The 104,327-nt window shown below is 38.0% G+C and carries 86 protein-coding genes, 3 tRNA genes and 3 pseudogenes; 30 read left to right on the top strand and 62 right to left on the bottom strand.

The window, feature by feature from the left end:
• Positions 1-1,951: pseudogene (locus NPX98_RS06025) on the bottom strand (hypothetical protein); the annotation flags it as partial.
• Positions 1,952-2,603: 652 nt separating this feature from the next.
• Here NPX98_RS06025 and NPX98_RS06020 point away from each other — a divergent pair.
• Positions 2,604-3,276 (top strand): annotated as a pseudogene (locus NPX98_RS06020) (tyrosine-type recombinase/integrase); the annotation flags it as partial.
• Between the two features lie 135 nt (positions 3,277-3,411).
• On the opposite strand, the gene NPX98_RS06015 reads toward NPX98_RS06020, so the two are convergent.
• The 5 genes from NPX98_RS06015 to NPX98_RS05995 form a co-directional block, all read right to left on the bottom strand.
• Positions 3,412-3,488, bottom strand: a tRNA-Arg gene (locus NPX98_RS06015).
• Between the two features lie 35 nt (positions 3,489-3,523).
• Entirely contained in the window at positions 3,524-3,829 is a 306-nt protein-coding gene (locus tag NPX98_RS06010; protein WP_269023250.1) for an ETC complex I subunit, read from the bottom strand.
• A 79-nt stretch (positions 3,830-3,908) separates the two neighbouring features.
• A tRNA-Pro gene (locus tag NPX98_RS06005) sits at positions 3,909-3,985 on the bottom strand.
• 721 nt (positions 3,986-4,706) lie between these two features.
• Positions 4,707-5,396, bottom strand: a complete 690-nt coding sequence (gene hdaA / locus NPX98_RS06000; RefSeq protein WP_269023249.1) for a DnaA regulatory inactivator HdaA — start codon at positions 5,394-5,396, stop codon at positions 4,707-4,709.
• Complete coding sequence (locus NPX98_RS05995; RefSeq protein ID WP_269023248.1) at positions 5,393-6,604, bottom strand: AI-2E family transporter; 1,212 nt, start codon at positions 6,602-6,604, stop codon at positions 5,393-5,395. Before NPX98_RS05995 ends, hdaA begins: the two co-directional genes overlap by 4 nt.
• 174 nt (positions 6,605-6,778) lie before the next feature.
• Between NPX98_RS05995 and purM the strand changes: the two genes are divergently transcribed.
• Both purM and purN read left to right on the top strand, forming a co-directional pair.
• Positions 6,779-7,864: a phosphoribosylformylglycinamidine cyclo-ligase gene (gene purM, locus NPX98_RS05990; RefSeq protein WP_269023247.1), complete on the top strand. Its 1,086-nt coding sequence runs from the start codon at positions 6,779-6,781 to the stop codon at positions 7,862-7,864.
• Complete coding sequence (gene purN, locus NPX98_RS05985; RefSeq protein ID WP_269023246.1) at positions 7,861-8,472, top strand: phosphoribosylglycinamide formyltransferase; 612 nt, start codon at positions 7,861-7,863, stop codon at positions 8,470-8,472. The genes purM and purN overlap by 4 nt, the downstream gene beginning before the upstream one ends.
• A gap of 459 nt (positions 8,473-8,931) precedes the next feature.
• Here the strand turns inward: purN and NPX98_RS05980 are convergent, their stop codons facing one another.
• Positions 8,932-11,475, bottom strand: a complete 2,544-nt coding sequence (locus NPX98_RS05980; protein WP_269023245.1) for an ATP-binding protein — start codon at positions 11,473-11,475, stop codon at positions 8,932-8,934.
• A gap of 213 nt (positions 11,476-11,688) precedes the next feature.
• Between NPX98_RS05980 and NPX98_RS05975 the strand changes: the two genes are divergently transcribed.
• Complete coding sequence (locus tag NPX98_RS05975; protein WP_269023244.1) at positions 11,689-12,228, top strand: hypothetical protein; 540 nt, start codon at positions 11,689-11,691, stop codon at positions 12,226-12,228.
• Between the two features lie 33 nt (positions 12,229-12,261).
• Here the strand turns inward: NPX98_RS05975 and dksA are convergent, their stop codons facing one another.
• Both dksA and NPX98_RS05965 read right to left on the bottom strand, forming a co-directional pair.
• Positions 12,262-12,678: an RNA polymerase-binding protein DksA gene (gene dksA / locus NPX98_RS05970; protein WP_269023243.1), complete on the bottom strand. Its 417-nt coding sequence runs from the start codon at positions 12,676-12,678 to the stop codon at positions 12,262-12,264.
• Positions 12,679-13,594: 916 nt separating this feature from the next.
• The gene (locus tag NPX98_RS05965; protein ID WP_269023242.1) at positions 13,595-14,128 is read right to left on the bottom strand and encodes a flavin reductase; all 534 of its coding nucleotides are present in this window, start codon (positions 14,126-14,128) and stop codon (positions 13,595-13,597) included.
• A 159-nt stretch (positions 14,129-14,287) separates the two neighbouring features.
• Here NPX98_RS05965 and rpe point away from each other — a divergent pair, with 159 nt between their 5' ends.
• The 10 genes from rpe (at position 14,288) to NPX98_RS05915 (ending at position 23,321) form a co-directional block, all read left to right on the top strand.
• A complete protein-coding gene (gene rpe / locus NPX98_RS05960; RefSeq protein WP_269023241.1) occupies positions 14,288-14,959 on the top strand; it encodes a ribulose-phosphate 3-epimerase in 672 nt (223 codons plus the stop codon).
• A 13-nt stretch (positions 14,960-14,972) separates the two neighbouring features.
• Positions 14,973-16,274, top strand: a complete 1,302-nt coding sequence (gene purB, locus NPX98_RS05955) for an adenylosuccinate lyase (protein ID WP_269023240.1) — start codon at positions 14,973-14,975, stop codon at positions 16,272-16,274.
• An 83-nt stretch (positions 16,275-16,357) separates the two neighbouring features.
• On the top strand, positions 16,358-16,906 hold the full coding sequence (locus NPX98_RS05950; protein ID WP_269023239.1) for an RBBP9/YdeN family alpha/beta hydrolase: 549 nt from the start codon (positions 16,358-16,360) through the stop codon (positions 16,904-16,906).
• Positions 16,907-17,062: 156 nt separating this feature from the next.
• On the top strand, positions 17,063-17,827 hold the full coding sequence (purC, locus tag NPX98_RS05945; RefSeq protein ID WP_269023254.1) for a phosphoribosylaminoimidazolesuccinocarboxamide synthase: 765 nt from the start codon (positions 17,063-17,065) through the stop codon (positions 17,825-17,827).
• 79 nt (positions 17,828-17,906) lie between these two features.
• Complete coding sequence (purS, locus tag NPX98_RS05940; RefSeq protein ID WP_269023238.1) at positions 17,907-18,146, top strand: phosphoribosylformylglycinamidine synthase subunit PurS; 240 nt, start codon at positions 17,907-17,909, stop codon at positions 18,144-18,146.
• A 12-nt stretch (positions 18,147-18,158) separates the two neighbouring features.
• On the top strand, positions 18,159-18,830 hold the full coding sequence (gene purQ, locus NPX98_RS05935) for a phosphoribosylformylglycinamidine synthase subunit PurQ (RefSeq protein ID WP_269023237.1): 672 nt from the start codon (positions 18,159-18,161) through the stop codon (positions 18,828-18,830).
• 216 nt (positions 18,831-19,046) lie between these two features.
• On the top strand, positions 19,047-21,251 hold the full coding sequence (gene purL / locus NPX98_RS05930; RefSeq protein WP_269023236.1) for a phosphoribosylformylglycinamidine synthase subunit PurL: 2,205 nt from the start codon (positions 19,047-19,049) through the stop codon (positions 21,249-21,251).
• Between the two features lie 70 nt (positions 21,252-21,321).
• A complete protein-coding gene (locus NPX98_RS05925; protein WP_269023235.1) occupies positions 21,322-21,555 on the top strand; it encodes a BolA/IbaG family iron-sulfur metabolism protein in 234 nt (77 codons plus the stop codon).
• A gap of 99 nt (positions 21,556-21,654) precedes the next feature.
• Positions 21,655-21,987, top strand: a complete 333-nt coding sequence (gene grxD, locus NPX98_RS05920; protein ID WP_269023234.1) for a Grx4 family monothiol glutaredoxin — start codon at positions 21,655-21,657, stop codon at positions 21,985-21,987.
• Between the two features lie 83 nt (positions 21,988-22,070).
• On the top strand, positions 22,071-23,321 hold the full coding sequence (locus tag NPX98_RS05915) for a multidrug effflux MFS transporter (protein ID WP_269023233.1): 1,251 nt from the start codon (positions 22,071-22,073) through the stop codon (positions 23,319-23,321).
• A 112-nt stretch (positions 23,322-23,433) separates the two neighbouring features.
• Here NPX98_RS05915 and parC read toward each other — a convergent pair whose 3' ends face one another.
• Positions 23,434-25,683 carry a DNA topoisomerase IV subunit A gene (gene parC, locus NPX98_RS05910; RefSeq protein WP_269023232.1) on the bottom strand — a complete coding sequence of 750 codons (2,250 nt, stop codon included), beginning with the start codon at positions 25,681-25,683 and terminating at the stop codon, positions 23,434-23,436.
• Positions 25,684-26,071: 388 nt separating this feature from the next.
• The gene (gene aspS / locus NPX98_RS05905; RefSeq protein WP_269023231.1) at positions 26,072-27,862 is read right to left on the bottom strand and encodes an aspartate--tRNA ligase; all 1,791 of its coding nucleotides are present in this window, start codon (positions 27,860-27,862) and stop codon (positions 26,072-26,074) included.
• A 146-nt stretch (positions 27,863-28,008) separates the two neighbouring features.
• Here aspS and rnd point away from each other — a divergent pair, with 146 nt between their 5' ends.
• On the top strand, positions 28,009-29,160 hold the full coding sequence (gene rnd, locus NPX98_RS05900; RefSeq protein ID WP_269023230.1) for a ribonuclease D: 1,152 nt from the start codon (positions 28,009-28,011) through the stop codon (positions 29,158-29,160).
• A 358-nt stretch (positions 29,161-29,518) separates the two neighbouring features.
• On the opposite strand, the gene ppx is transcribed toward rnd, so the two are convergent.
• Together ppx and NPX98_RS05890 are read right to left on the bottom strand one after the other, a co-directional pair.
• Positions 29,519-31,030 carry an exopolyphosphatase gene (ppx, locus tag NPX98_RS05895; RefSeq protein ID WP_269023229.1) on the bottom strand — a complete coding sequence of 504 codons (1,512 nt, stop codon included), beginning with the start codon at positions 31,028-31,030 and terminating at the stop codon, positions 29,519-29,521.
• A 6-nt stretch (positions 31,031-31,036) separates the two neighbouring features.
• Entirely contained in the window at positions 31,037-33,205 is a 2,169-nt protein-coding gene (locus NPX98_RS05890; RefSeq protein ID WP_269023228.1) for an RNA degradosome polyphosphate kinase, read from the bottom strand.
• A 293-nt stretch (positions 33,206-33,498) separates the two neighbouring features.
• On the opposite strand from NPX98_RS05890, the gene NPX98_RS05885 reads away from it, so the two are divergent.
• Complete coding sequence (locus NPX98_RS05885) at positions 33,499-33,747, top strand: zinc-finger domain-containing protein (RefSeq protein ID WP_269023227.1); 249 nt, start codon at positions 33,499-33,501, stop codon at positions 33,745-33,747.
• A 20-nt stretch (positions 33,748-33,767) separates the two neighbouring features.
• A complete protein-coding gene (locus NPX98_RS05880) occupies positions 33,768-35,027 on the top strand; it encodes an FAD-binding protein (protein ID WP_269023226.1) in 1,260 nt (419 codons plus the stop codon).
• A gap of 133 nt (positions 35,028-35,160) precedes the next feature.
• Here NPX98_RS05880 and dnaE read toward each other — a convergent pair whose 3' ends face one another.
• Entirely contained in the window at positions 35,161-38,655 is a 3,495-nt protein-coding gene (gene dnaE, locus NPX98_RS05875) for a DNA polymerase III subunit alpha (protein ID WP_442864476.1), read from the bottom strand.
• Positions 38,656-39,074: 419 nt separating this feature from the next.
• Between dnaE and recG the strand changes: the two genes are divergently transcribed.
• Positions 39,075-41,183 (top strand): ATP-dependent DNA helicase RecG, encoded by a 2,109-nt coding sequence (gene recG / locus NPX98_RS05870; RefSeq protein WP_269023224.1) that lies wholly within the window; start codon positions 39,075-39,077, stop codon positions 41,181-41,183.
• Between the two features lie 128 nt (positions 41,184-41,311).
• Here recG and NPX98_RS05865 read toward each other — a convergent pair whose 3' ends face one another.
• The 6 genes from NPX98_RS05865 to NPX98_RS05840 all read right to left on the bottom strand — a co-directional run bounded on the left by NPX98_RS05865 (position 41,312) and on the right by NPX98_RS05840 (position 48,073).
• Positions 41,312-42,220: an abortive infection family protein gene (locus NPX98_RS05865; protein ID WP_269023223.1), complete on the bottom strand. Its 909-nt coding sequence runs from the start codon at positions 42,218-42,220 to the stop codon at positions 41,312-41,314.
• Positions 42,221-42,512: 292 nt separating this feature from the next.
• Positions 42,513-44,336 carry a glutamine--fructose-6-phosphate transaminase (isomerizing) gene (gene glmS, locus NPX98_RS05860; RefSeq protein WP_269023222.1) on the bottom strand — a complete coding sequence of 608 codons (1,824 nt, stop codon included), beginning with the start codon at positions 44,334-44,336 and terminating at the stop codon, positions 42,513-42,515.
• Between the two features lie 165 nt (positions 44,337-44,501).
• Complete coding sequence (glmU, locus tag NPX98_RS05855; RefSeq protein ID WP_269023221.1) at positions 44,502-45,851, bottom strand: bifunctional UDP-N-acetylglucosamine diphosphorylase/glucosamine-1-phosphate N-acetyltransferase GlmU; 1,350 nt, start codon at positions 45,849-45,851, stop codon at positions 44,502-44,504.
• A 14-nt stretch (positions 45,852-45,865) separates the two neighbouring features.
• A complete protein-coding gene (locus NPX98_RS05850) occupies positions 45,866-46,654 on the bottom strand; it encodes a cytochrome c biogenesis CcdA family protein (RefSeq protein ID WP_269023220.1) in 789 nt (262 codons plus the stop codon).
• A 56-nt stretch (positions 46,655-46,710) separates the two neighbouring features.
• Positions 46,711-47,730 (bottom strand): carboxypeptidase regulatory-like domain-containing protein, encoded by a 1,020-nt coding sequence (locus NPX98_RS05845; protein WP_442864475.1) that lies wholly within the window; start codon positions 47,728-47,730, stop codon positions 46,711-46,713.
• 19 nt (positions 47,731-47,749) lie between these two features.
• Positions 47,750-48,073 carry a HesB/IscA family protein gene (locus tag NPX98_RS05840; protein ID WP_269023218.1) on the bottom strand — a complete coding sequence of 108 codons (324 nt, stop codon included), beginning with the start codon at positions 48,071-48,073 and terminating at the stop codon, positions 47,750-47,752.
• 108 nt (positions 48,074-48,181) lie between these two features.
• Here NPX98_RS05840 and NPX98_RS05835 point away from each other — a divergent pair, with 108 nt between their 5' ends.
• The 4 genes from NPX98_RS05835 (at position 48,182) to NPX98_RS05820 (ending at position 55,558) form a co-directional block, all read left to right on the top strand.
• Positions 48,182-49,411, top strand: coding sequence for a deoxyguanosinetriphosphate triphosphohydrolase (locus tag NPX98_RS05835; RefSeq protein WP_269023217.1), 1,230 nt, complete (start codon positions 48,182-48,184; stop codon positions 49,409-49,411).
• A 2-nt stretch (positions 49,412-49,413) separates the two neighbouring features.
• Positions 49,414-51,171, top strand: coding sequence for an arginine--tRNA ligase (gene argS / locus NPX98_RS05830; RefSeq protein WP_269023216.1), 1,758 nt, complete (start codon positions 49,414-49,416; stop codon positions 51,169-51,171).
• 89 nt (positions 51,172-51,260) lie between these two features.
• The gene (locus NPX98_RS05825; protein ID WP_269023215.1) at positions 51,261-53,723 is read left to right on the top strand and encodes an SPOR domain-containing protein; all 2,463 of its coding nucleotides are present in this window, start codon (positions 51,261-51,263) and stop codon (positions 53,721-53,723) included.
• A gap of 728 nt (positions 53,724-54,451) precedes the next feature.
• Positions 54,452-55,558 carry a branched-chain amino acid aminotransferase gene (locus tag NPX98_RS05820; protein WP_269023214.1) on the top strand — a complete coding sequence of 369 codons (1,107 nt, stop codon included), beginning with the start codon at positions 54,452-54,454 and terminating at the stop codon, positions 55,556-55,558.
• Between the two features lie 487 nt (positions 55,559-56,045).
• On the opposite strand, the gene glpX is transcribed toward NPX98_RS05820, so the two are convergent.
• Positions 56,046-57,035, bottom strand: a complete 990-nt coding sequence (gene glpX, locus NPX98_RS05815; RefSeq protein WP_269023213.1) for a class II fructose-bisphosphatase — start codon at positions 57,033-57,035, stop codon at positions 56,046-56,048.
• 172 nt (positions 57,036-57,207) lie between these two features.
• A pseudogene (locus NPX98_RS05810) lies at positions 57,208-57,581 on the bottom strand (ACT domain-containing protein); the annotation flags it as partial.
• 816 nt (positions 57,582-58,397) lie between these two features.
• On the opposite strand from NPX98_RS05810, the gene NPX98_RS05805 reads away from it, so the two are divergent.
• From NPX98_RS05805 to NPX98_RS05795, 3 genes are all read left to right on the top strand, one after another.
• A tRNA-Glu gene (locus NPX98_RS05805) sits at positions 58,398-58,472 on the top strand.
• 920 nt (positions 58,473-59,392) lie between these two features.
• Positions 59,393-60,607, top strand: a complete 1,215-nt coding sequence (locus NPX98_RS05800; protein ID WP_269023212.1) for an NADP-dependent isocitrate dehydrogenase — start codon at positions 59,393-59,395, stop codon at positions 60,605-60,607.
• Between the two features lie 113 nt (positions 60,608-60,720).
• The gene (locus NPX98_RS05795; RefSeq protein WP_269023211.1) at positions 60,721-62,163 is read left to right on the top strand and encodes an MFS transporter; all 1,443 of its coding nucleotides are present in this window, start codon (positions 60,721-60,723) and stop codon (positions 62,161-62,163) included.
• Between the two features lie 404 nt (positions 62,164-62,567).
• On the opposite strand, the gene NPX98_RS05790 is transcribed toward NPX98_RS05795, so the two are convergent.
• From NPX98_RS05790 to ssb, 7 genes are all read right to left on the bottom strand, one after another.
• A complete protein-coding gene (locus NPX98_RS05790; protein ID WP_442864473.1) occupies positions 62,568-63,791 on the bottom strand; it encodes an MFS transporter in 1,224 nt (407 codons plus the stop codon).
• Positions 63,792-64,499: 708 nt separating this feature from the next.
• Positions 64,500-65,630: a tRNA guanosine(34) transglycosylase Tgt gene (gene tgt, locus NPX98_RS05785; protein ID WP_269023253.1), complete on the bottom strand. Its 1,131-nt coding sequence runs from the start codon at positions 65,628-65,630 to the stop codon at positions 64,500-64,502.
• A 930-nt stretch (positions 65,631-66,560) separates the two neighbouring features.
• Positions 66,561-67,073: a peptidylprolyl isomerase gene (locus NPX98_RS05780; protein ID WP_269023209.1), complete on the bottom strand. Its 513-nt coding sequence runs from the start codon at positions 67,071-67,073 to the stop codon at positions 66,561-66,563.
• A 17-nt stretch (positions 67,074-67,090) separates the two neighbouring features.
• Positions 67,091-67,666, bottom strand: coding sequence for a peptidylprolyl isomerase (locus tag NPX98_RS05775; RefSeq protein WP_269023208.1), 576 nt, complete (start codon positions 67,664-67,666; stop codon positions 67,091-67,093).
• A 1-nt stretch (position 67,667) separates the two neighbouring features.
• Positions 67,668-68,177, bottom strand: coding sequence for a pantetheine-phosphate adenylyltransferase (coaD, locus tag NPX98_RS05770; RefSeq protein ID WP_269023207.1), 510 nt, complete (start codon positions 68,175-68,177; stop codon positions 67,668-67,670).
• 21 nt (positions 68,178-68,198) lie between these two features.
• Positions 68,199-70,985: a DNA gyrase subunit A gene (gene gyrA, locus NPX98_RS05765; RefSeq protein ID WP_269023206.1), complete on the bottom strand. Its 2,787-nt coding sequence runs from the start codon at positions 70,983-70,985 to the stop codon at positions 68,199-68,201.
• Between the two features lie 500 nt (positions 70,986-71,485).
• On the bottom strand, positions 71,486-71,971 hold the full coding sequence (ssb, locus tag NPX98_RS05760) for a single-stranded DNA-binding protein (protein ID WP_269023205.1): 486 nt from the start codon (positions 71,969-71,971) through the stop codon (positions 71,486-71,488).
• Positions 71,972-72,186: 215 nt separating this feature from the next.
• Here ssb and uvrA point away from each other — a divergent pair, with 215 nt between their 5' ends.
• The 4 genes from uvrA to NPX98_RS05740 all read left to right on the top strand — a co-directional run bounded on the left by uvrA (position 72,187) and on the right by NPX98_RS05740 (position 77,878).
• Entirely contained in the window at positions 72,187-75,102 is a 2,916-nt protein-coding gene (gene uvrA, locus NPX98_RS05755) for an excinuclease ABC subunit UvrA (protein WP_269023204.1), read from the top strand.
• 247 nt (positions 75,103-75,349) lie between these two features.
• Positions 75,350-75,688: a P-II family nitrogen regulator gene (locus tag NPX98_RS05750; RefSeq protein ID WP_269023203.1), complete on the top strand. Its 339-nt coding sequence runs from the start codon at positions 75,350-75,352 to the stop codon at positions 75,686-75,688.
• A 57-nt stretch (positions 75,689-75,745) separates the two neighbouring features.
• On the top strand, positions 75,746-77,155 hold the full coding sequence (glnA, locus tag NPX98_RS05745) for a type I glutamate--ammonia ligase (RefSeq protein WP_269023202.1): 1,410 nt from the start codon (positions 75,746-75,748) through the stop codon (positions 77,153-77,155).
• Between the two features lie 174 nt (positions 77,156-77,329).
• Entirely contained in the window at positions 77,330-77,878 is a 549-nt protein-coding gene (locus tag NPX98_RS05740; RefSeq protein ID WP_269023201.1) for a hypothetical protein, read from the top strand.
• 34 nt (positions 77,879-77,912) lie between these two features.
• On the opposite strand, the gene NPX98_RS05735 is transcribed toward NPX98_RS05740, so the two are convergent.
• Both NPX98_RS05735 and NPX98_RS05730 read right to left on the bottom strand, forming a co-directional pair.
• Positions 77,913-78,695 carry an ATP12 family chaperone protein gene (locus NPX98_RS05735; RefSeq protein WP_269023200.1) on the bottom strand — a complete coding sequence of 261 codons (783 nt, stop codon included), beginning with the start codon at positions 78,693-78,695 and terminating at the stop codon, positions 77,913-77,915.
• A 678-nt stretch (positions 78,696-79,373) separates the two neighbouring features.
• On the bottom strand, positions 79,374-80,351 hold the full coding sequence (locus tag NPX98_RS05730) for an RluA family pseudouridine synthase (protein ID WP_269023199.1): 978 nt from the start codon (positions 80,349-80,351) through the stop codon (positions 79,374-79,376).
• Positions 80,352-80,584: 233 nt separating this feature from the next.
• On the opposite strand from NPX98_RS05730, the gene NPX98_RS05725 reads away from it, so the two are divergent.
• Positions 80,585-82,372 (top strand): glucan ABC transporter ATP-binding protein/ permease, encoded by a 1,788-nt coding sequence (locus tag NPX98_RS05725; RefSeq protein ID WP_269023198.1) that lies wholly within the window; start codon positions 80,585-80,587, stop codon positions 82,370-82,372.
• A 97-nt stretch (positions 82,373-82,469) separates the two neighbouring features.
• Here the strand turns inward: NPX98_RS05725 and alaS are convergent, their stop codons facing one another.
• From alaS to rpsJ, 31 genes are all read right to left on the bottom strand, one after another.
• The gene (alaS, locus tag NPX98_RS05720; RefSeq protein WP_269023197.1) at positions 82,470-85,136 is read right to left on the bottom strand and encodes an alanine--tRNA ligase; all 2,667 of its coding nucleotides are present in this window, start codon (positions 85,134-85,136) and stop codon (positions 82,470-82,472) included.
• Positions 85,137-85,338: 202 nt separating this feature from the next.
• Positions 85,339-86,382 (bottom strand): recombinase RecA, encoded by a 1,044-nt coding sequence (gene recA / locus NPX98_RS05715; RefSeq protein WP_269023252.1) that lies wholly within the window; start codon positions 86,380-86,382, stop codon positions 85,339-85,341.
• 573 nt (positions 86,383-86,955) lie between these two features.
• Positions 86,956-88,287, bottom strand: coding sequence for a replication-associated recombination protein A (locus NPX98_RS05710; protein ID WP_269023196.1), 1,332 nt, complete (start codon positions 88,285-88,287; stop codon positions 86,956-86,958).
• Between the two features lie 9 nt (positions 88,288-88,296).
• Positions 88,297-89,652 (bottom strand): DegQ family serine endoprotease, encoded by a 1,356-nt coding sequence (locus NPX98_RS05705; protein ID WP_329957910.1) that lies wholly within the window; start codon positions 89,650-89,652, stop codon positions 88,297-88,299.
• 264 nt (positions 89,653-89,916) lie between these two features.
• Complete coding sequence (gene rplQ, locus NPX98_RS05700; RefSeq protein ID WP_269023195.1) at positions 89,917-90,345, bottom strand: 50S ribosomal protein L17; 429 nt, start codon at positions 90,343-90,345, stop codon at positions 89,917-89,919.
• Positions 90,346-90,368: 23 nt separating this feature from the next.
• Complete coding sequence (locus tag NPX98_RS05695) at positions 90,369-91,382, bottom strand: DNA-directed RNA polymerase subunit alpha (protein WP_269023194.1); 1,014 nt, start codon at positions 91,380-91,382, stop codon at positions 90,369-90,371.
• 95 nt (positions 91,383-91,477) lie between these two features.
• Entirely contained in the window at positions 91,478-91,867 is a 390-nt protein-coding gene (gene rpsK / locus NPX98_RS05690; protein WP_269023193.1) for a 30S ribosomal protein S11, read from the bottom strand.
• 114 nt (positions 91,868-91,981) lie between these two features.
• Entirely contained in the window at positions 91,982-92,350 is a 369-nt protein-coding gene (rpsM, locus tag NPX98_RS05685) for a 30S ribosomal protein S13 (RefSeq protein ID WP_269023192.1), read from the bottom strand.
• 181 nt (positions 92,351-92,531) lie between these two features.
• Positions 92,532-93,110, bottom strand: a complete 579-nt coding sequence (locus NPX98_RS05680; RefSeq protein WP_269023191.1) for an adenylate kinase — start codon at positions 93,108-93,110, stop codon at positions 92,532-92,534.
• Positions 93,107-94,453: a preprotein translocase subunit SecY gene (secY, locus tag NPX98_RS05675; RefSeq protein WP_269023190.1), complete on the bottom strand. Its 1,347-nt coding sequence runs from the start codon at positions 94,451-94,453 to the stop codon at positions 93,107-93,109. The genes NPX98_RS05680 and secY overlap by 4 nt, the downstream gene beginning before the upstream one ends.
• A 164-nt stretch (positions 94,454-94,617) precedes the next feature.
• Entirely contained in the window at positions 94,618-95,085 is a 468-nt protein-coding gene (gene rplO, locus NPX98_RS05670) for a 50S ribosomal protein L15 (RefSeq protein WP_269023189.1), read from the bottom strand.
• 20 nt (positions 95,086-95,105) lie between these two features.
• Entirely contained in the window at positions 95,106-95,312 is a 207-nt protein-coding gene (gene rpmD / locus NPX98_RS05665; protein WP_269023188.1) for a 50S ribosomal protein L30, read from the bottom strand.
• A 32-nt stretch (positions 95,313-95,344) separates the two neighbouring features.
• Entirely contained in the window at positions 95,345-95,905 is a 561-nt protein-coding gene (gene rpsE / locus NPX98_RS05660) for a 30S ribosomal protein S5 (protein WP_269023187.1), read from the bottom strand.
• Between the two features lie 114 nt (positions 95,906-96,019).
• Entirely contained in the window at positions 96,020-96,382 is a 363-nt protein-coding gene (gene rplR, locus NPX98_RS05655) for a 50S ribosomal protein L18 (protein WP_269023186.1), read from the bottom strand.
• A 12-nt stretch (positions 96,383-96,394) separates the two neighbouring features.
• Entirely contained in the window at positions 96,395-96,928 is a 534-nt protein-coding gene (gene rplF / locus NPX98_RS05650) for a 50S ribosomal protein L6 (protein WP_269023185.1), read from the bottom strand.
• 52 nt (positions 96,929-96,980) lie between these two features.
• Positions 96,981-97,379: a 30S ribosomal protein S8 gene (gene rpsH, locus NPX98_RS05645; protein WP_269023184.1), complete on the bottom strand. Its 399-nt coding sequence runs from the start codon at positions 97,377-97,379 to the stop codon at positions 96,981-96,983.
• Positions 97,380-97,393: 14 nt separating this feature from the next.
• Positions 97,394-97,699, bottom strand: coding sequence for a 30S ribosomal protein S14 (gene rpsN, locus NPX98_RS05640; RefSeq protein ID WP_269023183.1), 306 nt, complete (start codon positions 97,697-97,699; stop codon positions 97,394-97,396).
• A gap of 24 nt (positions 97,700-97,723) precedes the next feature.
• Positions 97,724-98,281: a 50S ribosomal protein L5 gene (gene rplE / locus NPX98_RS05635; protein ID WP_269023182.1), complete on the bottom strand. Its 558-nt coding sequence runs from the start codon at positions 98,279-98,281 to the stop codon at positions 97,724-97,726.
• Positions 98,274-98,588: a 50S ribosomal protein L24 gene (gene rplX / locus NPX98_RS05630; protein ID WP_269023181.1), complete on the bottom strand. Its 315-nt coding sequence runs from the start codon at positions 98,586-98,588 to the stop codon at positions 98,274-98,276. Before rplX ends, rplE begins: the two co-directional genes overlap by 8 nt.
• Before the next feature lie 12 nt (positions 98,589-98,600).
• Entirely contained in the window at positions 98,601-98,969 is a 369-nt protein-coding gene (rplN, locus tag NPX98_RS05625; protein WP_269023180.1) for a 50S ribosomal protein L14, read from the bottom strand.
• A 146-nt stretch (positions 98,970-99,115) separates the two neighbouring features.
• Positions 99,116-99,355 (bottom strand): 30S ribosomal protein S17, encoded by a 240-nt coding sequence (rpsQ, locus tag NPX98_RS05620; RefSeq protein ID WP_269023179.1) that lies wholly within the window; start codon positions 99,353-99,355, stop codon positions 99,116-99,118.
• A 3-nt stretch (positions 99,356-99,358) separates the two neighbouring features.
• Positions 99,359-99,568 (bottom strand): 50S ribosomal protein L29, encoded by a 210-nt coding sequence (gene rpmC, locus NPX98_RS05615; protein WP_269023178.1) that lies wholly within the window; start codon positions 99,566-99,568, stop codon positions 99,359-99,361.
• A gap of 11 nt (positions 99,569-99,579) precedes the next feature.
• Positions 99,580-99,993 carry a 50S ribosomal protein L16 gene (rplP, locus tag NPX98_RS05610; protein ID WP_269023177.1) on the bottom strand — a complete coding sequence of 138 codons (414 nt, stop codon included), beginning with the start codon at positions 99,991-99,993 and terminating at the stop codon, positions 99,580-99,582.
• Between the two features lie 36 nt (positions 99,994-100,029).
• Entirely contained in the window at positions 100,030-100,740 is a 711-nt protein-coding gene (gene rpsC, locus NPX98_RS05605) for a 30S ribosomal protein S3 (protein WP_269023176.1), read from the bottom strand.
• An 11-nt stretch (positions 100,741-100,751) separates the two neighbouring features.
• Positions 100,752-101,129 (bottom strand): 50S ribosomal protein L22, encoded by a 378-nt coding sequence (gene rplV, locus NPX98_RS05600; protein WP_269023175.1) that lies wholly within the window; start codon positions 101,127-101,129, stop codon positions 100,752-100,754.
• A gap of 2 nt (positions 101,130-101,131) precedes the next feature.
• Positions 101,132-101,410 carry a 30S ribosomal protein S19 gene (gene rpsS, locus NPX98_RS05595; RefSeq protein WP_269023174.1) on the bottom strand — a complete coding sequence of 93 codons (279 nt, stop codon included), beginning with the start codon at positions 101,408-101,410 and terminating at the stop codon, positions 101,132-101,134.
• Between the two features lie 15 nt (positions 101,411-101,425).
• Complete coding sequence (rplB, locus tag NPX98_RS05590) at positions 101,426-102,259, bottom strand: 50S ribosomal protein L2 (RefSeq protein ID WP_269023173.1); 834 nt, start codon at positions 102,257-102,259, stop codon at positions 101,426-101,428.
• Positions 102,260-102,279: 20 nt separating this feature from the next.
• Positions 102,280-102,573, bottom strand: a complete 294-nt coding sequence (locus NPX98_RS05585) for a 50S ribosomal protein L23 (protein ID WP_269023172.1) — start codon at positions 102,571-102,573, stop codon at positions 102,280-102,282.
• On the bottom strand, positions 102,570-103,190 hold the full coding sequence (gene rplD / locus NPX98_RS05580; protein ID WP_269023171.1) for a 50S ribosomal protein L4: 621 nt from the start codon (positions 103,188-103,190) through the stop codon (positions 102,570-102,572). The genes NPX98_RS05585 and rplD overlap by 4 nt, the downstream gene beginning before the upstream one ends.
• Positions 103,190-103,930, bottom strand: coding sequence for a 50S ribosomal protein L3 (gene rplC, locus NPX98_RS05575; RefSeq protein WP_269023170.1), 741 nt, complete (start codon positions 103,928-103,930; stop codon positions 103,190-103,192). The genes rplD and rplC overlap by 1 nt, the downstream gene beginning before the upstream one ends.
• Positions 103,931-103,957: 27 nt before the next feature.
• Positions 103,958-104,266 carry a 30S ribosomal protein S10 gene (gene rpsJ, locus NPX98_RS05570; protein WP_007477064.1) on the bottom strand — a complete coding sequence of 103 codons (309 nt, stop codon included), beginning with the start codon at positions 104,264-104,266 and terminating at the stop codon, positions 103,958-103,960.
• Positions 104,267-104,327 lie beyond the last annotated feature (61 nt).

Genomic DNA, 104,327 nt, shown 5'->3' with positions numbered 1-104,327 from the left:
CAGAACTAAGATTAGAAGACGTGCCTGAAAGCCCCGTTACTAAAGCTGTAGGAACAGAATTAGGATGAGAAGATGAATCATAAACCATATGCTCTAAATTCGTCTCACCAGAGACAGAACTAAGATCGGCAACAGCAGAATGAGAAAAAATAGCAACTGATGTCTCAGGTTTTGCCATAGAAATAATGGAAAAAGAGTTCATATGAGGATTAGAACTAGAAATCTTAGCTTCTAGATCATGATTATCGGAAACGAGATTAGGTATAGAAGGAGACTGAATATATCTACTTTCGAGACGAAAATCCCAAAAATCTCCCGTGCCTTTCACCAATCTTTGAGCGGTATTTGCTTTCCCCCGTATAGAATCTGGACCATAGGCATAAAGCCGATATTGATAAGGTAAGTTGTCTAACGCAACATAACCACCATTTAATTTAAAAGAATCTTGCTTTGCATTTCCAGAAACCTGAACAATTGAAATACCTTGATCATTTCTGCCACTTCCCGTACTCCCCCCTGGGCTTCCTTTAACAGGCGATATATGAACTGTCGTGCTTCCAACAACATTCCCATGAATTAAAAGCCGATCAGTCACTTGATTTACAAGTGAACCACCATCATTCAGATATGTATTGAGATAAACCTGTGCTTTTCCCTCCGCGATGTAAGCATTGCTCGATCCTTTACTTCCAATGCTGAGTGTCTGATAACCGCCGCGTACTGGTTTATCAAAAACAATATCGCTATCGGAAAGACGCACAGATGAAATAAATGAATTATGTGAATCTATACCCCAGTCTGTATCCTGCAAATCTTTCTGTTTCTTTGTTGTTAAAGTCCATTTTGAGCCATTCATCAAAGAAAAATCGACAATTTCCTTATCATGAACACGAACTCCGCCTGTAAGTGAAGAACCTTCAGCGGTAACCTTTACAGTAGCGCCATTTTTAACCTGCAATAATAAATTACCGGAAATATTTGTGTCTGTTAAAAAGAAAAAAGCGGGATATCCTTTAGCATTTGTATAAATAGCCGTACTATCTGGAACATCTATTTTTGTCTTGCTAAACCTAAAATTTCCTTGTTTAAAAGGATTCTTTTTCTGTTCATTTGCAGCCTTCTCTTCAAAAAATATGCCATATGATTTGTTACCCCATATCGTGATAATTGAATCTTCAACATCAACTGTATTCAAATACAAATCATCCTTTGAGATGTAAACCGGCTGATTTTTGTCGGTAAAAGTATTTGATGAATTTCCACTCCTGAAGCCATGAGAATTAATAGACTTAACAACAACTTTATTTAAATCGAGAGTACTTCCCTGACTTATATTAAAAACTGAATCATTTACTCTATGCGTATTTTTTCCACTCACCGTATTTTTATGATTTGAGTTAATAGTAACATTATCTAAAGTGATATACGAAGTCTCTCCGATAGAAAGCACACCAGAATCTACCGCTGTAATCGATCCACCTATCATTGTAATTTTTGCACCAGAAGAACTAGAGAGAGCTACTCTTTCACCATCCGTATTAATTTTTGTATTATTTAAAAGAACAGACGCTCCACTTTCTGAAGAAATAGCTATCGGATTGGTATGAATGCTTGTACCCGTTGCCTGAACAACAGTATCCATTACATTAAAGATCGAGCCTGAATTTGCTACTATAGAAGGAAGAGACACTGAATCCTGAATATCCTCCACACGCACAGGGAGTTTATCTCTTGTATAAAAATTGTAGAAGTGCCCTTTAATTACGTGCGTTTCACCACCATATAGCCCTTTTTGATATAAACTTTCAGGCTCTTCACTTTCATCACAGACATCACACAAAGCCGGTGACCACGCATAACTTTTTATATTACTATATGCATTTTGTGAAAAATGAAAAATTGCTGTTGTAAGAACGCACAAACACACGTGACTTTTTAATATTCTGACCATAGTTCTGTCGCAAACCCTATTCCCCCTCACTGAAAACAATTACATTCGTTAAAAAACGAACACTCTAAAAACAGAAAACTAAAAGGGTAAACTTACTACTGACCAAATTATACTTACTGAACTTTACGCAGTTTATATAATCCATTATATATTTATAATATAATATGTTATGTATTTTATATAAAATATATATAATTCATTTTATATAAATTTAAATCTAAAATAAAAACATATTAAGACCATAATACACATAAAACCACAATATAGTTTTGTGGTTTTATAAGTAATTTATCCTTGAGAATCTGTATCAAAATATTTTAATCTGCATCAAAATATAATGAATAGCTAGAAAATGAGCTACAGGAAGGCTAATTAGTGCAGAGAATAACTAATGCAAGAGCAAAGACAGCATAAATTCATAAAAATTGTTCAAGTAGAAAAATATTATATCATTTTGTACTTAAATTACATTCTGTAAAATATAAAGTGATATATAATTATTTAAAAATAATGCATAATGCTTTTTGAAATTTATTTGTCGTGAAATACAGTGACTATCAAAGGTAGAGGGAAAAGCTTAGAGATTCATAAATAATTCACCCTGGAAAACAAATACACCCAGAAAAATAGCTTTTTCAACAAACTGTTCCCAAACAATATCTCTAAACATATTGGAGATCAGGCTTATAAAAGCATCGAAAAAAACATATCCTTGATGCGTTGGAAAGAAGACGTGAAACTCCCGCCGCGGCCAAACATTTTTTAACAACTTTAAATGGCCTCTTGAATTGAGTCCTTGAGAATGATCTTTTGAATAGAAATCCTGCTTTCAATATCAAACCACCAAAATCCTTGAATACAGAGGGTTTTGTGCCATGGCTCGAAGAAGACATCGAAAAATATTATCATCGTTGGCCACTTAGAACACATGAACGGGTCTGGATTGATGTTCTTCTTTATACCGGTTTACGGCAGGGTGACGCGGTACGCATTGGCTGGAAAGATGTCACAGACAATATCATTCATTGAAAGACGGAAAAGAGCCAATTTCAAACGGATGTTTTTCTGCCAATTTTGCCAGCATTAGCTGCAACGCTTAAAGCGGCTCCTATTGGTGATGAAACTTTCATTTGTGGTAAAGGCGGTAAAAAATCATCAAAGAAAGTTTTGGCAACCTGTTTCGTGAAGCTTGTAATGCAGCAGGAGTTCAAAAATCAGCGTATGGATTAAGAAAATTAGCAGCAACGAGAGCGGCAAATTCAGGGGCTACAGTTTCGCAGCTCAAAGCGATTTTTTGCTGAACTGAAGACAAAATGTCATCACTGTAATACCAGACAGCGGATAGAAAGCGGTTAGCAATAGAAGTGATAAAAACTACAAAAAGGTGCGAGATAACCTCTAAAAACAAATAGAATCAAAATAATAAAAAACCCATATAAATTATTGATTCTATTGATAATTGGCGATCCCGACAGGATTCGAACCTGTGACCCACGGCTTAGAAGGCCGTTGCTCTATCCATCTGAGCTACGGGACCAAGCGATAATTTCTTAATTTTAAACAGCTCCCTCTTCAATGTGTCCACGACAGCTGCCGATCACTACGAAAATTATCAGAATAAGAAATAGCACGCCGCAACGAACTATGTGGCCTTTCTACACGATAAGGAATAGAGTTTTTAATAGCAAAAGCGATTGCTTCTTCTTTCACCTCAAACCGAATCTTTACCTGACTCCCCATATCAGCTGTCGCTACATAGCCCATGAGTGGTTCAAGCATTTTAGCTTTCTCCGGTTCATACTGAAGGATCCAAAAACCAGTATTTGCTTTTCCTGACTGCATCGATGTTTTCGCCGGACTATAAATACGTGCAACCATGACTTTTTCCTTTAGATTATGAAACACTGGAACAGAAAATACTATACACAATGCCTCATTACCTTTTGCCAAGCAAACATGGTCGGAGCGATAGGATTCGAACCTACGACCCCCTGATCCCAAATCAGGTGCGCTACCAGACTGCGCTACGCTCCGCCATTTATCTTCGACGCATATTCCCTAAAATTTTCATGAAAAAAGTGCAAGAGAAAAACACATCTTTTTAAAAAATTTTGTTTTATTCCTTCTAAGGAATAACTTTTTTCAAATATTTTTCTACCCAATTATGTATTATTAACAAAAATAAGCAAAATGACACCCACAAAAGAAAAAACTTAAACTCCGCAATGGGAAAAATTCCTAATGTATAAAAACAATCATTTCTAAGATCTCTATCTCACCATATCCATATTCAAAAAAATCTATATATTTCCAAAACATCAATATGCAATCTGAAAAAAATGGCTTTAATATCTATAACTACTTACAACAAAAAAATAATTTCCTAATCTTTCTAAAGCTTATTTGAAGTAGAGAACAGCTATTTTATAGTATATAATGCTTTAAAGCTAACATTAACATCATCGAAAAATTTTTGAAATCTATAAGGGAAATAAGAAATACGATTATATCACGCAAATAGTAAGTGGCAGATGACTATAACACTCTTGTTTTATCTCTAAAACATGTGATGTAATCATTCGTTTCCGTCCTTATTTTGCATAAAAACATATGATACTATACTTTGTTTCTCATCAAAAAGCCATTATCAGAGATAATCAGAAAAACTAAATAATTACTTTTTCTCCGCATGCACAAACAATTAAGGGAGATAGTAACACATTTTCTTAAACCATGGGAACTACATAAATGCTATTTATTGAATTTGCATATTCAGAACTTCACCAACAACAGCGCGTGTTATCTTACTCTTTTTCTGTAATGACAACCGATCTATAGAATCAACAGCACACCTCAATGAAAACAAAGAACGCTCACAACGGCTCACAAGGTAATGAATAATATCCGACTGAACAACAATCTGCCGATCAGAAAAAAGTTTAAAAGCTATAGCAGTTAACAATGCATCATCAGGTTGTTCAATTGTAACTAACATAACTGAATTTAAACGACTTTTAAGGTCATTTAACTCTAAATTCCATGTAGATGGTAGTGTTCGTGCGGTTATCAATAAAGTAGCCTGGATCGCATCAAGATTTGCCTGCTTAATACTATTGATTAAGTGAAAAAGTCCTGTTTCACTAATTGTGCCTGCATCAATATCCTCAATTAAAAGTGATTTTCCTGAAGAAGCCACAGCGACAACTTGATCAATTTCATCACGATGAATACTTAAAGCATTTGCTTTTTGCGCCCATACACTAGAAAAATGCGTTTTTCCAGATCCCTCTTTTCCAACCAAAATAGCAATAGGAAAAATCCAATTTGGCCAGTGCTCAATCAGCTGAAAAGCCATACGATTGCTCTCTGTAATTACCAAATCATCAAATGAGAAAACCGATTTATAAGGAAGCTCTAAAGGCAATTGCGTTTCACGCTTATTCATTCTAGCGGCTCCGAACTCCTACTTCGTGAATACATCTGAGAATTAAGATAAGTCTGAAGAGCAAAACGAACCAAAACACCAACAGCTGCTGCTGCAGGAACAGCAAGGATCATACCAGTAAAACCAAATAATGAACCAAAAGCAAACAATGCAAATATTAACCATACCGGATGAAGTCCCACTGACGAACCTACAAGTTTTGGTTGCAAAATATAGCCCTCAATAAATTGACCAATGAAAAAAATAGTCATAACGATAATAATCGAACCCCAATCATTCGGATAAAACTGCACCCATGCGACACCAACAGATAATACAAAGCCAATCATGGTTCCGATATAAGGAATAAAGCTGATGAGACCAATAAATATACCAATTAAAAGACCAAAATTGAGCTCTGTAATAGTTAAACCAATGGCATAATATCCCCCCAGTATCAAACAAACTGTTCCTTGTCCACGAACAAAGCCGGCAATAGCTCTATCCATTTGATAAAAAATACTACGGACAGTTTCGAGATAATCTCGCGGTATCCATGAATCAACTGCTTTAACCATATGAGGCCAATCTAATAACATATAAAATGCCACCACAGGTGCCACTACAAATAGGCTAACAATATTAACAATAGATTTTCCTGATTTCAAAAGTGAATTTAAAAGAGATGTAATAAAATCAGAGCTTTGCCCTAAAAGAGCTTTAATATTGGTATGTAATTCGTTTGGATCACTACCGAAATAACGCCTTGCCCAATCAAAATCATGTTCAACAAGAAAAGTTTGAATGCGATTAACATAAATTGGCAAACCATTGGTCATGAACTGTTGTATTTGCCAACTGATAATAGGGATCAAAATTATTAGAGCAGCTACAAAAATAACAATAATAAACAAAGTAATCAAAATCGTACCCAAAACACGACGAATACCAATTTTTTCAAGTAGTTGAATAATCGGATTTAGAAAGTAAGCTAATACAATACCTGCTACAAAAGGGAGCAAAATCGATCCAAAAACAAACATAAAGGCAACAAAAAAAATCAAAGCCCCTATCCAGAAAAAGGCTTGCCTTTTTATACTACTTGGTAACGGTACTTGAGCATAAGATGGCGCATAAGCCATATAATGATTCCACAACTCCTTATCACTAATTTTCTTTTTCATTGACTGCAAGGTAGAGTGATCGTTATTATCTGATATCTTACTCATTAAATAGCTCAAAAAAATCTTAATACACCGTGGAATTATGTAACTTCTTCTACTCGAGTCAAGTAAACATTCACTTATTTCTTGGGTATTACATATCAATATCTCTTGCAGAGGTAACTCTATCATGGCATTGCGTAATCTCAAAATCTGATTTTTCCCATAAGGAAGGCTCCAATGAGTAATCAAAACTCTGTAGATAACGAACCTAATCGTAGTCTTACCTATGCAGAATCTGGTGTTGATATTGATATGGGCAATGTTATGGTAGAGAAAATTAAGCCCTATATACGCTCAACAAAACGAGTCGGTGCAGATACGGAAATAGGTGGTTTCGGCGGTCTATTTGATTTAAAAGCCACAGGATTTATAGATCCCATTCTTGTAGCAGCCAATGATGGCGTAGGTACAAAACTAAAAATTGCCATTGAAGTTGGTATTCATAACACTATTGGTATTGATCTCGTAGCCATGTGTGTCAATGATTTAATCGTACAAGGCGCTGAACCACTGTTTTTCTTAGATTACTTTGCAACTGGAAAGCTTGATGCTGAACAAGGCGCTACAATCGTTTCCGGTATTGCAACAGGGTGTCAGCAAGCAGGAGCAGCTCTTATCGGAGGAGAAACTGCAGAAATGCCTGGAATGTATGCAGAGGGAGATTATGACTTGGCAGGCTTTGCTGTAGGAGCAGCTGAGCGCAGTGCGTTGTTGCCTTCACGGGACATTATGGAAGGCGATATTATTTTGGGTCTTAGCTCATCTGGAGTTCATTCCAACGGTTTTTCCCTCATCAGGCAAATCGTTAAACAAAGCAAACTAAAATGGCATCATCCTGCTCCCTTTAATCCCCAAATAAGCCTTGGCGAAGCACTGCTTACACCAACCCGCATTTATGTCAAATCACTTCTGCCTATCATACGGAATTGCAAAGGAATCAAAGCTCTTGCTCATATTACAGGTGGTGGCTTTTCTGAAAATATTCCACGTGTGCTTCCATCCTCTCTTTGCGCTGAAATTAATCTTTCTGCCATTAATATTCCTTCCGTATTTTCATGGGCAGCTAAACAAGGTAGAATAGAAGAAACAGAAATGTTACGAACATTCAATTGTGGTATTGGTATGGTTATTATCGTAGCCAAAGACTCGGTTGAACCCATTACCCAAAGCCTTAAAGAGCAAGGAGAAACCATCACCCCTCTTGGCGTTTTAATAAAATGCCTAAAAAAAAGAGTGGTCTATAAAGGTGCACTGCATTTATGAAAAAAAAAGTAATTGTTTTTATTTCTGGGAATGGATCCAATATGGTTTCCCTCGCAGAAGCAAGCAAACAATCTGAGTATCCTGCTGAAATAATTGCGGTTATTTGTGATAACCCCCATGCTGCTGGTATCGAAAAAGCACGGAGCTATGGTTTACCCACTCATGTTGTGGATCGCAAAAATTATCCAACTAAAGAAGCGCATGAAGAGCCTATCCTTACTCTTTTGGCTGAATATCAGCCAGACTTTATCTGCTTTGCTGGGTATATGCGGCTTATTTCTGCGCATTTCATAAAACTCTATGAAGGAAAAATTCTCAATATTCACCCTTCTCTACTCCCTTTATTTAAGGGTTTAAACACTCACGAAAAAGCCTTGCAAGAAGGCGTAAAAATTGCCGGTTGCACTGTTCATCTTGTTGCAGAAGAAATAGATTCAGGAAAGATTCTTGCTCAAGCTGCTGTTCCAGTATGCCCTGATGATACTGTAGATAGTTTGGCACAAAGAGTTCTTAAAGCTGAACACAAACTTTATCCAGAAGCCTTAAAAGCATTTATAAACAAAAAAGATAAAGTAACCGATTCTCAACAACAGCTTTTTTCTTTCTAAGTCAGCAGTGTATATCAAACGTTTCGCTTGATTTTTTTTCGCTTTATTCCAAGAATCATCAAAAAAAATTTTGTTCGACGAAAAAATCTTTAAGAAGGCACGAATAGCATAGCTGAATAACAAAATATTATGCGTTATTAAGATAGAAATGAGATTTAATGTTTTAAATCTAGGCCTATTCTCTGAAAAATTTAAAACACACCATTCATCAATTGAAGAGAAGAAGATTTATAAAATTGCTTATCATGTAGAGAGCCAGAAAATAATTCTTTCAAATTTATGATTTTCTCGACATTCATGATCGAAGAATAGGTCAAAAAGAAAAAAGTATGTCACAAACTCAAATACATTTCTGTCTTAAGACACATCGCACTATTTATAAACATATCCAATTTACACACACATTCTTATGACTATCTCTCCACAACAATTGTGACTTTTTATCTAAAAAACTGATAATTATTGTTCCAGTGTCTCTTTAACTGCAACCGCTAATTGCTTAAGCGTGAATGGTTTAGATAAAAACCCGAACACCGCATCTTCTGGAAGATTTTTAGTAAAAGCATCTTTCGCATATCCAGAAACAAAAATAAACTTAATGCCAGGATAATATTTTCGCACTTCCCCAAGAAAAGTTGGTCCATCCATTTCTGGCATAACCACATCGGAAACAATAATATCAACAGCATCTTTATTTTCTTCAAGCACAGCAAGCGCTTCCACCCCACTCGCAGCCTCCAAAACAGTATATCCTCTCATTTGAAGCGCCCTTACCTCACTCATTCGGACAGCATCTTCATCTTCAACTAATAAAACAGTAGCGGAACCCGTTAAATCTGTATTTTTTTCCTGTTCTTTTACTTTTTCAATCTGTTGAGAAATCTCATCACTGGTATTAGGCATATAACGAGGCAGAAAAATACGAAATGTTGTTCCTTTTCCTTCTTGGCTATCACAGTAAATATAACCACCTGTTTGTTTTATGATACCATAGACCATTGATAAACCAAGTCCAGTTCCTTTTCCGACTTCTTTGGTTGTAAAAAATGGTTCAAACATTTTTTCTTGTACATCAGCCGATATACCTGTTCCTGTATCTGAAACGGTTAATTGCACATATTCACCAACGACAAAGCCAATATAGTTAAATTCAGCACTTTGCTGTTTTGTAATATTATTTGTTGCAATTGTTATCATACCTCCAGCAAACATAGCATCACGCGCATTGATGACCAAATTCACAATAACACGCTGGAAAGATGCTTGATCGACTTCAACACTCCACAAATCTCTTCCATGAATAATTTTTAACTGAATATTATTGCCCAAAAGAGGTAAAATAAGATTGCGAATATCTGATAACAGTTCCGTAAAATCAACTTTTTCAGGTCGAAGTGTTTGCTTTCTAGAAAATGCTAATAATTGCTGTACAAGCGCAGCAGCTCGATTGGCATTGTTTTTGATGTTGATAAGATCTGCATGTGCAGGATCAGAACTGCGGTGCGTATTTAAAAGAAGATCACATGACATCAAAATTGCTGTTAGAACATTATTAAAATCATGAGCAATACCACCAGCCAACTGCCCAATAGCCTGCATCTTTTGACTTTGTACAATTTTATCTTCAAGCGTTTTTTGTTCTGTTATTTCTATTGCAGATAGAATGACTAATTGTGATACACCATCACAGCACTGAGTCATGGGCATCGTATAAAGGCGCAAATGGCATTCCTTATTATTTTCTAATACTGTTTCTATTGGAATCGGATAAGTTTTATTGGTCGTAATCTGCTGGAATGCACGCTCTAATTGTGCACGGTCATGATGAGATATAAGGTCATAAATGCTAATAACTTTGCTGGGACATCTCATTAATAACAGAAAAGAACTGTTAACATGGACAAATTGTCCTTTCTGATCCACTACCGCTATCGCAAAAGGACTTGCATCAAAATATTCCAACAACGTACTTGGCAATCCTAATTGATAATTATTTTCACCCTTTTGTATCTCCTGCGGCATCAGAACAATACGATAGATGGTATTACCCTCTAAGAGAGAAGTAGCACTCATAAAACAATACAATATTTTTTTGCAGCCATTTTCTAACGTACAATGCAAAGAAAATGTATAGGGAATAGAATAGCCTGAATTTTGATGTTTGTTATATTGTGAACAAATATCATCCCACGTCTTATCATTTCCAGCATCATCAAATAGTTGGTCAAAACTATATTGGTCAATCGTGAAATTTGCCAAATTAATCGAGAACCATTCTGCAAAAACTGCATTCAAATAGACAAGCATTCCTTGTGCATTAACAGATAAAAATCCAACAGGAGCTTGATCTAAATGGCTAATGGCTTCTTGAAGATTCAGGAAAAAAGCTTCATTACATCTCTGCAAATACGACATATCAGAAACACGCCACAACAAGAGCTTTTTTTTCCGCCTTTCTATCGGCTGAATAGAAATATCATACCGAACAGCAGCTTTTTTCTGTGCAGAATGGATAAAAATTGGTCGATTTATTCTTAATTCTTCTCGGGCTGCACAATTACTCAATGCTGCAACTTTCAGACGATATACAAGTGCACCAGCACCCGGAAGATCAGCAATAACCGCATAACAAGAGGCTTCAGGTCTATAGGTAAAAATTTTTTGATAACTTTGATTAGAATAATAAACAAAACCGGACATGTCTGATAGCATAATTGCATCATCCACTCCATCAAAAAGGTTAAGATCTAAATTTCTATGCAATTGCATGGTATCATATCTTAAAATACCCATCCCCATTAAAAAAAGCGCAGCAACACCTATAACCGCTAAGACTAAAAAAGATACTAAAGCAGCTTGAGGGAAATAGCTATGCGGATGGAAAACACCTAAAAAGCCTATAATGCCTAAAAAAATTACTATAAAAATAATATTCAAAATCATAGCTTTCCAGTGTACAGAAGGAGTCAACGATCTTTTAATATCTTCAAAATTTTTATTCATTTTTCTAGCTGCCTCAATTATAGTTATTTCTCACACAATGGGCTATCTCCATAATCATTGTTATGAAGTGTAAATCATGCTATACTCACTTGATATCAATCACTCAATGTTAAAAAGGCTATGTTTTATATTTAATTGAGTCTTATAAGCTGTGCTTACGAATTTATATCAATAAAAAAGCAATCCTTCCATTATTTAAACAGGAGAAACGCTATGAATGTCTGGTTATCAAGCAAAATAGGAGCACCAGCAGCAAATATAATGACAAGCCTCATCTTTCTCACACTAATGATTGTGGCAATTGTTATAACCATTATGTTTTTACGCCATTTAAATAAAGGAAAACATAGCATCAACAGAAAAGAAGAGCCTGTGCGGTTAAGTGTACGCGATATAATCGCTATTGACCAAAAGCGCCACCTTATTCTGATACGTCGTGATAATATGGAGCATTTAATTCTCACAGGTGGTTCCACAGATATTGTTATAGAATCCAATAATATCTGTACACACACCACACAAAAAAGCGATCACGAACCACACAGAGATACACCAATAATGGCAGAGATGACAGAAACAAACGAAAATTCCGGATTTATAGAAAACACGCATTTTTCCAAAAATGACAAAGAACCTATAAGAAATGATCCTTTTTCTCCCTTTATGAAGCAAAATTCTAAGGTTTCAGAAATCACTGCTGAAATTGAAGAAAGACAAGAACCATCTTTATTTATTCCCCCTCTAAGAAAATAATATATTCAGCTCTCGTATTAAGTATGTATTTTGTTAATCATCACGATAGACTTTTTCGCGTCGTTCGTGGCGCTCTTGTGCTTCCAACGATAAAACTGCAATCGGTCGAGCTTCAAGGCGTTTTATGCTAATGGGCTCTCCAGTCTCTTCACAAAACCCATAAGTACCATTATCAATACGTTCCAGAGCAGCATCTATTTTTGAAATAAGTTTTCTCTGACGATCACGGGCACGTAATTCGATTGTGCGCTCAGTTTCGCAGGATGCCCGATCAGTAAAATCAGGTTGATTGGTATTCTCTTCCTGCAAACTTTCTAAAGTCTCGCGAGATTCTCTCAAGATATCGTTTTTCCAAGAAACTAATTTAGAACGAAAATATGCTTTTTGACGCTCGTTCATAAAAGGTTCATCTTCACTAGGATGATATTGACCATAAACCTCTTTATTCATGCCATAAAACCTCCATATATGGTATGTGCAGTCTATATATTGTTCATCCTCCCTCAAAACAAGCGTAAAATACATTATTTATGATAAACACGAGTATATTTAATATACCGCTCAAATCTTCAGCCCATTTTCTGCATAGGATCAAAGACATTTTTATCGTAGCTTTTGCATGTTTATCGTAGCTTTTGCATGGCCATCCAAATACAAAATTCAACTTGTTTTTAAAATATTTAAAAATTCAACACGGAAATGACATATCCTCTATTCTTACAATGAGATATAATGAACTTCTCAAATAAACAAAATAGTTGTCATCCTATTCGTAGCCGTATAAAAAGTGACTACGTAGATATGTTTGAAAATCATAATGATGAGCATTTATTGAATGAAAAGCCTCTAAAATTAACCCGATAACAAAGTAGTAAAATTTGAATATAAAAATATTGAAGTGTCCTCTTTGTTATAGAATTTATCCACAGCCCGCATGTATTTTTATAGTACTGCATACTTCCATATAGTTATTATTGATATTGATTATTCAAAACAAACGGTTTTTGATTTTTCTTGACTGACAAAGCTATCGAAAAATCTCAAAAAACACATTGAACATGTGTAAAAGAGTTATATCTGCCATCTAGCATATTGGCACACGCAAATCTGCAGTATTAATTTTGTATTCTTACGAATGGACTCTAAATTCAAAAAATTAGTTGAAATATTCAAAGCTTACTTTCATTCATTAAATTTTAACAAAAATACTCTTCCTGCGCAGATTAACAGAGAATTTGCATAAGAATTTGATAAATATCACTATTCTACTTACATTTATAAATAACTTTATTCCAATAATTGTGTTAAAACTCAAAGTACATTAGAGAAAATTACCCAAACTTACAGAAAAAATGAAAGTCCTAACTTACAAAGGCAAAACGTGATAGCAATGATTAAGATACATCAAAGCATCTTTTTTTTGATTGCGATTTATAGCAACAACTTGACCAATCAAAATATAATGGGTTGCATGTTCGTACCAACAAATCAAGCGACAATCAAGTGAAACTAAGGCATCTGATAAACTAGGAGCACCAGTCTGTAAAGTAACCCATTGAGCAGCATCAAAGCGTTCAGTTTGTGTGAAACCACCGCGTCCAGAGAAAATATTCGCTAATGAACTGTGTTTTCCAGCCAAACAATTGACACAAAAATTCTCATTTTCCATAAACAGTTTATTTTCAGGATTATGGCGCATTAAACAAACAAGAATTGTTGGAGGGTCATCGGATACAGAACAGCACGCAGAAATTGTTACCCCACGCTTTCCCTTAATACCATTTGTTGTCACAATATGTACAGCCCCTGCAAAATGACACATAGTATCCCGATATTCTTGCGGAGAAACAGTACCAACTTGTTGAAGTTTAGGCATTAAATGTATTGTATGATTCGACATATTCTTTACTTAACACAGCTTTTAAAATTTTAAGAGATATTTCAATCATTAACTTATCATACGTTCCTATTCTTTTACATCTTATCACCTATAAACAGTAAAAATGTATATTTTAACACACAAGATTACGTGCTAAAAAAAACCAACTAAGGAGATTTTATGCCTCGCCCCCATCTTATTTCACCTTCAATCTTGGCTTCTAATTTTTCCAAACTTGGTCAAGAAATATCGGATGTTGTCGATGCCGGTGCAGACTGGATCCATCTTGATATCATGGATGGTCACTTTGTTCCTAATATCACCTTTGGTCCTGATGTCGTCAAAGCACTACGACCGCTTACCAAAGCAGTTTTTGACGTGCACCTTATGATATCACCTGTAGATTCTTATCTTAAAGCATTCGCAGAAGCCGGCTCAGATATTATAACTATTCACGCAGAAGCAAGTCCTCATATCCATCGTTCACTGCAAACAATCAAAGCAATGGGAAAAAAAGCTGGAATCTCTATCAATCCGAGCACATCAGAACATGTATTGCATTATTTGCTTGATCAATTGGATCTTATTCTTATTATGACTGTTAATCCGGGTTTTGGAGGACAAAGTTTTATTCTAGAAATGAAAGATAAAATTGAACGCGTGAAAAACATGATTGCCAATCGGCCCATTGATCTGGAAGTAGATGGGGGTATCACTGTTGATACAATTGGGACAGCTGCACAAGCTGGCGCAAATGTATTTGTTGCAGGCTCTGCAATCTATAAAGATGGTAATAAAGACCTTTATAAAACACGTATTAACGCATTACGCCAAGCTGCAAAACTCACATAAATAAGGAAAAATCATGATCACGCGTTATTCCCGCCCTGAAATGGCAACAATCTGGTCGCCAGAAACTAAATATCGTATTTGGTTTGAAATTGAAGCGCATGCTTGTGATGCTCTAGCTCAGCTTGGTGTCATTCCGCGAGAAGCGGCTAAAATCATCTGGGAAAAAGGAACAGCTGCCGAATTTGATGTTGATCGTATTAATGAAATTGAAGCAATCACTAAGCATGATGTTATAGCATTTTTAACCCACCTAGCTGAATTTATTGGACCTGAAGCTCGTTTTATACATCAAGGCATGACATCATCAGATGTTTTAGATACAACATTCAATGTTCAATTGATGCGTGCCAGTGATATTCTGTTAAAAAACATAAATCAACTTCTTGAAGCATTGAAACAACGTGCCTTTGAACATAAAAAGACAATTACTATTGGGCGTAGTCACGGTATTCATGCTGAACCTATAACATTTGGAATTAAATTTGCTCTTGCATATGCTGAGTTTTCCCGTTGTCGTGAACGTTTGCTCGCAGCGCGCGAAGAAATTTCTACCTGCGCCATCTCGGGAGCCGTTGGTACTTTTGCGAATATTGATCCACGCGTTGAAAAACATGTAGCAAAGGCTTTGGGCATGCGCGCAGAACCTGTTTCCACTCAAGTTATACCACGTGATCGTCACGCTATGTTTTTTGCAACACTTGGTGTTATTGCCTCATCCGTTGAAAGACTAGCTATAGAAATACGTCACTTACAAAGAACAGAAGTTCTTGAAGCAGAAGAATATTTCTCCCCCGGACAAAAAGGCTCGTCCGCCATGCCACACAAACGCAATCCAGTTTTAACAGAAAATTTAACCGGTTTGGCGCGTATGGTACGTGCATTTGCAATGCCAGCCATGGAAAATGTTGCGCTTTGGCATGAACGCGATATTTCGCATTCATCTGTTGAACGCTATATTGGCCCTGATGCCACTATCACACTTGATTTTGCTCTTTCCCGGCTGACATCAGTAATTCAAAACTTAATCGTTTATCCAGAAAATATGCAAAAAAATCTCAACAAATTTCGTGGTCTTGTTCATTCACAACGCGTACTTTTAGCGCTTACTCAAGCCGGTATCAGCCGTGAAGATGCTTATCGGATTGTACAACGAAATGCGATGAAGGTTTGGGAACAAGGAAAAGATTTTTTAGAAGAATTACTGAATGATCAAGATGTTGCAAAAGCTTTAAGTGAAGCAGAACTCCGCGAAAAATTTGATCTTGCCTACCATACGAAACATATCGATACGATTTTTAAACGCGTTTTTGGCTAATCATAATAATTGCATGCAAAAATAAGAATATATTGCTTTTTTCGCCTCTAATCAAAAGCTCGTTTTTATGAAGGAAACAATTCATGAAAGCAAATCAACTCGATATTCTTATCATTCCTGGTTATAAAGGATCTGGTCCTGACCATTGGCAAACACGCTGGGAACAAAAATTGTCTACCGCATGCCGCGTTGAACAAGCTTGTTGGTCAAAACCTGTATGCAAAGAATGGGTTAACAAAGTTGAAACGGCCATCGCACAAGCACAAAAACCTGTTGCTCTTATTGCCCATTCATTAGGCGTTCCGACAGCTATTCTCGCAACTGCACAGAATGCAAAAAAAGTTCGTGGTGCTTTCCTTGTTGCTCCCCCAGATGTAGATAATGAAAAAATACACCCCAAACATTTAATGACATTTGGTCCATATCATCGTGAAAAACTCCCCTTCCCTTCAGTAGTCATAGCCAGCCATAATGATGAATTTTGTCAATTCTCAGTGGCAGAAAAACTTGCCAGTGATTGGGGCGCATTCTTTGTTGATGCTGGACAATCTGGACATATTAATGCAGAATCTGGACACGGACCTTGGCCTGAAGGGCTGATGGTTCTTTCTCATTTTCTCGCAAAACTTTAATACCCATATGGATAACCTCTTTTGGATTCACTTTCTTAGCCCATATGAAACAACAAAAATGATAATAAGTGTGTAGCAGTCATTGAGAATTTCTAGCAATTAGGATAGTATCACTTATCAATGTTATTAAGACCTTTCAACGAATAGAGAATTATGATGAACCGTCGCCACCGTATTTATGAAGGCAAGGCTAAAATTTTATATGAAGGTCCTGAACCAGGTACCTATATTCAATTTTTTAAAGATGATGCAACTGCGTTTAACGCAAAAAAACATGAAATTATTGATGGTAAAGGGGTCTTAAATAACCGGATCTCAGAACACATCTTTAGTCAGCTTAGCCGTTTAGGCATTCCAACGCATTTTATCAAACGTATAAACATGCGCGAACAGCTTATCAAAGCAGTTGATATTATTCCATTGGAAGTTGTTGTTCGGAACGTTGCCGCTGGCTCTCTTTCTAAACGTTTGGGATTGGAAGAAGGAACAGCTCTTTCGCAATCTATTATTGAATTTTATTATAAGAATGATTCCCTTGATGATCCAATGGTAACTGAAGAACATATCACTGCTTTTGGATGGGCTGTCCCGCAAGAAATAGAAGACATTATGCAACTCTCTGTTCGTATTAATGATTTTCTTTCTGGGCTTTTTGCTGGTATTGGTATTCAATTGATTGATTTTAAAATGGAATTTGGTCGACTGTGGGAAGGTGAAACAATGCGCATCGTTCTTGCTGATGAAATCTCACCTGATTCTGCTCGCTTATGGGATATGCAAACACAAAAGAAAATGGATAAAGATCGTTTTCGTCGTGATATGGGTGGGCTTATTGATGCCTATCAAGACGTTGCAAGACGCCTTGGCATCATGAATGAAAATGAACCACCGCGACCAAGCGGTCCAGTTTTAGTAAAATAAGAAACAAGGTGACACACTGCCATCTTCCTTTAATTATAGCTCTTCAAAGGGAAGTTGGTTTTAACGACAGGAAACAAAAATGAAAGCACGCGTTACAGTTATTTTAAAAAATAGTGTCCTTGATCCTCAAGGGCAAGCGATTGTAGGTGCTTTACGTAGCCTAGCCTTTGATGGAATTCAATCAATTCGTCAAGGAAAAGTCTTTGATATTGTTCTTGATGAAGAATCGGAAATAACGGCAAAGAAAAAGCTTCAACAAATGTGTGAACAATTGCTCGTAAATACTGTCATTGAAAACTATACTATAGAACTTCTTTAGTCGGATTCCTCTATGAAAACTGCTATCATTCAATTGCCTGGATTAAATCGCGATCGAGACATGATTGCAGCATTATACCATATAACGGGTGTTGAACCGTTAAAAATTTGGCAAACAGAAACAACGATCCCAGATGTGGATATGATTGTTATTCCCGGTGGTTTTTCCTATGGTGACTATTTAAGATGTGGTGCTATTGGTGCACGAATGCCAGTTTTACAAGCTGTTTGTGAAAAAGCAAAAAAAGGTGTCATGGTGCTGGGAGTGTGCAATGGATTTCAAATTCTACTAGAAGCAGGATTATTGCCAGGCGCTCTAATGCGAAATGCTTCGTTGAAATTTGTTTGTCGTGAAATAAAGCTTGAAGTCATCAACGCAAACACAAAATTTTCGCGCTGTTATTCTAAAGGACAGATCATTCGCTGCCCTGTTGCTCATCATGATGGCAATTACTTTGTCGATAGTGATACATTGAAACAAATGGAAGACAACGAACAAATTGTTTTCCGTTATGCCGAAGACACAAACCCTAACGGTTCAATTAATAATATTGCTGGTATTGTAAATAAAGCCGGAAATGTTCTTGGCATGATGCCTCACCCTGAAAATCTCATTGAAGCCGCACATGGCGGCATTGATGGTCGTTTACTTTTTCAAAGTGCTTTAGAATTGACAAATGAATGATCATAAGAAAAATATAGATTACTTAGATTTTTTGACATTAACTTCCTGTGCTAAATAGCAAAAGCGTATGACAGTAATCTTGCCAGTCAAAGTTTCAACTTATAATCTATTAAATGGATTCATCATCAGATAACAAAATCGCTATGACCCAAACCAGCTCAATTACAAGCAACAATAAACGCTCAATTTGGATTAATTTTACGGAATAACGCACCCATGAACCTTCGCAATGACGCTATCACACCGGAACTAATTGCACAGCACGGCCTAACATCTGATGAATATCAACGTATTTTAAATCTTATCGGTAGAGAACCAACATTTACCGAACTTGGAATTTTTTCCGCAATGTGGAATGAACATTGTTCCTATAAATCATCTAAAAAATGGCTTAAAACCTTACCAACACAAGGAAAATGCGTCATTCAAGGACCTGGTGAAAACGCTGGTATTGTTGACATTGGTAATAATCAATGTGTTGTCTTCAAAATGGAAAGCCATAATCATCCTTCTTATATTGAACCGTATCAAGGTGCAGCAACGGGTGTTGGAGGCATTCTCCGTGATGTTTTTACGATGGGTGCCCGCCCTGTTGTAACCATGAATGCATTACGATTTGGATCTCCTGATCATCCTCGAACACGCCATCTTGTTTCTGGTGTTGTCTCTGGGATCGGGGGCTATGGCAATGCTTTTGGTGTTCCAACTATTGGGGGAGAGGTCAATTTTGATAAACGTTATAATGGCAATATCCTTGTCAATGCTTTTGCAGCTGGTATTGCAAAAACGGATTCTATTTTTTACTCTAAAGCGCAAGGAGTGGGACTGCCTGTTGTTTATCTTGGAGCTAAAACAGGGCGTGATGGTGTCGGGGGAGCAACAATGGCTTCAGCCGAATTTGACGATACAGTCGATGAAAAACGTCCAACAGTTCAAGTGGGTGATCCTTTTACAGAAAAATGCCTTCTTGAAGCTTGTTTAGAATTGATGACATTAGGTGCTGTCATTGCAATTCAAGATATGGGAGCAGCAGGACTTACATCTTCTTCCGTTGAAATGGGCGCAAAAGGAGATCTGGGAATAGAGCTTGATCTTGATAAGGTACCTGTTCGTGAAGAAAACATGACAGCCTATGAAATGATGCTCTCTGAAAGCCAAGAACGTATGCTCATGGTGCTAAAACCAGAAATGGAAAAACAAGCAGCTGAAATTTTTGAAAAATGGGGCCTTCATTTCTCCATTATTGGAAAAACAACAAATGATTTACGTTTCCGGGTACTATATCAAGGAAAAGAAGTAGCTAACCTTCCGATCAAAAAACTCGGCGATGAAGCTCCTGTTTATGATCGTCCCTGGGTGGAACCTCCTAAACAAACTGTTCTTAAAGCAGAAGATGTCGAACAAGTGGATAATCTTGGTGATGCACTTCTTACATTACTTAACTCTGCCGATCAGAGTTCACGACGATGGGTTTATGAACAATATGATACACTTATCCAAGGAAATAGCCTTATTTGCCCAGGAGGTGATGCAGGTGTTATACGCGTAAACAATAATGATAAACGTGCCCTTGCTTTTTCTTCTGATGTAACGCCCCGCTATTGCGAAGCTGATCCTTATGAGGGTGGAAAACAAGCCGTCGCAGAATGCTGGCGTAACATTAGCACAACAGGCGCAACACCGTTAGCCGTCACAGACAATCTCAATTTTGGCAATCCTGAAAAACCTGAAATTATGGGACAGCTGGTTTTTGCCCTTAAAGGCATAGGTGAAGCCTGTAAACTACTCGATTTTCCAATTGTTTCAGGGAATGTTTCTCTTTATAATGAAACAAACGGAGAAGCAATTCCTCCCACACCCACAATAGCTGGTGTTGGCCTTCTTAATGATTGGACAAAAATGGCCACAATCAGTGGTATGCAATATGGTGATATTATTGTTTTGATTGGTTCTTGCGGCTCCCATTTAGGACAATCAATCTATGCACGAAATATTTTGAATATTGATGCAGGCGCACCACCACCTGTCGATTTACAACTTGAAAAAAAGCATGGTCAATTTGTTCGAGACGTTATTCATCACGGTTTTGTCCATGCTGCTCATGATATTTCCGACGGCGGATTAGCCATTGCTCTTGCAGAAATGGTTATTAAAGCAGAGAAAGGAATCAAAGCAGAGTTAAGTAATCAATCACCGTGCCATTCCGAGCTGTTTGGCGAAGATCAAGGACGTTATCTGTTGGCCGTCAAGCCTGATGCACTCAATAGCCTTAAAGAACGCGCACAAACAAATACTGTTCCCTTAATAGAGCTCGGTACAGTTGAAGGCGATACACTTGATATAAAAGGCATATTGACGCTTTCGGTATCCAAACTGACACATGCCTACGAAAGCTGGTTTCCGGAATTTATGGGTGAATAATGAACAATTATTCATTTCTATCGACTATATACTACTCTTATGAAAGCTCTATAACTAGAGGAAAATGACTATGGCGATGAGTGCTCATGCAATTGAAACCTTTATTCGTTCAGGAATCCCCGATGCAACAGTAATTATTCGCGATCTTGCTGGAGATGGTGAACATTACGCTGCAGAAGTTATTTCAGAAAGTTTTCGAGGCAAAACCCGTGTTCAGCAACACAAAATGGTCTATGATGCCCTTCAGGGTCATATGGGAAACATCCTTCACGCTCTTGCTCTTCAAACAAGTGTTCCTAAATAATCTAAAAATTTCTGCTTGCATTCAGTCTGTTAATACGATTTAAAATAATGTCTTTATGAATTATGTATTCCTAAAAGTCTGAAATATTGAGGAATAAAAATGACTACTACTCATGACTTTATTGATAATGAAATTAAAACAAATGATGTTGTTTTGTTCATGAAAGGAACGCCAAGCGCTCCACAATGTGGATTTTCTGGACAGGTTGTGCAGATCCTTGACTATTTAGGATTGAATTATAAAGGAATTGATATTTTAGTTTCTAATGAACTGCGTCAAGGAATAAAGGATTACTCAAATTGGCCAACAATTCCGCAGCTCTATATCAAAGGTGAATTCATTGGTGGTTGCGACATTATTAAGGAAATGTTTCAAAGCAACGAATTACAAGAATTGCTGAAAGAAAAAAATATCACCTTTAATATATCATAGATACCAATATGAATTATATTTGATCGTGTTCAACCTTTTGTAAAGTGTTGTGCGGGTAGGCTTTTATTTTAAGGATGCGTCATATGTCATATTCTTCAATCGACGAACAAAAACATATCAATGCGATCAAAGAAAAAATCGGGTATAAAGAATTTGTTATTATCATCGCAGCACTTATGGCAGTAAATTCTATAGCCATTGATATTATGCTGCCAGCCATACCCGATATTTTAAATGGCTTCCACATTGCTAATGAAAACGATCAGCATTATATCATTTCATTTTATCTTATCAGCTATGGTGTTTCACAAATATTCTTTGGCCCCATAAGCGATCGTTACGGGCGACGTAAGCTTGTTCTGATGGGTCTTGCTTGCTATTCATTTGCAGCAATCGGTTGTGCATTCGTATCAAATTTTTCTGTATTGCTTATTCTTCGTATTTTGCAAGGCATAGGGGGAGCAGTTATGCGTGTACTCACAGTTTCCATTGTACGCGATCTATACGGCGGTCGAAAAATGGCTGAAGTTATGTCCATAGTTATGATGGTTTTCCTCATTGCAGTAATGACTGGCCCAGCAATGGGACAGGTAATTCTGTTATCGGGGGACTGGCAATTTATTTTCATATTTATGGCACTTGTTGGTTTTGGATTGATGGCTTGGATTCAACTGCGATTACCTGAAACTCTTTATACACAACGTTCTCTTTCTTTTTCTTCTCTTAAAAACAGCTTTTGCCTCATTCTAACCAACCGTTCTATGCTTTGTTACACGCTTGCGACCTCCATTGTATTAGGCTGTATCTTTATTAGCATTAATACATCACAACAAATATTTGAAGGAATCTATAATTTAGGCATTTGGTTTCCCGTTGCGTTTGCAGTTGGCGCTGCATTTCAAGCCGTATCATCATTTTTCAATTCTCGAATTGTTGGACGCCTTGGGATGCGGCGTATTGCTCACAGTATGCTTCTGTTATTCAGTGGTACTTCATGCATATGGTTTATTGGTTCAATTTTAGCAGATGGTGCACTACCTTTTGCATTGTATATGTCATTACACTGTATATTGATGTTTACATGCGGCGGTATTATGGCCAATTTCAATACACTTGCTCTTGAAGATGCTGGAAGTTTTGCTGGGACAGCATCTTCTGTATCGGGCTTTCTTCAAACATCCATTGCAGCAGGCCTTAGTCTGTCTATCGCACAACAATTTAATGAAACAACCATCCCCAATTCAGCAGGATTTTTCTTTCTTAGCTTTATTGCTATACTGCTTATCTTATGGGCTGAGCGTGGGCAGTTTTTTATGCAACGTCACACTGAGTAAATATATTCAAAAGATAGGCTATAAATTCCTTTAATCATATCTAACAAAGCAAACTTAAAAGCATTCCTTTGTATATTTTTAATAAATAACGATCAGATATGTGTGGCACCAACTAATTGGTAAATTTTCCTGATTTTGGGAATCCTTTTGGAACAAACCGTCCTGCTCCAGCGCGCATTCCCATCCATTCAGTAAGCTCATCAGCTTGGCGATTAAAACTACGTTCAGCTGTATCCTGCCAACTTAAACCTTCCGATAAATTAAAGGTTTTGACATCAACAACACCACCATCTTTATAACGTTGCAGACGGACACCCTTACCACGACTCATCTCTGGTATTTGCTCAATAGCAAAAACAAGCATCTTTCGGTTTTCTCCAACCACTGCAACATGATCACCCTTTACTAGAACGCAAAGCTTTACCTTATCAGGAGACTTTACATTCATAATTTGCTTTCCCTTGCGGGTATTAGCAATCACTTCGATTTCAGGAATAATAAAACCATTTCCACAGGATGAAACTAAAAGCAATTTTTCCTGTGCATTATGCACGAAAGCTGTAAGAATATCGTGCTCATCATCCATATCGACTAAAATACGAATTGGTTCACCGTGCCCTCGCCCTCCAGGCAAAGTATTTGCGCTAATCGTAAAAAACTTTCCACCAGTACTCACCACTACAATTTTATCTGTTGTGAATGCTGGAAACGCCAACTTCAAACAATCACCTTCTTTGAAAGAAAGAATTTTGTAATCGCTCAAATGCCCTTTTAAAGCACGCATCCAACCTTTTTCAGAAATAACAATGGTCACCGGCTCTTTTTCAATCATCGCTTGGTGAAGTTCATCAATATCATGCCTTGGAGCATCTTCAAATGTCGTACGCCTTTTTCCTAAAAGAGTTTCGGGACCAAAAACTTTACGAACTTTTATTATTTCTTCCGAAATCATTTTCCATTGCTTTATATTGGAGGCTAAAAGATCTTGTAGTTTTTCTTTTTCAGTCTTTAAAGCATCGAACTCTTTACGAATTTCCAAATGCTCAAGCTTACGCAAAGAACGCAAGCGCATGTTAAGAATGGCTTCAGCTTGATTTTCTGTTAATTCAAAACGTACAATGAGTTCTTTTTTTGGTTCATCCTCTTCACGAATAATCTGGATTACCGTATCAAGATTTAAATATACGATAAGATATCCATGGAGAATTTCTAATCGGCTATCAATTTCATTAAGTCGATAACCAGAGCGGCGAATAAGCACTTCCTTACGATGCTCAAGCCATTGCTGCAAACTCTCACGCAAAGAAAGAACATTAGGAACTTTTCCTTCAGTCAAAACATTGAGATTAAGAGGGAATCTTACTTCAAAATCAGTTAATTTAAAGAGTGATTCCATCAAAAGTTCGGGATCAACTGTACGATTCTTAGGAACAAGAACAATGCGGATATCTTCTGCCGATTCATCATGAATGTCCTCAAGCATTGGTAACCGTCGTGTCAGCAATAATTCTGCTGTTTTTTCAATAAGGCGCGACTTTTGGACCTGATATGGAATTTCAGTCACAATAATGACATAAGAGCCACGGTTCCCCGACTCTTGATGCCAACGTGAACGCAATCGAAAGAACCCGCGCCCTGTGCGATAAGATTCCTCAATGCTTTTTTTAGGCTCAACCAAAATGCCACCTGTTGGAAAATCAGGCCCGAGCACAAATTGATTTAAGTTCTCATTATTTGCATCAGGATGAGAAATCAAATGCAGAGCTGCATCACATAATTCAGCAACATTGTGCGGCGGAATAGATGTTGCCATACCAACAGCAATACCCGATGAACCATTGGCTAAAAGATTAGGAAAAGCCCCCGGTAAAACAATAGGCTCTTCATCTTCTTCATTATAGGTTAAACGAAAATCAATAGCGTTTTCATTAATCCCCTCAAGCAGCAATGCTGCCACTTCAGTCATGCGCGCTTCCGTATAACGCATCGCAGCAGCATTATCACCGTCAATATTACCGAAGTTTCCTTGACCATCAACCAATGGATAACGAACAGAGAAACTTTGAGCTAAGCGCACCAGCGCATCATAAATAGACGCATCACCGTGCGGATGGAACTTTCCCATTACATCACCCACAATCCGCGCGCACTTAGCGTAGGGATGTCCGGGATTAAGCTTCAATAAGCGCATAGCATGAACAATACGCCTATGCACCGGCTTCAATCCATCACGGACATCAGGTAATGCACGCTGAGTAATAGTAGAAAGCGCATAAGCCAAATAGCGTTCCTGTAAAGCAGAACGTAACTCTATTGGCTCAATATGTTCCTTATCACAAGGTAAATTTACTTTATCAGACATAATATTAGGATAACAATTCCTAAAACAACAAACAACTATTCTATACTTTGATGTAAGCTTTGATTAATCAACCATTTTTGTTAAAATTAAATTACATAAAATAAATATTACAACTCAATCATGAGTCAAAAGCAGTATCAATTTTTAAAAATTATGCAAATATTTTTAGCATATTTAAAAATCCTCTCCTCCACTCTAAAAATTCAGTTAGAAAAATTTTGGTTCATCCTTCTTTTGTTGAAGATATGAAAATCTCAAAAGCCAATGAATCCTTTAAATCCAGTTTTAAAACTATCAATAAAAGCTTGAGATTATTAAATTTTATGACAATAAAAACAAGCAGTCTCTATTCGGCTTTCATGCATATCAACAACACAACAAACTTTTATCAATTATTCTTAGCAATAGGAGTAATTCGAATTCCTAAATCATGTAACTGCGTAGCAGAAACGCTAGATGGAGAACTCATTAAGAGATCAAGCGCTTGTTGGTTCATAGGGAATAACGAAACTTCACGCAAATTTTTTACGCCTTGTAAAAGCATAATGATGCGATCAATACCAGCTGCTATGCCACCATGTGGTGGAGCACCATAATGAAATGCACGGTAAAGACCGCCAAAACGCTCTTCCACCACATCTTTAGAAAGACCGACAAGATCAAAAACCTTAAGCATCATTTCCGGCGAATGATTACGAATTCCACCTGATGCAATTTCATAACCATTACAAACAAGATCATATTGAAAAGCCTTAAGGGTAAGAGGATCTTGAGTATCAACAGCACTTTCTCCTCCCTGCGGCATTGAAAAAGGATTATGCGCAAAATCGAGTCTTTTTTCATCTTCATTCCACTCAAAAAATGGAAAATCAATAATCCACGCCAAAGAAAAACAGTTGCGATCAATAAGGCCTAATTCCTCTCCTGCTCGTGTCCGAGCAGAACCCGCAAAAGATGCAAACTTCTTGGGATCCCCTGCTACAAAAAAACAAGCATCACCATCTTCAAGCCCCAGTTGCATACGGATGGCCTCTGTCTTCTGCTCACCAATGTTTTTAGCAATAGGGCCAGCTCCTTCAAAGTTTTCACCTTCTTTACGCCAGAAAATATAACCGAGACCCGGCTGACCCTCACCCTGTGCCCATCCATTCATACGATCACAGAAAGCACGGCTTCCACCTGTTTTTGCAGGAATAGCCCACACCTGTGCCTTTTCATCATTTGCTAAAATCTGAGCAAAAACCTTAAAACCAGAATCACGGAAATGTTGAGAAACATCTTCCATAATAATTGGATTACGCAAATCAGGCTTATCTGAACCATATTTTTGCATAGCCTCATCATATGAAATACGAGGGAAGCTCTCTGTTACAAACTTTCCATCAGCAAATTCCTCAAAAACAGAACGCATAATAGGCTCCATTGTCGAAAGAATATCTTCCTGCTCAACAAAACTCATTTCAACATCCAACTGATAAAATTCTCCTGGCAAACGATCTGCCCGTGGATCTTCATCCCTAAAACATGGAGCTATTTGAAAATAACGATCAAAACCGGACATCATCAACAATTGTTTATATTGCTGAGGGGCTTGAGGGAGTGCATAAAACTTTCCTTGGTGAATTCGGCTTGGAATCAAAAAATCACGTGCTCCTTCCGGTGATGATGCTGTCAAAATTGGCGTAGAAAATTCTGTAAAGTCACTATCATGCATATGCCGTCTCATAGATGCAATAATTTCAGTACGACGCATTATATTTTTGTGCATAGTTTCCCGACGTAAATCAAGGAAACGATACTTCAATCGGATATCTTCTGGATAATCAGGTTCTCCAAAAACTGGTAAAGGAAGTTCTTCAGATTTTGAAAGAACTTCAACCTCTTTGGCAAAAATTTCAATTTCACCCGTTGGAAGAGCTGTATTAATGACTTCATCAGCACGCGCACGCACTTCTCCATCAACACGAATGACCCATTCAGAACGTACTTTTTCAATCAATTTAAAAGCAGGAGAAGCAGGATCTACAACAATTTGTGTAATTCCAAAATGATCACGTAAATCAACAAAAAGAATCCCACCATGATCGCGAACGCGATGAACCCATCCCGAAAGACGAACTTGAGTTCCTACATCACATTTACGAAGAACAGTGCAATTATGGCTGCGATAACGGTGCATAGTTTTTGCCCTTGATTATAATTATTGTTTCGTACATGTTACAAACGCTTTTTGATGGTCATTTGTCAAGATATGACCCCAAAGACTAGAAGAAAATACAATGAAAAAAGACAATAAACGACAAATCTAACCTATTTCATTATAATATGGAACTTATTACGCAGACAAAAAATCTTGAAATCGCTATTGCCAACTTACGCAATTCTGATTTTATAACAGTAGATACTGAATTTATCCGTGAGACAACTTTTTGGCCTCAGCTATGCTTGATCCAGCTTGCAGCACCAAATATCGCAATGCTTATTGACCCTATGGAACCAGGCATTAACTTACAGCCATTTTTTGATCTGATGGTCGATAAAAAAATTGTTAAAGTTTTTCACGCTGCACGCCAAGACATCGAGATTATTTATCATCTTGGGGGGATCATTCCCTATCCCCTATTTGATACACAAGTAGCAGGATCAATCTGTGGATTTGGCGATTCCATTTCCTATGATCAAATTGTACAACGCTGCACTGGACACAATCTTGATAAATCATCTCGTTTTACAGACTGGAGCTGTCGCCCTCTTTCTGAAAAACAACTTCTTTACGCACTCGCTGATGTTACCTATCTAAGAGACGTTTATCTCTCATTAAGAAAGAAACTAAAGAAAAATAAACGTCTCCATTGGATGGATGACGAAATAGCGTTTCTTTTAGCACCAGAGACTTATGATATACCAGAAGAGGAGGCATGGAAAAAAGTAAAAGGCAAAATAAAAAAACCTCGTGAGCTTGCCATATTACAAAAAATAGCAGCTTGGCGTGAACGTGAAGCAAGAAAGCGTAATCTTCCGCGTCGCCATATCATGAAAGATGAATGCCTTATTGAAATTGCAACTCAACAACCCAGAGATGAATCTACTCTGAAACGTTTGCGTAGCCTTAATAAAAGCTGGAATCATCCATCAATTATGCATACGTTAATCAAAGCTATCCATGAAGGTTTACAAGTCGACACTGCTACTTTACCTTCCCTTCCTAAACATGAGCTTATTAATGATAAAACAGCTGCTGCAACTGATCTTCTCAAAGTATTATTAAAACTTGTGGCAAATGAAAATGACATTGCACCTAAAATTATTGCAACATCCAATGATTTGGAAAAAATTGCTAGTGGAACTATAACGCAAAATATTCCCGCTATGAATGGTTGGCGTTATGAAATATTTGGTCAAAAGGCTGAACAAATGCTCAAAGGTCAGATAGGATTTTATTTTAACAACGGAAAAATAACAACTAAGCGACTGTAAACTACAAAAGAGATGGTAGCTGTTGATTCTCTAAAATTTTAAGTTAATGAAAACATTAAAAAAAGCAGAATTGAATATGCCCCATACATTCTTGCATTCTTGAAATCCTTTAAAAACACTAAACTTGATTTAAAATTTCCCAATAATTCTAAAAATCCGATCAATATTTTCTTGAAAACAGTAGCTAATTAACACAATTTAATTGGCCATTCGCTTAACATGTCTGAAAAGCTTAGATACAATAAAAAAATCCAACTTTATAATGCATACAGTCAAAATTTTACATAGCAATATATCCCTATAGCGACATAAACATACGCCTATGCTCTGTAGACTTTTATAATACATCGAGAAAAAATCAGGAAATTTCAAAAGCCAAAGGTAATTTTATGACCTTTGATAACTGCTTCAACCGCCCAAGAGGTCGTTCACCTACCAAATCAGCATAACGCAGTGGAATGTGCAATATAATGTCATTTTGCTTTCTCTGCCACGATAAATTAGGCAAAATCCCTGCTATAGAAGTGCTAAAAAGATTAGCAACGCGCATAATCCCACCAAGAATTCGCGCTTTTTCAACTATATCATCGCTTGCTAATTTAAAAATTACTGGAGCCTCTTTATCAGCAGACAGCCCCATATTACGAAAAAAAACAGCCAATGCAGCATAAATACGTCCCTCATGAGAAATGCCTGGATAAGATCCTAACGCTATCTGACTTGCTGCCTCATTACCCCGATAATCAGGATGTATACGCCAGCCAATATCGGCAAGAAGACAGGCAGCCTTACGATAACGACACTCATTTTCAATTTCTAAAATCCTAAAAACTTCAAACGCATTCGTAGTAAAGTCAATGAGCTCTTCTGCCTGCTTTGGTGAACGTGCCCGTAGAATAGCCATCTCCGTGCATGCTGCAATTAAAGGATCTGAAATACGAACTGCTTGCGACAATTGTGAATAAAGAAAACCCTCACGAACCCCAGCTCCAGAAAAAATTATTTTTTCAAACCCCATATACTGGATAAGTTCAATAAGAACAATCGCCCCATAAGCTAAAAGCTGACGACGATTTTTTGAAATCGCTGAAATTCCTTCTACATTATCAATGCTATCACTCACAACAAAATGTAGAAAATCCTTCATCTCAAGTGCATCAACTTCATAGCCATGAACAACAGGGAGCTGATAGTGTTTGGTGGCCATATGGAGTTTTGCCAGATTGCGCCAAGTCCCTCCCACGGCATAAAAGGAACGTACCATTCCTTTGGGTACAATAGCAGATTTAGAAAGCTGCTCATGTACAATCTTTGCTGCCATATCAATATTATTATTTGACATATACTGCAGGCGCAAACCACCTAATGGCAGTGTTATCCCTTCATCCACATCAGAACCACAAATACCTATAAGCTCAAGACTTCCACCACCAAGATCACCCGTAATACCATTTGGTTGATAAAAGGTAGAAATAACCCCATAAGCTGAATAAGCTGCTTCTTCACTTCCAGACAGAACATATATTTTTTTTTGCAAAATATGTTCAGCGTTTTGAATAAAAACCAACCCGTTTTTAGCTTCTCGCGCTGCAGCTGTCGCTAAAGTGTAAACCTCATCTGCGCCAATCTGTTGACAAAGCGCACGAAACCGCTTCAGCGTACGCAGCGTCATCTCCATCGATTTTTCTTCTAAGAATCCCGTTTTTGCAACACCTTGACCAAGACCACAAAGAACTTTTTCATTAAATAAAACGGTCGGTGACCGCACAAGACCTTCATAAACAACAAGCCGAACAGAATTCGAACCAATATCGATAACAGCAACGGGTTTACACCCTTTTAGCCGACCCTGAGCATTTATATATGTCATTAATATTCAGTCTTTATGTATTTTTGTTTTCTGCTGAAGCAATGTAGCAGAAGACCGAAAAGACTTTTTCCACTCAGAAAGACCTACATTGGTCATGAAACACTCCTGTGCATTAAATGGCTTTTCATCTCTTTGCGGTATTATACGCTCTGATGTTCCATCACTCAATATATTAAAGCTTTGTTGATTATCAATAATATTAGCCAACATAATTTGCGAAAGAATTTTCTGACGAACCATTTTATCACGAACTGGAACCAATACTTCAATACGATGATCAAGATTACGAGGCATCATATCGGCTGAACCAAAATAAACAAGAGCATTTTCACTCGGCAACTCCTCACCATTACTAAAACAGAAAATGCGGCTATGTTCAAGAAAACGCCCTACTATTGATTTTGCACGAATATTATCTGAAAGACCTGGAATACCGGGGCGCAAACAACATATACCACGCACAATCAAATCGATCTGCACACCAGATTGATTCGCACGGTATAAAGCATCAATAATTTCAGGATCAACCAATGAATTTATTTTCATCCAAATAGCAGCAGGCAGCCCTTGCTGTACATTGATAATCTCCCTCTCTATATGTTCAAGAATTCGACTGCGCAATGTTAATGGTGAAAAAGCAATCTTCATGGGTTCATTCGGCTGTATGCATTTGGTAATATAATTAAACAACAATGCCACATCATGACCAATGTCATCATCCGTTGTAAAAAAGGAAAGATCCGTATAACTTTTAGCCGTAATTGGGTGATAATTTCCGGTGCCAAGATGCACATAAAAGCGAAGACGACTTTCTTCGCGTCTCATCACTAATGACATCTTTGCATGTGTTTTTAGTTCAATAAAACCAAAAACAACTTGAACGCCTGCACGCTCAAGATCGCGCGCCCAACGAATATTGGCCTCTTCATCAAAACGTGCTTTAAGCTCTACCAAAGCAACCACCGACTTGCCACGCTCAGCAGCATCAATCAAAGCACTAACAATTGGACTGTCATTCGACGTACGATAAAGGGTTTGTTTGATTTCAACAATATCAGGATCACGCGCAGCCTGACGTAAAAATTGCACAACAACATCAAATGATTCATAAGGGTGATGAACAATGATATCCTGTTTGCGCATAGCTGCAAAACAATCACCACCATACTTACGAATACATTCAGGAAAACGAGGATTATAAGGAATAAATTTCAAATCATCGCGTGGAATAGAAGCAATTTCTGATATCATATTCAATGCCAACAATCCATTTAGAACACTGATACAATTATCAGAGACCGCAAGCCCGCTCGTTATAAATTTACGTAGATTTTCAGGCATTTTTACGTCAAATTCAATTCGAATAACTTGTCCACGACGACGCTTTTTCAGTGCAGTTTCAAAAAAGCGAACAAGATCTTCAGCTTCTTCTTCCAATTCAATATCGCTATCACGGATAACTCTAAATGTACCAACAGCATTGGATTCATAACCAGGAAACAAATGGCTAATAAAAAGGCTAACGATATCTTCAAACGCAATAAAACGAAAACTATTGCCCTCTTGAGGAAGTAGAATAAAACGTTTCAAAGAAGTCGGTACACGTAATAGTACAATTACAGGGGGTTGTTCAATATTCTGAAATACCTGAAATACAATAAAAAGACCTAAATTAGGGATAAAAGGAAAAGGCGTATCAGGATCAATAGGTAAAGGCGTTAAAACAGGAAAAATTGTCTCAAGAAAATATCTTTTGAGCCATAAATTTTCATTCTCAGAAAGCCTATCAGAGCAAATAATTTCAATATTACATTGTTTTAATTCATGACGCAAAATACACAATGATTGCTGTTGATTGGCCTGAAGATGCGAAATGTCAGCTAACACAAAATCAAGTTGCTCCTGAGGAGTACGTCCATCTGCACTACGCTCTGTAATCCCAGCACGAATTTGAGCAGCAAGACCAGCCACACGAACCATACAAAATTCATCAAGATTGGTTGCTGAAATTGAAAGAAAACGCACGCGCTCTAATAAAGGATGCTTCGAGTTATTAGCTTCCGTTAACACACGATTATTAAATTCTAGCCATGAGAACTCTCGATTCACAAATCGTTCCGGGTTTTGCATTGTTATATCCCGTACAGAAATTTGATCTGTCACTGCCTGTTTCATATATCCCAGCTAATTTGCTTTTTACATCTTATAAAAACCTTTACAAATATATACCTCCAATATACAACCTCCAAGCATGATCGCGGTATTTTTATTGTAACCGCCATATATCAATGGTCAGTTTTCTTTATATGACTTATATTGATATTTAAAAATAATTGGAGCCATTTTTAATTTGCAAATTGTCTTAAAAATTATCCTACATTATAATAAATTGCATTACAAACCAATAAATATAAAATAGGCGGTCAAAATCATACCTTCTCAAAAAATTTATCCGGAGTTCACACACCATGGCTGATCACCACATTCCTCATTTTCAAAATGACCACGGATACAAAACTATCGAGATTGGTGTAAAAAAATTTATGTGTGTAGGCGCAACACAACCTTTTGATCACCCTCATGTTTTTATCGATATGGGAGCTGCCGATGAAACAATTTGTCCCTATTGTTCAACACTCTACCGCTATAATCGTTCACTACCATATAATCAAACCAACCCACTAGGATGCACATATCATGCAGATAATACGCTATAACGCATTCTCCATTTTTTAATATGAAGCGGCTCACAAATCAATCGCCAATCATTATTGGAGCAGGTATTGCGGGTTTAAGCTCTGCTTTGGCATTGGCTCATAGAGGAATTGCCAGTACTATTATCGAAAAGTGCAAACAGTATGATAATGTAGGTTCTGGTATTCAACTTACCCCAAATGCAACACGCATTCTTGCTCGCTGGGGAGTTCTCAACAAGCTCATTGAGCTAGGTATTCAACCGCTTTTTCTAGAGTTAAGAAGTGGAATATCTTTAAAAACGCATTTACATGCTGATCTCATAAACTTATCTGAAAAACGTTGGAAAGCTCCTTATATTACGATTCATCGAGCCGATTTACAAACAATTTTATATAATGCTGTTATTGAAAACCCTCTCATCCAGTACAAAATGGGCGAAAGTATTGTATCATCTACTCAAGCTACAACCGATAGCATCAGTATAGAAACAGTAAAAACTGAAGAATCTACCGCAACACAACAGCATCAGTTTTATTCAACCTCACTTCTTATCGGATGTGATGGCGTTTGGTCAAAATTACGACAGTTTTCTCCCTTTCATGAAAAGGCAGATTTTAGTGGCTTTATTGCTTGGCGCTCAACAACAACATTTGAAAACCTGCCCAAAAGTTTTCGCTCTCTATTGCATGATGTACAAACAATTACTGCCTGGATGGGACCTAAAAACCATCTTGTTCTCTATCCTATCCAATCAGCAAAAGCCTTTAATTGTGTCGCTATCACGCCTGGAGAAAACCCAGGAAAAGAATGGAACAAAAAAGGAAAAAAAGAAACTCTTAAATCTCTTTTCAACGGCTGGAATCCTCAAATCCTCCAAATCTTTAACCATATTGACGAATGGAGCTATTGGCCATTATTTCAAATGAAAGTTAATCGTTTTTTAGGCTTAAAGCAACAAGTCTTTGTTGGTGATTGCTCACATGCAGCTCTACCGTTTGCGGCACAAGGTGCTGCTATGGCAATAGAAGATGCTGCCACATTAGCAGAAGCTCTCTCTCTCAATGTTTCATTAACTGAAGCTATCGCGCTTTATGAAAAAATACGTAAACCTCGCATTGCAGCTGTAAAAAAACGCGGAGATTTTAATAGACTTGTTTATCATGCTACTGGTCCCATAGCCATTGCACGTAATTTTATGATGAAGATTCGCACATCAGAAAATATCATGTCGAGCCTTGATTGGCTCTACACTTATGATGCCATGGATCTAACAAAAAATAATGTTATCAAAAATTTATAATACCTAAACTAAAAATTGTTGATTTATTTTAACAACAAACATGAAACTTTCAAACTGATCTGTAGCACCATTTCGACACGACCAAATCAATGAATTTACAAATTCCCAATAAGCAATTATTCAACTATTTTTTTTAATTCAGCTCTACATTAAAAACACCATGAAGCATTTTCATAATGCTTGCTATACGTAAATTAACCTTATATCGCTTCGGAAGTACAACTTCAATTTCTTGTGATGCCTTCTCTCTAGACAGAACAATTCTCACCTCTCCATTACCATCAGAACTTAAATTCTGTTCAATTTTCGGAAGAATATCAATTGTTTTAATAAAGAGACGCATCATTTTATAGGGTCGTAGCGCTTCATCTTCTAAAGATTGTACCTCTTCAATGCGCAAATCAACTCCTTCCGATCGGTTTTCTGCACTTACCGTAACGATAAAAGATTTTCCTGGCTCCAATATATCCCCGTAAAGAGACATCCCCTCAGAAAATAGAAGCGCCTCATATTGTCCGCTCGTATCAGAAAACTGAACAACCCCCATTTTCTTACCAGATTTTGTTTTACGAATTTGTTTTGCTACAACAGTTCCAGCAAGAATAGCAGTGATTGCACCTTCTTTGACTGCATTAGCAAAATGACTCCAAGTTTGAACATGTTTTTTAGCAAGAATAGCTTGATATTCATCCAAAGGATGAGCAGAAAAATAAAAACCTATGACCTGAAATTCATGATGCAATTTTTCAGCAGGGTACCAAGGAGACACTTTCCTCGATAAAATCAAAGGCTCTTTGAGTTCACCACGCCCCTCTCCAAACATATCAGTTTGCCCACTCAAATTGTTATCAAGAATACGCATAGAACGCGCACTAAAAATATCAAGGTTTTCCAATAAAACCTCACGTGCAATATTAAAGCAATCCAAAGCGCCTGCATAAATCAAACTTTCCATCGCACGCTTATTCACGATGCGAAAATCAATACGCTTACAAAAATCTTCCATATCTTTGAAAGATTTGTTCCCACGGCGTTCCACAATATGATCAACTGCTGCCTCTCCCACGCCTTTAATGGCAGCAAGAGAATAGTAGATACAATTTTCCCCCACTTCAAAAACACGATGCGACGTTTGCACACAAGGCGCAATTACTTCAATTCCTAGCCTTAATGCCTCCTGCCGAAAGTCATTTAACTTATCTGTATTTGTCATATCGTATGTCATGGAAGCAGCTAAAAACTCAACCGGATGGTGTGCTTTCATATAGGCTGTTTGATAAGAAACGATCGCATAAGCAGCAGCATGTGATTTATTAAAACCGTAATCTGCAAATTTTGCCAAAAGATCAAAAATAGTATCAGCTTGACCTTTATCAAGACCACCCTCAACAGCTCCACTCACAAAACGTGCGCGCTGTTTTTGCATTTCCTCGTGGATCTTTTTTCCCATAGCTCGGCGCAATAAATCTGCTTCCCCAAGTGAATAACCGGAAAGCACCTGAGCAATCTGCATAACCTGCTCTTGATATACAATAACACCTTGTGTCTCTTTAACCAGATGATCTATTTTGGGATGAATAGAAGCTATTTCTTCTTCCCCATGTTTGCGCGCATTATAGGTTGGGATATTCTCCATCGGCCCAGGACGATAAAGCGCTACCAACGCAATAATATCCTCAATGCAATCTGGTTTCATCCCGATCAGCGCCTTACGCATACCAGCGCTTTCAACTTGGAATACGCCAACTGTCTCACCTCGTGCCATCATGGCATAAGTCGCTTCATCATCAAGAGGAATATTCGATAAATTTATGTTTGGGTCTTTTCGAGAAACAAAATGCACAGCCTTTTTCAAGACAGTAAGCGTTTTTAAACCAAGAAAATCAAACTTGACCAACCCAGCCTGCTCAACATGCTTCATATTAAATTGGGTCACAGGCATCTCAGAACGCGGATCACGATACATTGGCACAAGATCTGACAACGGACGATCCCCAATAACGATTCCCGCAGCGTGCGTCGATGCATGACGGTAAAGTCCTTCAAGCTGAAGCGCTATATCCAACATGCGCCCAATAACAGGATCCTTTTTCTTTTCTTCCGCAAATTTTGGCTCATCCTTGATAGCCATAGCTAATTCAACATGACTACCAGGCGTAGCAGGAACCAATTTTGTAAGATAATCCACCTGACGATAAGGCACTTCTAGAACACGTCCAACATCACGTAACACCGCGCGAGCCTGCAATTTACCAAACGTAATAATCTGTGCAACTTGGTCGCGGCCATATTTCTTCTGAACATACCGAATAACTTCTTCACGCCGATCCTGACAAAAATCGATATCAAAATCCGGCATAGAAACACGATCAGGATTTAAAAAACGCTCAAATAGGAGAGAAAAACGCAATGGGTCAATATCGGTGATTGTTAATGCATAAGCAACAAGTGAACCAGCACCAGACCCACGTCCTGGACCAACAGGAATATCCTGAGATTTTGCCCATTTGATAAAGTCCGAAACGATGAGAAAGTAACCAGAAAACTGCATACGCGTAATCACGGAGATTTCATAATCAAGCCTCTGCTCATAATCTGCAAGCATATAGCCTGTGGCCAAGCCGCTCGTTTCAAGACGCATTTTCAAACCAGCTTTAGCCTGATTTAATAACTCTTTATCCTCTGCTGCTAAATCAGAGATTGAATCCGTAGATTGCTCTATAAAACGAGGCAAAATTGGTTTTCGAATTGGTGTAAAAGCATGACAGCGTAAAGCAATTTCAACACTATTTTCTAAAGCTTCTGGAAGATCAGAAAATAATGAAACCATTTCATCTTGTGACTTTAAGTAATGATCCGGCGTCACACGTTTACGCTCTGGGTTAGAAACAATTTGTCCTTCTGCAACTGCCATGAGTGCATCATGCGCTTCATATCCTGCTTTATCCAGAAAAAAAGCCTCATTAGTTGCTACAAGAGGAATCTCATGTTCATAAGCCAACTCTATAAGCTCTGCCTCTAATTTTTGGTTGTAAGAACCATGCCGCTGTAATTCAACATAAAGACAATCACCAAAAATCTTCTTCAAATCAGTTAAACGCTTAACAGCACGGTCTTTTTTATCTTCTTCCAAAGCTAAATTGATGGGACCACCCCGACCACCAGTCAAAGCGATAATTCCTTCACTTTGCTGCTCCAGCCAATCAACATTAATATGAGGAGGATCAGTATCGCTCTTATCAAGATACGCACGACTGACAAGACGAACCAAATGAGCATAACCTGTTTCGCTTGCAGCAAACAAAACAATAGAAGAAAAATTCGAAGGATGCTGCCCTTTGGCTAAGCGTAGATTACAATCTGCATCACCAAAATCAATAGTAAGCTGACAGCCAATAATAGGTTGAATACCCTCAGCAAAACAATATTGAGAAAATTCCAAAGCACCAAACAAATTATTCGTATCTGTAATAGCTATCGCTGGTGCAGAATCGGAAACTGCATGTTGAATGATTTGTTTAGTTTTTAAAGCACCTTCAAGAAGCGAATAAGCCGAATGTATTCTCAAATGAATAAAACGTGGGAAAGAATTTGTGCTGTTTCGTTTTTGGCTTGTTTTTTCTGACACGATCACATTTCCCATTATAAAATAAATACCAAATTACAACGGCTATCTGTATTGTAACATATGGCATTTCAGCTATTCATGCTAATCTGTAATTTTAAAACTTTTGCATCATCCAAAAGCATTTTCGTTTTGTTCATATTTTATATCAAGGTATCATCACACCAATACCTATAGCTATAAAAATAAACTCACAAAAATAAAAGATAGGGTATCATATTAAGATATATTTATTAGTAATATATATCGGCATTAACCACGTCTCTTATTATGTTCTTGTTTTGTTCATTATTTTTCTCTTTACTTTGCACATCAAAGATCAAATTAAATAATACAATTCTCTCTTCTATGCTGATTGAATTATGTCCAATAAACTCTTTTAAAGAACTAGAAAAAACAAAAAGTGCAGGCTAAGTTTTCTCATGCGTCCAGACCTTATCAATCCTTTTTTTAACTCTATTTGCATCCTTTCGGGAATTAACCTAAAAGCATATTCCTTGCTGGCCAAAGTTTTAAACATTAATCCTACACAACATACCCCTACCCTCATCGATCTTCTCAAATTAATGCCTCACTCAGTTATAGATCGCAGAATGCAGCCTAATATTGCTTTTGCACAAGCAGGAACCACAGTTACTCTTGAGATTATTATCGATCAGCATCAACCGCCCCCAACGAGCCGCAATCGGTTACCTTATCGTGTCATTGGCCATGATGAAACAGGCACAATAAGTCTCGTATTTTTTCATGCTCAACGTTCTTGGTTAGAAAAACAGCTTCCAATAGGAAAAAAGGTTATTGTATCGGGTAAAGTGGAACGGTTTAACGAACAACTTTCAATGATTCACCCCGATCATATTGCATCTCATGAACAACGAAACCAGATGCCATTAATCGAACCCGTCTATCCTTCTACTGCTGGCTTATCGGCAAAAACGCTCAGACGTGCAATGCTCGAGGCTCTTGATTATATTCCTCTCTTGCCAGAATGGATAGAAGAAAGCGTCAAAAAGCAGCAAAACTTTTCTTCTTTTTCTGTTGCTTTGCGCCGTATCCATGCCCCTATAGATCCCGATGATCTAGCCCTAGAAAGTACCGCACGAAAACGTCTCGCCTATGATGAATTTCTCGCCGGTCAACTAGCTCTTGGCCTTGTACGTTTAAAAACAAAATCTCTTTCTGGCATCTCTCGTCCACCAACAGGCACCTACACTAAAGAACTTCTCAAAGCCTTACCCTTCCAACTAACAAAAGGACAAATAGAAGCTATAAAAGACATTGAACGCGATTTAGCTTCACCTGAACCCATGTTAAGACTTCTTCAAGGTGACGTCGGAGCAGGCAAAACTGTAGTTGCACTAATGGCCATAGCACAAATTGCTGAAAATTCAGGGCAATCAGCCTTAATGGCACCAACAGAAGTTCTTGCGCGACAGCATTTTTCTACGATTGCGCCTCTTACCGAAAAAATCGGTTTACAAACGGCTCTCTTAACAGGAAAAGAAAAAGGGAAAGTGCGTACAAACATTCTGAATAATATCTTATCAGGACAAACCTCTATCATCATCGGTACCCATGCTCTCATACAAGAAGGCGTCACATACAATAATCTTGCATTAGCTATTATTGATGAGCAGCACCGTTTTGGTGTGCACCAACGCCTTTCCCTAACTGCCAAAGGTAATAAACCGGATATGCTCGTGATGACCGCTACGCCTATTCCACGCACACTGGTATTAACAGCCTTTGGCGATATGGATGTGTCAAAAATTACAGACAAACCAATTGGACGACTACCAATCACAACAGCAACAATTCCTTTAGAACGGATCAATGAACTTATAGACCGCATTGCAGCTGCCTTAGAAAAAGGAGAAAAAATTTATTGGATTTGTCCTTTGGTGGAAGAATCAACAGCACTTGAACTCACCTCTATTGAAAGTCGTTTTGCCGTCTTACAGCAACGATTTGGAGCTTGTGTTGGTATCATACATGGCAAAATGTCTACAGATGAAAAAGATGCAACCATGGCATCTTTTAAATGTGGCGACATATGTATTTTGGTTGCAACCACAGTGATTGAAGTAGGCGTAGATATTCCTGATGCCTCAATCATTGTTATAGAACATGCGGAACATTTCGGCCTTTCACAACTGCATCAATTGCGTGGACGTGTTGGGCGTGGAGAAAAAAAATCTTCTTGTATTCTGCTATACAAAGCTCCACTGACAAAAACAGCTGCCGTGCGCCTTAATATCATACGCACAACAGAAGATGGTTTTAAAATCGCTGAAGAAGACTTGCGTTTGCGTGGTGAAGGTGAACTTTTAGGCACAAAACAATCTGGTATGCCTGATTTCCATATGGCAAATCTTGCAGCCCATAGTGACCTGTTGTCGCTAGCAAGAACAGATGCACGTTTATTTTTACAACATGATGCCAATCTCTCTTCAGAGCGAGGGCAAGCCCTACGCTTGCTCCTTTATCTTTTTGGTCGTGATGATGCCCTTCAGCTTTTACGTGCAGGCTAACTTTTTTAAAAAGACTCTAAGAACACAGAAGTTTTCGTCAATCAATTTACCAACATTCTTATGATTTTCAGCTTTAATTATTTTTTATAATTTCTGTAAAAAAGCATTTACCTTATCATACTGAAATATTATTTTTCTTCAGTTTCACCTAAAGACTTAGCCGAGTTCTCCTGTTTATCTCTTTCATCCCATGTTTCGAGAATAAATAAAGCTAAACTATGAGCAGCATTGACCGCAAATCTTGCCTCCCTTGGTTCTGGCTTATATCTTCTAATTCCTTGCCCATGTGCTGAACTTCCACTATTACGCAAAGTGGCAATTCCATTCACTACAGAAAACATACCTGAGATAATTTTCTTTAGACTATCTTCCTGCACCGACTTAGGATCAAATTTAAAATGCTTCGAAATAACTCCCCATAAAGAAATTAAACTTTGACTGCTTGGTAATTGTAGCTCCTTTTTTTCAATGTACGTTTTGCAAATTGATTCAATAATATTACTCGCAGCTGAAACAGCTTCTAATGGTTCAGAATCTACCTTTTTTAATGCTCTTTGAAATTCTTCATGAACAGATGGAATATTTTTACAACAAATAATCTCTTCTAACTCATTGCCAGATAAAAAACCACTAGACGGACGAGTAGAAACAATTCTACCCTGCTGATACACTAACCCGTATTGCCCTAAAGCATCTTCCAATGCTAATTTTAGTTTTTTTCTATTTCTATGTTGATTGCGTCTGAATTTTTGCGTGTCTGAAATATAATATTTTTTAGACATTTTTATGCGTTTTACTTGGAGTACATTCTCATAAAATGAGATAATTCCTCCTAATACATCTAGTGGTCGATTATGATGTTCATTTGTATATTTCAACCACTTTAGCACTTTATCTGCTTTATTCTTATAATCAGAGGGAGGATTACCACATGCACCAGCATCACGCAAAATCATATCGATATCATCATGAGATTCACAATTAAACATATGATTTGCTAATAACTCAATTATAGGGATAGGTATTTTTCGTGTCATAATTCCATCTTAATTCAATACAAACAAACCAAATAGCAGAATCTTCAAATAAAGCAGAGTAAGCCTTGCACTGTCATCGACAGCACACAACACAGCATAATCAGTTTTATTTTGAGAACTTGGATTGATTGATTATTGTTAGAGAATACTCTTAATACAAATACAAAAAAAATCCCCGCCACTTTTCAGAATAAATGTAACAAATTTCAAATAAAAATCAATGATATAACAAGCAATGACTAAGTATTATACATAATTATTTATAGCAACCATCAAAACAAAAAGTCATTGTTTATTCAACAGTGACTGATTTTGCCAAATTGCGCGGTTGATCCACATCTGTTCCCAATAAAACAGCTGTATGATAAGCGATAAGCTGAATGGGCAAAGCATAAATAATAGGTGCTATAAATTCTGGAATATCCGGTAAAATAATAGTCGACATGGCATCAAACTGTGTTGCCGCCGCTCCTCTTTTATCCGTTATCAAAATAATACGACCATTGCGCGCCGCGACTTCCTGCATATTGGAAAAAGTTTTCTCAAACCATCGATCATAAGGCGCAACAACAACAACCGGTATTGTTTCATCAACAAGCGCAATTGGTCCATGCTTCAACTCTCCTGCCGCATAACCTTCAGCGTGAATATAAGAGAGTTCCTTCAGTTTGAGTGCTCCCTCTAAAGCAATCGGATAAGAGGTACCTCGCCCAAGATAAAGAACACCTTTCACATGCATTAAATCACGACAAATTTGTTTAATTTGGTCATCACATTTCAAAACTTCATTCAAAATACGTGGGACTTCTGCTAACTGCTGAACCAATTGCTGTTCTTTGACCTCTGAGAGGAAACCACGTTGTTTCCCTGCACTAAGTGCTACCGCCGCAAGCGTCGATAATTGGCAAATAAAAGCTTTTGTTGACGCAACCCCAATTTCTGGCCCCGCTAATGTTGGAAAAACAAAATCAGCTTCTCTTGCCATTGTTGATTGCGTGACATTCACAATAGTTGCCGTCTTTACACCGCGATCACGACAATAGCGTAAAGATGCCAATGTATCCGCCGTTTCACCAGACTGAGAAACAAATACAGGCAACACATCTGCTGTTATAGGCGGCTCACGATAACGGAATTCTGAAGCCACATCATTATCAACACTTAAACCAGAAAAACTTTCAAACCAATAGCGCGCAACTAAAGTTGAATAATACGCAGTTCCACAGCTTGCGAATAGTAGTCGGTTAATATTGTTCCAATCAATCACATTTTCAAGCGGGCGAACTTTATAATTTACAAAATCAAGATAATGCACCAAATTATGAGAAATAACTTCAGGTTGTTCAAACATCTCCTTGCGCATGAAATGGCGGTGTTTTCCTTTAGAAACAAGCAAAGCCCCTTCAAATAATGTTGTAATCGGACGTTCTACAAACTGATTATCTGTATTATAAATTGTGACTCCTTCACGCGTGAGAACAGCCAAATCTCCATCTTCCATATAGCTTATGCGATCTGCAAATGGAGCTAAAGCAATTGCATCTGACCCTACAAAAAATTCATTCTCGCTATAACCAATTGCTAATGGCGGACCAGAGCGAACAGCAATCATAAGGTTATCTTCACCCTCAAAAATGAGAGCCATAGCAAAAGCACCCTGTAATCTTTTCCAACTTGTACGTGTTGCTTCCTGCGGAGAAAGACCGCTTTTCAACGCGCGCGTAATTAAATGAGCAATAACTTCCGTATCGGTTTCTGTTTCAAAGGTATAACCGTCCTCAATGAGCTCTTTTTGCAATTCTACAAAATTTTCAATAATCCCATTATGAACAACCGCAAGCCGTTCAGTCATATGAGGATGCGCATTCCGCTCTACCGCAACGCCATGTGTCGCCCAGCGCGTATGACCAATTCCTAAGCAACCTTCCAAAGGTATTTTTTTAAGTTTTTCTTCTAAATGAACTAACTTCCCTTCAGCTCGAATACGATGAAGGCATCCATTATGTACCGTTGCTAACCCAGATGAATCATACCCTCTATATTCAAGGCGTTTTAAACCGTCAACCAAATAGGATGCAACAGATTTATTTCCAAGAATTCCGATAATTCCACACATTAGAAAGCTCCCATCACATCCCGGATTATAATAGACTCATAAAATAATCAAATGACCTTCATTCAAGATCTTAAACAGCTATATGAACCGAATACGGTAAATAATCATTAAAAGGATAAACCTTTTTAAATCACTATAAAATCGGGAAAGATAAACTGAAAACAATTACTTCTTTGGTTTATTTGCCGATAACCGCGCACGTAATTTCGTTGCACCATTCTCTTTTATCACCTGTCGTGCACGCCCAAAAGCAATACTATTCATAGGAACATTTTCAGTAATAACACTACCCGAAGCAATATAAGACCCATTCTCTATGACCAATGGAGCGACAAGCGCTGAATTAGAACCAATAAAGGCATTATCACCAATTACCGTTTTATATTTATTAAAGCCATCATAATTACACGTAATTGTACCCGCTCCAATATTGGTATTCACGCCAATATCTGCATCACCAATATAACTCAAATGATTAATTTTGGCTGATTTTCCTATTTTTGCTTGTTTAATTTCACAAAAATTTCCAACCTTAACGGACTGTGCCAACTCTGTTCCCGGACGCAAACGCGCATAAGGCCCAATCTGCGCATCCGCACCAATAACAGCTCCCTCTAAATAACTAAATGCATGAATAACTGCACCAGATTCTACTTTTACCCCCGGCCCAAAATAAACATTTGGCTCAATCACAACACCTGCTGCAATATCCGTATCATAAGAGAAATAAACACTTTCTGGCCTAAGGACCGTAACACCGGATAACATCAAATTACGCGCTTTACGCTTTTGCCATAATGCATCAGTTTTGCAAAGATCAAGGCAGTTATTAACCCCTAAAACATTATCAAAAGGCACTTCAACGATTCGAACATCCAGCCCCTCACGCGATGCAATAGAAACAATATCAGTCAGGTAATACTCTCGCTTCATATTGTTATTATTAATCTTATCTAAAAGAGAAAGTGCATATTTCCCATTAATGGCCATTATTCCACCATTACAAAAAGAAATCGTTTTCTCTTCATCGCTTGCATCTTTTTCTTCCACGATAGCGACAAATTGACCATTTTTTTCGATAAGACGCCCATAACCCGTTGGATCAGAAGCATAAAAACCAGCTACCACGATATCTGCTCCCGAAGCTAACTGCGCGCGCATTCGAGTCAATGTATCTTGCTCAATCAAAGGAGTATCACCAAAAACAACAACAACATCATCAACCCCTTTTTGCAAAGCTGACCGAGCAGATAAAACAGCATGAGCAGTCCCTAAACGTTCTTTTTGCTCAAAAATCATCGCATTTTTTCTAAATGATTGTACAACTTTAGTAACTTCTTCTGCACCAGCTCCTACAACCACCGCTAATTGTGAAAATCCAGCCAACTCTATTTGACTCATGACGTGACATATAAGCGGCAGACCAGCTATTTTATGAAGAACCTTAGGGAGCGATGACTTCATACGCGTTCCCTCACCTGCTGCGAGAACAATAAAAAGACAATTTCTAACCATAAAAACACATAAAATTAACGAGAAAATCCAAAAAAGTTTTTAATATCATTCCAACCAATAGATTCAACATTAGCCAACGAAGGATAATTTTCTAGAATCCAAAATGAAAAATCCTGCATAGAACCCGTTAAAAACAAAATACCTGTAACAACTAGAAGAATACCTATAATTTTTTCAACTTTTCCCAAATGAACTCGAAAAGCTCGTAGAAATCTCATAAAGCTACTTGAAAATAAAGCTGCTAATATAAAGGGTACTGCAAGACCCAATGAATAAACCCCTAAGAGCAAAGCACCCTCAATCACCGTTTCTTTTGTTCCCGCAAGCGTTATAATAGGCCCCAAAATCGGACCAATACACGGTGTCCAACCAAATGCAAAAGCCAAACCAATAACATAAGCTCCCAAAGGCCCAGCAGGTGTTTTGCGCGTTTGAAAACGTGCCTCACGAGATAAAATATTAATCCTGAAAATGCCTAAAAAATTTAAACCAAAAATAATAATGATAATTCCAGCAGCAATAGCAAACCAGTCGCGATAATAACTCATGAATTTTCCAATTGTGCTCGCGCTTGCACCCAGCGAGATAAAAACAGTTGAAAAACCAAGAACAAAAGCAATAACAGCAGATAAAAGCGCTAAGCGAATGGATGCATTCCCATTTTGTTTCGCCGAACGAAAGTCATCAACACTAACACCCGCCATATAGCATAAATAAGGAGGAACTAACGGTAAAACACATGGTGATAAAAAAGACAATGCACCAGCAAAAAACACACTAAATGTTGAAAATTCTACTATCAAAACTCTACTTTCATTTTTTAATATGGCTGATTACAACTGATACGCACAAATGGCCATTAATTGATTGTTTCATCGAATCTTTGTAGATTTTGTGCATTGGCCACGACATTTATATCTTCATCACGTCCAGAGACTACGGAAAAAGCCTTTTGATAAATTTGATCTTTATTTTTAGCAATCGCAATATATTCTCCTTCTAATAACACAAGAGAAACATACGCTCCAACCGTTTCATAAATGATATCACCAGAGTTATTCGTAATAGACCAACTCGTATCTGCCAATGCCTCTCTCCCTTCTTGACGTACCAGCTTTAACACAATTTGAGCCGCTTGATGCTGAAGAGTTATTTCGCTAATTTTACCTGCATCTACTTGGATATCCGAACGTATAATAGCATTGATTGCACCATAATGAGAAACAACATGGTAATGACCAGCTTTCAAACGCACAATTGACTGAGGCTTAACATTTGATAAAATGACACCGGTATCATCATTTTCATTTTCATCCTCATATATGGTAAAACGCAATTCTTTTTCGTTTATTGTACCATTAAGCAATGTACTGTTAAAAATAACACCACCTGCATTAAGATTAAAATTTTTGACAATCCTCTGTCCTCTTTCTAAGTTTACACGGTGCACCGCGCTTGCATGACCGAATGAAACATGAACAAGATAGCTTCCTGCTTCTAAATCAAAATGCGCAGACCCCCCTTCAAAAGCCGCAATCAATGGCAATTTATTATTAATCCCTAAGACAGGAGCATAAATCTGCCACACCAACCCTTTCATAATGTTTCCACTGTCACTCGTTAATTGAGCATGCAATCTCAATTGAGCCAGAGAATGCGAGTTATCCTTTTCATACTTGTGCGTGTGAGAATGTATAATAGGACTTTCTGATTGCGTGCGTTTATAGCTTGGAAGTTTCTTTTCCTCAGAAAATGCGCAACTGCCCCACATCAATAAAACAAGCGTCACACTAAACTGCAAAATTTGTCGCGATATTTTTTTTATAACAATTCTCATTTTTATATTGTTGACCAAAGCGACAATCTTTTCAAGGAGCAATATTGTTAAAGTTACTCTTCTAAATTGAAAAACTAACACCACAACCACATGACGAAGTAATGTTAGGATTACGAATCTGGAAAAACTGCCCCATAAGATCATCAACAAAATCAATCTCAGCTCCATCCATGAAAGGAAGAGATATCGAATCAATCAATATAATCGCTCCATCTTTTTGAATAATGAGATCATCTTCTTTACTTTCAGAGACCAAATCATACTTATAAGAGAAACCCGAACACCCACCTCCTTCAACGGAAATACGTAATGCCATTTTATCAGGTTCACTTGAAAGTATCTGGACAATCCGCTTGGCAGCAGAATCTGAAATATTTACATTCATTTTTCATATATCCTTGCATCAAACTGTCAAGAGAGAGTATCCCAAATAAATAAAACTCTGTTAACAACAAACTGATTCTAATTTTAAGATGAGAATGAATAGCTTGCAATGGATATGAACAATATCAATTATAATTACCAATCTCGATCGGTATATAGCACCAATCCACAAACAAGTCGCGGCAGATTATTTTATGAAGGTGAGAAAGCTACGCGTACGCCTTTTCAGCGAGATCGAGATCGGATTATTCATTCGAATGCATTTCGACGTCTAAAACATAAAACTCAAGTATTTATTGCCGATGAAAGCGATCACTATCGCACACGACTCACTCATTCGATCGAAGTTTCCCAAATTGCACGTACATTAGCTCGTGCATTATGTCTTGACGAAGATCTTGCCGAAGCTATCGCACTCGCTCACGACCTTGGGCATACACCTTTCGGTCACGCAGGAGAAGATGCTCTTAATGAAGCAATGGCCTCTTATGGTAACTTTAATCATAATACACAAACGTTACGCATTATCACTAAACTTGAAGAACGTTATCCAAACTTTGATGGACTTAATCTAACTTGGGAAACACTCGAAGGAATCGTAAAGCATAACGGTCCTCTTTTAGGCCCTTATTCCAATAATAAAGCTGTTCCTATCGATATTCTACAATATAACGAACAACACGATCTCGAGCTTGATTGTTTTGCAGGACTAGAAGCACAATGTGCAGCTATTGCTGATGATATTGCTTATAATGCTCATGATATTGATGATGGTTTACGTTCGCAGTTTTTAACAATAAGTCAGTTTGAAGAAATTTCGCTAACTGATTCATTATTAAAAGATATAGATCAAGAACATCCACGGCTTGATCAAACTCGGCGCGGCTATAAACTAGTGCGGAGACAAATAGAAATCATGGTCGAAGATGTGATCGAACAATCACAAAAAAACTTAGCACTCATCAAACCAACAAGTACAAGCGATGTTCATCAAGCAGGGCAAGCTATTGTTACCTTTTCTCCAATGATGGCCATTTTAGAAAAACAGCTAAAAGATTTTCTCTTTAAAAATCTCTATTATAATGCCCAAGTTCTCCCTCGTCGAAATGAAGCTAAACGCATTGTACTAGAACTATTCGACTGTTATCATAAAAATCCAAACTTAATGCCTGAAAGCTGGTATATCAAGACAATGCATTTAACAAACCAGGAACTGGTGCGTCTCATTGCTGATTTTCTCTCTGGTATGACTGACAATTATGCTTTACGTGAATATCATCGATTATTTGGTCATACAGATGATTTTGTTTCATTGATTTCAAATAAGCATGGAATTTGAATATGAATGTATTTAAAGATTTCGAGAAAAAGATTAAAAAATTACTAGAATTATCTGACATAAAAGAGAAAAATGGAGGGAATTTGGATTTATCCAAAATCACTGTTGATCCTCCGCGCGATTCCTCACATGGTGATTTATCAACCAATGCTGCTATGGTATTAGCAAAATCCGTTGGACTTAATCCACGTGTCCTTGCAGAAAAAATCGTAAAGCTTTTAAAAAATGATGTGTCCATTGACTATATTAATGTTGCTGGTCCTGGATTTATCAATATCAAGTTTACCAATTCATTTTGGCATAATGTCTTAAAATCAATGATTGAAAAAGGTATAGACTATGGTCGTATCCCTATAGGACAAGGCAAACGAGTCAATGTTGAGTATGTATCTGCAAATCCAACCGGTCCAATGCATGTTGGGCATTGTCGCGGTGCTGTCATCGGGGATGTTCTTTCTAACTTACTTAAATTCGTTGGCTATAATATTACAAAAGAATATTATATCAATGATGCTGGTGGACAAATTGAAATACTCGCCCATTCTGTACTCTTGCGCTATCGCGAAGCGCTTGGACAAACTATCAATGAAATTCCTGAAGGGCTTTATCCTGGTGAATATCTGGTACCATTGGGGCAATTGCTCGCGAAAGAGTTCGGTGATCAATTGCTTACAATGGATAAAGATGAGGCTTTATCTATAGTGAAAGATCGAGCAGTCGATGCTATGATGGCTATGATTCGTGAAGATTTAGATTCTCTTAATATTCATCATAATGTCTTTTTTTCTGAACGAATGCTTTATGCAAATGATGCGCAAGCCATTCGTAGTACAATTAATGATCTCACTTTAAATGGTTATGTCTATAAAGGAACTCTACCACCACCAAAAGGACAAAACGTTGAAGATTGGGAACCAAACGAACAGACCTTGTTCCGTTCAACCAATATCGGAGATGAACAAGACCGTGTTTTAATTAAATCCGATGGCTCTTATACTTATTTTGCTGCCGATGTTGCTTATTTTCGAGATAAATTCCATCGTCATTTTGATGAGATGATTTATATTCTAGGTGCAGATCATGCGGGGTATGTAAAACGCCTAGAAGCAATGGCTAAAGCCGTTTCTGGCAATAAAGCCAAATTAACAGTCTTCTTATGTCAATTGGTAAAACTCTTCCGCAACGGACAACCTGTACGCATGTCCAAAAGGGCAGGATCGTTCGTCACACTTCGCGATGTTGTGGAAGAAGTTGGCTGTGATCCAGTGCGTTTCATGATGCTTTACCGTAAGTGTGAAGCACCTCTTGATTTTGATTTTGTAAAAGTGACAGAACAATCAAAAGATAACCCTATTTTCTATGTACAATATGCAAGTGCACGTTGTCATTCAGTCTTTCGACAAGCGCAAGAGAATCTTTTTATTGAAAATCTTTCAAACGACACAATGATTGCGCATATTGATCGATTGACAGATGATAGCGAAATATCATTAATACGCAAACTTTCAGAATATCCACGCATCATTGAACAAGCTGCCATTTATAAAGAACCACATAGATTAGCGTTTTATCTTTATGATCTTGCTTCAAGTTTCCATGGACATTGGAATAAGGGCAATGACAATCCAGATTTACGCTTTGTCAAGCTTGATGATAAGGAGCTATCATTGGCCAGATTGGGTTTAATTCAAGCTATTATTAATATTTTATCATCCGGGCTTACAATTGTGGGCGTAAAAGCACCAGTAGAAATGCGTTGAAAAAGTTCTTTAAATACATAAAATAAGTACTTTAGTAAGAATAACTGACAGTCTATTGTACTCAAATACAGATCCATGTGAGAAAAACTATGAGCGATAATGATCGCAAAAATCCATACAAAACAAAACAAGATCATAAACCTTATGATCCTTTGAAGGAAGCTGTGCGCATTTTGAGTTCAAATCAGCAGAACAAAAATGAAGACTCTCATTCTTCTTTGAAACCTGACTATTCAAATTCCCAAGTTTCTGGAACTTCATTCAGAAATGATGATTTTGATTTATCGTTTCTAGAAACTAAGCCTGAAAATAATTTACTTGCTGAGTTGCCATTTTGTGATCACGAGAAACCATTGGATTTACGATCAAACATCAGCGTCTCAAATTCAATGGAAATGGCAGCAGCCACTGCTTCCAATCGCCCAGATAAAAACTGTTTTTCACCTGAAACTAAATACTATTCCCCTTTCAATGATGATGAAGAGCAAATTTTAAATGCACTCTCTCCACTACCCATTCAAAAAAATAGCTTTGATGCACAAAGTAATATAGCTTCTGAAACGCAGTATGAACAAACTAAGCCTTTTTTACAAACAAATGTGCAACAGTTGGATGCTTTGCATATACAACAAAGCTGCAATAATAAGCAGAATTCCTCCGTTCCGCCTGCAAATTCCCCATATGAGATACCAGTTATTCAAAAAAATTTGGTTAACAGTCCCAACATACAGAAATCCTACACAGCAACAAATACTTCTTCTGTATTTTCTGATGCAATTTCAAATAAAAATGAGACTGCAAAAAATGAATCAGCAGATGTCTTATCCACTCTAGATTCTAACCAAATCGATAAGCTGTTTAATCTAAAACAATTTTCCACAGAAAAGCATCCTATTGATTATACAAAACTCGATGAACAGGAATCTTTACAACAAGGCGACAGTTCTAAAACAAACCAGAAATATAGTGCTGTTCAAGTCCAACATTTTGATAATGATGTGCATAATATCGAAAATATTTTTGATACACACCATGAACGTGAGATTCAATATAATCAAAGTAATTTGAATTATACACGTACGCCATCAGAAATTGTTAATCCTAAACAGGCGGATAATTTTTCTGCACATAACGACACTCACGATAACAGTTCTCCCCCAGATGTTAATACCTTTAAATTTGCAGAGGAAATTGTAGAAAAAACTGAGCCAATTACGGGTTCGGAAATTTCATATAAAGCATCAAAATATGATATATCTGCTCATAGCATTGAAAAAGAATTTGCTGATGTATTCAATGTGGGAAATGTCTCAGAAGAGAATTTTTTGCAGCAACAACCAAATGAAACTTTTGATGAAATTTCTCAGAAACCCAAGCAAAATTCAACAGAAGACTCATATATCAATGAACACGATGCTAGACATTATTCCACGGATAGCGAGGAATATTACTCTTATTCTTCTGCCAAGGATCTGCAATTTGAATGGAACGATGAAATATCTGACGATCTATCAAAAGCTCCATCCTCACAAAATTTTACGATCAGAAAAATTCTTACCGGAAGTGCTTTTCTTCTTATCTTGATAGCTATCAGCTATTTTGTCTATGCTTGTTTTCTCATGCCATCACACGAAAATGGGGAACCGCTCATTATCCATGCTGATAATGCGCCTTTTAAAACGAAACCAGAAATAATAGAAACTGAAAGTAATGTTACCCATGACTTAGATGTTTATAAACAAACCCATAACTTAAATGTTTATAAACAGATAACCGAACAAAATAAAAAGACAAAAAATACACAATCATTTCTTGTTGATAATTCTGAAACTCCTGAAGATCTAATAGAATTAAATAAACAAATATCAAAAAGCGCTCCATCTTCCTCCCTTAATGGATCTGATGTTGAAGATGCAATCACTGCAGCCATCGATCGTGTTATCCCAACACGAGAAGTTCAAAGCATTATTGTGAAACCAGATGGTACACCCGTCCTTGTACCAGCTCATCTTACAAATGAACAACCTGTAAATTACCCTGAAGTAACTGATAAAATAACAATAGATCAGCTTCCAAATAGATCCTCAGCTCCTTCACAATCGGCAAATATAAACAGTGGAGAAATAGAGCATAACCTCTCAACGGATATTACTAAAATTATAGCAGAAAACACTTCTATTTCTAATATTGAAAAAAAAACTGCCAATGTGTCTATTCCAATTCCTTCATCTGTTAAATACAGTTCAAATACGCAAACACCAATTGCATCTCAACCAAATACATCAGCACATATAACAACGCAAAATTCAGAAAATTACTATGTGCAACTTTCATCTAACCCAACATCTGATTTGGCTAATGCTTCTGTGAAAAAAATAAAGTCTAAATTGGGATTCCTTATCGGCACTCGTCCTTTAAATATTCATTCCGCTTTCATAGAAGGAAAAGGTACTTATTATCGTGTGCGTATTCCAACTCAAAACCGCAATGAAGCTATAAAGCTCTGTGAAGAGATCAAAAAATCTGGAGAAAGCTGCTTTATCACACGTTAAATCAATACAGCAACATCTGCTAAAACCGTCACGATCATTTCTGTTACCAATTAATCTTTTGATGAGATCAGATATTAAAAGCGTACAAGTTTTTTGGAATTTGAAATCATTTTGCGTCTTTTATCTGTATTAAATTGATTTCTTATTTAAAATTTTCTTTGCAGATAATGGAAATGTCGCATTTCTATAGGATATTGGAAGCATTGTATCTTAAATTGTTTCAGATTCGTTGCTATTGGATTCGCTTCAGTAACAATTATAATTTCGAGTATATATTTTTTATGATCTTTCAAACAAAAATCCTCAAAATCAAAAAAATAACCCCAATAATAATGAGTAAAAATAATAGCGAAAACACCTTGTAATTACTGATTATATCATTTACCAATCCCTCTGTTCTTTAGTTAGACGATGCGCATATATTGAAGTTCTAATTTCCTTTCTCAATTCCCTTATGTATCATCTCTAAGTGATATGCTTATTCAAAGAATTTTTTATTTCAGAGAACGATTTTGCATTTACAAATAGTTTAGAAAAATCAATCATATCCATAAGCAAAATCATGAAAATATAATTTTCAAAAAAATCCACCAATAGTCTTTAATCTAAATCTTGTAATAAAATATTGACATGAAAGAACTGCTAATCATAATTTACAATAAAAGTATCTTGCCATCTTTTAATAAAAAATAGGTGGACATTAAGCACCATCTTAGAAGGTTTTATTTATGAAGTCTTTTACCTCAACACTTCCATTTAAAATAGAAAAACATCCATCACCTCTCTCAGACCAAGAACGTGAAAAAATTTTAAAAAATCCTGGTTTTGGTCAATTTTTTACAGACCATATGGTTATTATTCAATGGACTGAAAACAAAGGTTGGCATAGTGCAGTGATTTCTCCATACAAACCTTTAAAAATTAACCCATCAAGTACCGTTTTGCATTATGCGCAAGGAATTTTTGAAGGTTTAAAAGCATATCGCGCAAAAGATGGGCGTATTTTATTATTTCGTCCCAATGCTAACGCACAGCGTTTCATAGAATCTGCAAAACGATTAGCTATGCCTGAATTACCAGAAGACATCTTTTTGGATGCGGTTAGTCAATTGGTCAAAATTGATCAAAAGTGGGTTCCTAATAGTTCCAATGCTAGTCTCTATATACGTCCGTTTATGTTTGGCAATGAAAGTATCTTAAAAGTCCACCCTGCTCGAGAGCATATGTTCTGTATCATAGCATCTCCTGTTGAATCATATTTCACAGGAGAAGAAAAAGCTATTAGTGTATGGGTTGAAATGGACTATAGTCGCGCAGGACCAGGCGGTACAGGATCTGTTAAATGTGGTGGAAACTATGCAGCAGGCTTACTTGCGCAAAACAATGCAGCCAACAATAATTGTACTCAAGTGCTTTTTCTTGATATGGTGGAACATAAGTGGATTGAAGAACTCAGCGGTATGAATGTTTGCTTCATTCTGGAAAATAATACACTTGTAACACCTGCACTGAATGGAACTATCCTTCCAGGAATAACGCGTCATTCAATTTTGCAGTTAGCCCAACAAATGGGTTTAACAGTAGAAGAACGTCCTTATTCTTTTGAAGAAATAAAAACAGATGCCAAAAATAATCAACTCAAAGAAGCTTTTGCCTGTGGAACTGCGGCTGTTATTACATCAATCGGTCGGTTTAAATATAAAGATGGAGAATTTGTTGTTGGAGATGGAATGATTGGTAAAGTGACAGAACAACTTCGCACACAACTCGTTGATCTTCACACAGGAAATACAGAAGATAAAAATGGTTGGGTGTACTCCGTTCAACTATCATAACGATCAATAAAGAATACCTTTAAAATTCATTAAAAAATTTGACAGGAGCACATTTTACGAAATAGCGCTCCTTTATTTTTCATCATAATAACTAAAAACAATCTTTTTTATGTAGATAATTAAAAAGCTTTCTTACCTATCCCAGCAACAAAGTTTTTTTTATGAACAATTAAGTGTTCCTGATTATGATTTCTATTAAGGAATCAACTAAACTTTTCACGATTTAAATAGGGCAATATATTATAATAAAGATAGTATAATATATGATTATCTATAATCCTTAACTATCAAATACAGTTCGTGTAGAGCAATCAGCGAATCCCTAGAATAGATCACTAAATTGCTCTTGTAACGAATGAATTATTCCATTCATTGCTTTTATTCTACTCTAGCTGCTTCTTCTCTTAGTTATCTGGTGAAACTCCACAATCGTCGAATGTGCGTCATCATATCCTGATTATAACTCATTTATCTTATTATGCATTGGTCAATCAAATTTTGACTGATCTCTATGCTGCGCTTTAATATGACGAACCGTGCCAGTATGTGAACGCATCACGATTGTTTCTGTCTGAATATGATCACGTGCAAATTTAACACCGGAAAGCATATTGCCATCAGTCACACCCGTTGCGGCAAATAAGACATCCCCCTTAACCATTTCTTCCATTGTATAAGCCTTATTGGGATCATTAATTCCCATTTTAGCAGCGCGCGCAATTTTTTCCTCTGTATCAAGCTGTAAACGCCCTTGCATCTGCCCACCAATACAACGCAAAGCTGCCGCAGCCAAAACACCCTCTGGTGCTCCACCAATACCCATATAGAGATCAATACCCGTCTCATCTGGATCAGTTGTATGAATAACAGCAGCAACATCACCATCACCAATCAAGCGGATTGACGCACCCGTTGCACGTATTTCATCAATTAGTTTTACATGGCGAGGCCGATCCATCATGCAAACGGTAATTTGATTCATAGCCACTCCCTTAGCTTTTGCAAGAGCATGAATATTATCCGCAGGCTTAGCATCTATATCAACCAAACCCTTCGGATAGCCCGGACCAATGGCTATTTTTTCCATATAGACATCAGGAGCATAAAGTAAGTTACCCTTTTCAGCGATTGCAACCACTGCAAGCGAATTGGCAAGATTTTTAGCGCAAATCGTCGTCCCTTCGAGTGGATCAAGTGCAATATCAACCGCCAAACCATTTTGAAGCCCTACTTTTTCTCCAATATAAAGCATAGGAGCTTCATCGCGTTCACCTTCGCCAATGACAACCGTACCATTAATAGGCAAACGATTAAGTTCCTGACGCATTGCATCAACAGCAGCCTGGTCAGCTGCTTTTTCATCTCCACGCCCTCGCCAGCGTGCAGCTGCAACAGCAGCACGTTCAGTCACTCGGACTAATTCAAGCGTTAGAATACGATCAAGTCCATTTAAAATCTTCTGTGTTAATTTGGGCATATGAAAGCTCCTACTGAATTAGTATTTAAAAAAAACATTGGCATTCATTGCCAAATATCAACAATAGAGCTTTTCGCAAAGATGAGAGCTTTCTACAAGAAAAAACAATCAGATTTTTTTAATCATTATAAAATAAATTTCTACAAGTTTGTATCATACACTCGATATAGGCTTACACCATACGTTCAATACGGATAAATTGAGATTTTGCAATAATATGACTATCTTTTGCAATTTCTGCAAGTGCTTGCTGTACATTCAATTCCGTTATTAGATAATTGTTTTCGTTCCTACCATTTGATCTTCTACAAAAGGCCTTTGAACAATAGATTCTAATGATATCTCATTGTCCGCCATATGCCTTGCAACTGTTGCAAAAACACCAGCGCGATCAGGAACATTCAAACGAATAAAATACCCATCTGCATGGTTACCAATACAAGCTTTTTTATAAGAAGACAATGCATTCGTCACACCATGAATCCGTACAATCACAAATGACGTTGCTTCCATTGTGAGATGAACACATTGCTCAATTCCACGATCGCGATTCTTATCACGTGCATTAACAGCAACAACTGTAATTGGTCGCCGCATTAGCAAACCAAACTCTTTGCTTTTTCGCGTAAAATCCGAATAACTGAAGTGCCGAGCATATCAAGGTTCACAATGCTAATTTTTAAAGCTTCTGTCATCGTTTAAACTATCTACCTCTTATCTCAGTTTCTCCATTGCAAAAATGTTCTAAATTACACGAAACTTGATACAAATAGTGCTTATTTCAACCAAACGATACAAATATAATCACTTTGCTATACACACAAAAAATTGCTTCTAGCACAACAATATTTTTCCATGCAATCAAAAGCTTTAAAGAGGCAGACTATTGATATTTTTCTAAAATTAAGAACTAATATCAATAATTTAGCTTCAAAGACTAAAAATTGCTAGCAAGTATGAAAAGCTCTCAATCATTAAATTGCATCACTTTTATAAATCTCTTAAACCATTGCAATATCAGAATTGTCAGGCAGCAATAGAAGAAAACTATAAGGTTATGTCTAAATCAATAATATTATCTCTCTCCACTCACACCACAACTTCTAGATAATGAACTTATTCAGTTACAAAAAGAATTATTGATTTCCACTCTTCTCAATCTATCGCAGCACTTGCACAACTTCACGATACACATCTTTTTTTCTTTAAATAAATCAAACGAATTTGCTGTCCTTAATTAAATACACAAATAATTGAATCAAAATCGTAAATAATTTAATCAAATTGCGTTTTTTTTAAAAAAAATTACTTATAGGACTTGCTAAGTAAAAAGATCATCTCTATAAGCCTCATCATTGGTTTGCGCCCATCGTCTAGCGGTTAGGACATCGCCCTTTCACGGCGGAAACAGGGGTTCGATTCCCCTTGGGCGTACCAAGTTATTTTTCTCAAATATCTAGTCTTTTGAATTTTATGGATCTTTTCAAAAAAGAGATATGAAAATAGTTAAAGAATAAGGTTTTTAGCTTTATTTATGAGGCTTATAAAATCATCCTGAAATTAATATACATTTTATTTTAAGAACAGAAACTATTGTTTAGTGTATTGCAATAGCGGTAGCCTTTAAAGCGATGATCCAAAGCACAAATAACTTAGACATTGAAATCTAATTAAGATATTGCTTATGCTGCATTGTATTTGAATAACATTAATTTACGCGCGAATGTGCATTGTTGTGTTTATGTATGAAAATCAAATAGTTAATCACATTATCTTATAAAGATTCTTCTCTTAAACTGCCATTTAATATTTGTAACCAAACATGCCACAAAGCCTCATCCTAAAAAGCAATTAAAATATCCAAACTATGTCAGGATTCTTAAGTCTTTATTTGTTTGCTTCCATCTGTTTTAAATACAGGAAAAGTTAAGGTAAAAACTAAGAAAAAACAAAATATTAAATTATTATATTTATTAATTACTTCATATCACGTAACACATGTGATTTATTCTGTACTTTATGTAGTGTCAAAATCAAAAATGATTCTACGCAAAGCACAATATCTCTGTATAAAATTACAAATATTTACCGAAAAACAATTTCTTATGATATTATCCTAAACTCAAACTTGCAAAGAATCAGTATCAATTAAAGATCATATACCTGCATAAATCGCTGAAAATAAGCTTGATTCTCTATTAAAAACTAAGAATTGCACCATAGCTGGTTTATATATTCAATGGTTTCTTTCATTGTGAATTTTAGCACCTATTAGCTATCTCTGTTTTTACTTTTCATTATAAACCTAAAAGTGCTATAGCAAGTAATATCACTTATAAATAAAAAAGGGACTTCTGATGGCAAAAATCAAAGTGGCAAATCCTGTTGTGGAAATCGACGGCGATGAAATGACTCGTATCATCTGGAAATATATTAAAAACAAATTGATCCATCCCTATCTCGACATTGATCTCAAATATTATGACCTTTCCATTGAAAACAGAGACGCAACTAACGATCAAATAACGATCGATTCTGCAAATGCTATCAAAAAATATGGAGTTGGTATAAAATGTGCCACTATTACTCCTGATGAAACACGCGTTAAAGAATTTAACTTAAAAAAAATGTGGAAATCACCAAATGGTACAATCCGCAATATTTTAGGAGGCGTTATTTTTCGTGAACCCATCGTGTGTAAAAATGTCCCACGCCTAGTACCCGGATGGACAAAACCAATTATTGTCGGGCGTCATGCTTTTGGTGATCAGTATAAGGCAACAGATTTCAAATTTCCAGACAAAGGAAAACTAAGCATAAAATTTGTCGGCGATGATGGTCAAGTCATTGAACATGATGTTTTTGATGCTCCAAGTGCGGGAATTGCTATGGCCATGTACAATCTTGATGATTCAATCCGTGACTTTGCACGTGCATCCTTCAATTATGGTTTACAACGGAATGTTCCTGTCTATCTTTCAACAAAAAACACCATTCTAAAAGCATATGATGGCCGTTTCAAAGATATCTTTCAAGAAATCTTTGATGCAGAATTTAAAACAGAATTTGAAAATCGTAAATTATATTACGAACATCGCCTGATTGATGATATGGTCGCTTGTGCACTTAAATGGTCAGGAGGGTATGTCTGGGCATGTAAAAACTATGATGGTGACGTGCAGTCTGATATCGTTGCTCAAGGCTTTGGTTCCCTTGGTCTCATGACCTCTGTTCTCATGACACCAAACGGAGAAACTGTTGAAGCAGAAGCTGCACATGGTACAGTAACACGCCATTACCGTCAGCATCAAAAAGGTGAAGAAACATCAACAAATTCTATTGCTTCTATTTTTGCATGGACGCGTGGATTAGCACATCGTGCCAAACTTGATAACAATGAGAAATTAAAAAATTTTTCCTCAACACTAGAAAAAGTTTGCATTGATACCGTCGAAGAAGGTTTTATGACAAAAGATCTCGCACTTTTAATAGGGCCTGAACAAAAATGGCTTTCCACTACAGGATTCCTTGACAAAATTAATGAAAACCTAAAAAAAGCAATCATCGATTAATATAATTTAAGTTCTCAAACTTTGCGAAGGAAAGGTCTTACATCTTTCCTTGGCAAAGGTGGGTAATTATCTTATAAGTAGAAAATTTTAACTCTCTAAAATCGCAAAAAACAGTGAAACAACAAAGTTGGTCTGCTCTTTTATCTGGTGAGAACGGTATTCGTTCTTTAACGTTCACAGGCGGTGTTATGTTGCATGCCGTCACTGTTTATATTGTTATTACTATTTTGCCTTCTCTTATAAATGATATTGGTGGCGAACAATATTACTCTTGGGTAGCAACTGTTTTTATCACAGCATCTCTCATTGGTACTTCACTTGCAACAAACACACTAGGGAAAATAGGTCCTCGCAATTCCTATGCTGTTGCTATCCTTATCTTTGCAATCGGCACTTTTATGTGCAGCATCGCCCCAAATATGCCATTATTTTTAATGGGACGCTTTATTCAAGGCTTTGGCAGTGGTTCTTTATTATCTCTCTCTTATTCTATAATACGAATTGTTTTCAGTCCACACTTATGGTCTCGCGCATTGGGCATTATCTCTGGAATGTGGGGAATATCAACATTATTAGGGCCAGCTATCGGCGGAATTTCTGTGCAATATAGCACATGGAGAGCATCCTTTTGGATAGTCGGATTTCTGGCTATAATTTTCTTACTCATAGCTCTTAAAGTTTTACCGAAAAACAATAAAACCATTGTGCCAAATCCCCCACTTCCTCTCTCTCAACTCTTTATACTCAACTTATTGATCTTTATTATTTCTACTGGAAGCGCTATGGATGCTACAGCTGTAAAAGTCTGTGGATTAGTTCTCGGAATTAGCCTTCTCTTTGTCTTAGCAAAAATTGAATCATCCACGCCTTACCCTATGTTGCCACGTAAAACTTTTTCTATATCTTCTGAATTGTTTTCTCTTTATTCACTGATAATTATTATGAGTACAGGCGCATATGCTATAGAATTTTATTTTCCACTTTTTCTTCAAGAACTTTACAACAAAGATCCTATTGTCGCCGGCTATATGGCCGCATTAATAAGCATTGGTTGGACTTGTAGCTCGTTATCAAGTGCAGGTATATCTACAAAAAAAATTCGTAGCATTATTGTATATTCCCCCGTGTTCAGTCTTTTAAGTGTTGGCATTCTTTTATGGCTTCTTCCAACAGAAGTGTCCACAGATGACGATACTTTTATCATTTGCTTAGCACTATTTGCCATCGGAATGAGTTCAGGCATAACATGGCCGCATTTTCTCACGCGAATATTACAATGTGCTCGTGATGAAGATGCTCTGCGTGCTAGTGAATCTCTCACTTCTGTACAGCTCTTCTCAATGGCCTTCATTACAGCATTAGCAGGAATAGTTACTAATCTTGCAGGTTTATCTAACCCTGGAGGAATAACAGGAATGATCTCTGCCGTAAAGGCTCTTTTGATTGCAACCATCGGTATTTTATTCTGCCTTGGTATTCCATTTTCCTTACGTGTTTCTCGTGCAATATTAAAAAACCCAACAGGACAATCAAAAAGTGCAAAAGACAATTCATAAATACAATATCACTCGCCATAAAGCTCTATCACATCTGAAACTCCAACGACTATAACAGTGGTAAATCACAGATAGCATATTAAATAACAAATGAATATTTTCTCATCTAAACGCCTTAACAGACGCTATGTGATTGCCTAAATGCCTTTGCACAAAAAAACGCAAAAAATTCTTCTGTAATGACATAGTTTATAAAACAAGCTCTATACTCACCCTTTAAATAAGAAGGTAAGAATTGCGACAGTTTTCTCAAAAAGGTAACTTTTTTGTTTCTAGTATATGAAGTTTAAAAACATCACCTTAACAAAACAATTATTGGATAAGAATTTTCTTAACAATCAACTTGAATCACAAAAAAACACGCATGATAAAATAAGAAAATACTTCACCCAAAAAGCTATTTATCAACGGGAAAGACGCTGATCACGCTTTTCCACATACCATGAAAAACAAAAAACCAATAATCCACACAGAGTTAAAATACTTCCAAGAACGGCAGTATACTCATAACTATAACCTAGTTCTAAAATCCACGCTCCCGATTCTGCTCCAATAGCATTAGCGATATTAAAAGCAGATTGCATCAAAGCACTTGCCAAAATTTGTGCATGTATAGCAACGTCCATAATTTTTGTCTGTATAGAAGGCATACCAGCAAAAGAAGTGCCAATGAGAAAACAACCTAATACCACTGTTAATGAAGTATATGATAAAAAGAAAAAAAGAAGAAAGACGAATGCACTCCAAAGCATAGCAAAAAATATCATCAATGAAGAATCAATTTTAATGGCAAGTTTAGGACCCCAAAAATTTCCTGCAACCATCCCAAACCCAACTAGTGGCAGAATAAATGGCACCCCCTCAAGTGAAACACCAGAAACATGAATCAATATTGATTTAATATAAGTAAGAACAGAAAATAATCCTGCTGCTCCAATAGAAACCATTGCCAAGAGAAACCACACTTGCTTGTTCTTTAATGCGCTCAATTCACGTAAAGGACTTGTTTTCATCGCATTAGCGACAGAAGGTAAAAATTTCCAAATAAGCAAGCAGCACAATAAAGCAATAACGCCCACAAGAATAAAAGCAATTTGCCAACCAACAAGCTGACCAATCCAAGTCGCCCCCGGCGCTCCAACGACTGTTGCAATGGTAAAACCAAGCATAACACTACCAACAGCTTTTGAACGTTCACGCGTTTCCACCATTGAAGACGCAACCATAGTTGCAATTCCAAAATAAATGCCATGCGGGAGACCGCTGATAAACCGTAATATCACTAACATATTAAAGTCAGAAAAAAAAGCACTGGCAATATTTGCAAAGGCATAACAAAACATCAAGCCTATTAAAACGGCTTTGTGTGACAACTTAGCTGTTGCAACAGCCAAAATAGGTGCTCCAACTACAACGCCCAATGCATAAGAAGAAATATACTGACCCGCTGTCGCAATACTAACACATGAGCTATGTGCCATCTCTGGTTGTAAACCCATGGCAACAAATTCAGCTGTACCAATAGCAAAACTTCCTACTGCAAGAGCTAAAATTCCCAAGCGCCGCGCTTTAATATCAATATTAGAAGATACGAAAACATTTTGTTGATGAAAAGTCTTCATTTTCATTCACACTTTAATTTTAAATCTATAATATGCATAAATAAAACCAGAATGCCTTACATCTATGCCTAATGCCTCCTAGTGGCACTTCAAAAGCATTTCACCCAAGAAACAGAACACAATCTTTTTTATCGTAGAAGCATAATGGAATCCATAATGATAAGTAGAACATACTTTTTCAAAATTATACTATAAATATAATTTTCTATAACCTAAATGCAGCTAAAGCTATTTCAATGTATTTTCAACGAAAACAAGCTAAGCGTCTAGTCAAAACAACTATTTTCATCACTTAATTTTTGACTCTAAACTATATAATGACCGCATGTATTCATAGATAAAACATACCTTTGCTTCTAAGTTCTTTCTTCCGCTATAAAATTTTGCGAAAACAGTTTTTAATATCAAGCACCAGTGTTAAGAGAAAAATACGCACACTATGTACGCTTTCTCTTTATCATCTTTTAACTTTAAAATAGCCGTGAGCACGAAATTTTATATTTTTTAAAGAGATTGCTAACGCATCATTAACATTTTTGCTCTAAACAACTATCAAAAGCAAGAAACTGTTTTTCTCCGGATCAGGTAGTGCGTACCGGAGCAAAACTCTCTGCTAAGCATTGTATCTTAGAGAACATGTTGTATTCATAAAACTGCATATCTTTTTTAGGACAGCGCAACTTTATGATCGGTAAAATGACAACCAGCTGTAATTCACTCCAATGCCTTATTACCTTCCAGCCACAAAGCTCTCGTTTTAGCGCAAAAATCAGCATAACATCCTGCTTCAATGGAATCGCGAATACCTTGCATAAGTTGTTGGTAATAGGAAAGATTATTCCAAGTCAATAACATGCCCCCAAGAGCTTCACTGGATTTAATTAAATGGTGCAAGTAAGCACGACTATAATCACACGCAGCAGGACAAGGCGAGAGTGGATCCAGAGGACGTGTATCTTCTGCATAACGTGCATTACGCAAATTAATCTTGCCAAAACGCGTAAACGCTAAACCATGACGCCCCGCACGGGTTGGCATAACACAATCAAACATATCAATACCCCGAGCAACACTTTCCAAAATATCATCCGGTGTTCCAACTCCCATGAGATAGCGTGGCTTATCCTCTGGCAAAATTGGACAAATTGCATCTAATACAGCTGTCATAACATTCTGGGGTTCTCCCACTGCTAACCCTCCAATAGCATAGCCCTTCAAATTCATTTCTTTCAATGCTTGAGCAGAGCGTTCACGCAATTTCAGATTATCGCCACCTTGAACAATACCAAACATAGCCTTTTCTGGTTGATCGCCAAAAGCTGTCTTACAACGCTCTGCCCAACGCAATGAAAGTTCCATTGCAGACTCTATTTCTTTTTTATCAGCAGGCAATGCAATACATTGATCAAGCTGCATTTGAATATCCGCATCAAGAAGCCCTTGAATTTCGATAGAACGTTCTGGACTCATTTCATAATACGCTCCATTAATATAAGAGCGAAAAATAACACCTTGCTCAGTAATCTTACGAATTCCCGCAAGAGACATAACCTGAAACCCCCCAGAATCCGTTAAAATAGGTTCTGGCCAACGTGCAAATTCATGTAATCCCCCTAAACGCGCAACACGCTCAGCTCCCGGACGTAACATCAAATGATACGTATTCCCCAAAATAATATCTGTTCCAAGAGCCCGCAACTGATCCATATACATAGCTTTAACAGTTCCAGCTGTTCCAACTGGCATGAATGCAGGCGTACGAATATGACCACGCTTTGTTATAATTTCACCCCGACGGGCATATCCATCTTGAGAAATTTTTCTATAATGAAATGGCTTTAACATCATTTTTGCTTTTTCAGTTTCCATAAATGCATGTTGCTATAAAAATAATGGCTGCTAGCCCTACAAGGTAATACTTTTTGAAAGTATCATTTCAAATATTTCAAATGTTTTTTAAAGCTACTATAAATACTAAAATCTGCATAAAAGATTGAATAAAATCAATGAAAATTTGTTATCTAGCAAGTCACAAAATAGAAGTAAGAACATAAGGTTATGAAAATAACCACTATGTCTGCGCGTATCTGAAGAATAACATTCATTCACTATTTAGTTTCAGTCGTTTTTGCAAAAGCAATAACCTTATAATTCCAATATTTCTTCTGCCATTAAGCAGAATAATTCTGACATTAATATACCCAATCTCTGAATATATTTTATGACCACACATATCCTCTAGTTCCACAGATGCAAAAATTCTTACGCTTCTGTGTAATGTAACAAAATGTTGCTTTATGTCATAATTTTTAAGATTATCCAGATTTTTTTTGAAAAATATAAACTGTCAAACGATATGATTGCCGCTTTTTTACAAGCACAAATGGCTCAGTCATCTTTTTTATCTCTAATATCTTCATCATACTTTAGCGCAATAATAGAAAGTATTAATAGCATATGCCCACATTGATATAACGTACAATAAATAATAGAAACTTTGTGAATATATCAGAATGGCCTGAAATATTCCCAATAGCTAACACACTTTTTTACTAAAAATATTTAAAAAAAATAAACAGGTAAGCTCTGTGGGATTCATTTTTAAGGAACACACAGAACTAGAACCTGTCTATACAAATAAACTCATCTTAATGTGATTTATTTTCTGCGAAATAAAAGTTTAAAACTTTATCTGCAAAAAAATACACGATTCACTTCTTTCTCATGCAACTTATAATAAATCATAAGCAACAGTTATTCTGTCATGCTTCTATACTATTTCATATCCGCAGCAATTGTAGCTTTAATAATTGTATCAGGATCCACAACAGGTTCACCACGTTTGATTTTATCAACATTTTCCATACCTTCAATCACCTGCCCCCAAATGGAATATTGGCGATCAAGCCAAGGAGCATCTGCAAAACAGATAAAAAACTGTGAATTAGCAGAATTCGGATTCTGGCTTCGAGCCATAGAAACTGTACCGCGTTTATGAGAAAGATTAGAAAACTCTGCTTTCAGATCAGGCTTATTTGAACCACCCATACCTACTCGTGACACATCGAATTTCTCACTGTCTTTTTTTCCAAACTGTACATCACCAGTTTGAGCCATAAAATTATCGATAACGCGATGAAATACAACATTATCATAAGCACCTTCATTCACAAGCTCCTTAATACGTGCAACATGCCCAGGAGCCAAATCAGCAAAAAGCTCAATAACGACTTTGCCTTTTGTTGTTTCAAGAATTAAGGTGTTTTCTGGATCTTTAATCTCAGCCATGTAGCTACTCCTTTAGCTTATTGATCAGCTTGCAAATAGGCAGCATTGATAATATCAGGATTTTTGACAGATCCATTATTGTCTACAGTGCCTTTTTTAATTTTATCAACAACATCCATTCCTTGCACAACTTCTCCAACAACAGTATATTGACCGTTTAAAAAATGTGCCTTCTCAAAACAAATGAAGAATTGCGAATTTGCGGAATTTGGATCTTGTGCACGCGCCATACCAACAGTACCACGATTAAATGGTTGATTTGAAAACTCTGCCACTAAATTAGGATAATTTGAACCACCCGTTCCAACACGTTTAGAATCAAAATCAGCACTGCCTTTTCTTCCAAATTTTACATCGCCAGTCTGCGCCATAAAGCCAGGAATAACACGGTGAAATACAATATTATTATATGCACCCTCTTCTGTTAATTTTTTAATTTGAGCAACATGTTTTGGTGCAAGGTCAGGACGAAGACGAATAATTACATCTCCATCCCTTAGAGATAAAACAAGAGTATTATTATCATTTGCTACGGCACGAAATGAAAGCAAACAACAAATACATGTTACAACTGTAAAAATTCTAAGAAACATACTATTTTTCCCCTGAAGCTTTAAATTTCAAACGCAAAGCTTGTGCAACATGTTGAGGAACGAAAGGTGAAACATCGCCCCCCATCGCAGCAATCTGGCGCACCAATGTAGAAGTAATCGCACGACCAGAAACACTTGCTGGCAAAAAAACAGTTTGCAACTCAGGAGCCATAATCCCATTCATCCCCGCCATTTGCATTTCATAATCGAGATCAGTACCATCCCGTAAACCACGAATAAGAAGTGAAGCACCAATTTCACGCGCCTTATCAATTAAAAGACTATTAAATGAAATAATTCGCAATCGATCAGATCCTATATTTAATAGCTCTTCTCCTACTTGTTTAATTAAATCAACACGCTCTTTAAAGCTAAAAAGTGGTTCTTTCCTTGCCCGTATCCCAATTGCTACAACCACTTCATCGGCCAGTACTAAACTGCCTCGTAAAACATCAAGATGACCATTCGTGATAGGATCAAAAGAACCGGCATAAAGAGCAATTGTCATCATTTTACTCCAATGACTTTAGAGTTATTCCACTCCGCTAATATCAACCCTATCAGATTCGCTAACATTAACCGTATCGGAACTCTTTTCACTGTCATCATCTTCAGGTTCAGAAATACGCTCAACCGATACAACTTTTTCGCCTTCTGCTGTATTAAAGATTGTTACCCCCTTTGTTGAACGGCCAGCTATACGGATACCATCAACAGGAACGCGAATAAGTTGCCCCCCATCCGAAACCAACATAATTTGATCTTGCGCCTCTACCGGGAAAGCAGCCACTAACTTACCAATTTCAGCAGTCTTAGATGGATCAGTTGCACGAATTCCTTTTCCACCACGCCTAGAAATACGGAATTCATAAGAAGACGATCGTTTTCCATAACCAAACTCACTAACCGTCAAAAGCATTTGCTCATGAGCACGAAGCTCTGCATAACGCTCATCCGATAATTCCGCTTCGTTTGCCCCGCCATCTTCATCAACGATTACGACTTCTTCAGCATCAGCACCAGCCGCACGCCGCTCACTGATCATCCGTTTAATATAGGCAGAACGCTCAACCGATGTTGCTTCAACATGCTCTAAAATAGTCATAGAAATGACTTTATCACCATCAACCACATTGATACCACGCACACCTATCGAATTACGACCAGCAAATACACGGACATCAGTTACTGGGAAACGAATACATTGTCCTTTGGCGGTTGTAAGAACAACATCATCATGTTCTGTACAGGTTTCTACAGAAAGAATTTCATCTCCCTCTTCATCAAATTTCATGGCAATTTTACCATTACGATTAACCTGAACAAAATCTGACAATTTATTACGGCGAACAGTTCCACGCGTCGTTGCAAACATAACGTCTAGTTCGCCCCAACTTGATTCATCTTCTGGCAAAGGCATAATAGTTGTTATGCGCTCCCCTTGTTGCAAGGGAAGCATATTAATCAAAGCTCGCCCGCGAGATTGCGGTGTACTAACAGGCAAGCGCCAAACTTTTTCTTTATAAACAATTCCACGCGATGAAAAGAAAAGAACCGGCGCATGTGTATTGGCCACAAATAAACGGGTTACAAAATCCTCATCTTTTGTGGACATACCGGAACGCCCCTTACCACCGCGACGCTGAGCACGGTAGGTATTTAGAGGTACTCGTTTAATATATCCACCATGACTAACCGTTACCACCATATCCTCAGACACGATTAGATCTTCACAATCCATTTCAGCACTACCAAAACCAAATACAGTCCGTCGAGGAGTTGCAAATACCTCACGAAGAGCACTCAGTTCATCCTTAACAATGCTCATAATCCGCGAACGCGATGATAAAATATTAAGATAATCGGTGATATCTACTCCAATTGTATTTAATTCATCAGCAATTTCGTCACGACCAAGCGCTGTCAGCCTCTGTAAGCGTAATTCCAAAATAGCGCGCGCCTGCTCTTCAGATAAATTATAAGTATTATCTTCATGAATGATATGGCGAGGATCATCAATAAGCTTGATTAAAGGTGCTACATCAGCAGCCAACCAACGCCGCTCCATTAATTGTACACGCGCTGTCTGTGGATCAGGAGCCTTACGAATTAACGCAATAACTTCATCAATATTAGCAACAGAAATAACCAAGCCAACCAAAACATGCGCACGCTCACGCGCTTTACGCAATAAATACTTTGTCCGCCGACTTACAATCTCCTCACGGAAAGAAACAAATGCACGAAGAATATCAAGCAACGCCATTTGTTCAGGTTTTCCTCCATTCAAGGCAACCATATTACAACCAAAAGAAGCTTGCAGCGGCGTATAGCGATAAAGTTGGTTCAAAACAACATCAGCAACAGCCTCTCTTTTTAGCTCAATAACCACCCGATACCCATCGCGATCAGATTCATCACGTAAATCAGAGATCCCTTCAATGCGCTTATCACGCACTAACTCAGCAATTTTTTCAATCATTGCCGCTTTATTAACCTGATAAGGTATTTCGTTTACAATAATTGCCTGTCGATTATTTCGAATTTCTTCAATATCAACCTTAGCACGCATAATAATTGAACCGCGCCCAGTTTCATAAGCCGAACGAATACCAGAACGACCAAGAATAATACCACCCGTAGGGAAATCAGGACCAGGAATAATGTCAATTATTTCATCAAGCGTTATATTAGGATTATTAATCAAAGCGATACAGCCATTAACGACTTCACCAAGATTATGGGGCGGAATATTCGTCGCCATTCCCACAGCAATCCCACCTGACCCATTGACCAAAAGATTAGGGAACCGTGCTGGCAAAACCACAGGCTCACGTTCACGCCCATCGTAATTATCTTGAAAATCAACGGTATCTTTGTCGATATCAACTAAAAGTTCTTCTGAAATTTTTTCTAAACGACATTCTGTATAGCGCATCGCTGCAGGCGGATCACCATCAACAGAGCCAAAATTTCCTTGCCCATCAATCAGCGGATCCCTTAAAGAAAAATCCTGTGCCATACGCACTAATGCATCATAAATTGAAGCATCACCATGGGGATGAAATTTCCCCATAACTTCACCAATAACACCAGCTGACTTACGATACGACTTATTGAAAGAAAGCCCCATCTCATTCATCGCATGAAGAATACGCCGATGAACAGGTTTAAGGCCATCACGGACATCAGGAAGTGCACGCGACACAATTACGCTCATCGCATAATCGAGATAAGAGCGCTGCATCTCTTCAATAATACTAACTGGTTCAATACCGGTTGGTACATCAGATTCCGGCAGTGGAGTAAAATCGGTCACAGTTTCAATACTTTCAAAAAGGAATCACTTTGTTTTTTATACCGAAAAATATGTCAAAATGCTAATTTCTATTCCTATAACAGAACAGAAATTTAACTATAATTTTCAATGTGTTATGTGTTTGTATTAAAAATCATGTATTAAAAAAGCAAAACTTTCTCTCCTGAACTTAAAAACAATAGAAAAATATATACACGAAACCATGCATTATTTTAGATAAAGAGTTAACAAAAACCCTTAACAACGATGACCACCACTTTTGTATAAAAGCGATAATCGTTGCTTAGCCTGCCGTACTTTGATATTGTCAAAATACCTTCTTTCAAACAAGATTTAACACACTATTGCCACAAGAATTTTCAGCACACTATTTATAACTTCGACTATTCAATTGAATACACATCGCTTACATTCCCTCTTAGAAGGATAAGTCCTAAATAGAACGCCATTCTCCTCATCAAAAAACTCAAACAGCAATAATCATTCTCTCTTATAAATTATCAAAAAGGCACATCATCATCTAACCGGTCTGAAAAATTCCCTTCTGACAAAGTATTACTCTGACCAAAACCACTACTGTCATAACTACTACTCGACTGATTTGCACTGTACATTTGGTCTCCCCCACCTACCCCACGGCTATCAAGCATCTGTAGTTCACCACGGTATTTTTGTAAAACAATCTCCGTTGTATAACGATCATTACCGTTTTGATCTTGCCATTTGCGTGTCTGCAACTGACCTTCAATATAAATCTTGCTGCCTTTTTTTACATATTGCTCTACAACTCTAATAAGATTTTCGTTAAAAATAACGATACTATGCCATTCGGTGCGTTCTTTACGTTCATTCGTATTGCGATCACGCCAACTTTCCGAAGTAGCAATACGCAAATTTGCGACTTGATCACCAGAATTCAAACGGCGGATCTCAGGATCCGCGCCAAGATTACCAATTAAAATAACTTTATTAAGGCTACCAGCCATCGCATAAACTCCAAAATTCTAAACCACCCCATTATAAGAAAATATGATAACATAGTTTATTCCATCATCGAGAATGAAAAGCTGCTATCTTTATCCTGCTTTCCACAGAACTTATATTATCCTATCACATTAAAACAATCGAACGCATTATAACTTTCAAGAAATGATTTTAATGTTTAATATCTAATTTTATTCATATTCTGCTAAGGGTAAATATGTCTCATCAAAAATATATCTCTATTCGCGGTGCCCGTGAACATAATCTTAAAAACGTTGATGTTGACCTTCCCCGTGACAAACTGATTGTTATAACAGGACTTTCGGGATCAGGAAAATCATCCTTAGCTTTTGATACAATTTATGCCGAAGGTCAACGCCGTTATGTTGAAAGCCTTTCTGCTTATGCGCGACAATTTCTAGAAATGACGAAAAAACCAGATGTCGATAAAATAGACGGTCTATCTCCTGCCATCTCCATTGAACAAAAAACCACGAGCCATAATCCCCGTTCAACAGTCGGTACCGTTACCGAAATTCATGATTACATGCGCCTTCTTTTTGCGCGTATCGGTATTCCTTACTCACCCATTACAGGACTTCCTATTGAACACCAAACAGTCAGCCAAATGGTTGATCAAATTATGGCTTTACCAGAAGGTACACGGATTTTTATTATGGCACCTTTAGTAAGAGGACGAAAGGGCGAATATAAAAAAGAACTGATAGAACTTTTAAAAAAAGGATTTCAGCGTGTCAAAATTGATGGGAAATTCTACGAAATTTCCGATGTTCCTTCTCTTGATAAAAAATATAAGCATGACATAGACGTGGTGGTGGATCGCGTTGTTGTGCATAACGATATTACTTCTCGCCTAGCTGATAGCATAGAAACCTGCCTGAAACTAGCAGATGGTCTTGCAATTGCTGAAATGGCAGACCAACCTCTTACAAAAAAAGATACCTTAACGGGAAATGCTCATAAATCAAAAAATGAAACGCACAAACGAATCATTTTTTCAGAAAAATTTTCCTGTCCTGTATCCGGCTTCTCAATTCCTGAAATTGAACCACGCCTTTTTTCATTTAATAATCCGTTTGGAGCTTGCCCTGTTTGCGATGGACTCGGCACTAAAAAGGCTATCAATCCAAAAAAAATCGTTCCAAATGAAAATCTTACTTTAAAATCTGGAGCAATTGCACCTTGGGCAAACTCATCCTCACTCTACTATAACCAAACTTTAGAAGCATTGGGCAAAGCTTATGGTTTTAAGCTCACAGACAAATGGTGTAAGCTTTCAGATGAAGCGCAACGTGCTATTTTATATGGCACAAAAACAAAAGAAATCTCTTTTGTCTATAAAAATGGTGAGCACTCTCATACAATAACTCAACGTTTTGAAGGTGTCATTCCGAATATGGAAAGACAATGGAAAGAAACCGATTCCGCATGCTCACGTGAAGAAATTGAACATTATATGTCCTCTTCACCATGTCCGGCTTGTAATGGTTATCGTTTAAAACCAGAAGCACTAGCTGTCAAAATTCATGGAATGCACATTGGACAAATATCAGAACTTTCTATTTTAAAAGCAGATGATTGGTTCGCCAACATTCATCAACATCTTAACGAAAAACAACGGCATATCGCAACCCGTGTTTTAAAAGAAATTCAAGAACGCCTAGCATTTTTAAAGCATGTGGGACTTGAATATCTTACATTATCCAGAAATTCAGGAACGCTTTCAGGTGGAGAAAGTCAGCGTATTCGGCTAGCATCTCAAATTGGCTCAGGTCTTACAGGTGTTCTCTATGTTTTAGATGAACCATCTATCGGTTTACACCAACGCGATAATGAACGTCTTCTAGAAACACTGCGTCATCTACGGGATCTTGGAAATACAGTTATCGTCGTTGAGCATGATGAAGATGCCATTCTCACCGCAGACCATGTCGTTGATATTGGCCCTGCCGCAGGCGTTCACGGTGGAAAAATCACCGCCCAAGGAACACCGCAAGAAATTATGAACAACCCCTCTTCACTTACAGGACAATATCTCTCAGGAAAAATGGCTGTTTCCATGCCTGCTCAGCGACGCAAAATATCAAAATCAAAAACACTTAAAGTAACCGGAGCACGAGGTAACAACCTTAAAAATATCAGTGCTGCTATTCCTCTTGGCACCTTCACTTGCATAACTGGCATTTCAGGTGGAGGAAAATCAACGTTCCTCATAGAAACTCTCTTTAAAGCCGCATCAAACCGTATCATGAGCAGTCATCACAATCCGGCAAGTTATGACAAAATTGAAGGACTAGAATTTCTCGATAAAGTTATTAACATTAACCAATCCCCCATTGGGCGTACCCCACGCTCCAATCCAGCTACCTATACTGGTGCATTTACTCCAATCCGCGATTGGTTTTCTGAGCTTCCAGAATCAAAAGCCCGCGGTTATCAAGCAGGACGCTTTTCATTCAATGTTAAAGGAGGACGCTGTGAGGCATGTCAAGGTGATGGCGTTATCAAAATTGAAATGCATTTTTTACCTGATGTCTACGTTACTTGCGATGTATGCAAAGGAAAGCGCTATAATAGAGAAACACTAGAAGTTAAATTTAAAGGACAATCCATCGCTGATATACTTGATATGACAGTCGAAAAAGCAGAAGAGTTTTTCCAAGCTATTCCTACTATTCACAACAAAATAAAAACCCTCGTCACAGTCGGCCTTGGCTATATTAAAGTCGGACAGCAAGCCACAACGCTTTCTGGAGGCGAAGCCCAGCGCGTAAAACTTGCTAAAGAACTTTCACGAAAAACAACAGGTCGCACGCTTTACATTTTAGACGAACCTACAACCGGTCTACATTTCCACGACATTTCCAAACTTCTTGAAGTCCTTCATGAACTTGTCGATCAAGGCAACACCGTCGTCGTTATTGAACATAATCTTGAAGTTATTAAAACCGCTGACTGGATTATTGATTTAGGCCCAGAAGGTGGAGATGGTGGCGGTGAAATCGTTGCTATTGGCCGCCCCGAAAATATTATCAACGTTTCTGGTTCCTATACTGGAAAATTCCTAAAAGAACTTTTTCTGCGTCGACCTTGGCTCAACCCAATCTCTTAAACACACCATAAAATTATTAAAACACAATATAGTGAGAAACACGCAACGTATCATTTTTATTTCGCATCAATTTATATCTTTTTCAACTTTTTATTCTACGTTTCAATAAAATTTCTCCAACAAAAATATACAAATGCGTTTATATTGGAATTCTTTATGCAGAAAGTGTTTGTCAATACGTTCCATAATTGCAAATATGATACGTAGTAGCTTAAAAAGGTAAAATAACGTTGGAGATAATTTCAGAATGAAAAAAATTGAAGCCATTATAAAACCTTTCAAGCTTGATGAGGTAAAAGAAGCTCTTCAAGAAGTTGGTTTACAGGGTATCACCGTAACAGAAGCAAAGGGGTTTGGTCGTCAAAAAGGACATACAGAGCTTTACCGCGGCGCTCAATATGTTGTTGATTTTCTGCCTAAAGTAAAAATTGAAGTTGTTGTTGCTGATGAAGCTTTAGAACAAGCTATTGAAGCTATACGCAAAGCAGCTCAAACAAAAGATATAGGTGATGGAAAAATATTTGTTTCATCCATTGATGATGCTATCCGTATCCGCACTGGCGAATCTGGTATCGATGCTCTTTAGAATACACACAAAATTTTTATCATTTCTCTTCATCTCAGCTCAATAAGGAAATTGAATATGACAACCGGATCAGACATTCTTAAACAAATCGCAGATAATGACGTACGCTTCATTGATTTACGTTTTACCGATCCACGAGGCAAGTTGCATCATGTTACAATGGATGTTACCGAAATCAACGAAGAAACCTTCACTGATGGCATTATGTTTGATGGTTCTTCAATTGCTGGCTGGAAAACAATTAATGAATCCGATATGGTACTAATGCCAGATCCAGAAACAGCACATATTGATCCTTTTTTTGCTCAGCCTACTTTGGTCATCCTTTGTGACGTTCTTGATCCTATTTCTGGAAAATTTTATAGTAGAGACCCACGTTCTATCGCTAAAAGAGCTGAAGCTTATATGAAATCTTTAGGTATCGGTGATACAGTCAATGTTGGCCCAGAAGCAGAGTTCTTCATTTTTGATGATGTACGCTATAAAACTGATCCTTACAATACAAGCTTTAAACTCGATTCAAGCGAACTTCCATCCAATGATGATAAAGAATATGAAATGGGGAATCTTGGTCATCGTCCTCGTATGAAGAGTGGCTATTTTCCTGTTCCTCCTATCGATTCCTGCCAAGATATGCGCTCTGAAATGCTTACTGCACTAACGGATATGGGCGTACGCGTCGAAAAACATCATCATGAAGTCGCTGCTGCTCAACACGAATTAGGTATCCGATTTGATACGTTAGTTCGCGAAGCTGATAAAATGCAAATTTTTAAATATGTTGTTCATCAAATTGCAAACAGCTACGGAAAAACAGCAACTTTCATGCCAAAACCGGTTTTCGGTGACAATGGTTCGGGTATGCATGTTCATATATCGATTTGGAAAGATGGAAAACCAACCTTTGCAGGAAATGAATATGCTGGGCTATCAGAAACATGCTTGTTCTTTATTGGTGGTATTATTAAGCATGCAAAAGCAATCAATGCTTTCACAAATCCATCTACTAACTCCTATAAGCGTTTAGTTCCTGGTTACGAAGCTCCTGTCCTTCTTGCCTATTCCGCACGTAATCGTTCCGCAGCTTGTCGTATCCCATTCGGCTCTTCGCCAAATTCAAAACGTGTAGAAGTTCGATTTCCAGACCCAACAGCTAATCCATATCTAGCATTTGCAGCACTTCTAATGGCTGGACTTGATGGAATTAAAAATAAAATTCATCCAGGACAAGCTATGGATAAAGATCTTTATGACCTTCCTCCCAAAGAGCTAAAAGAAATCCCTACCGTTTCAGGAAGTCTACGTGAAGCACTCGAAAATCTTGATAAAGATCGCGCTTTTCTTAAAGCTGGAGATGTTTTTGATGATGATCAAATTAATTCCTTTATTCAGTTAAAAATGCAAGAAGTTCTGCGCTATGAAGTGACTCCACACCCTGTTGAATTTGATATGTATTATTCTGTTTAAAGGCTTAATTATTCTTTTCAATTTAGAAATGGAGACTATAGTCTCCATTTTTTTATAGGTTCTATTTCTTTCTGTGGGAATTTTCTTTTTAAAATACACAATTACTCTCTTTCTGGTATGCTTGTTCTTTATAAATTCAGTTGAATCTATTTGAATTAACTATCAAGGTTTCCAATGTTACGATTTCGTGTGTTTTTTTCTGTTATTTTATGCTTTTCCTTTATTATCTCAGCAATTCAAATTACATCAGCAGTCCAAGCCTACATAATTACCAATGAAGAACTTATAACTCTAGAAAAAGCTTCTTTTGCTTATAGTAAAGCGCTTCAAGAGGCCGATGCAAATGCCATCTTAAATGCTATCCCACCCCAAATCATCGATAGATTAGCTGCAGAAAAAAATTTCAATAAATCTCAATTCCAAAAAATCATGAAAAGCCAAATAGAACAGCTAGCGAAAAATTATAAAATTGAAAATATAACAATTGATAAAACACGTAGACGCGAAGGAAAGCTCGACAACGGTATGCCCTATTTCGTTATACCTCTAGAATTTGCAATTATAAACAATGGTGAGAAAAAGTGCTGCATGCAGACTGAAGTTATTGCTTTGCTCGATAATAATCATTGGTACTTTATCCGAAATAATAATAAAGCAATCCTAGATATAACCAATCAAGTATTTCCAGGGCTTGAAAAAATAAAAACCATGAAAACGCAGTAAGCTCTAGATTTAAACGTATGAGTAAAAAAATTACTTATAAGCAAACTTTAATGATTGTGGCTGCTGCATTAAATTCTGTCTTCTTATAAGCTCGGCGTGTTATGGTTTCTTCATCAATGCCCCATTGTTCCATCATCCAATCTTCATCTAGATGAGCAATAGCCCAAGCATTATCAACATCAATTCTCTTCTCAGCTATGGCAAAAGCAATAAGAGCTGATCCCGTTAGAGTTGTCAGTGTATGGAGTGCGGCAAGCACATAAGGAGATTCCACCTGACGTAAATAATGGCTCACGGCTTGAATAACCTCCCATGGTTGTTCAACATGTATAACCCCTTCGGCTACATTAAAACAGATACCAAATTTTTCTTCTGCCCAATCAAGTAAAAAATCCCACTGTTCACACTGTCTTTTCACCAGCTCTTGCGGCGTTTGTGCACGATAAAGGATCATATCACACGCAACAAAACGCAATAAATCTTCAAAAATAACTTGCATATTGTCAGCGATACCATCGATAACAGTGTTAATAAAACGTGTAATCGGCATTTTTCCCGGATCAATGATTTCTTCCTGTATAGTGAATTCCTGTGCGACTAATGTAGCAAGCGCCTCTGTTGGCATAAGAAGAGGACGCCTTGCAGGCGTCTTAACTGGACTTCCATCCAATAATATGGAAAAGCCTTCTTCTTCACATGTGACATTTACTTTTTCATAAAACCGTTTAGGAAGTGGCTGACGTGAAATATTTTGAAGCTTACAAACAGCATTTTTTTTATTCAACGGCGTATCTAAATTCTCTAAAATTTCACGCATATCACATCCTACCTCTATAATATTTTAATAAATCGACGGAGTTTTCTAGAATAGAATCCACACCAACTTACTCAAAACAGACACTACGTGTTCATCCTAAAAAGGAACAATTTCCGTTGCGATAACTCATTTTGCTATCTATCTATCGAAAGATTACCTTCCCAATAATATAACATGCTTGCGCTTTGATACCGAGCTTCGTGCCATATATGAACATTATTGTAAAACAAAGCTGAGAGAAAATTATCAATTGTTCACGTTATATACAAAATTATGACACCAGCAGCGTTAACACACAATCTGAAAACGAAGCATGACATCCGCCATTACATACTAAAAAATACATGGCTTTTGTATTCAATTTAATATTTTTTGATCCATGCATAAAGCAGCTCATCAAATACCTATCCTTTTGCATACAAATTGTATGCAAAACAATATCCATTTTTTATAAACTCAAACCACTGCTCACACTTTACTATCAATAACCTTACATCAAAAATGCCGCGATTACTTTATTGAATGAAAACTTACGATATCTCAAATTCTATAAGCCAGTGACTTATAATAAAATTCTGCAAATGTTGCCTATGCAATAGTGAGTAATAGAAAAACTGTTAACAAGTACACTATCACCACCAAATACAATAAAATGCAATTGTTTCCAGTATTCTATATCTATACGCTGTCCATTTCATTAAAAGCTAAGAGATTAAAACTCTGGACCATATGAGGTGGTAAAGGTGCGGTAATATCCAATATACCTCCTGAAGGATGAGGTATACGAATACGACGCGCATGAAGGTGAAGACGATTTTGAATTCCCCCCGGCAATTCCCAATTACTGTCAGAAAAAAAATATTTTGAATCGCCGATAATTGGATGATCCATATAAGCAGCATGAACACGTAACTGATGTGTCCTGCCTGTATAAGGCTCCATTTCAAGCCATGAAAGAGCCCGCCCTCGCGTATCTAAAACACGATAGTAAGAAACTGCATGATTAGAATCTGGCTCCCCATGTTCACAAACACGCATTGTATCGCCCTGTGCAGTTGTCTCTTTAACCATCCATGTTGAAATTTTATCCTGTTTTTTTCTAGGAATCCCCCGGACCAACGCCCAATAAGTCTTTTTCGTTTCCCGCGCTCTAAAAGCAGCTGTTAAAGCTTGCGCAGCTCCTCTTGATCGAGCAACAATAAGCACACCAGATGTCTCACGATCAAGACGATGAACCAACCGTGGTTTTTCACCTTTTCTATTGCGCCACACCTCAAGCATACTATCAATATGACGGGTCAAACCAGAACCGCCTTGTACAGCCAAACCAGCAGGCTTGTTAAAAACAAAAACTTTCTGATCCTCATAGAGAAGCATTTTTTTCAAAACATCTCGATCATTCTGCCCACAAATGGTTTTATCCGTTATAGGAAGGCTTTCCTTCTTATCAATAGATAAAGGCGGTACACGAATAGACTGTCCCATGATAAGACGCATATCAGCTTTAACACGTCCACCATCAACCCGTATCTGACCAGAACGTAGCAACTTTTGTAGATATCCAAAACCAAGGCCTGGATAATGCACCTTAAACCACCGATCTAAGCGCATTCCACTTTCGTCTGCCTCAATCTTTTTTATTTCTATACCAACCATAACAGTTCCCTTGCCATATCATTCTTGTATCTATCCGTTTTCTTATTCTGTCTTTATCAATATAAAAAACTATATTTTATAGAAGTGGCTTTTTATCACACTGCATTACAGTCCGTATCCAAAATTGCATTTTCTTAGCATGTAAATTCTATTAGCTCAAAAGGTAAGACAATGCATTAAAATAGATAATCTTCATTTTAAGATTATGTGATAGCTATTGGAGATAATTACCTGTGTCTTTATTTAAAACTTATGCTCGCGTTCTTTCTTATCTAAATAGAGAAAAAAATGCATCTCTTTTAATCTGTTCTGCTAATATTATACTAGCTATCATCACAATTGCAGAACCTATTTTGTTTGGACGCGTCATTGATGCAATTTCAGAAAAATCAGATATTGTTCTTACTCTCGTAATCTGGGTAGCTTTTGGTATTTCTAATATTATTGCTTATGTCCTCGTGGCTCGCAGTGCTGACCGCTTAGCACATAGACGACGCTTATCTGTTTTAACAGAATCTTTCGAGCGCATTATCTCCATGCCATTAATATGGCACCAACAACGCGGAACCTCTAACGCTCTTCATACGCTATTGCGTGCTGTAGATTCCATGTCAACCATATGGCTTGATTTTATGCGTCAACATCTTTCAACGCTTGTTGCCTTATTCGTTCTAGTACCTATAGCTTTTAATATGAACTGGCGGCTTTCAACAGTTTTGATTGTCCTTGCCATCATCTATGTATTAATTGCACGCTTAGTAATGCAAAAAACAAAAGATGGACAAGCCTCTGTAGAGCGCTACCATCATAACCTTTTTAAACATGTTAGTGATTCAATTTCCAATGTTGCCATTGTACAAAGTTATAACCGAATAGCAGAAGAAACAGCAGCACTTCATAAGCATACACGCGATCTTCTCAAAGCACAAAACCCTGTTTTAAATTGGTGGGCACTTGCTAGCGGCTTAAATCGAATGGCATCAACCATTTCAATAGTATGTGTATTTCTTCTTGGTGCTTTTTTTGTGACAAAAGGCCAATTACGTGTGGGTGAAGTTGTTGCTTTTGTCGGATTTGCTCAATTAATGATTAGTCGCCTTGATCAAATGAGCAACTTCATCAATATAGCAATATCATTACAAGCTAAACTACAAGAATTCTTTGAAATGGAGGACTCCACCCTTCATATCAACACACTTGAAAATCTCCCTTCTCTAAAAAATGTTAACGGTGCAGTCCAATTTCATCATGTTACCTATAAATTCCTAAATTCTTCTCAGGGTGTTTTCGACATTTCATTTGAAGTAAAACCAGGACAAACTGTGGCTATTGTAGGACCAACTGGTGCTGGAAAAACAACACTTATTAATTTGTTGCAACGCGTGTATGATCCTACTATTGGGCATATTGAAATTGATGGAATAGATATACGTTCCATTAATCGCGAATCTTTACGCAAAGCTTTAGCAACAGTGTTTCAAGAAGCTGGGCTTTTTGACCGTAGCATTCGCGACAACATTTCTATAGGTAAAACAACTGCAACGGATGAAGAACTTCATGAAGCTGCACATATAGCTTCTGCTCATGACTTCATTATGAAAAAAAATCATCGTTACGATACATTAATTGGCGAGCGTGGCTCTCAATTGTCAGGCGGAGAAAAACAGCGTTTAGCAATCGCTCGAGCAGTTTTAAAAAATGCACCTATTCTTATTCTGGATGAAGCAACAAGTGCTCTTGATGTTGAAACAGAAACACGCGTTAAAAATGCTATCAATTGTATAAGTCAAAATCGTACCACTTTTATCATAGCACATCGCCTCTCAACAATACGCAACGCCGATCTTATACTCTTTTTGGATAATGGACGCTTAATTGAAAAAGGAAGCTTTCAAGAGTTAATCGATAAAGGTGGCCGATTCTATAAATTATTTAAAGCCAGCAGTTTAATAGCCGATCAACCAATAACACAAAGAGAAGATGCAAATATCGTTTTATTGCACAAAAACATTGCGTCATAGAACCAAAAAATTCGCAAAATCAATGCTTTTTGAGCTCTTCACCTGAATCGAATAATTTTTTCCCTTAATAAGCTAAAACATACAATAAAATCAGGGATTATCCTTCAAGAAAAGCTTTTAATGCCGTAATAGCTTCACCAGCTTTGTTCCCATCAGATCCACCAGCTTGCGCCATATCAGGACGCCCACCACCGCCTTGACCACCCAAAACACCAGACACAACACGTACCAAGTCAATAGCATTGAGCTTAGCAACTAAATCATTCGTCACACCAACAACAGCACTTCCCTTACCATCCTCTGAAATACTGATAAAAGCTACAACACCAGACCCGATTTGTTGCTTTCCGGAATCGACCAATGCTTTAAGATCCCGCGGAGGAATAGCCTTAACAACACGCCCCATAAAAGAGATGCCATTAATTGTTTCAATATCTACTTTACTGTCCTTTACAGCCACACCATTAAGAGCAATTTTCTTACGTTCGTCATACAATTCTTTTTCAAGTTTACGATGATTATCAAGCAACAGCTGAACACGTTCTTGTACAGCCGAAGGAGAAGTTTTTAAAAGACCAGCAATTTTATGAATGCACTTATCTTGACGATTAAGGTAGAAACGTGCAGCTGTAGCCGTTAATGCTTCAATACGACGAACTCCAGCAGCTACAGAACTTTCAGAAACAATATGAATCAAACCGATATCACCTGTTCTCTGTACGTGAGTACCTCCACAAAGTTCTATTGACCAACAATTTTTTGATCCTGCCTGCTCGTTCACCTTTCCCATAGAAACAACACGAACTTCATCACCATATTTTTCACCAAATAGTGCTATTGCCCCTTCTGAAATTGCGTTATCTACCGCCATAAGGCGCGTTGTTACTTCGCTATTTTGCAGCACGATGTCATTTGCTAAATCTTCTATTTTTTGCAGTTCTTCTGACGAGATTGATTTTGGATGAGAAAAATCAAAACGCAACCGGTCAGGTGATACAAAAGAGCCCTTTTGCGTTACATGAGATCCCAATATTTGACGTAAAGCTTTATGTAACAAATGAGTAGCAGAATGGTTAGCACGAATTTTCTTACGACGAACAGAATCAACCACTAATTCTACGCAATCTCTTGTCTTTGCCTGACCCTTTTTAACTTCACCAATATGAATAAAGACACCATCTCCCCTTTTTTGGGTATCATGCACCTCAAAAATAAAATTCTCACCAGAAATTATACCGCTATCACCAATCTGCCCACCAGATTCACCATAAAAAGGCGTTTGATTAACAACCAATATAGCTTTTTGCCCTAAAGAAAGATGGTCAACAATTTTACCATCACATACAAGAGCTGTAATAATGCCTTCGGCTTTTTCTGTTTCATAACCTAAAAATTCTGTAGCGCCCACTTGATCGCGAACAGCAAACCAGACAGCATCCGTTATAGCTTCACCAGATCCAGCCCAATTAGCACGCGCCTCTGCTTTCTGACGTTCCATCGCTTTATCAAAAGCATCAATATCAACAGATATTCCACGCCGCCGAAGAGCATCTTGCGTCAAATCAAGTGGAAAACCATATGTATCATAAAGTTTAAAGGCAACCTCACCATTAAAACGATCACCATTTTTAAGATGAATACTTGCTTCATTCAATAATCCAAGGCCACGTTCAAGAGTTTTACGAAAACGTGTTTCCTCCAATTTCAAGATTTCTGAGATCAATGATTCAGCACGCACCAATTCAGGATAAGCTTGTCCCATTTCGCGTATCAAAGCAGGAACAAGACGCCACATTAACAACTCATCATCAGCACCAAGCAAATGAGCATGGCGCATAGCACGACGCATAATACGGCGTAAAACATACCCTCGACCTTCATTGGAAGGCAAAACTCCATCAGCAATCAAAAATGCAGAGGAACGCAAATGATCAGCAATAACACGATGGCTCACAACAAAATCACCAATCGCTTCAACTCCTGTTATGTCTTGCGATGCGTGTATTAATGCACGAAAAAGATCAATATCATAATTATCATGAACACCTTGCAAAACAGCAGCAATCCGCTCTAACCCCATACCTGTATCAATAGAAGGATGAGGCAATTCAATCCGCTTTTCTTTGCTCACCTGCTCATACTGCATAAAGACGAGATTCCAAATTTCAATAAAGCGGTCACCGTCTTCATCAGCACTTCCGGGGGGACCGCCCCAGATTTCATCGCCATGATCATAAAAAATCTCTGAACAAGGCCCACAAGGCCCTGTATCTCCCATTGACCAAAAATTATCAGTCGTCGTAATACGAATAATTCTTTCGTCCGAAAGACCTGAAATTTTACGCCATAATTCAGCAGCCACATCATCATCATGATAAACTGTAACCAACAATTTATCTTTCGAAAGACAAAATTCTTTCGTTAGAAGATTCCATGCAAAAAAAATCGCTTCTTCTTTGAAATAATCGCTAAAAGAAAAATTACCAAGCATTTCAAAAAATGTATGATGGCGTGCCGTATAACCAACATTATCAAGATCATTATGCTTTCCACCTGCACGCACACATTTTTGCGCAGTTGTTGCTCGGTTATAAGAATGCGGCTCAAGCCCAGTAAAAACATTTTTAAACTGCACCATCCCTGCATTGGTAAACATCAATGTAGGATCGTTGCGTGGAACAAGTGGACTGGAAGAAATAATTTCATGTCCATTTTGATGGAAATAATCCAGAAAAGTTGACCGGATATTATTAACGCTATTCATAGCAACACCTGACAGAGTACAATACACAACCGCAAAGAAAACCCTTTATAATTAAACACCCTCTTTGCCACTCTTAGAGTCATTTAATCAAAATAAGAATATTTTTTGAAAAGATTGAAAAATAAGTGATTTTATACTTAAAAACTCTCAAAAAAATAGAAAGAAATTTCAATAAAGGAATCGCATTTAAACAAACAGTTTATTAAATCGACTCATCGTCTTCTCTATGCTCTGATCCCGCATTCTCTAACAACTCAATTGCAAGTAAACCAGCATTTTGACGCAAAGCCGTTTCGATCTCAGCCGCTATTTCTGTACGTTCACGTAAAAATTGCTTTGCATTTTCACGCCCCTGCCCTAAACGCTGAGAATTATAAGAAAACCACGCACCCGATTTCTCAACGATACCAACTTTAACACCTAAATCAATCAATTCTCCTAATTTGGAAATACCCTCACCATAAATAATATCAAACTCAACTTGCTTGAATGGAGGTGCTAATTTATTCTTTACCACTTTAACACGTGTCTGATTACCAATCACCACATCCCGATCTTTAATTGATCCAATACGACGAATATCCAAACGAACAGAAGCATAAAACTTTAAGGCATTGCCACCTGTTGTCGTTTCAGGAGAACCAAACATCACACCAATTTTCATACGAATTTGATTGATAAAGATAACCATGCAATTAGAGCGAAAAATGGATGCCGTTAGTTTTCTTAAGGCCTTACTCATCAAACGAGCTTGTAATCCCGGCAAAGCATCGCTCATTTCACCATCAATTTCCGCACGAGGTGTCAAGGCTGCTACTGAATCAATAACGAGCACATCAACTGCACCAGAACGAACCAGCGTTTCTGTAATTTCCAAAGCTTGTTCACCAGTATCTGGCTGAGAAACAAACAAATTCTCTAAATCAACACCAAGCTTACGTGCATAAATAGGGTCTAGAGCATGCTCTGCATCTATAAAGGCACAAACTCCACCATTTTTCTGTGCTTCAGCAATAGAATGAAGAGCTAAAGTTGTTTTACCAGAACTTTCTGGTCCATAAATCTCAATAATACGACCTTTTGGTAACCCACCGACACCCAAAGCAATATCTAAAGACAATGATCCTGTTGAGACTGTTTCAATTTCGACAACTTGCTCTTTTTGCCCAAGACGCATAATTGAGCCTTTACCAAAAGAACGTTCAATCTGTGATAGAGCAGCATCTAGAGCTTTTGTTTTGTCCACCATTATATCCTTAACGAATCGTAACAACTTCTTGATTTAATATACACTGTTATCTTAACTTAGTTAAAGACTCGAGTTTAGATTTTCACAGACTATTTCATTATTCTTCTTATATTGCATCAATTATATCTTAGCCAAATCATCAAATATATGAAATAATTAACACTTTTCATAAGGAAGAAAATCACGAACGGAGTGTATAATAGCACAATATTCAAAATAAGTTTCTTTTTTACACTCTCTTCTATAACATAATGATCAGTTTATAAAAATGATCGCAGCATTTATTTTTTCATATTTCTCTGTTCGTGCTTATTGAAACTATCTACTACAGCCAAATCAATTTTTACCATGAGTTCTATTATCCTACAGAAACATCTTATTCAAATACTAAGATTCAATAAATACGCGAATCACAGCGCACCCAACATTCCTCGAAACTTAATTCGCACATATATATGATCCTTTCATTGTACAATAAGCCAAAAAAACTTCTCAATGCACAAAAATAACACGTATCAGAAAATTATAATAACATGACTGAAATACAATCTATCAAAACAAAATAAAAAATTAACAGAGATCTTTTTTTGGATTCCCTCGCTTTTGTCTTAACTTCTTCCACCACTCAAGACGTTTCACAATTTCACGTTCAAAACCACGTTCTTGTGGTTGATAATAAACCTGACGCCCAAGCCTTTCAGGAAAATATTCTTGCCCTGAAAAAGCATCCGGTTCATCATGATCATAACGATAACCCTCTCCATACCCCTCATCTCTCATAAAATTTGTAGGCGCATTAAGGATATGCTTAGGAGGAGGTAAAGAGCCATTTTTACGTGCACAATGCATTGCCGCCTTATAAGCAAGGTAAGTTGCATTTGATTTTGGTGCAGTAGCAATATAAAGACACGCTTGTGCCAAAGCCAGTTCTCCCTCAGGAGATCCTAGATAATTATAAGCATCCTTTGCCGCATTACAAATAACGAGAGCTTGTGGATCCGCTAAACCAACATCTTCAACAGCCATACGCACCAATCTTCGCCCAATATATAAAGGATCTTCACCTGCATCCAACATACGTGCGAGATAATAAAGAGCAGCATCAGGATCAGATCCACGAACCGATTTATGCAATGCTGAAATCAAATTATAGTGACCATCCTGTCCTTTGTCATAAATTGGAGCGCGACGCTGAACAATTTCTTGTAAAGCTTCAGCATTAAATACCTCTTCTGGCCGTGCAACACACCAAATTTCTTCTGCCAATGTCAATGCCATTCGTGCATCACCATCAGATATCCTTATCAAAACATCTCTGGCATGATGATCTAAAGGAAGAGATCTCCCTTCCACATCTTCAGCGCGCTTCAAAAGCACATCCAAACTTTCATTGTCATGTGGACGAAATGTCAAAACACGCGCGCGGGAAAGAAGAGCAGCATTAAGCTCAAATGAAGGATTCTCCGTTGTTGCACCTATAAGAATCACAGTACCATCTTCCATGAAAGGAAGAAAACTATCTTGCTGAGCACGATTAAAGCGGTGAATTTCATCAACAAACAAAAGTGTTTTACAGCCAGACATAAAACGAGACTGAGCTACTTCAAAAATCTTCCTCAGCTCTGCAACCCCAGTAAAAATAGCAGAAACTTGTTCAAATGCCAAATTTGTTTCAAGTGCTAACAAACGTGCAACTGTTGTTTTCCCTGTTCCTGGAGGCCCCCAGAAAATCATCGAACTAAACGAACCCGCTAGCACCATACGTGAAAGCACCCCTTCCACTCCAATCAAATGACTTTGCCCTGTTACTTCACTCAGAGAGTGAGGACGCATTCTTTCTGCAAGAGGTCGATTTTGATTAACACGAAAATCAAAAGGCGAAGTAAAAAAATCTTTATTCAAAAAGGATCCTCAGCGAACAAATTGACGAACATGCATACCATTGCGTTCATACTCCAGTTGCCAAATATGCGAACGACTTTGCATAAGCACTTTTTTTAACTGACTTACAGTTTGAATTGTATAACCATTGACAGTTCGTAAAATATCTCCTGAACGAAAAATTTTAGCCGCATTACTTGTCTTATCAAGATTAGCAACTACAACACCTTTGGCACTTGCAGGAAGACGAAATAGCTGACTATTTTGAGGCGTCAAATCCAACACTTCAGCACCAGAAAGAGGGCTCTCACCAACAATCTTTTCAGATTTTAAAAACATAGATTCCGGCTCTGATAACGCAGTTATTTCTGTTTTTAAGTTTTTTCCTTCCCGCAAATATTCCACAATAAAGCTGTTCCCAATGCCTGTTGTCATCAAACGATATCCTAGACTATCTGGGCTATCAACCCGTACACCTTGCACACTCAAAATAACATCACCCACTTTCAAACCAGCTTTTTCAGCAGGGCTGCCTTTGATAATCTCAACAATCAGAACACCATAAGAATATTCTAAACCCAAACCACTTGCAATGTCAGGTGTAATACTTTGAAAAGAGGCACCAATATAAGGTGGCACCAAAAACTTTCTACCACGTTTAACTGTATCAAGCACTACTTTAATCAAATTTACTGGAATAGCAAAACCAATCCCTACAGAACCACCTGTACGGGAATAGATAGCTGTATTAATTCCGATTAATTGACCTTTCATATCAATTAAAGCACCACCAGAATTACCCGGATTGATGGCCGCATCCGTTTGAATAAAAAAATCAAAATCAGAAATACCTACACGCGTACGCGCTTGCGCTGAAACAATTCCACTTGTAACCGTTTGACCAACACCAAAAGGATTTCCAATTGCAAGGACAAGATCACCAACCTCAACTGCATCAGAATTTCCCAAGGAAAGAATAGGAAAGCGCGCATCTTTTGAATCAATTTGCAGTACTGCAATATCAGTTGCTTCATCTTTTAACATAACTGAACTGGAAAATTCCCGTCCATCCGAAAGAGCAATCTTAATTTCGTCAGCATCTTTAATGACATGGTAATTTGTAACGATCAAACCACGCTCATCAACAATCACCCCTGATCCCAATGACGATTGCCTATGTAAACGGTTATTTTGATAACGACTAAAAAATTGCTCAAAAAATGGATCACCCTCAAAAGGAGAACGCACTTTAATTTGCCGAGCTGCATAAATATTTACAACAGACGAAACGGCCTTTTTAACTAAAGGAGCAAATGATAAAGTGATTTCTGACTGAGTTTCAGGAACTTGAGCATTTGCATGATGAAACGATATTTGCGCTATAATTACAAAAAAAAACTTACTAAAATAGAATGCTTCATCTCAGCTCCTTTATTAAACTCAAGACCAGCTCTTTAATAATACAAAAAAATTCCGCACACTCGTAAGCTAATAAACTCTATATAAATGACAAAAATTATAAAAAACAATAACGCAATACTTGCATAGTTTCCGCTTTTTCATTCATCTATGTTGAGTAAAATCTATTTCAAAATACTAACAAAAAAAACCGCCTTCAAAAGACGGTTCTTAAAGTTCAACACAAAAAAATTATGAAGAAGCTTCCTTTTCATTTACCATAGACTCCATACGTGCACGATCTACAGCACCCTTTGCACTGGCATCACGATCAACAAATTCTATGACAGCCATAGGAGCATTATCACCCGTACGAAATCCTGCTTTCATAATGCGCAAATAGCCACCGTTGCGTGATGCATAACGCGGTGCAATTGTGTCAAATAATTTTGCAACATTTCTTACATCACGAATAGCTGCAATTGCTTGCCGACGGGCATGCAAATCTCCACGTTTACCAAGCGTCACCAATTTTTCAACTATAGGACGAATTTCTTTAGCCTTTGGAAGAGTCGTCACAACCTGTTCATGCTCAATTAGCGAAGCTGCTACATTCGCAAACATCGCTTTCCGATGACTAGCAGTTCGGTTCAGTTTGCGACCCGATTTATGATGGCGCATGAAACTTCTCCTTAAATCTTAATTTAATACTGATCTTCATAACGTTTAGCAAGATCATCAATGTTTTCAGGCGGCCACGCAGAAATTTCCATACCGAGATGAAGCCCCATGCAAGCAAGAACTTCTTTGATCTCATTTAATGACTTCCGTCCAAAATTTGGCGTCCGAAGCATTTCAGATTCTGTTTTTTGAATAAGATCACCAATGTAAACAATATTATCGTTTTTAAGACAATTCGCCGAACGAACTGAAAGCTCCAATTCATCCACTTTCTTAAGGAGTGCAGGACTGAAAGCAAGCTCAGAAGCAGGCTCTTCATCAATTTCCTTTTGTGGCTCCTCAAAATTAACAAACACCGATAATTGATCCTGAATAATACGCGCTGCAAAAGCAACAGCATCTTCACCGTTAACAGCTCCATTAGTTTCGATCGTTAGCGTCAGCTTATCGTAATCGAGAACTTGCCCTTCACGTGTATTCTCTACTTTATAAGACACTTTACGAACTGGTGAATAAAGACTATCAACAGGGATAAGGCCAATTGGTGCATCATCAATACAATTACGATCAGAAGGAACATAACCTTTTCCTGTATTGACAACAAATTCCATGCGAATTTCCGCATCTTCATCAAGCGTACAAATAATATGTTCTGGATTAAGGATTTCCATATCCCCAACAGTATTTATATCTCCTGCCCTAACAACACCAGGACCTTCTTTACAAATAACAACACGCTTGGGGCCTTCCTCTTCCATGCGAATAGCAATTTCCTTGATATTCAAAATAATATCCGTAACGTCCTCACGCACACCTGGGATCGATGAAAATTCGTGCAATACTCCATCAATCTGCACAGCGGTAACAGCAGCACCACGAAGAGAGGACAATAACACGCGGCGAAGCGCATTCCCTAACGTTAAACCAAAACCACGCTCTAAAGGCTCTGCGACCACACTCAAAACATTTGGATCACTATGCACATAAAAATCAACTTTACTGGGCTTAATTAACTCCTGCCAGTTTTTCTGGATCATATTTTTATTCCTGTTCTATTAGTTCCGCTACCATTCAACCGCAACGGCTAGTGCGAACATCGGAGAAACCCCCGACAACGAAAAACAACACCCAATTAAACACGCCGCCTCTTCCGTGGACGACATCCATTATGCGGGATCGGCGTCACATCACGAATAGAAGTAATCACAAAACCAACAGATTGTAACGCACGCAAAGCAGATTCACGACCTGCTCCAGGTCCACAAACCTCAACCTCCAACGAACGCATTCCATGCTCTTGCGCTTTTTTAGCACAATCCTCCGCAGCAACCTGCGCTGCAAAAGGCGTAGACTTACGTGATCCTTTAAACCCCTGAGCTCCAGCAGACGACCATGCTATTGTATTTCCCTGAGCATCAGTAATGGTAATCATTGTATTATTAAACGTTGAATTGATATGCACAACACCTGATGAAATATTCTTACGCTCGCGACGACGAACACGTGTACCCTCTTTGGCCATAACTTTCCTTTCAATGATCTCCTCACCGCCGTAACATCAGCAGCTCCACCAATTTCTGTCCTCATTTTAAACAATACAAGAAACAGACGCCAAAAAAAATTCTCAAAAATGTTATTATTTCTTCTTCCCAGCAATTGCCTTAGCAGGCCCTTTACGCGTACGCGCATTTGTATGCGTGCGCTGCCCACGAACAGGCAAAGAACGACGATGACGCAATCCACGATAACAGCCAAGATCCATCAAACGTTTAATATTCATCGCGACTTCACGGCGAAGATCCCCTTCAACTTGATAATCTCTATCTATCACCTCACGAATCTGTAACACCTCCGCGTCTGAAAGCTCATGCACACGGCGCTCAGAAGGAATACCGACTTTCTCGACAATTTCTTGAGCAACTTTTTCTCCAATCCCGTGAATATATTGAAGCGCAATAATCACACGCTTACCAGTTGGGATATTAACCCCAGCGATACGAGCCACACCCGTTCTCCTTGTTAATGTTAATAACTAACCCTACAGCACTCAAAGCACCCTAAAGAAAAAATTGCTCCGGCCCAAATATGCTCCGAATCCCGTTATTCTATCAATAATAAACTACAGCAGTTTCTGATGTATTTTGCTAAAAAAGTCAACTCTTTTCATTTATTTCTAAAAAATTTTCTCATTTAAGAATTTCTCTAATTGCGCACGAAACTTCAGAAACATCAGCCATACCATCAATCGTTTTCAACAGCCCCTTTTTTAAATAAAATTCTGATAAAGGAACCGTTTTTTCATTATATTCGACTAATCGTTTTGCAAAAACATCAGGCTTATCATCTGCACGAACCTGTCCACCGGCAGTTATTGTTTTCTTAACTCGTTCTTTCATTCGCTCAAGTAATGCATTTTCATCAACAACAAATTCTATAACTGCATCAAGTTGCATGTTTTTTGACTGCAAAATTTGTTGCAATGCTTTTGCTTGCCCTACTGTACGCGGATAGCCATCCAATATAAAGCCATTCGTGCAATCACTTTCATCAATACGATCAGAGACAATCTGATTAACGATGTCATCAGACACTAAAGAACCAGCTTCTATAATGGCTTTAGCTTTTTTGCCAACCTCTGTTTCTTTTATAATAACCTCACGCAGCATATCACCTGTAGACAAGTGAGGAATGTTATATTTCTCAGTCAGAAACCGTGCCTGTGTACCTTTACCAGCTCCAGGAGGCCCTAAAAGAATAACCCTCATCTGTTTCTCTTTCCTCCGCGAAGTTTTGACTTTTTAATCAACCCTTCATATTGGTGAGCAACAAGATGCCCCTGAATCTGAGCAACAGTATCAAGCGTAACAGTAACAACAATCAATAAAGACGTGCCACCAAGGTAAAAAGGAATATGTAAAGCAGATATCATAAACTCAGGCAACAAACAAACAATAATAATATAAATCGCACCTACGACAGTAATACGCGTCAAAACATAATCAATATATTCAGCCGTACGCTCACCCGGACGAATCCCTGGAACAAAACCAGAATGCTTCTTCAATTGATCCGCAGTATCATTCGGATTAAACACAATAGCCGTATAAAAAAAGCAAAAAAATGCCATCAAAGCAGCATAAATAATCATATAGAGTGGCTGTCCATGACTAAGGGAATAAGAAATAGCCTGGACCCAGTGCGGCATCTTGTCAGAAAAATTATTAATAGTTGCAGGCAACAATAATAAAGATGAAGCAAAAATTGGAGGAATAACGCCGGCTGTATTTAATTTTAAAGGAAGATGCGACATATCACCTTGAAACATCTGATTACCAACCTGACGTTTTGGATATTGAATCAAGATTCGCCGCTGCGCGCGCTCTACAAAAACAATGCCCCCAATAACAGAAATAACAATAAGAACAATCGCTATTAATAAAAATGTCGATAAATCAGCCTGACTATGGGCTGTTAAAAGTTGAGCAAAAGTGGAAGGAAAATTAGCTACAATACCAACAAAAATAATGAGAGAAACTCCATTACCAACACCGCGTGATGTAATCTGCTCGCCGAGCCACATTAAAAACATAGTTCCACCGACCAGCGTAATAACAGAAGAAATACGGAACACCACACCTGGTTCTATAACAATTTGAAGCCCTGCTCCTATACCGGTTTCAAGCGCAACTGCAATACCAAAAGCTTGCAGAATTGCGAGTATTACTGTTACGTAACGAGTATATTGATTTATGATCTTACGACCTAATTCGCCATCCTTTTTCAGAGACTCTAATGAAGGAATAACTGAGGTTAGCAACTGCACAATAATTGATGCTGATATATACGGCATAATTCCTAACGCGAAAATAGCCATACGCCCGACTGCACCCCCAGCAAACATATTAAACAATCCCAATACACCAGATTCATGATGCTCAAACGTCCGCCGTAAAGCATCAATATCAATACCAGGCAAAGAAATATAAGTACCAAAACGATATACAAGAAGCGCAGCTAGAGTAAACCAAATGCGTTTTTTTAATTCAGTCGCACGCGAAAAAGCGCCGAAATTCATATTGGAAGCAAGTTGCTCTGCCGCTGATGCCATAAAGCCTCTCCAGTCTATACCTCAACCCTTAATCACAGAAGCATAACCATAAATCTATATTGTCACATACAAATGAATAAAAAACTTAAATTCTGCTTAAAAAACAACAACTCAAACGAGAAACAGTAATATCTTACTTCACTCGCAATTTACACTAAAATAATTCACTGACCAGATTCGGAAAGATTAATCTTACCACCAGCCTTTTCAATCTTAACACAAGCTGCTTTAGAGGCACCAGAAACATTAAATGTAATCCCAGCTCTCAATTCACCATCAGAAAGAAGACGAACACCATCTTTTACACGACGAATAACACCAGCCTCTTTTAGTGCAACAACATCAACTGGCTTATCACCATTCAACTTACCTGCATCAACCGCCAGCTGAACACGACCGAGCGAAACCTCATTGTAAACCTTAGCAAACAAACTCTTAAACCCACGCTTTGGTAAGCGGCGATAAACAGGCATCTGCCCACCTTCAAAACCATTAAGAGCAACACCAGAACGTGATTTTTGCCCTTTAACACCACAACCACCAGTTTTACCAGTACCAGAGCCAATACCACGCCCAATGCGCTTACAACTCTTTTTTGCGCCTTCACGATCACGCAGCTCATTGAGTTTCATATTCTACACTCCTGCGACTTTCAACCTTCATCTACAACTTGGACAAGATGCCGAACCTTAGCAATCATACCCCGCACACAAAGTGTGTCCTCTAAAGTACGACGACGATGCATTTTATTCAATCCAAGACCTTTCAAAGTCGCACGTTGAATCCGATCTCTTCGAATCGGACTTCCAATTTGCTCTACTGTCACAGTCTTGCCAATCTGAGATTTTTTCTGAACCATTTGTTAATTCCTGTTCCGATAAACCTCGGAATTTATTTTTCTAAACCAACTATATGCTGACGACGTGCCTGCAAAGTAGAATATTTAACACCACGTTGCACAGCAATATCCTTAGGATGCACCTGACGTTTTAATGCATCAAAAGCTGCACGCACCATATTATAGGGATTCGATGAACCTAATGATTTTGCAACAACATCTTGCATACCAAGAGTTTCAAAGATAGCACGCATTGGACCACCAGCAATAATACCAGTACCAGCTGCAGCAGAACGCATCAACACACGGCCAGCACCGTGACGACCTTCAACATCATGATGCAATGTACGCCCAGACCGAAGCGGAACATAAATCATCTCACGTTTTGCAGATTCTGTAGCTTTACGGATCGCTTCAGGTACTTCACGTGCCTTACCATGACCAAAACCAACTCGCCCTTTTTGATCTCCAACAACTACAAGAGCAGCAAAACCAAAACGCCGACCACCCTTTACAACCTTAGCAACACGATTAATATGAACAAGTTTATCAACAAATTCACTATCACGTTCATCACGACGATCATCACGATCACTACGCTCTTTCTGTGCCATTCCTTATTCCTTTTTCTTTTCCGGAAGCACGCTAATAAAGTCCCCACATTAAGATAAAGGAACTTACACGAAACACCCTAAATACCCCTTACAAAACTTCTAAACAAAGAAACTTTAAAAACTCAAACCACCCTCACGAGCAGCTTCAGCCAAAGCCTTTATTCTACCATGGTAAACATACGCACCACGATCAAAAACAACTTCACGAACACCAGCTTTTTTCGCACGCTCAGCAACCAATTTACCTACAGCAAAAGCAGCTTCTTTATTAGAACCGCTTTTTAAAGTTTTTTTCAATTCACTTTCAAGAGTAGATGCAGAAGCGAGCGTATATCCACGTAAATCATCGATAATCTGAGCATAAATATTCTGATTTGAACGATAAACACTCAATCGGGGACGACCATTAGAGACCATTTTAATTTGACGACGAACACGTTGTGCACGTCGCTGGACAATTTTCTTAGATGAAACCATGACGCAAAATCCTTACTTCTTTTTACCTTCTTTACGAACGATAAGCTCATCTGCATACTTAACACCTTTACCCTTATAAGGCTCAGGTCCACGATATTCACGAATTTCTGCTGCAACTTGCCCAACTTGCTGCTTATCAATTCCAGAAACAATAATCTCCGTCGGCTTAGGAACAGTCACAGTAACGCCAAAAGGCACTTTATAAATCACATCATGAGAAAAACCTAACGACAACTGCAAATCCCTACCTTGCAAAGCAGCACGATAACCAACCCCATTAATTTCAAGCCGCTTTTCAAAACCATTCTTCACACCACAAAATATATTCTCAATCATAGAACGAGACATACCCCACTTAGAACGAGCATCCTTTGACTGATCACGCGGCACAACCGATATAACATTTTCCTCAAACTTGATCAAAACTTCATCATTAACGACGTAGCTCAGCTCACCTTTTGGACCCTTTGCCTTAACTATCTGGCCTTCGACAACCGCAGTAACTCCCGAAGGAACAGAAATGCTTTTTTTTCCAATACGAGACATTGTTCTAACCTGTTTTTCTTGTGTTTTCTTACAATCAATTTCTTAAAATTGATCAGAAAATACGACAGAGAAGTTCTCCACCAACATTTTGCTCACGCGCTTCATGATCTGCCATCACCCCCTTAGAAGTAGACAAAATCGAAACACCAAGACCGTTCGCCACCTGAGGAATAGACTTAGCAGAAACATATACGCGACGACCAGGCTTTGAAACTCGCGAAATCCCACGGATAACAGCTGAACCTTCAAAATATTTTAACTCAATTTCAATTGATGATTTCCCATCACCACAATCAAGCTCATTATAGCCACGAATATAACCTTCTGATTGAAGAACATCAAGAACTCGCGCACGAATCTTAGAAGCAGGCGTAACTACTTTACTTTTTTTACGATAAATCGCATTACGAATCCGCGTCAACATATCACCAAGAGGATCTGACATAGACATCTAATAATCTCCTCTTACCAACTAGATTTAATAACACCGGGAATGCGCCCCAGAGAACCAAGTTCACGCAACGCAATTCGCGACATTCTCAATTTACGATAATAAGCTCGTGGACGACCCGATACTTCGCAACGGTTACGAACACGAACTTTTGCAGAATTACGCGGCAACCCCGCCAACTGGATAGAAGCTTTAAAACGTTCTTCTAATGAAACGTTCTGATCCATTATTACCGCTTTTAGACGCGCGCGACGCATGGCAAAACGCTTTACCATCACCTCACGACGTTTATTTTTCTCAACAGCGCTCACTTTGGCCATAATATTACCTCGCTACGATTGCCGTTACAAGCGAAACGGAAAATTAAAAGCACGCAATAACTCACGTGCTTCATCATCCGTCTTTGCTGTCGTACAAACGATGATATCCATACCCCAAATCTGATCAACTTTATCATAGTTAATTTCTGGAAACACAATGTGCTCCTTAATACCCATAGCAAAATTACCACGACCATCAAAACTTTTCGGATTCAGTCCTCGAAAATCTCTAACCCGTGGAAGAGCAATTGTAACAAGACGATCCAAGAATTCAAACATACGATCTCTACGTAATGTAACCTTCGCCCCAAGCGGCATACCCTCACGAACTTTAAAAGTTGCAATAGAATTACGCGCATAAGTAACAACTGCTTTTTGACCAGATATTAACGCCAAATCCTCAGCTGCAACAAGTGGCTTTTTGGAATCAGCTGTCGCTTCACCGATCCCCATATTAATTACAATTTTATCAACACGCGGAATCTGCATATCATTTCTATAACCGAACTTCTCCTGAAGCAACTTACGAACTACTTCAAGATAATGCGTCTTCATGCGTGGCTTTTGTTTTTCCTCAGCCATTAATCAATTCTCCCGAACGCTTGGCAAAACGAACTTTATTACCATCTGCATTCACACGAAAACCTACACGCGTAGGTTTACCATCTTTAGGATCAACAATCCCCAAATTAGACAAATGAATCGGCGCTTCTTTAGAAATAATCCCAGATTCTTGCTTTTGCGTTTGACGTTGATGACGTTTAATCATGTTAACTCCACGAACAAGAGCACTATTCTTTTGCGGATTAACCTTAAAAACCTCACCGCTACACCCTTTATCCTTACCAGATAAAACTACAACTTTATCACCTTTTCGAATTTTCTGCACAATATCCACTCCTTATAATACTTCAGGAGCGAGCGAGATGATCTTCATATGATTCCTACCACGAAGCTCTCGGGGAACCGGTCCGAAGATACGCGTACCGATCGGCTCTCTCTTATTATCCACTAAAACAGCAGCATTTCTATCAAAACGAATGACACTACCATCTGCACGACGAATATCCTTGGCAGTACGAACCACCACAGCCTTCATCACATCACCTTTTTTAACACGGCCACGCGGAATAGCATCCTTGATTGAAACAACAATAACGTCACCAACCGAAGCATATTTGCGCTTTGAACCGCCCAACACCTTGATGCACATGACACGACGTGCTCCAGAATTATCCGCAACGTCGAGATTTGTTTGCATCTGAATCATGACTGGCCACCTTTTTCTTAATGCTTACATCTATTATCTGTGCCTTCGACACATATAAGCTTACCTGTCAAAAAACGAGGAAGCTATTGCCTTCAAACTTACCAATAAAAAACAATATTAAGTTTTAAAACAACAAGCCTAGTTAATTACGTTACACTGTCTTTAACAACAATCCAACGCTTATCTTTCGAAATCGGCTTAGATTCCTCAATAAAAACCTGATCTCCAATTTTAAACTGATTATTTTCGTCATGCGCCTTGTACTTTTTAGACTGACGAACCGTCTTCTGGAGTAGCGAATGAGAATAACGACGCTCCACCTTTACAACCACAGTCTTATCATTCTTGTCGCTAACGACAACACCTTGCAAAATGCGTTTAGGCATCTTTCACTTCCTTAAAGCCTTGCTTTCATTTATTTTCTGACGAAGAAAAGTCTTAACACGCGCAATCTCGCGACGAACACGCTTAACACGTGCAGTCTTTTCCAACTGGCCAGTAGCCTTCTGAAAACGCAGATTAAACTGCTCTTTCTTTAACTTGACCAACTCATCTTTCATTTGATCGAGCGTCTGCGCTCGTAGTTCCGTGGCTTTCATTAATTACCTCTTTACTCAGCAATACGCTGCACAAAACGTGTCTTAATAGGAAGTTTTGCAGCACCCAACCTCAGCGCTTCCCTTGCCACATCTTCAGGAATTCCATCAAGCTCGAACATAACACGCCCAGGTGCCACACGCACCGCCCAATAATCGACACTTCCTTTACCTTTACCCATACGAACTTCAGTCGGCTTAGACGTAACCGGAAGATCCGGAAAAATACGAATCCACACTCGACCAGAACGCCTCATGTAACGTGTAATTGCGCGTCGCGCCGCTTCAATTTGGCGCGCAGTAACACGCTCAGGCTCAACAGCCTTTAAACCGTAAGCACCGAAATTCAAACTCGTACCACCTTTCGAAAATCCATGAATACGACCCTTGAACTGCTTACGGAACTTTGTGCGCTTTGGCTGTAACATTGCTCTTTACTCCAAATCTGAATTTAACCACGAAAACTAAATACTTTCGCGGCGACGGCTCGATGAAGAAGCTGAATGATCACTCTCCGCAGCACGACGCTCCGAGGCCATTGGATCATGCTCAAGAATTTCACCTTTAAAGACCCAAACTTTAACACCACAAATACCATAAGCAGTCTTAGCTTCTGCTGTACCATAATCAACATCAGCACGCAAAGTATGAAGAGGAACACGACCTTCACGATACCATTCCATCCGAGCAATTTCAGCACCACCAAGACGACCAGAACAATTGATACGAATACCTTCCGCACCAAGACGCATAGCGGACTGAACTGCACGTTTCATTGCACGCCGAAAAGCAACTCGACGCTCAAGTTGCTGAGCAATTGACTGTGCAATAATAATTGCATCAATCTCTGGCTTACGAATTTCAACGATATTCAACGAAGTCTCAGCATTTGTCATTTCTGAAAGCTTACGACGAAGCTTTTCAATATCAGAACCCTTTTTACCAATAATAATACCCGGACGCGCAGCATGAATTGTGACACGACACTTCTTATGAGGACGCTCAATAATAACCTTAGAAATAGCAGCTTGTTTCAGCTCTCCGAGCATATACAAGCGAATCCTTAAATCCTCATGAAGAAGACGCCCGTATTCACCAACATCAGCATACCATCGTGAATCCCAAGTCCGATTAATACCAAGACGAAGCCCTATTGGATTGATCTTCTGGCCCATTATACAGACTCCTATTTTCCAGTAACTTCACGAACAATAACAGTAAGATGCGAAAATGGACGCTCAATTCGACTAGCACGTCCCCGGCCGCGAACATGAAAACGTTTCATAACCATCGACTTACCAACATAGGCCTCCGCAACAATCAACGAATCAACATCAAGATTATGATTATTCTCTGCATTTGCAATTGCTGATTCAAGTGTTTTTTTAACAGTCATAGCAATGCGTTTACGTGAAAACGTTAAATCAGCTAGTGCCATATTAACCTTTTTACCACGAATCATCGCAGCAACCAAATTAAGCTTTTGCGGACTAACGCGGATTGTCCGGGAAACAGCCCTTGCCTCATTATCCTTAAGCTGGCGCAGAACCTTAGCCTTGCCCATACCTATTTCCTCTTCGCCTTCTTGTCTGCACCATGTCCATAATAAGTCCGAGTAGGAGCGAACTCACCAAATTTATGTCCAACCATTTCTTCAGAAACAGAAACAGGTATATGCTTACTACCGTTGTAAACACCAAAAGTTAAACCAACAAACTGCGGCAAAATAGTAGAGCGACGACTCCACATTTTAATAACCTCATTACGCCCACCTGCACGTACCTTCTCTGCTTTACCAAGAAGATAGCCGTCAACAAACGGACCTTTCCAAACTGAACGAACCACCTCAGACTACCTCTCTTACTTTTTGCGTTGATGACGCGAACGCATAATAAAACTATCAGTCGCCTTATTGGAGCGCGTACGCTTACCTTTCGTAGGCTTGCCCCAAGGAGACACAGGATGACGACCACCCGACGTGCGACCCTCACCACCACCATGTGGATGATCAACCGGATTCATAGCAACACCACGAACATGTGGACGCTTACCACGCCAACGCGAACGACCTGCCTTACCATCATTAATATTACTATGATCAGGATTTGAAACTGCACCTACAGTCGCAAAGCAAGCACTAGGAACCAAACGCTGCTCACCAGAATTAAGACGAAGGATCGCCATCCCCTGATCTCTTCCAACCAATTGCGCATAAGTTCCTGCTGATCGAGCAATCTGCCCACCTTTTCCGGGCTTCATCTCAACATTGTGGATAATTGTACCAACCGGCATATTAGCAAGAGGCATTGCATTACCTGGCTTAACATCAACATTCAAACCAGCAATTATAGAATCACCTATATCAATACGCTGTGGCGCAAGAATATAACTCAATTGCCCATCTTCATAACGAATTAATGCAATAAAAGCAGTACGATTTGGATCATATTCTAAACGCTCAACCTTCGCAGATATACCGCGCTTAAGGCGTTTAAAATCAACAAACCTATAACTACGTTTATGACCACCACCCTGAAAACGAGCAGTAACTCGACCACGATTATTACGCCCACCCTTTGACGACAAACCCTCGCTCAATACTTTTATAGGCTTACCTTTATAAAGGCCAGAACGATCCACAATAACAAGCTGTCGCTGCCCAGATGTAGTCGGATTAAAGTGCTTAAGTGCCATTATTCTTATCTCCGAGCCTCTTAAAGACCTGTCGAAACGTCAATTGACTGACCCTTAGCCAACGTCACGATCGCTTTTTTGACATCACTCTGCCGACCAACAATGCCTTTAAATCTCTTAACTTTACCCTTACGGACTACGGTGTTAACCGCCTCGACCTGAACACTAAAAAGTGCTTCAACAGCAGCTTTAATTTCAGGTTTTGTTGCTTTTAGCGCAACATTAAAAGCAACTTGATTATACTCAGAAATCATAGTCGATTTTTCAGTAATAACTGGACTAACAATTACATCATAATGGTAAAGGTTCGTCATTTGAAACACTCCTCAAGCACCTCAACAGCTGCTTTCGACAAAACAAGCTTGCTGCGACGCAGAATATCATAAACATTAATCCCCTGAACCGGCAAGACATCAATATTAGGAATATTCGATGCCGCACGAGAGAAATTCATATCAATCTCTTTACCACCAATCAACAAAGCATTATCCAAACCTAGCTTAGAAAATCTTGCAAAAAGCACCTTAGTTTTAGCATTTGGAATACTCAATTCGTCAACTACAATCAAGTTATTCGTTTTTAGCTTTACCGACAAAGCAAGACGTAATCCAAGTGCACGAACCTTTTTAGGAAGACTATGCGCATGACTACGCATCACTGGACCATGTGCTTTACCACCGCCACGAAACTGTGGCGCACGAGCCGATGAATGTCGAGCACGCCCTGTCCCCTTCTGCTTAAACATTTTAGCTCCCGTCCGAGACACATCAGAACGCCCCTGCGACTGGTGAGTTCCCTGTTGACGACAAGCAAGCTGCCAGCGAACAACACGCTGCAAGATATCCTCACGAGGAATAAGACCAAAAACATTGTCAGAAACTTTTAATTTACCGGCCTCATCGCCGTCAAGGGTTTTAATTATAAGATCCATTACTCAACCCTCTCAGCTTCAGAAGCTTCTGTCACCGGCTCAGCTATTTCTACTTTCGCATTCACAGGCTGACGAACTCCAGCAGGTCTTGGCGCATTATCTGGAAGTCGCTTCTTTATAGCATCCCGCACCAAAATCCAAGCACCTTTAGAGCCCGAAACAGACCCACGAACCAAAATCAAACCACGATCAACATCCGTAGAAACAACTTCTATATTTTGTGTTGTTACACGCACCTGCCCCATATGGCCAGCCATTTTTTTCCCTTTAAATACTTTACCTGGGTCTTGACATTGTCCCGTCGAGCCATGAGCGCGATGTGTAATCGAATTACCATGCGAAGCGCGATGCCCACCAAAATTATGTCGTTTCATAACACCAGCAAAACCTTTACCAATACTAGTACCCGTTACATCAACACGCTGTCCAGGAACAAAATGCTCCACTGTAATCTCAGTACCAACATCAAGCAAATTATCGGAACTAACACGGAATTCTACTACCTTAGCTTTTGGCTCGATCGAAGCCTTAGCAAAATGCCCGCGAAGAGCTCGCGAAGTATTTTTAATCTTCGCAAAACCTACACCTAATTGAACAGCAGTATAACCGTTCTTCTCAACTGTACGCTGAGCAATAACCTGACAATTCTCCAAACGAAGTACTGTTACCGGCACATGCTCACCAGCGTCATTATAAATACGGGTCATGCCCAACTTCTGTGCTATTACACCTGAACGCATCGGGTTTGTTCCTTCTGTCCTCAAACCTCAGAGCTTAATTTCAACATCCACACCAGCAGAAAGATCAAGCTTCATAAGTGCATCTACTGTTTGCGGCGTTGGGTCAACAATATCAAGAAGACGCTTATGCGTACGCATCTCAAACTGCTCACGACTCTTCTTATCAATGTGCGGACCACGATTGACCGTAAACTTCTCAATCCGCGTAGGAAGCGGAATGGGACCACGGACATTAGCGCCAGTACGCTTGGCTGTCGACACAATCTCACGTGTTGATGCATCAAGAATCCGGTGATCAAATGCCTTCAAGCGAATGCGGATATTCTGACCATTCATGCTCTTTATTTCCCTGTTTTGTGGAACACCTTCAATAACAAAGATGCCCCTCAACAATTAT

It is taken from the genome of Bartonella sp. A05, from assembly GCF_026930145.1.
In the GTDB taxonomy this organism is placed as follows: domain Bacteria; phylum Pseudomonadota; class Alphaproteobacteria; order Rhizobiales; family Rhizobiaceae; genus Bartonella.
Note: the sequence above shows the minus strand (reverse complement) of the source record. Positions and strands in the feature narration are given on the sequence as shown.

Excerpts from the sequence above, each read along its gene's own strand:
- rpmD (WP_269023188.1), bottom strand. The coding sequence starts at position 95,312 with ATGGTTCAGAAAAAATCTCAGATTGGCAAGACTGTGACAGTAGAGCAA.
- NPX98_RS05825 (WP_269023215.1), top strand. The coding sequence starts at position 51,261 with ATGAGCGATAATGATCGCAAAAATCCATACAAAACAAAACAAGATCAT.
- purN (WP_269023246.1), top strand. The coding sequence starts at position 7,861 with ATGAAAAAAAAAGTAATTGTTTTTATTTCTGGGAATGGATCCAATATG.
- NPX98_RS05975 (WP_269023244.1), top strand. The coding sequence starts at position 11,689 with ATGAATGTCTGGTTATCAAGCAAAATAGGAGCACCAGCAGCAAATATA.
- purM (WP_269023247.1), top strand. The coding sequence starts at position 6,779 with ATGAGTAATCAAAACTCTGTAGATAACGAACCTAATCGTAGTCTTACC.
- NPX98_RS06010 (WP_269023250.1), bottom strand. The coding sequence starts at position 3,829 with ATGGTTGCACGTATTTATAGTCCGGCGAAAACATCGATGCAGTCAGGA.
- dksA (WP_269023243.1), bottom strand. The coding sequence starts at position 12,678 with ATGAATAAAGAGGTTTATGGTCAATATCATCCTAGTGAAGATGAACCT.
- glmS (WP_269023222.1), bottom strand. The coding sequence starts at position 44,336 with ATGTGTGGAATTATCGGAATTCTTGGAAATAAATCTGTTGCATCCTAT.
- purS (WP_269023238.1), top strand. The coding sequence starts at position 17,907 with ATGAAAGCACGCGTTACAGTTATTTTAAAAAATAGTGTCCTTGATCCT.
- rplO (WP_269023189.1), bottom strand. The coding sequence starts at position 95,085 with ATGAAACTCAATGAGCTGCGTGATCGTGAAGGCGCAAAAAAGAGTTGT.
- NPX98_RS05585 (WP_269023172.1), bottom strand. The coding sequence starts at position 102,573 with ATGACGAACCTTTACCATTATGATGTAATTGTTAGTCCAGTTATTACT.
- NPX98_RS05680 (WP_269023191.1), bottom strand. The coding sequence starts at position 93,110 with ATGAGGGTTATTCTTTTAGGGCCTCCTGGAGCTGGTAAAGGTACACAG.
- NPX98_RS05735 (WP_269023200.1), bottom strand. The coding sequence starts at position 78,695 with ATGCGTGAAATTTTAGAGAATTTAGATACGCCGTTGAATAAAAAAAAT.
- glmU (WP_269023221.1), bottom strand. The coding sequence starts at position 45,851 with ATGGTTAGAAATTGTCTTTTTATTGTTCTCGCAGCAGGTGAGGGAACG.
- NPX98_RS05780 (WP_269023209.1), bottom strand. The coding sequence starts at position 67,073 with ATGGCTGAGATTAAAGATCCAGAAAACACCTTAATTCTTGAAACAACA.
- NPX98_RS05750 (WP_269023203.1), top strand. The coding sequence starts at position 75,350 with ATGAAAAAAATTGAAGCCATTATAAAACCTTTCAAGCTTGATGAGGTA.
- rplF (WP_269023185.1), bottom strand. The coding sequence starts at position 96,928 with ATGTCTCGTATTGGAAAAAAAAGCATTTCTGTTCCTTCGGGAGTTACT.
- purB (WP_269023240.1), top strand. The coding sequence starts at position 14,973 with ATGATCACGCGTTATTCCCGCCCTGAAATGGCAACAATCTGGTCGCCA.
- hdaA (WP_269023249.1), bottom strand. The coding sequence starts at position 5,396 with ATGAATAAGCGTGAAACGCAATTGCCTTTAGAGCTTCCTTATAAATCG.
- NPX98_RS05740 (WP_269023201.1), top strand. The coding sequence starts at position 77,330 with ATGTTACGATTTCGTGTGTTTTTTTCTGTTATTTTATGCTTTTCCTTT.
- NPX98_RS05775 (WP_269023208.1), bottom strand. The coding sequence starts at position 67,666 with ATGTTTCTTAGAATTTTTACAGTTGTAACATGTATTTGTTGTTTGCTT.
- NPX98_RS05885 (WP_269023227.1), top strand. The coding sequence starts at position 33,499 with ATGGCTGATCACCACATTCCTCATTTTCAAAATGACCACGGATACAAA.
- NPX98_RS05800 (WP_269023212.1), top strand. The coding sequence starts at position 59,393 with ATGGCAAAAATCAAAGTGGCAAATCCTGTTGTGGAAATCGACGGCGAT.
- NPX98_RS05925 (WP_269023235.1), top strand. The coding sequence starts at position 21,322 with ATGGCGATGAGTGCTCATGCAATTGAAACCTTTATTCGTTCAGGAATC.
- rpsQ (WP_269023179.1), bottom strand. The coding sequence starts at position 99,355 with ATGCCTAAACGCATTTTGCAAGGTGTTGTCGTTAGCGACAAGAATGAT.
- rnd (WP_269023230.1), top strand. The coding sequence starts at position 28,009 with ATGGAACTTATTACGCAGACAAAAAATCTTGAAATCGCTATTGCCAAC.
- rpsC (WP_269023176.1), bottom strand. The coding sequence starts at position 100,740 with ATGGGCCAGAAGATCAATCCAATAGGGCTTCGTCTTGGTATTAATCGG.
- NPX98_RS05790 (WP_442864473.1), bottom strand. The coding sequence starts at position 63,791 with ATGAAAATGAAGACTTTTCATCAACAAAATGTTTTCGTATCTTCTAAT.
- glnA (WP_269023202.1), top strand. The coding sequence starts at position 75,746 with ATGACAACCGGATCAGACATTCTTAAACAAATCGCAGATAATGACGTA.
- NPX98_RS05880 (WP_269023226.1), top strand. The coding sequence starts at position 33,768 with ATGAAGCGGCTCACAAATCAATCGCCAATCATTATTGGAGCAGGTATT.
- NPX98_RS05915 (WP_269023233.1), top strand. The coding sequence starts at position 22,071 with ATGTCATATTCTTCAATCGACGAACAAAAACATATCAATGCGATCAAA.
- secY (WP_269023190.1), bottom strand. The coding sequence starts at position 94,453 with ATGGCATCAGCGGCAGAGCAACTTGCTTCCAATATGAATTTCGGCGCT.
- rpsN (WP_269023183.1), bottom strand. The coding sequence starts at position 97,699 with ATGGCCAAAGTGAGCGCTGTTGAGAAAAATAAACGTCGTGAGGTGATG.
- rpmC (WP_269023178.1), bottom strand. The coding sequence starts at position 99,568 with ATGAAAGCCACGGAACTACGAGCGCAGACGCTCGATCAAATGAAAGAT.
- NPX98_RS05730 (WP_269023199.1), bottom strand. The coding sequence starts at position 80,351 with ATGGTTGGTATAGAAATAAAAAAGATTGAGGCAGACGAAAGTGGAATG.
- recG (WP_269023224.1), top strand. The coding sequence starts at position 39,075 with ATGCGTCCAGACCTTATCAATCCTTTTTTTAACTCTATTTGCATCCTT.
- rplC (WP_269023170.1), bottom strand. The coding sequence starts at position 103,930 with ATGCGTTCAGGTGTAATAGCACAGAAGTTGGGCATGACCCGTATTTAT.
- rpsE (WP_269023187.1), bottom strand. The coding sequence starts at position 95,905 with ATGGCACAGAAAGAGCGTAGTGATCGTGATGATCGTCGTGATGAACGT.
- argS (WP_269023216.1), top strand. The coding sequence starts at position 49,414 with ATGAATGTATTTAAAGATTTCGAGAAAAAGATTAAAAAATTACTAGAA.
- ppx (WP_269023229.1), bottom strand. The coding sequence starts at position 31,030 with ATGACATATATAAATGCTCAGGGTCGGCTAAAAGGGTGTAAACCCGTT.
- NPX98_RS05695 (WP_269023194.1), bottom strand. The coding sequence starts at position 91,382 with ATGATCCAGAAAAACTGGCAGGAGTTAATTAAGCCCAGTAAAGTTGAT.
- ssb (WP_269023205.1), bottom strand. The coding sequence starts at position 71,971 with ATGGCTGGTAGCCTTAATAAAGTTATTTTAATTGGTAATCTTGGCGCG.
- rpsJ (WP_007477064.1), bottom strand. The coding sequence starts at position 104,266 with ATGAATGGTCAGAATATCCGCATTCGCTTGAAGGCATTTGATCACCGG.
- grxD (WP_269023234.1), top strand. The coding sequence starts at position 21,655 with ATGACTACTACTCATGACTTTATTGATAATGAAATTAAAACAAATGAT.
- glpX (WP_269023213.1), bottom strand. The coding sequence starts at position 57,035 with ATGCCCAAATTAACACAGAAGATTTTAAATGGACTTGATCGTATTCTA.
- purC (WP_269023254.1), top strand. The coding sequence starts at position 17,063 with ATGAACCGTCGCCACCGTATTTATGAAGGCAAGGCTAAAATTTTATAT.
- rplB (WP_269023173.1), bottom strand. The coding sequence starts at position 102,259 with ATGGCACTTAAGCACTTTAATCCGACTACATCTGGGCAGCGACAGCTT.
- rplV (WP_269023175.1), bottom strand. The coding sequence starts at position 101,129 with ATGGGCAAGGCTAAGGTTCTGCGCCAGCTTAAGGATAATGAGGCAAGG.
- NPX98_RS05980 (WP_269023245.1), bottom strand. The coding sequence starts at position 11,475 with ATGAATAAAAATTTTGAAGATATTAAAAGATCGTTGACTCCTTCTGTA.
- NPX98_RS05865 (WP_269023223.1), bottom strand. The coding sequence starts at position 42,220 with ATGACACGAAAAATACCTATCCCTATAATTGAGTTATTAGCAAATCAT.
- NPX98_RS05995 (WP_269023248.1), bottom strand. The coding sequence starts at position 6,604 with ATGAGTAAGATATCAGATAATAACGATCACTCTACCTTGCAGTCAATG.
- rpsH (WP_269023184.1), bottom strand. The coding sequence starts at position 97,379 with ATGTCTATGTCAGATCCTCTTGGTGATATGTTGACGCGGATTCGTAAT.
- NPX98_RS05835 (WP_269023217.1), top strand. The coding sequence starts at position 48,182 with ATGGATATGAACAATATCAATTATAATTACCAATCTCGATCGGTATAT.
- rplE (WP_269023182.1), bottom strand. The coding sequence starts at position 98,281 with ATGGCTGAGGAAAAACAAAAGCCACGCATGAAGACGCATTATCTTGAA.
- rplP (WP_269023177.1), bottom strand. The coding sequence starts at position 99,993 with ATGTTACAGCCAAAGCGCACAAAGTTCCGTAAGCAGTTCAAGGGTCGT.
- rplQ (WP_269023195.1), bottom strand. The coding sequence starts at position 90,345 with ATGCGCCATCATAAATCGGGTCGCAAACTGAACCGAACTGCTAGTCAT.
- rplR (WP_269023186.1), bottom strand. The coding sequence starts at position 96,382 with ATGGTTTCATCTAAGAAAATTGTCCAGCGACGTGCACAACGTGTTCGT.
- NPX98_RS05950 (WP_269023239.1), top strand. The coding sequence starts at position 16,358 with ATGAAAGCAAATCAACTCGATATTCTTATCATTCCTGGTTATAAAGGA.
- parC (WP_269023232.1), bottom strand. The coding sequence starts at position 25,683 with ATGTCTGATAAAGTAAATTTACCTTGTGATAAGGAACATATTGAGCCA.
- NPX98_RS05840 (WP_269023218.1), bottom strand. The coding sequence starts at position 48,073 with ATGAATGTAAATATTTCAGATTCTGCTGCCAAGCGGATTGTCCAGATA.
- aspS (WP_269023231.1), bottom strand. The coding sequence starts at position 27,862 with ATGCACCGTTATCGCAGCCATAATTGCACTGTTCTTCGTAAATGTGAT.
- rplD (WP_269023171.1), bottom strand. The coding sequence starts at position 103,190 with ATGGATCTTATAATTAAAACCCTTGACGGCGATGAGGCCGGTAAATTA.
- purQ (WP_269023237.1), top strand. The coding sequence starts at position 18,159 with ATGAAAACTGCTATCATTCAATTGCCTGGATTAAATCGCGATCGAGAC.
- NPX98_RS05965 (WP_269023242.1), bottom strand. The coding sequence starts at position 14,128 with ATGTCGAATCATACAATACATTTAATGCCTAAACTTCAACAAGTTGGT.
- NPX98_RS05890 (WP_269023228.1), bottom strand. The coding sequence starts at position 33,205 with ATGAAACAGGCAGTGACAGATCAAATTTCTGTACGGGATATAACAATG.
- tgt (WP_269023253.1), bottom strand. The coding sequence starts at position 65,630 with ATGTTAAAGCCATTTCATTATAGAAAAATTTCTCAAGATGGATATGCC.
- rpsK (WP_269023193.1), bottom strand. The coding sequence starts at position 91,867 with ATGGCCAAAGAGGGTACACGTGTTCGTCGTCGCGAGCGTAAGAATATT.
- uvrA (WP_269023204.1), top strand. The coding sequence starts at position 72,187 with ATGTCTCATCAAAAATATATCTCTATTCGCGGTGCCCGTGAACATAAT.
- purL (WP_269023236.1), top strand. The coding sequence starts at position 19,047 with ATGAACCTTCGCAATGACGCTATCACACCGGAACTAATTGCACAGCAC.
- NPX98_RS05820 (WP_269023214.1), top strand. The coding sequence starts at position 54,452 with ATGAAGTCTTTTACCTCAACACTTCCATTTAAAATAGAAAAACATCCA.
- coaD (WP_269023207.1), bottom strand. The coding sequence starts at position 68,177 with ATGATGACAATTGCTCTTTATGCCGGTTCTTTTGATCCTATCACGAAT.
- alaS (WP_269023197.1), bottom strand. The coding sequence starts at position 85,136 with ATGAATAGCGTTAATAATATCCGGTCAACTTTTCTGGATTATTTCCAT.
- rplN (WP_269023180.1), bottom strand. The coding sequence starts at position 98,969 with ATGATTCAGATGCAAACAAATCTCGACGTTGCGGATAATTCTGGAGCA.
- rpe (WP_269023241.1), top strand. The coding sequence starts at position 14,288 with ATGCCTCGCCCCCATCTTATTTCACCTTCAATCTTGGCTTCTAATTTT.